Source organism: Arthrobacter sp. Y3221114 (assembly GCF_059092625.1).
The window spans coordinates 57,672-173,014 of sequence record NZ_JBNHHW010000001.1; the positions used below are offsets into that span (position 1 = coordinate 57,672).

Below are 115,343 nucleotides of genomic sequence, written 5' to 3' on the forward strand. Positions count from 1 at the left end.
GCACGTCAGTCCGCTGCTGGCCATCGCCGGCGCCGTCGTCCAGGCCGCCCCCACGGCCCGCATCCTCGCGGTGGGCACCGCCGTCGGCATGGAGACCCGGCTGGTCCCCGCGGCCGGCTACCGGCTCGCCACGATCGGGCGGGTGCCGCTGCCGCGCCGCCCGTCCCTCGACCTGCTGAAGCTGCCGTTCAAGTTCGCCGCGGCAGTGCGCCAGGCCGCGGGCATCCTCGACGGCGCGCGGGCCGACGTCGTGGTGGGCGTGGGCGGGTATGTGAGCACTCCGGTCTACATCGCCGCCAGGCTGCGCCGGGTGCCGATCGTGATCCACGAAGCCAACGCCCGCCCGGGGCTGGCCAACCGCGTCGGGGCGCGGCTCACCCGGTGGGTCGCGGTCGCGTTCAAGGACACGCAGCTGCCCGGCGCCCGCTGGGTCGGCATGCCCATGCGGCCCGAGATCTCCACCCTGGACCGGGAAGCCTCGCGCGAAGCCGCGCGCCGCCGGCTGGGGCTGGCGCCGGACCAACCTACCCTCATTGTCACCGGCGGCTCCTCGGGCGCGCTGAGCATCAACCGCACCATCGGTGCTTCGCTGCAGAAGCTTGCCGCGGCAGGCATCCAGGTGCTGCACATCACCGGGCGGAACAAGGCTCTGCGGGACGCCGACGGGCAACTGCTCGCCGCCCCCGGCTACCACCAGGTGGAATTCGTGGACAGCATGCAGGATGTCTACGCGGCGGCCGACCTCCTGCTGGCCCGCGCCGGCGCGGCCACGGTGTGCGAGATAGCCGCCGTGGGGTTGCCGTCCGTGCTGGTGCCGCTGCCGCACGGCAACGGCGAACAGGCCCTGAACGCGGCCTCCCTCGTGGCGGCCGGCGGGGCCGTGCTGGTCCGCGACGGCGAATTCACAACCCGCTGGGTCGCGGACGAACTCATTCCGTTGCTGAAAAACCCGGAGCGGCTGCAGCAGATGTCCGCGGCGGCACACGCCCTGGGAATCCGCGACGCGGACATCCGAATGGCACAATTGGTGCTCGAGGCAGCAGGGAGGAACACAGATGAAAGCCGCTGATTTCCACACCACGGCCCGGCTGCCGTTCGGCGACCTCGGCGCCGTGCACTTCATTGGGTTGGGCGGCGCCGGAATGTCCGCCATCGCCCGGATCCTGCTGGCCCGCGGCGTGCCGGTATCAGGTTCGGACGCGAATGACTCAGCGGTGCTGCGCCAACTGGAGTCGCTCGGTGCGCGCGTCTTCGTCGGCCACGAGGCGGCCCATGTCGCGGGCGCGGACACGGTGGTGGTCTCCACCGCCATCCGGCCGGAGAACCCCGAACTGCAGGCCGCCGCCGCCGCCGGCCTGAACATCGTGCACCGCTCGGTGGCGCTGGCCGCCGCGATGGAGGGGAAGCGGCTGATCGCCGTCGGCGGCACCCACGGCAAGACCACCACCACGGCCATGGCGACTGTGATGCTGCAGGCAACCGGATGCGAACCTTCGTTCGCCATCGGTGGCGATGTGGCGGCGCTCGGCGTCAACGCCGCCCACGGGCAGGGCGACTTGTTTGTCGCCGAAGCCGACGAATCCGACGGCTCGTTCCTCAACTACCGGCCGCAGGTCATCGTGGTGACCAACGTGGAGGCCGACCATCTGGACCACTACGGGTCAGCCGAAGCCGTGTACGCCTCCTTCGACCGGTTCGCCGCACTGCTTCCGGCCGACGGCACCCTGGTGGCCTGCCTCGACGACGACGGCGCCCGCGCCTTGGCGGAGCGGGCGGCGGCGTCAGGCGCAGGAGGCCGTGTGCTGGGCTACGGCTACGCGGCCGACGCCCAGGTGCGCATCGTAGAAACTGAATTCGCCGGCTCGGGGAGCACCAGCAGGATCGAATACCCCGGCGGCAGTTGCACGCTGCGGCTGCAGGTCCCGGGCGAGCACAACATCCGCAATGCCGCCGCCGCCATCGCCGTCGCCATCACGCAGGACATCGATCCGGCCGCCGCAGCCGAGGGACTGGCCGGGTTCACCGGGGCGGCCAGGCGGTTCGAGGCCAAAGGCACGGCGGCAGGCGTACGCGTGTTCGACGACTACGCACACCATCCCACCGAGGTCCACGCAGCCCTCACGGCCGCGCGCAAGGTAGCCGGCGGGCATGCGGTGCATGTCCTGTTCCAGCCGCACCTGTTTTCCCGCACCCGGGAATTCGCGGCGGAATTCGCGCGGGCCCTGCAGTTGGCCGACTCGGCCGCCGTCCTGGATATCTATGCCTCCCGCGAAGATCCGATCCCGGGCGTGACCAGCGAACTGATCACCAGCCGGCTGGCTCCCGGCAGCTATGCACCGGATCCGGGGCGGGCGGTGCAGGACATCGTGGCCCGCTCCGAACCCGGGGACATCGTGCTGACCGTCGGCGCCGGAGACGTGACGCAATACGGGCCGGTCTTGGTCGAGGCCCTGGGGCAGGCCGCAGCGGCGGCGCGATGAGTCCGCGCAAGCCACGCACTCCTGCTGCACGTCCCGCCGCCCCCCGGCAGCCGGAAGCCCCCCGCCGGCCGGAGGCCGCCGGGCAGCAGGCAAATCCGGCAGCGGCGAGCGACGCGGGCCGGGGTACAGACGCCGGCCGGGATCCGGGGGTGCGGATCAACACCGGCCGGGTGTCGGCCTTGCCCGCCGCCGAGTCCGCGGAGTCCGCCACGGGAGCCAGGCCCGCGCCGGCAGCCAGGCCCGCCCCGCGCGCCAACCCGCGCGGATCGGGCAGGCCGTCCGGACCGCGCGGCGCAACCGCCATCAGGGCGACGGCGCCGCCGCGGACGCCCAAGTCCGGGGGAGCGGCACAGCCGAGGCGATCGCCCAAGCCCGGCGCCGGCGCCTCGTCCCACACCGCCAAAGCATCCGGCAGGCCGGGGAAGGCAACAGGCACCGGGCACGCGTCCGGAAGCACGCGGGGCGGGGCAGCCGCCCTGCTGTCGCGGTGGCGGGACCAGCGGACGGGACAGGGCAACGCGGGAGGGGCGGGCCCCGCCGATACCACCGTTGTCAGCTTCCCCGAACCGCCAGCGCGCAAGACACGGCGCCGGCTGTTGATCGCGGCTGGCGTCGTCGTCGTGCTCTTCGCGGTGTTGATGTCGGTCATCTTCCTGTCGCCGGCGCTGGCGGTGAAGACCATCACCGTCGAAGGCGCCGAATTGACCGAATCCGCAACACTCACCGAGGCCTTGCAACCGCTCAGGGGCACGCCGCTGGCCCGCATCGGAGAGCGGGACGTGTATGACCGTGTAAACCACCTGCCGGCCGTGGAGTCGGTGGAAGTGATCGCCCGCCCGCCGTCGGAACTGCATGTCCGGATCATCGAGCACACACCCGTGGCCGTCCTCAAGGACGGGCGGAAATTCGTGCTGATCGACGAATCGGGGACGGAGCTGGCGTCGGTCGCCGAACGAAGTGAGGTCAAACTGCCCTTGATCGACGGAGCCAAGGCCGCCGAAAATCCGGACGTCTTCGCGTCCATCACCGGCGTGCTCGCCGCGCTGCCGCCCGACGTCCTGGAACAGCTCAAGCACGCGTCCGCGCAGTCGGTGGACTCGGTGGAACTCCAGTTGGCCAGCGGCCAGAAAGTGCTGTGGGGTAACGCGGGGGAGCAGGAACTCAAGGCGACCGTGCTGCAGGCGCTGCTGCAGGCAAAGGGTGTCAAGGACAAGGCGAGCGTCATCGACGTGAGCACGCCCACGCGTCCGGTGACCCGTTGAGCGGGAGAGGAAATGCGCAACATTCCGGGATCGCGCGACACGCGGAGCAAGGTCGTTGTGCGAGCCGGGGCTTGCGTCTAGCGTCTCGAATAGGAACTACTTGACATAACTCTAACCTTCAAGCTGAAGGTTAAGGTTAAGTGAAACTACCGGACAGGGTACCCGCCCGCTCCGGCAGAACTGATCAGTGCACAGACTCGAGCAAGGGACACAGGACGTGGCAGCACCGCAAAATTACTTGGCCGTCATCAAGGTCGTCGGCATCGGCGGCGGTGGCGTGAATGCCGTCAACCGGATGATCGAGGTGGGACTCCGCGGCGTGGAGTTCATCGCCATCAACACCGACGCTCAGGCACTGCTGATGAGTGACGCCGACGTCAAGCTCGACGTCGGGCGCGAACTCACCCGGGGTCTGGGCGCCGGCGCCGATCCGGAGGTGGGTCGGAAGGCCGCCGAGGACCATGCCGAAGAGATCGAGGAAGTGCTGCGCGGGGCGGACATGGTCTTCGTGACCGCCGGCGAAGGCGGCGGCACCGGCACGGGCGGCGCACCGGTGGTGGCGCGGATCGCCCGTTCGCTCGGCGCCCTGACCATCGGCGTTGTCACCCGCCCGTTCACGTTCGAGGGCCGCCGCCGGTCGAACCAGGCCGAGAGCGGCATCGAGACGCTGCGCGACGAAGTCGACACCCTCATCGTGATCCCCAACGACCGCCTGCTGTCCATCAGCGACCGCAACGTCTCCATGCTCGATGCCTTCCGCTCCGCCGACCAGGTGCTGCTCTCCGGCGTGCAGGGCATCACCGACCTGATCACCACCCCGGGCCTGATCAACCTCGACTTCGCGGACGTGAAGTCCGTCATGCAGGGAGCCGGCTCCGCGCTGATGGGCATCGGCTCCGCCCGCGGCGAGGACCGTGCGGTCAAGGCCGCCGAACTGGCCATCGCGTCTCCGCTGTTGGAAGCATCCATCGACGGGGCGCACGGCGTACTGCTGTCGATCCAAGGCGGATCGGACCTGGGCCTGTTCGAAATCAACGAGGCCGCACGGCTGGTGCAGGAAGTCGCGCACCCGGAGGCGAACATCATCTTCGGCGCCGTCATCGACGATGCGCTCGGCGACGAAGCCCGGGTTACCGTCATCGCCGCCGGCTTTGACCAGGTGGACGTCACCTCCGCCCCGGCCCACAGGCCGGCCGCGGCGCCGGCCGGTGCGCCCGCAGTTCCTGCCGCCCAGCCCTCGGTTCCCGCCTCGGAGCCCATGGAGCACAGCTTCAGCGGCGCCGTGCCGCAGTCGCAGCACGTTCCCGCCGACGCCGGCTTCGACATGGACCTGCCGGCCATCGTGGAGCCGGACCTGAGCGCGGGCCGCGTCGACGACCTGGACGTTCCGGACTTCCTGAAGTAACCCCCGAAGACAGGTCCGGCAGTGTTCTGGTGGAAGCAGAGGGTCCACACCGGCGTGTGGGCCGCTTTTACCGACCGCTCCGCCGGCAATCTCGGCCTGCATGTCGGGGACGACGCCGACACCGTGCTCCGGCGGCGCGCGTCGCTGGAAGATGCCATGTCCGTACCGGCCGGTTCGCTGCGGTTCATGAACCAGGTGCATTCGGCCGTCGCCGCCGTCATCCCCGCCGGGGGCGGGGAAGCCGACACGGCGGAAAGAGTTGTGACGGCCGATGCCCTGATCAGTGCCGACGGCGCGGCGCCGCTTGCGGTAATGGTGGCGGACTGCCTGCCGGTCGTGCTGGCGGGGACGCTGCCGGACGGCGGTGCCGCCACCGCCGTGGCGCATGCCGGCCGCCGCGGACTGCTTGACGGGGTGCTGGCCAACACGGTCGCCCGGCTTCGGGAGGCCGGCTCCGGCGAACTGCAGGCGTGGATCGGGCCTTCCATCTGCGGGAACTGCTATGAGGTCCCCGAGCAGATGCAGGCCGAGGCGGTTGCCCGGATTCCCCAACTGTCAGCGAGGACAGCCTGGGGGACCCCGGCCCTGGACCTTGCCGCGGGAGCCAGGGCAGTGTTGGCCGGGCTCGGTGTGGACGTGCACCAGGTGGGCGGCTGCACCCGGGAGGACGACAGGCTCTACTCCTACCGGCGCGATCAACGCACCGGCCGGTTCGCCGGCCTTGTCTGGAAGGATGTATGAGTACCGAGACCCGGAAGTCCGAACTGGCAGCGAACCTGGAACGTGTCCGGACCCGGATCGCCCGGGCCGCCGCGGGGCGCTCCACGGAGCCGGAATTGATCGTCGTGACAAAGTTTTTCCCGGTCTCCGACGTCGCGCTGCTGCACGAGCTGGGCGTCACCGACGTCGGCGAAAACCGGGACCAGGAAGCAGCCGCGAAGGCCGCCGAGCTTGCCGGTGCGGGGCTCCGCTGGCATTTCATCGGGCAACTGCAGACGAACAAGGCCAAATCCGTGGTGCGGTATGCGGACCTGGTCCATTCGGTGGACCGGCCCCAACTCGTCACCGCCCTCGGCAAGGCCATGGCGGCTGAGCAGGAACGGCGGGAGTCGGCAGGGCTCAAACCCCGGGCACACCTGGACTGCCTGATCCAGGTAGACCTTGACGAGGCCGTCACGCAGCAGGCCGCCGGCACGGCGGCCCGGGGCGGTGCCCGACCGGAGAACATCCCGGCGCTGGCCGATGCCCTCGCCGACACCAAGGGATTGAACCCCGCCGGGCTGATGGCGGTCGCTCCGCTGGGGGCAGACCCCGCCCTGGCCTTCGGCAGGCTGGTTGAGCTGTCGCAGCGGCTTCAGGAAGAGCACCCGGGCGCCGGCCTGGTGTCCGCGGGCATGAGCCAGGACCTCGAAGCAGCGGTCGCTGCGGGCGCGACACACCTCCGTGTCGGCTCCGATGTCCTCGGCCCGCGACCGGCCGTGGGGTAGCGTTTTGGCTAGGCAGACTCCTTGCCGGGACCGTTATTCCGGGACCCGGCAAGGCGGACAGCAGCGCTGAAGACAGGATGGGAGCTACCATGGCAGGCACACTGCGCAAGACAATGATTTATCTTGGGCTCGCCGATGGTGACGAGCACTATGAAGCCGAGCAGGCAGACACGCCCGCTCGAGATGAGGAGCAGCCTGTGGACCAGCCCCGCCAGGAGCGCCGCCCCGAGCCCCCGGCGCCGGTGAAGCAGGCTGCCGAGGAATACCGGGCGCCGGTGACGCCGATCAAGCGCGCTCCGTCGGCCCGCGAGGACGCCACCGTGCTGCACCAGATCACCACCGTGCATCCGCGGTCGTACAATGATGCCAAGGTCATTGGCGAAAGTTTCCGCGACGGCATTCCGGTGATCATGAACGTCACGGACATGGGCGAAGCGGAAGCCAAGCGTTTGGTCGATTTTTCCGCCGGCTTGGTCTTCGGCCTGCACGGCAGCATTGAGCGCGTCACGAACAAGGTCTTCCTGCTCTCGCCGTCAACCGTGGAAGTGCTGGGCGAGGACCGGAAATCCAGCGACCAGCAGGCCAGCTTCTTTAACCAGAGCTAGCCCGCCGCTACTTCCGGCAGGCGTGCCGCCAGTCTTACTCCTTCTAGCGCTAGGAATCGTGGAACCGGCGTGTCCATCATTTTCGTCCTGCTCTACCTGATCTTGATGTTGTTCCAGCTGGCCTTGATCGTACGGATCGTTTTTGAAATCGTGCAGGCCTTTGCCCGGCGCTGGCGGCCGCGCGGCATCGCGCTGGTAGCGGCTTCCGCGGTTTACTCCGTGACCGACCCTCCCATGAAGGCCCTGCGACGACTCATTCCGCCGCTGCGGATTGGAGGATTCGCGCTCGATCTTGCGTTCCTGGTGTTGTTCCTTGCCGTGACCATTGCCATGGCGATCGTGGCGGGTTTGGCTTGATCGGGGACGCGTTAGTGTTCGTCTCCGAAACGATATATTCTGATTCAGATATAGCTGGCGGATGTCCGTTGCACGGCGAATATTCGCTACCGTTGTTATGAGTCCAGCACGTTGCATTCATGACCCACGAACCAGTATGAGGTGACCAGATGGCTTTGACGCCAGAAGACGTTGTCAACAAGCGGTTCCAGCCGACTAAGTTTCGCGAAGGCTATGACCAGGACGAGGTCGACGATTTCCTAGATGAGATCGTCGTCGAACTCCGCCGGCTGAACCAGGAGAACGACGAACTTCGCAAGAAGCTGGCTGAAGCCACGTCGAACCAGGGTCCGGAGGCCTCCGTGCCGGCTCCGGTCTCGGCCGCCCCGAAGACCGAGCAGGTCAGGGAACCGGTCAAGGAAGAGCCCAAGGAAGAGCCCAAGCCGAAGGAAGAGCCGAAGCCGGCTCCCGCGGCCGCTCCGGCATCCGCGACCGGGCACACCGCAGCAGCCGAGTCGGCCGCAGGCGTGCTGGCAATGGCCCAGAAGCTCCACGACGAGTACGTCACCGCCGGTGTGGAGCAGCGGGACAAGATCATTGCCGAAGCACAGCTGGAAGCCAGCAGCCTGGTCAATGACGCCGAGGAGAAGAGCCGCAAGACCCTGGGCAACCTCGAGCAGCAGAAGGCCGTGCTGGAGCGCAAGCTGGAGCAGCTGCGTGGTTTCGAACGCGACTACCGCGCCCGCCTGAAGGCGTACATCGAAGGCCAGCTGCGTGACCTGGAAGCCCGCGGTTCCTTCGCTGCTCCCGAGGTCAAGGACAGCGCCGACGCGTAAGCGCGGGAGATAACTGCCAGCCCCGTGCCACGGGGCTCCCAATGGCCGGCGCCGGGATTATCCTGCCGCCGGCCATTGGCTTTGGGCACAGCGCTCCGGCGCCGACGGGCACTGAAGACGAGAGAGACATGTCAGAAACTTCACCGGCAGCCGATCGACCCGACGATGGGGCTGTGGCCGCACCGGGACAGCGCAAGGGCAGCGGCCGGTTCATCCTGCTGCTGGCCGGCTGCGCGGCTTTCGCCTACGCCTTCGACCAGCTGACCAAGTGGTGGGTCGTGTCCACCATGACCGAGGGCCAGATCACCCCGGTGCTGCCGCCGCTGCTGCACTGGCATTTCATCCGCAATTCCGGTGCCGCGTTCTCGATCGGTGAGGACTACACGTGGGTGTTCACCATCGTCATGACGGCGGTTTCCGTGGCGATCCTGGTCTACGCGCGCAAAGTCCGCTCCTTGTGGTGGTCCGTGGCGCTGGGCTTCCTGCTCGGCGGCGCGCTGGGCAACCTGACCGACCGGCTGTTCCGCGAACCCGGCTTCGGCGTGGGCCACGTGGTGGACTTCATCGCGTTTCCCAACTTCGCGATCTTCAACATTGCCGACTCCGCCGTGGTGGGAGCGGTCATCCTGTGGTGCGTGCTGACGTTCATGGGCATCGGCATGGACGGTACCCGGGAGACTGCCAAGGCCGGGGACAAGCCGGCGGGCGACGGCAAGGCGGCAGGGGAGAGCGGTGACTGACGACGTCAGGGTCGTCGAGCTGGACGGCCGGACAGCCGGCGCGCGGGCCGATACCGCAGTGGCCGCGCTGCTGGGAGTGTCCCGCTCGTCAGCCGCAGCACTCCTCGGCGACGGACGCGTGGAATTGAACGGCCGGGCCATCGCCAAGTCGGAGAAGCTTCCGCATCAGGGGAGCCTGCGCATTGCCGTACCCGAACGGCGGGATCCGCTCGCCGTCGTGGTGGAAGAGGTAGAGGATTTGAAGATTCTCGGAGACGAGGACGATTTCGTCGTCATCGACAAACCGGTGGGCGTGGCCGCGCATCCGTCGCCGGGCTGGGTCGGCCCGACCGTTGTGGGTGCCCTGGCCGCCCGGGGGTACCGGATCTCGACGTCGGGAGCCGCCGAGCGGGCCGGCATCGTCCACCGCCTCGACGTGGGAACCTCCGGCGTCATGGTGGTCGCCAAGACCGAACACGGCTACACGTTGCTGAAGCGTGCGTTCAAGGAACGCACGGTGGACAAGGTCTACCATGCACTGGTCCAGGGACTGCCCGATCCGCTGGAGGGCACCATCGACGCGCCGATCGGCCGGCATCCCGGCTACGACTGGCGGTTCGCCGTGGTCGAAGACGGCCGCAACTCGATCACCCACTACGAGGTGCTCGAGGCGTTCGGCAGGGCTTCGTTGGTCGAAGTGCACTTGGAGACCGGCCGGACGCACCAGATCCGGGTGCACTTCTCCGCGCTGCGGCATCCGTGTGCCGGCGACCTGACGTACGGCGCGGACCCCAAACTTGCCGCTGCGCTGGGACTGACCCGGCAGTGGCTGCACGCCAAGAAGCTTGGTTTCCACCACCCCGGCAGCGGGGAGTGGGTCGAATACGAGAGCGGGTACCCGCGGGACCTGGCCTACGCGCTGCAGGCGCTGGCCGAACACCGCGTGTAAGCCGGAACCGGCCCGGCTCCGGCACCTAGAATGAAACGGTGGCAGCAGTGACTTCATCCAAGACCGGCAACGATTCCTTCGTCCACCTTCACAACCACACCGAGTACTCGATGCTCGATGGTGCCGCGCGGCTGACCGACTTGTTCAGCCACGCCGATGAATTGGGCATGAACGCCGTGGCGACGACCGACCACGGCTTCGTTTTCGGCGCCTTCGATTTTTGGAACAAGGCCCGCAACGCAGGAATCAAGCCGATCGTCGGCGTCGAAGCGTACCTGACGCCCGGCACCGCCCGGGCGGACAAGACGCGCGTCAGGTGGGGCGACGGCGGGCGCAACGACGTCTCCGGCGCCGGCGCCTACACCCACATGACCATGTGGGCCGAGACCACCGAAGGCATGCACAACCTGTTCCGCGCCTCGTCGCTGGCCTCGCTGGAAGGGTACCTCTACAAGCCCCGGATGGACCGCGACCTGCTGCAGACCTACGGCAAGGGACTGATCGCCACCACCGGCTGCCCGTCCGGCGAGGTCCAGACCAAGCTGCGGCTGGGACTCTACGACGAGGCCAAGCAGGCCGCCTCCGATTTCCGGGACATCTTCGGCAAGGAAAACTTCTTCTGTGAGCTGATGGACCACGGCCTGGACATCGAGCGCAACGTCCAGGCCGACCTGCGGAAGCTGGCCCGCGAACTCGGGCTGCCGTTCGTCGCCACCAACGACCTCCACTACACCCATGCCGAAGACGCCAAGTCGCATGCGGCGTTGCTGTGCGTGCAGTCCGGCTCGACGCTGGCCGACCCGAAGCGCTTCAAGTTCGACGCGGACGAGTTCTACCTGAAGTCTCCGGCGGAAATGCGGGCCATCTTCCGCGACGTCCCGGAGGCCTGCGACAACACGCTCCTGATCGCCGAGCGCTGCAACGTGGAGTTCAACACCAAGGCCTCCTACATGCCGCGCTTCCCGGTGCCGGAGGGGGAGAACGAGGAGTCCTGGTTCGTTAAGGAAGTGGAGAAGGGCCTGCACTACCGGTTCCCCCACGGGATTCCCGACGACGTGCGGAAGCAGGCCGAATATGAGATCGGCATCATCCTCCAGATGGGCTTCCCCGGCTACTTCCTGGTGGTCGCCGACTTCATCAACTGGTCGAAGGACCACGGCATCCGCGTCGGTCCGGGCCGTGGTTCCGGTGCCGGCTCCATGGTGGCCTACGCGATGCGCATCACCGACCTGAACCCGCTCAAGCACGGGCTGATCTTCGAGCGCTTCCTGAACCCGGACCGCGTCTCGATGCCCGACTTCGACGTCGACTTTGACGACCGGCGCCGTCCCGAGGTGATCAAGTACGTCACCGAGAAGTACGGCGACGACCGCGTTGCCATGATCGTCACCTACGGCACCATCAAGGCCAAGCAGGCGCTGAAGGACTCGTCCCGCGTCATGGGCTATCCGTTCTCCACCGGCGAGCGGCTGACCAAGGCGATGCCGCCGGACGTCATGGGCAAGGGCCTGACGCTGAAGGAAGTCCACGATCCCAACGCCAAACGCTACGGCGAGGCCGAGGAGATGCGCGAACTGCTCAAGTCCGACCAGGATTCCGCGAAGGTCTTCGAAACCGCGCTGGGTCTGGAGGGGCTGAAGCGCCAATGGGGCGTGCACGCGGCCGGCGTCATCATGTCCTCGGAGCCGCTGATCGACATCATCCCGATCATGCGCCGGGAGCAGGACGGCCAGGTCATCACGCAGTTCGACTATCCCACCTGTGAAGGCCTCGGCCTGATCAAGATGGACTTCCTCGGCCTGCGCAACCTGACGATCATCACGGACGCCATCGAGAACATCAAGATGAACCAGGACATCGACCTGGACCTTGAAACGCTCGACCTCGACGACCGCCCGTCCTACGAACTGCTCGCCCGCGGCGATACCCTCGGGGTGTTCCAGCTCGACGGCGGCCCCATGCGGTCCCTGCTGAAGATGATGCGCCCGGACAACTTCGAAGACATCTCCGCCGTCATCGCGTTGTACCGGCCGGGTCCGATGGGCGCGAACTCCCACACCAACTACGCCCTGCGCAAGACCGGCGTCCAGGAGATCACCCCGATCCATCCGGAGCTGGAAGAGCCGCTGCGGGAAATCCTGGATACCACCTACGGCCTGATCGTGTACCAGGAACAGGTGATGGCGATCGCGCAGAAAGTGGCCGGCTTCTCGCTGGGCCAGGCGGACATCCTGCGCCGCGCCATGGGCAAGAAGAAAAAGTCCGAGCTGGACAAGCAGTATGCGGGCTTCCACCAAGGCATGGTGGACCGCGGCTACTCCGAGGCAGCCGTCAAGGCGCTGTGGGACATCCTGCTGCCCTTCTCCGACTACGCGTTCAACAAGGCGCACTCGGCCGCCTACGGCCTGGTGTCCTACTGGACGGCCTACCTGAAGGCGCACTACCCGGCCGAATACATGGCCGCCCTGCTTACCTCCGTCGGCGACGACAAGGACAAGCTGGCGCTGTACCTGAACGAATGCCGGCACATGGGCATCACGGTGCTGCCGCCGGACGTGAACGAGTCGGCGCTAAACTTCACCCCGGTCGGCACGGACATCCGCTTCGGCATGGGCGCCATCCGCAACGTCGGAGCCAACGTCGTGCACGCCATGGTGGCCGCACGCGACGAGAAGGGCAACTTCGCCAGCTTCAGCGACTTCCTGCAGAAGGTCCCGGCCGTGGTGTGCAACAAGCGCACCATCGAGTCGCTGGTCAAGGCCGGCGCATTCGATTCGCTCGGCCATCCGCGCCGCGCCCTCGCCATGATCCACGAAGAAGCGGTGGACTCGGTCATCGTGCTCAAGCGCAACGAGGCGGCCAACCAGTTCGACCTCTTCAGCGCGTTCGACGACGGCGGCGAAACCGCCGGGGGTCTCTCGGTCGACGTGCCGGACCTGCCCGAGTGGGACAAGAAGGACAAGCTCGCGTTCGAGCGCGACATGCTCGGCCTGTATGTCTCGGACCACCCGCTGCAGGGGCTGGACGGGATCCTGAGCCAGCACGCGGACATGTCCATCACATCGGTGATCGGCGAGGACGGCCCGCCGGACGGGCAGATCATCACCATCGCGGGCATGATCACGTCGCTGCAGCGCCGGATCGCCAAGAACAGCGGCAACGCCTACGCCCGCGCCGAGGTCGAGGACCTGGGCGGTTCGATGGAAGTGATGTTCTTCGGGCAGGCCTATGCGCCGATCGCCACCGTGCTCGCGGAAGACCTGATCGTGGTGGTCCGCGGCCGGCTGCAGCGCCGCGACGACGGTGCCGTCACCCTGAATGCCCAGGAACTCACCGTCCCGGACCTGAGCGACGGGCACTCCGGGCCGGTCGTGATTTCGATGGCGAGCTTCAAGGCCACCGAGTCGGTGGTCACCGCGCTGGGAGACGTGCTGCGCACCCATCCGGGCACTACCGAGGTGCAGGTGCGGCTGAACGGCTCGCGCAAGGTCGAAGTGATGAAGCTCGGGGTGGACCTGCGGGTCAATCCGAACCCCTCGCTGTTCGGCGACCTCAAAGTCCTGCTGGGGCCCGCCTGCCTCGATGCCTGACCGGGCGGCGGTGCCGGGTCAGTAGAATGGGTGGGTGACTTCTGCAGCCTCTGCCAACACCTTCACTGATTTCCCCACCCTGGACCTGCGCGGCCGCCGGCTCGGCACCGCCGAACTCAAAGCGGCCATGCCGCGCGCGGAGACCACCTTCGACGCCGCCACCGGTGCCGTGGAGGAGATCATCGGACAGGTGCGGGCGGGCGGGTTCGCCGCCTTGGCGGAACTCGCCCGGCGGTTCGACGGGGTGGAGCAGCTGCATCCCCGGGTGCCGTCAGCGGCGCTGGACGAGGCCCTGGAACAGCTGGACCCGCAGGTCCGCGCCGGCCTGGAGGAGTCGATCTCGCGCGCCCGGCGGTTCGCCGCGGCGCAAAAGCCGGGGGACACCGACGTCGAGCTCGGTGACGGAGCGGTGGTGACGCACAAGTGGATCCCGGTGAACCGGGTGGGGCTGTACGTCCCCGGCGGGCTGGCGGTGTACCCGTCGTCGGTCGTCATGAACGTGGTACCCGCCCAAGCCGCCGGCGTAGCGTCCATCGCCCTGGCGTCGCCGCCGCAGAAAGACTTCGGCTCGCTCCCGCACCCGACGATCCTGGCCGCCGCCAGGCTGCTGGGCATCGACGAGGTGTACGCCATCGGCGGTGCGCAGGCGGTTGCCGCGTTCGCCTACGGCGCGCCCGGGAACGAGCACGGCCCGGCGCTGGAGCCGGTCGACGTCGTCACCGGGCCCGGAAATGTATTCGTGGCCACGGCCAAGAGGCTGGTCAAGAGCGTGGTGGGGATCGACGCCGAGGCCGGCACCACCGAGATCGCCATCCTGGCCGACGAGACTGCCAATCCGGCGTTCGTGGCCGCCGACCTCATCAGCCAGGCCGAGCACGACCCGCATGCGGCCTCCGTGCTGATCACGGCTTCGGAGGAACTGGCGGAAGCAGTGCGCAGGGAACTTGGCGGGCAGATCGCCCGGACCAAACACTCCGCCCGCGTCCGCGAGGCGCTGTCCGGCCCGCAGTCGGGGACCATCCTGGTGGACGGGCTGGAACAGGGCATCGCCGTCTGCGATGCCTACGCCGCCGAGCACCTGGAGATCCAGACCGCCGACGCGGCCGCGGTAGCCGCCCGGATCCGCAACGCCGGAGCGATCTTCGTGGGCGACTACAGCCCGGTGAGCCTGGGCGACTACTGCGCCGGCTCCAACCACGTGCTGCCCACCAGCGGCACCGCCACCTTCGCCAGCGGCCTCAACGTGACGACCTTCCTGCGCGCCGTCCAGGTGGTTAACTACGGCAGCGGCGCGCTCCGGGAGGTGAGCGGGCATATCGCCGCGTTGGCCCGCGCCGAGGACCTCCCGGCCCATGGCGACGCCGTGGCCATCCGGTTCGTCTGACCCGGCCCAACCCCAACATGTAGTAATGACAGTCTTGTAATTCACCTAGATATGGTTCTAGGATGAACTAGTTGGCTGTCCCGAGGGAAGGAGTGTGGCGTGTACTGTCCGTTCTGCCGCAACTCCGATTCCCGGGTGGTGGACAGCCGGCTGACCGACGACGGTTCCGCGATCCGGCGGCGCCGCCAGTGCCCCGCCTGCGGGCGCCGCTTCACCACCGTGGAGACCACCAGCCTCAGCGTGATCAAGCGCTCCGGTGTCAGCGAGCCGTTCAGCCGGACCAAGGTCGTCAACGGCGTGCGCAAGGCCTGCCAGGGCCGCCCCGTGACGGAGGACGACCTGGCCCTGCTGGCCCAGGAAGTCGAAGAGTCTGTCCGCGCCAGCGGCGCCGCGGAAATCGACGCGCACGAGGTGGGCCTGGCTATCCTGGGCCCGCTGAAGAAGCTGGACCTGATCGCCTACCTGCGGTTTGCCAGTGTCTACCAGGGCTACGAATCGCTGGAGGATTTTGAATCCGCGATCGACCAGCTGCGCCACGACGCGCGCAGGAACGGCCAACAGGGGCCGGAAGGCCGGCAACGGCCGTTGACAGCGCAGTAGCGCGACCAAGACTCCGGTGGCGGCTGCGGAGGGGAAGCCGAGGCCGCCACCGGCACCAACCAACCGGTTGCCAATCTACTTGGCGAAGCCGAAGTGCAGGGCCGCCTGCAGGGCCGCACCCACGATGCCGGCGTTGTTGCGCAGCTGGGCGGGGATGATCGGCGTGGCCAGCTTAAGCCGGGGCAGGAAGTCCTCGCTCCGTTTCGAAATGCCGCCGCCGATGATGAACAGCTCCGGCGAGAACAGGAACTCGACGTGCGAGAAGTACCGCTGCAGGCGCTGCGAATACTCCGCCCAGTCCAGGCCGTCGCGTTCGCGCGCCGCGGCTGAGGCCTTCGACTCGGCGTCATGCCCGTCCAGCTCCAGATGCCCCAATTCGGCGTTCGGCACCAGCTTGCCGTCGAAGATGAACGCCGACCCGATTCCGGTGCCCAAGGTGATGACCAGGACGGTACCCTTTGCCCCCGCACCCGCGCCATAACGGACCTCCGCCAGTCCGGCCGCGTCGGCGTCGTTCATCACCTGGACGGGGCGGGACATCCGGTGCGTGAGCAGCGCGTCGACGTCGGTTCCGATCCAGCGCGCGTCCACGTTGGCCGCCGACCGTGCGATCCCGTGGCGGATAATGGCGGGGAACGTCACACCCACCGGGCGGTCGGGTTCGGGGCCTTCCGGCCGGGCACTGAGTTCTTTGACGATGCGCGCGACGACGTCGGCCACGGCCTCCGGAGTGGACGGACGGGGCGTGTCATAGCGGATGCGGTCGCCGACCAGGACGCCCTTTTTGAGGTCGACGATGCCGCCCTTGATACCGGTTCCGCCGATATCGATGCCGATCGCCGACCGGGCTGCCCGCTTGGCTGCCTTCTTGACCACAGCGTCCTGCGTCGCCATGCCACCTCCGTGCTCGCTCAGGCCCGGCGTGCCTCGCCGGACTACCGGAAGCCTACCCGCTGTGCCCGGCGGTGTCAGGCCGCGAAAGGCTAGGGGAGGGTGAGGATTTCCGCTCCGGAATCGGTGACTACCAGTGTGTGCTCGAACTGGGCGGTCCGCCTCCGGTCCTTGGTGACAACCGTCCAGTTGTCGTCCCACATCTCCCATTCGATGGTGCCCAAGGTGAGCATCGGCTCGATGGTGAAGACCATGCCCGGCTCGATCGCCCGGCTGTAGGCCGGGGCGGCATCGTAGTGCGGGATGATCAGGCCGGTGTGGAAGGCCTCGCCGACGCCGTGGCCGGTGAAGTCACGGACCACACCGTAGCCGAAACGCTTGGCGTAGGACTCGATGGTCCTGCCGATGACATTGATTTCCCGTCCCGGGGCCACGGCCTTGATGCCGCGGCGCAGCGACTCCTGGGTGCGCTCGACCAGCAGGCGCGACTCTTCATCGACGTCGCCGACCAGGAAGGTGTAGTTCGTGTCCCCGTGGACGCCGTCCAGGTACGCGGTGATATCGATGTTGATGATGTCGCCGTCCTGCAGCACGGTGGTATCCGGGATGCCGTGGCAGATCACTTCATTCAGCGAGGAACAGATCGACTTGGGGAAGCCGCGGTAGCCCAGGCAGGACGGATACGCATGGTGGTCCAGCAGGAATTCATGCCCGATCCGGTCCAACTCGTCGGTGGTCACCCCCGGTTCGATGTGCTTGCCGACCTCCACGATGGCCTGCGCAGCGATTCGTCCCGCAATGCGGATTTTCTCGATGGTTTCCGGCGTCTTGACCTCCGAACCCGTGAACTTGGCCGGCGCCGGCTTCCACGCGTATTCGGGCCGGGCGATCGACGGGGGAACGGGCAATGGGGGACTGACGGTGCCTTGAACGAGGGTTCCGACGGGTGCTGTTGCTGCGTTGTGGGGCATAGTATCGATCATATAGGTGCTGCAGAGGTGCCCGACAGCGAGGCTGCGACAGCCTTCGAACGCTGCCGGGCGCCGTCAACGTAAGGAGGCCTGCATGGCGGATTTCTGGTACAACGTGGTTACCCACCAGGTGGAAGTGGGCGCCCAGTCCGACTGGACCCAGTTGATCGGCCCCTACGAGACCCGCGAAGAAGCCGAGCACGCGTTGGAGAAGGTGCAGCGGCGCAACGAGGAGTGGGACGCGGAGGACGACTGATCCTGCCGGCGCCCGTCCCCGGACGGGGCGTCTGCGAACTGAAGGACGCGGCGCCTAGAAGGAGTGCTCCGGGCCGGGGAACGAGCCGTCCTGGACATCCGAGCGGAAGGCGGCGGCGGCGTCGGAAATGATGGTGCGCACGTCCGCATACTGCTTGACGAACTTCGCCATCTTGCCGCCGCGCAGGCCGGCCATGTCCTGCCAGACCAGGACCTGGCCGGTGGTCGACGGCCCGGCCCCGATCCCGATCGTTGGAACACGCAGGGCCTGGTCCACCTTGGCGGCTGCCTCGGCCGGAACCATCTCCATGAGCACCGCAAAGGCTCCGGCTGCTTCCAGTGCCAGGGCGTCGTCAATGAGCCGCTCGGCGTCGTCGCCGCGGCCCTGCACCCGGTAACCGCCCAGCGCATGTTCGCTCTGCGGGGTGAAGCCGATGTGCGCCAGCACCGGAACACCGGCCTGCACCATGGCCCGGACGGTCTCCGCATAGTAGGCGCCGCCCTCCATCTTCACCGCATGGACGCCGGTTTCCTTCAGGAAGCGCACGGAAGTTTCCACCGCCTGCGCCGGGGACACCTCGTAGCTGCCGAAGGGCAGGTCGGCAACGGCGAACGCGCTGCGGGCCGAGCGGGCCACCGCCCGGCAGAGCGGCAGCATCTCGTCCACCGTGATCGGCAGGGACGTCTCGTTGCCCAGGACGTTGTTGGACGCCGAATCGCCGATCAACAGCACTTCGATGCCGGCAGCGTCGAAGATCTCCGCGGTGTACTGGTCGTACGCCGTCAGCATGGCGAAGCGCCGGCCCTCGTCCTTGGCCTGCTGCAGGTGGTGGATGCGGGTGCGGCGCGCCGGGCGGGAAGCGGCTGCCGCCGCCGACGTGCCGTAAGGAGCCGGCTGTTCTGCACCGGAAGACTGTGAAGTGGGCATGTGGTAGAGCCTAATCCTCCGGCGTCCGCTTCCTCCACTCTTACGCGGACGCGTTACCGGGGCGCCAACTTCGGTTGTGCTGCCAGTAGGCTAAAGGGAAGCAGACCACGGCAGGCTTTGGCATGCAGTTTTGGATGCAGGGCCCGGATTCAGCGAAAGGCAGCACATGGACCGTCAGCAGGAATTCGTCCTCCGTACCATCGAGGAACGGGACGTGCGGTTTGTCCGGCTCTGGTTCACGGACATCGTCGGGTCGCTGAAATCCGTGGCGCTGGCCCCCGCCGAGGTCGAAGGCGCCTTCGAGGAAGGGCTCGGTTTCGACGGCTCCTCGATCGAAGGCCTGGCCCGGGTCTTCGAGTCCGACATGCTGGTCCAGCCGGATCCCACCACGTTCCAGATCCTGCCATGGCGCGGCGAAGCGGAGCAGACCTCCCGGATGTTCTGCGACGTGCTCACCCCCGACGGCGAACCCTCCACCGCCGACCCGCGGAACGTGCTCAAACGGACGCTGGGCAAAGCCGCGGAGATGGGCTTCACCTGCTACACCCATCCCGAAATCGAGTTCTACCTGCTCAAGTCCGACCAGTTGGGCCCGGACGGGGTCCCGGTACCCGTGGACCACGCCGGGTATTTCGACCACGTGCCCGGTGGCGTTGCCCAGGACTTCCGCCGCACCGCGGTGACGATGCTGGAAAACGTGGGCATCTCGGTGGAATTCAGCCACCACGAGGACGGCCCCGGCCAGAACGAAATCGACCTCCGTTACGCCGATGCCCTGCAGACCGCGGACAACATCATGACCTTCCGCACGGTGGTCAAGGAAGTGGCGTTGATGGAGGGCATCTACGCCACCTTCATGCCCAAGCCGTTCTCCGACCACCCCGGCTCCGGCATGCACACCCACTTTTCGTTGTTCGAGGGCGACTCGAACGCATTCTTCGAAGCCGGTGCCGAGTTCCAGCTCTCCAAGACCGCACGCCAGTTCATGGCCGGGATCCTGCGCCATGCGCCCGAATTCACCGCCGTCACCAACCAGTTCGTGAACTCCTACAAGCGCCTGTGGGGCGGGGGAGAGGCACCCAGCTACGTGTCCTGGGGCCACAACAACCGGTCGGCGCTGCTGCGGGTGCCGTTGTACAAGCCGAGCAAGGGCCAATCCGCCCGGGTGGAATACCGGGGCATTGACTCGGCGGCCAATCCGTACCTGTCCTATGCGGTGCTGCTGGGCGCCGGGCTCAAGGGTATCGAGGAGGGCTACGAGTTGCCGCCGGCCGCCGAGGACGACGTGTGGAGCCTGAGCACCGCCGAGCGGCGGGCCATGGGCCTGGACCCGCTGCCGTCCAGCCTGCACGACGCCATCCGCACCATGGAGGAGTCGGAGCTGGTGGCCGGGATCCTGGGCGAGCAGGTGTACGAGATTTTCCTGCGCAACAAGCGGGCCGAGTGGCACGCCTACCGGCTGCAGGTCACCCCGCATGAGCTGAAGCGCAACATCGGAATCCTCTAGGGCGGGGACGTGCTGACGAACCGGCGGTTGATCGCCCGAGGGTTCCACGACCTGGAGCGCAGCACCCGGTTCCTCCAGGCCAAGGAGTTGTCCGGCATCAGCCAGGACCGGCTGGAGGCCGGGTTCGCGGTCAGCGCCGACCCGGACCAGGCACTGGTATCACTGGTGCGGCTGCTGGAGAAAAACCCGACCCTGGCCGACGTCATCAACATGGGCGGAGACGGCAGCGAAGCCCTGTTCCGGCTGCTCGGGGCTTCGGAGGCCCTGTCGGACTTCCTGCTCCGCCGGCCGGAGCACCTGGACGTCCTCGACACGGATATAGGACCGGAACCCGGCCGGGTGCCGGCGTCGCGGCTGCGCAGCTCGCTGCTACGGTCCGTCGGGGCGGACCCGTTGTCGGGACAACCGGTCGCCTCCTTGTCGGGCAAGGACGCCTACATCGCCCTGCGGAGCACGTACCGCCGGCACCTGTCCGCGCTGGCGATCCGCGATCTCTCCGCAGCCTCCCCGGTCGATTTCCTGCCGGACGCCGCCCTGGAACTGGCGGACCTGGCCGCGGCCGCGCTGGACGCCGGGCTGGCGGTGGCCCGGGCCGAAGCAGCGGAACGGTACGGCACCGATGACGTCGCGGCAGTGCGGCTGGCCATCATCGGCATGGGAAAGTGCGGGGCCGGCGAACTGAACTATATTTCCGACGTCGACGTGGTTTACGTCGTGGAAGCCGACGGGCTCGCGGACGGCGATGCCGGGGCGATCGGCGCGGCGCTGGCCACCGGAACGGCCCGCGCCATCAACTCACCCGGCCCCGAGCCCGGGCTCTGGGAAGTCGACGCCAACCTGCGCCCGGAGGGCAAGGACGGACCGCTGGTCCGCACGCTGGACTCGCACCTGACGTACTACCGGCGTTGGGCGCAGAGCTGGGAGTTCCAGGCGCTCCTGAAGGCCCGGGCCGTGGCCGGGGACGCCGGGCTGGGCCGCCGGTACGAGGAAGCGGTGTCGCCGCTGGTGTGGTCCTCGTCGGAACGGGAAGGGTTCGTCGAGTCGGTGCAGGCCATGCGCCGCCGGGTCACCGAAAACATCCCGGCCCACGAGCGCGGCCGCCAGATCAAGCTGGGCCGCGGCGGGCTGCGCGACGTCGAATTCACGGTCCAATTGCTGCAGCTGGTGCATGCCCGGGTAGACGATTCCATCCGCCAGCGTGACACGACGTCGGCCATCGCCGCGTTGAGCGCGGCGGGCTACATCTCGCGCGCCGACGCGCAGGAATTCGACGAAGCCTACCGGTACCTGCGCGTGCTGGAGCACCGGATCCAGTTGGTGAACCTGCGCCGGACCCACTTGATGCCCGACGACGAGCAGGCGCAGCGCGTGCTGGCCAAAGCCGCGCAGGGCGCGCTGCTCGAGAGGCGTCCGGCGCCGGCCGAGATGCTGGAGAAGTGGCAGCAGACCAAGCGCCGGGTGCGGGCGCTGCATGAACGCATCTTCTACCGGCCGCTGCTGGCGGCCGCCTCCAACCTGAGCCTGGACGAGGTGCGGCTGACCCCGGAGGCGGCACAGGGCCGGCTGGCCGCGCTGGGCTACCAAGACCCGCGTGGTGCGATGCGGCACATCGAGGCCCTGACCGCCGGGGTCAGCAGGAAGGCGTTGCTGCAGCGCCAGCTGCTTCCGGTCCTGCTGGAATGGATCGCGTCCGGAGTGGACCCGGACGCGGGCCTGCTGGGCTTCCGCCGGCTGAGCGAACGTCTGGGAGACTCCCACTGGTACCTGGGCATGCTGCGCGACTCGAGCTCGGCCGCCGAACGCCTGTGCCACATTCTTTCCAGCAGCCGCTTCATCACGGACCTGCTGGAGGTCTCGCCGGAGTCCACGGCCTGGCTGGGCACCGACAAGGACCTCGTACCGCTCAGCTTCGACGCCCAGTGGCAGGAAATCCGGTCCAAGATGTCCCGCCATCCGGTGCCCGAAGAGGCCATCCGGCTGATCCGGCTGATCCGCCGCCGGGAAACGCTGCGCATCGCGCTCGCCGACTCCTCCGGGCTGCTGGACCAGTCCCAGGTCGGCGCCGCGCTGGCGGACGCCGACCGCGCCGCCGTGCTCGGCGCGCTCCATGTGGCGGAAACCTCCGTGCTGGAGTCCGAGGAACGGCTAACGGCCCTGCTGGTGGTGGCCATGGGCCGGCAGGGCGGACGCGAAATCAGCTACGGCTCGGATGCCGACGTTATGTACGTGCACCGGCCGTTGCCGGGGGCCGACCCCGGCCAAGCCCAGCAGCAGGCGGAGCGCATCATCACGCGGATCTCTTCCCTCCTGAAGCAGCCATGCACGCCACCCGTGCTGGCCGAACGGGTGCTCGAAGTGGACGCTGCGCTGCGGCCGGAAGGCAAGAACGGGCCGATGGTGCGCTCGCTGGACTCCTATCGCGAGTATTACCAGCGCTGGTCCCTGGTCTGGGAGGCACAGGCCTTGCTGCGCGCCCGGCCAATGGCCGGAGACGACAACCTGGCGGACGAGTTCATCGCGCTCGTGGATGCGGTCCGCTACCCGGACGGGCTCGGAAGCGACCAGGTGCGCGAGATCCGGCGGATCAAGGCGCGGGTGGAATCGGAGCGGCTCCCGCGTGGCGCCGATCCGGCCCGCCATTTGAAGCTCGGCCGCGGGGGACTCAGCGATGTGGAGTGGCTGGTCCAGCTGCTGCAGCTGGAGCACGCCCGGAAGCTCCCGGAGCTGCGCACCACCAACACGCTCGAAGCGCTCTCCGCCATCGCAGCCGCAGGGTTGCTCCCGGGGGACGACGCCGCCACGCTCGGCCGGAGCTGGAGCCTCGCCACGCGGATCCGGTCGGCGAATGTGATCTGGGCGGGCAAGAACTCCGACGTGCTGCCCGCCTCGCGCAGGGACCTGGAAGCGGTGGCACGCTGGTGCGGGTACGAGCCCGGGAACGCCGCGGCGATCGAGGAAGACTACCTGCGCCTCACCCGCCGCGCCCGGGCCATCTTCGAGCGCTACTTCTACGGTTACGGCACCTAGCCTCCCCGACGCCAAGTGGTGCCGCCGGTCACCGGTCTGTACCCTCAATGAGGATCTTTTGCGCCTTGTACAGGCGTGCCCTGAGAACAAATCTAGGAGCTGTTTAGTTTGCACACCCTCCAACGCACCGGGCTGGGACGGCGCCTGCTGGCCCTGACCGGGCTGCTGGCGGTGCTCTCGCTTGTCTTCGGCGGCAACGCGGCCGCGGCTGCGGCCCAGGCACCGCAGAGCGCCAGCGGCGAGAGCTACGTTATCGGTACCGACACGACGTTCGCGCCCTTCGAGTTCCGCCAGGGCGGCGAACTGGTCGGCATCGACATGGACCTGCTGCGCGCGATCGCCGAGAACCAGGGCTTCGAGGTGGAAATCCGCTCGCTCGGGTTCGACGCCGCCTTGCAGGCCCTGCAGTCCAACCAGGTGGATGGAGTCATTGCCGGCATGTCCATCACGGACGAACGCCGGCAGGTCTTCGACTTCTCCGACCCGTACTTCGACTCGGGCGTGCAGATGGCCGTGGCGCAGAGCAACAACGAGACCACGTCGTACGAGGACCTCGCGGGCGAGACAGTCGCGGTCAAGCGCGGCAGCGAGGGTGAAGCCTTCGCCGACTCGATCGCAGAAGAGTACGGGTTCACGGTCAAGCCGCTGGACCAGTCGGCCACGATGTACGACGACGTCAAGGCCGGCAACTCCGTGGCAGTCTTCGATGACTACCCGGTGCTGGCCTACGGCATCGCCCAGAACAACGGGCTGAAGGCCGTCACGGAGAAGGAACGCGGAAGTTCCTACGGCTTCGCGGTCAACAAGGACCAGAATCCCGAACTGATCCAGGCCTTCAACGCCGGCCTGGCCGAACTCAAGGCCAGCGGCGAATACCAGCAGATCCTGGACAAGTACCTCGCCTCGCCGGAGACCGCCGGGAAGAGCAGCTTCTGGCAGCTGCTGACAGACAGCCTCCCCGCCCTGATGAAGGGCCTGGGGCTCACGCTGTTCGCCACGGCGCTGTCCATCCTCATCGGCCTAGTCCTGGGCGTCGCCTTCGGGTTCCTGAAGGTATCCCGCCGGATCGTGCTGCGCGGGATCGCGACCACCTACGTGGGCATCTTCCGCGGCACGCCGCTGCTGGTCCAGGCGTTCTTCTTCTACTTCGGCCTGCCGCAGCTGACCGGCGCGCCGATCGACGTCCTCACCGCAGGCGTGCTGACCCTGAGCCTGAACGCCGGCGCCTACATGACGGAGATCGTCCGCGGCGGCATCCAGTCCGTGGATCCCGGCCAGATGGAAGCCAGCCGCAGCCTGGGCCTGGGCTACGTCAAATCCATGCAGAAGGTCGTGATCCCGCAGGCGGTCAAGATCATGACCCCCAGCTTCATCAACCAGTTCGTCATCACCCTCAAGGACAGCTCCCTGCTGGCGGTCATCGGTTTCGCCGAACTGACCTACCAGGGCCAACAGATCTACGCCTCCAACTTCCGCACCGGCGAAACCCTGCTGATCGTGGCGGCGCTGTACTTCGTGGTGATCACCGCGCTGATCAAGCTTTCCAACATCCTGGATAAGAGGTTCAACAAGTGAGCAAGATTCACGTCGCCGGACTGAAAAAGAGCTTTGGCAGCAACGAGGTCCTCAAGGGCCTCGACGTCGAGGTGGCCGAAGGCGAAGTCGTCTGCGTGATCGGGCCGTCCGGCTCGGGCAAGTCGACCTTCCTGCGCTGCCTGAACAAGCTGGAGGACATCAGCGGGGGAACCGTGGTCGTCGACGGTTTCGACCTGACCGACCCGAAGGTCGACCTGGACAAGGTGCGCCAGCACATCGGCATGGTCTTCCAGCACTTCAACCTGTTCCCGCACAAGTCGGTGCTGGAGAACATCATGCTGGCCCCGGTGGAGCTCAAGAAGCTCGGCAAGGCCGAAGCACGGAACAAGGCCCTGGAACTGCTGGAGAGGGTCGGGCTGTCCGAGAAAGCCGACGCCCGCCCGGCCCAGCTCTCCGGCGGGCAGAAGCAGCGCGTCGCCATCGCGCGGGCACTGGCCATGAACCCCGACATCATGCTCTTCGACGAGGCCACCAGCGCCCTGGACCCGGAAATGGTGGGGGAGGTGCTGCAGGTCATCAAGGACCTGGCGGCCGAAGGCATGACCATGGTCGTGGTCACCCATGAGATGGGCTTCGCCCGCGAAGTCTCTGACCGTGTCATCTTCATGGCCGACGGCTACATCGTGGAAGAAGGCAGGCCGGAGGCACTCTTCGGCGCTCCGCAGCAGGCACGTACCCAGGACTTCCTGGCCAAGGTCCTCTGACCGGCCGACGGCGGTGCCCCTCCGATGCGCGGGGGGCGCCGCCGTCGGGCCTCGCCCCGCCGGTGTGGCCGGGAACCGGGCTCCGCGTTAGGCTGAGGCCGGAACCCAACCGAAGGAGGCGCCGGACATGACCGACATCGACGCGCTAGGACGCGAACACCTGGCCGTGGCCGTCGGAGCCCCGCACGGACGCAGTGCCGCCTTGGTGGCCCAGGACGGTCCGTTGCGCCAGACGGTGTTGGCCTTGAAGGCAGGCGCCGAACTGGGGGAGCACAACGCTCCGCTGGCCGGCACGCTGCTGGTCCTGGAAGGGGCGGTCACCGTGGTGTCCGCGTCCGGCCGCATGGCGGTGAACGAGAACCAGCTCGCCGTGATCCCGCAGGAGCGGCACTCGGTGGAGGCATCCGAGGACTCGGTGTTCCTGCTGACCGCCGTCACCGAGACACACCGGGAGAGCTGACACGCGGTCACCGAGACCCACCGGGACGGGCTGAGCGGCGCACCGCGCCTTACCCGCGCAGCGCGCTGCGGATGATCGCCACCACTCCCGCGAACAGCAGTGCGGTGGCGGTCAGCACCAGGGAATAGGCGAACCCGACGCGCAGGATGACCAGGAACACCAGGAAGGTGACGGCAGCGCCGATGAGCGCGGCCCTGACCGGTCGCGGCGTCCGGCTTTGAGGTGCGGGCCCCCCGCTCTCGCCCATAGGGTTCATTTTGCCACGCCTCGACGTTTCAGCCGAGGCACTTTCCGGCGGCGGCTCACCGGTGCGGCCCCGATCGGATGACGGGTGAAAACGCCGGGAGCACAGAGAACGCATGAGGCTCCTCCCGTGGCAGACCTAAGGCTGCTATCGGTTAAGCTCGGCCTCACTTTTGAAGAAGTCCCCGAACACGAACTGGCTTTCGATGACGCAACGGGCCTCATAGTGCCTTGGACTGTTGCTGAATAAATTCTCCAGCGCCTCGCAAAGCGCTTCCCAGCGGAATGTCATGCGGATGCTGAGCATGGCGACGAGGAGATTGAGGGTCTGCGCCTGCAGCACTCGTACAGAGGCAAGGGTGTCCGTGAAGAGCAAGTGCTGAAGATCATGCGTGAGTACCGAGAGGCATCTGAGACGCTGCGGAATTGGGTGACATCTTCACTCAATTGAACGCGCTCGAAGCCGAGACAGATAACGGCTGAGTGTTCCAAGTGCTGAAGCCCGAGACGGATTGCTCGTCGCACGAAAGCATGGGGGACGTCCCTCGGTGCCGGCCTCCACAATTAATCCTCGTAGCCATGAATGTACGCGATTTAGCTAAGGATGCTGACAAAAATACGGCTCTAAGGGGCCAAAGGGTTAGTAAGTTTACTGATTGCTTGAAGGTTGAAGTATTGGGTTTCTCGGTCTACACTTTACCCGTCCTTGATGAAACATTACCGAAAATTTCCCAAAGGCTACCGGTGCACACAGTATTTCCCTCATCTACGCTGGAATACAGGCAGTCATCCTCAGGACCAGGTGTCCTTTGTCGCCCTGAGATCCGATATCTAACTGAAGGCGTCCTTTTTGTTCGGTGGCCCGCGGAGGCTTCGATCACGGACTCCGACGCGGCGGCAGCGATCTCACGGGTAGAGGCGTTGGCAAGCGGTGAGCGAAGCCCGATGTTGGTAGATATGCGGGGGATGTGTGCTGCCAGTTCTGGCGCGCTGAACAAGTTCGCAAAACATCTTCCGGTTACGCGCATGGCGCTAGTGGGAATCACCCCGGTCGAGCAAACGATCGTGCAGTTCTTTCGAGATGTTCACCAGCCTACCTATCCAGTCTCCTATTTCTCCCAGGAATTAGAAGCGTTGGCATGGCTTGCCCGAACGCAATACAGTCCCGGCCGGGTTCCCAGCGCCCCCCTTTTGAAGCGGCCAAAAAATGCTTGGATTACGGTCTCGGACCTCCCGATTCTCACGGGACGCCTTCGCCTCAACAACGCGCTCTCCGGGTCCTTGGTGTCCTCGATAGAACCAAGGAGTGCTCCTAAGAGCTCGCCTGTGCGGCAAGCCGCGGCAAAGGAACAGGAGTTGCAACCGCCGATCCACGTCTCACCGGAAACTCTAGACGTGGTAACAAGAGCCTTTCGCGGCAAGACCCGCCCGAAGGCGTTTTCCATGGCGCTTGCCATAACCGAGAGGCTGGACCCGGCCGGCGTTACCGCATTCGTGGACCTGATCGGACGATGCGCGGCAGCCGAGCGCGGCCTTGTCGTGAGCCACCTGTACCGGCACTACCGCCGCTCTCCGGTCAAGCTAGCCCTGTGGATCAGCACGGCACAGGATACGTACTTCCATGCACGTGCGCGAGTCGCTAACAGCGGCATATGGCGCGCTCGCTTGAATCCGGGAAAAATCATGCTGGCCCGTCTGACTGACCGCGACAGCGCGGGCCACAACGTCCGACAGGAAATCCGCGACGCCATCAGCTTAGTAAACGGACTCGTTCATTCTCCCTGGCCCGGACAAATCGGCATCGGCTCCCAAAGGAACATCATCAGTGTCGGGGCCACGCTTGCCCGAGTGCTCGTCACGGAGGGAGACCAACACGGGCTGGCCGGATGTTACCGCGAGTACACCGATGTCTACGACGCTCGCTACAGCATCGTAGAAGAAGGTACCGGAATCATCGATTTCATTCTGAAACATCCTGAAGCAACGGACCTCCTGTGCGAATACATCCGGGATGGAAAATACGACACTCCTGAAGCCCTTCTTAGCGCGGTAACTTCAACTTCCCGGTTCCTAAGAAATCTCCAATCGTTGGGCGCAGGAGAACGAAAATGATCAATCAGCGGCGGCCTCGATCTAGTGCTGGCGGCCTTGTTCACGTACCCGTTATCGGCGTGGCTCAAACTCCGGCGTGTCGCGTTCTTGCGGGAGTACCGTTGCGGACCCCGGGCCCGGTCCTGTTCAGGTAGCGCAACCTATTGGGGATTCAGGGCCGGGCCAACGTTGGGGGAAGTGGTCCCCAAAGGGGGCTTCGGAGGGGAGCGGCCCTTGCGCCTCGCGAACTTAGGGGTTGGCCGCGGCCCTGCCTCTGGGGGAAACTGGGCCGCCGCCTGCAACATCGTGGCAGCGCCCGGTCTTATGGGGATCTTGCCGGCCGTGGGGTGCGAGCCACCAATATCAACGTAATCAGCGTGGTGGTGAAACGTCTCGTCCGGGCTCCCCGTGCAGAGCCGATAACGAGCAAACGCCTCGCCGCCTGTGAAAGTTGACGGGGCGCTTTGCTTTGTACTGAGGTCTGCTTGTCACCGGAGGTGTGACCGGCAGTGCGAGAGTTTGATGCGGCGGTGAGTCCGAACGCGCCGCCGAGGAATCCGTAGGTGGCCATGGCCACGCTGTTTATAGCCTCCGGACTGAATATGAAGGTGGTTCAGTGGTGCCTGCGCCACGGTTCAGCCAAGACGACACTTAAGGCACATGGTTCCGGACAAAGAAGAGTCCGCACAAGCTGCTGTCACCGAAGTGCTGGCAGCTCGTGCGGACTCCCTGCGGACTCAACCCCGTTTAGCCGCGTATTCTCGCTAGCAGCCGTAGTAGAGCTCGAATTCGTACGGGTTCGGGCGGGCGGCCAGCGGCGCGATTTCCTCTTCGCGCTTGTAGGCGATCCAGGTGTCGATCAGGTCCTGGGTGAAGACACCGCCGGCCTGCAGGAACTCGTTGTCCGCCTCCAGTGCCTCGAGCGCTTCCTCCAGCGAACCCGGAGCCTTCTGGATGTCCTTGGCTTCCTCGGCGGGCAGCTCGTACAGGTCCTTGTCGATCGGGTCGGCCGGCTCGATGCGGTTCTTGATGCCGTCCAGACCCGCCATCAGCTGCGCCGCGAATGCCAGGTAGGGGTTCGAGCTGGGGTCCGGAGCGCGGAACTCGATGCGCTTGGCCTTGGGGTTGGAGCCGGTGATCGGGATGCGGATGCCGGCCGACCGGTTGCCCTGCGAGTAGACCATGTTTACCGGGGCCTCGAAGCCCTTGACCAGCCGGCGGTAGGAGTTCACCGTCGGGTTGGTGAACGCCAGGACCGCGGAGGCGTGCTTGAGCAGGCCGCCGATGTACCAGCGGGCGGTATCGGAGAGGCCGGCGTAGCCCTTCTCGTCGTAGAACAGCGGCTGCCCGGCGGTCCACAGCGACTGGTGGCAGTGCATGCCGGAGCCGTTGTCGCCGAACACCGGCTTGGGCATGAACGTGGCGGACTTGCCCCAGGCGTCGGCAACGTTCTTGACGATGTACTTGAACTTCAGCAGATCGTCGGCGGCGTGCGTCAGAGTGCTGAACCTGTAGTTAATCTCGGCCTGGCCGGCGGCACCGACCTCGTGGTGGGAGCGCTCGACCTCGAGGCCGACGGCGTCCAGCTCCACGCAGATGGCGTCGCGCAGGTCCGCCTGCTTGTCGGTGGGGGCCACCGGGAAGTAGCCGCCCTTGACCGGCGTCTTGTACCCCTGGTTCCCGCCTTCTTCCCTCTTCCCGGAGTTCCAGTACGCCTCGACCGAGTCCACCCTGTAGAAGGAATGCTCGGGGCTGGACTGGTAGCGGACGTCGTCGAAAATAAAGAATTCGGCTTCCGGGGCGAAAAACGCGGTGTCGGCGATTCCGGTGGAGGCCAGATACGCTTCGGCGCGCTCGGCCACGCCGCGGGGGTCGCGGTGGTAGGGATCGCCGGTGCGCGGGTTCACGATGGAGAAGTTCAGCGCCAGCGTCTTCTCGACGCGGAACGGGTCGATGAAGGCGGTGGAAACATCGGGAATCAGCTGCATGTCGGACTCGGCGATGCCTTGGAAGCCGCGGATCGAGGAGCCGTCGAAGAGCTGGCCGTTCACGAAGAAGTCCGCGTCAACGGTCTTGGCCGGCACGTTGAAGTGCTGCTGGACGCCGGGCAGATCAGTGAAACGGATATCGACGAACTTCACGTCTTCGTCGGCGATGTACTTGAGGACCTCGTCCGCATTCTTGAACATCGGGGTCATGCTCCTTACGCATTCTGGGGGAACCTGCCTCCGCTGAACGGGGCCGGCAACAGTTACAACAATAGGAGCAGGGAATTTCCCGACAGTGTCGCAATTGTTTCGGGCAGGTTACGAAATCGATGTGCACTGCAAGTTTACCGTCTGGCGTCTTCACGCTTTACCGGCAGCAACTCCTGGCCCGCACCCCGGGGAAGCCGGCGGCTGGCATGACCGGTAAACTTGAGGGGTGGTAAGCAGACGCGATCTTGGTTCCTGGCTCGAAGGCCCCCCGCAGTCCAACATCCAGAAATGGCCCGGGCAGCGGCTCGGGCTCCCGCAGTCCGGCTCCGGCTCGATTGCGCGTCCGGGGCGCCGGATGGTGGCGCTGCTCATTGACTGGCTCCTGTGCTATGCGATCGCGAACGCCTTCCTGGGCGGCAGCCAGCTGGCCATCCTGGCAGTGTTCGCCGTCGAGCAGCTGCTGCTGGTGGGGACGCTCGGCTACAGTTTCGGCCACCGCCTGCTCGGCATCCACGTGCGCAAACTCGACGGCTCCGCGCCCGGGTTGCTGGCCGCCGTCGTGCGCACCGGCCTCCTGTGCCTGGTGATTCCGGCCGTCATTTTCGACCCCGACCAGCGCGGCTTCCACGATCGTGCCATGGGCACCGTCCTGGTGCGCCGCTGAGGCAGCGCCCAAGCGTGCGTCAACCCCGATCAACGCCAACCCGTTAAACCCGAGAGGCTGCCGGTGGGAACCGGCAACCTCTCGGGATGTCAGGGGGGAGGATCAGCGTCCGCGCATGGCCTTGCGATCCGGGCGGGCCTTGAACGGGTCCACGCCCTTCGGGATGGGGAGCTTGTTGCTGCCCAGGGCCGACAGCCGCTTGTCCACGGCGCTGACTTCCTGCTTGGTCAGTTCCTTCTTGAGCTTCTGCACGGTCTTGGCCACCTTGCTCAGCTCCACCTGGCCTTCGCCGCGGCCGGTCTCGATCACATGGATCGTGACGTTGGGCAGGATGCGGCGCATCCGGCGCCGCTCCGACTCGACCAGCTGCCGCACCCGGTGCGAGGGGCCCTCGGTTACCAGCACAATGCCGGGGCGGCCCACGGCGCGGAATACGGCGTCCTGCGTGCGCGGGTTCACGGCCACCGGCTGGTCCTGCAGGATCCAGCCGCGGCGCAGCACGCTGAGCGCCGCCCCGGAAGCACCGGGCTGGCCCTCGATCTGCGAGAACGCCGCACGTTCGGCGCGCCGCGACAGGATGAAGGTGGCGGCCAGCAGGCCCAGCGGGATGGAGATGATCAGCAGCGTGACCCAGTTGTTGATCAGCAGGCCAATGACCAGGCCGACGGCGACGATGCCGAGGAACGCCAACAGCATGAACCAGACAACGTTCGGGTCGTTGCGCCGGGTCATCCGGAAGACCTGGCCGATCTGCTTCAGCCGGCCGGGCTGCTTGTTGGCTTTGGACGGTTTCCCAGCCTTGGGCTTGCGTGAGAAGAGACCCCGCTTCGGGGCGTCGGAATCGGTGCTATGGGCCATAATGTCCAATTCTATCGTGACGGAGGAGGCTCTCGTGCCGGATGCGGACACGGCAACGGTCCGGCAGCCGGCAGGCTCCCGGACCGCGGTTCCGGCGGTTCAGTTACCGGGCAGCCATCAGCGTGGCGGCTTCCTGGCGGGTGCTGCCGGACTCGCCGATGTGCGCGAGCTGGGGCGGAAGCTCCAGGCCCTTCTTGCGCATGGCGGTGGCCCAGAGACGGCTGGCACGGTAGGACGAGCGCACCAGCGGTCCGCTCATCACACCCAGGAAGCCGATTTCCTCGGCCTCCTGGCTCAGTTCCACGAACTCCTCCGGCTTCACCCAGCGCTCCACCGGGTGGTGGCGCTCGGTCGGCCGCAGGTACTGGGTGATGGTCACAAGGTCGCAGCCGGCTGCGTGGAGATCGCGCAGCGCCTCGGAAATTTCTTCGCGGGTCTCGCCCATGCCCAGGATCAGATTGGACTTGGTAACCATGCCGTGGTCGCGGCCCTGGGTGATGACGTCCAGCGAACGCTCATAGCGGAAGGCCGGCCGGATGCGCTTGAAGATCCGGGGCACGGTTTCCACGTTGTGCGCGAACACCTCCGGTTGGGCTTCGCAGATGGCCGCGATGTGTTCGGGCTTTCCGGAGAAGTCCGGAATCAGGATTTCGACGCCGGTGCCCGGGTTGAGTTCGTGGATCTTCCGGATGGTCTCGGCGTAGAGCCACACGCCCTCGTCGGCCAGGTCATCGCGGGCGACGCCGGTGACGGTGGCGTAGCGCAGGTTCATCTGCTGGACCGACTGGGCGACCTTCGTGGGTTCCAGGATGTCGACGGGGGAAGGCTTTCCCGTGTGAATCTGGCAAAAATCGCAGCGGCGCGTGCACTCGGATCCGCCGATCAAGAATGTTGCCTCGCGGTCTTCCCAGCATTCAAAAATATTGGGGCAGCCTGCCTCTTCGCAGACGGTGTGCAGCCCCTCCTTCTTGACCAGGTTCTTCATGCCCACGTACTCGGGGCCCATGTTGACCTTTGCCTTGATCCAGTCCGGCTTGCGCTCCACGGGGGTGGCGGCATTGCGGGCCTCGACGCGCAGCAGGCGGCGTCCTTCAGGGGCGAGCGTCACAACAGGGCTCCTTCGGTCTGGCGGTGGCCAGTGTCGGTGTCGGTGGCCGCGGGTCCGGGAGTGCCCGTCTTGACCAGTGATGTTTCGAACGAGCGGAGTTCTGCCTCCACCCGGTCTGCTATGTCGGCCGGGGCAACGTCCAGCCCGGTCTCGGCCTGGATGGTGGTGGTGCCGGCGTCGGTAATGCCGCAGGCAATGATCTGGCTGTAGGGTGCCAGCTCGTTCCGGCAGTTAAGCGCGAAGCCGTGCATGGTTACCCGGCGGTTGACGCGGATGCCGATGGCGGCGATCTTGCGGGCGGGGCCGCGCTCGTCGGCCTCGATCCAGACGCCGGAGCGGCCCTCCATCCTGGTGCCGGCCACGCCGTAATCGGCGAGCACGTTAATCAGGACCTGCTCGAGGATGTCGACATAGTCGGCCACCCGGGTGGGATCGGGAAGGGCCACGATGGGATAACCCACCAACTGGCCGGGGCCGTGCCAGGTCAGCTTGCCGCCACGGTCCACACTGACCACGGGGGTGCCGTCCAGCGGCCGCTCATGGTCTTCGGTGCGCTTGCCGGCGGTGTAGACGGCACTGTGCTCAAGCAACAGCACGGTGCTGGGCGCCGTCCCAGCCACGACTTCAGCGTGCAGCTTGCGCTGCAGCGCCCAGCCTTCTTCATAGTCGACGTAGTCAGGGGCGAAGCCCAGTCGTGAAAACTCAAGAGCCATTCAGCAAGACTACGCTTCGAGGGCCGGGCACTGCTATTTGTGTAGCGCCACAATTGCTGTGGATAACTTCTGCGCGCAGCAGTCGGACGGAGTAGAAGTGGTCCATGGAAGATGGGCAGACACCTGGCGCAGCCTCCGTCGAGCCGGAACCGCCGCGCCCGGCGGCGCCGGGGTTGCATGTGCAGCGATGGCTGGGCAGCGGCGCATCAGCCTCAGTCTGGCTTGTCCGCGATACGGCGACCGGAACGGAGTATGCACTGAAGGTGCTGTTCGTGCCGCCTGCTCCCTCCACCGACGACGCGGGAGGCCCGCCGCCCGTGCGGCGCGCGGCCCGGCACGGATCCGCCGCCGGGGAGGGCGAGCCAGCGCCCTGGGCGATTGCGGCGGAGGGGCAGCAGGGGACCGCGGCTGCTGCTGCCGCCGACCATGAACTGTCCCTGTTGACGGACGCGCGGCATGAGCACCTGCTGCCCGTCCATGGTTACGTGGAAACTGATCGCGGGCCGGGGCTGCTGCTGGAGTATGCTGCCGGCGGCTCGCTCGCGGCACTCGTCGCCGCCCGCGGACCGCTGGCCGTGGGCGAGGCGGTAACGATTCTGACTCCGGTCGCCCAGGTCCTGGATTACCTGCACGGGATCGGGACCGTGCACGGGGACGTCTCGCCCGGCAATGTGCTGTTCACCGCCGTGGGCAAGCCGCTGCTGGCCGACCTGGGTGTCGCCCGTGCGCTGGGCAGCGACCGCCCGCCGGCGGCGGGCACGCCGGGGTTCGGGGCACCGGGCGGCGGGTCCGGCGGAGGGGACCTGGATCCCGAAGCAGACATCTATGCGCTGGCGGCCATCGGTTGGTTCGCGCTCACCGGCCGGGTGCCCGGTGCCACCGCACAGCGGCCGCCGCTGGCGGCGTTGGTGCCCGAGGTGCCGGATGCTCTGGTGGCCCTCCTGGAAGACGGACTGGCCGAGCGTGCGGGGGAGCGCCCCTCGGCGGCGGAGTTCGCCCGCCGGGCGATTCGGGCCGCAAAGCCGGAGGCGCTGGATTTGACGGCGTCGGCGCATCATTCCGTTGCCAGCCAATTGTTGACCCGGCGGCAGGCGGCGGGAAAGTCGGCGGGCCGCCGGGACAGGGGACCGCTGCCACCGTTTCCCCGGCTCCGGACCCGGCCTCGGTCCCGGGGCGATGCCCGGCCGGCCGCCGGCCGGTGGGCCACGGCAGTACTGGCGATGACCGCGGCGGCGGCGGCAGCGGGACTGCTGTCCGCCCTGGCGGGCGCCTTGGCGCCTGCTCCGCCGAACGGCGCAGACGCCGGGCGGTCGCCTGGCCGCGGCCAGTCCGTGCAACAGGTGTCCGCGGGGCAGCGCGAAGCACAGCCGCCTTCTCCCCCCGAGGCCCGGGTCCTGCCGAAGGCCCTGGGGCAGGCGCTGCGGGGCGACGATGCAGCCGCGGCCGTGCCCGCCCTAACCTGGTTGCGCACCGAAGCGGTCAGGACGCGCGATGCGACGCTGCTCGACCGGGTTAACGTCCCCGGAACGGCCGTCATGGAAACGGACCGGGAGATCATCGCGGCACTGGCAGGCTCGGGGAGTTGGCTCGAGGGCCTCGAAACCACGGTGGAGGACGTAATTGCTGATCCAGCGGCGCAAGGCGGACGAAAAGTAACGGTGGCCGCGATGGTCACCACGTCGGCGTTCCGGCAGGTGGCCGCCGACGGCAGCGTGGTGGGACGACGCACCGAACCCCGCGTGCAACGGGTCCAACTGGAGATGGTCAGGCAGGACGCCGGCTGGCTGATCCAGGCCGTCCATGAGGCGCCCCGCCGCTCCGATGACCCCAGGGCCGGCGCAGGCCGTGACTAAGATCGAGGCATGACTTCATCGAGCTACTTCCGCTACCCGCACGTGCACGGCGATCTTGTCACGTTCGTCGCAGAGGACGACGTGTGGGTTGCACCCATTGCCGGCGGCAGGGCGTGGCGTGTCTCGTCGCTGCAACTGCCGGCCAGGAACCCCAGGTTCTCGCCGGACGGGCAGCACCTGGCCTGGGGTGTGGTGCAGGCCAGCGCGCCCGAGGCTGTCACCGCGTCGGTCGACGGTGGAGGGTTCCGCCAGCTGACGTACTGGGGGCATGCCTCCACCAAGGTAAAAGGATTCACGCCCGCGGGCGACGCCCTGGTGACGAGTTCCTTCGAACGTGAAGAGTCGCGTCATACCTGGGCCTACGCTGTGCCGCTGGACGGCTCCGGGGCCCGGGTCCTGCCCTTCGGGCCCGTCGACTCGATCGCGTTCGGGCCGGAACTCGGTGACGAGCGTCCGCTGGTGGTCGGGAGCGTGCTCTCTCGCGAACCGGCTTGGTGGAAGCGTTACCGCGGCGGCACGGCCGGCAAGCTGTGGATCGACCGGGACGGAGGCGGCGAGTTCGAGCGCCTGGCGGCCGATCTCGACGGCAACCTGGCAGACGCGATGTGGATCGGCAACCGGATCGCGTTCCTGAGCGACCACGAAGGCTACGGCAATCTGTATTCGCTGCGGCCGGACGGAACAGACCTCCGCCGGCATACCGACCACGACGGTTTCTATGTCCGCCATGCCGCGACGGACGGCAACCGGGTGGTCTTCGAATCCGCCGGTGAACTCTGGCTCCTCGACTCCCTGGACGCGGCACCGCGCCGGCTCCGGATCACGCTCGGCTCGGCATCCACGAGCCGCCGCGGCCGCCCACTCAACGTGGCACAGCACCTGGCGTCCGCCGTCCCGAATCCCAAGGGAACCGCGTCCGTCATCGAAACGCACGGCACAGTGCACTGGCTGACCCACCGGGACGGGCCTTCGCGCGCGGTGGAATCGACGCCCGGTGTCCGCGCCCGGCTGGCGCGGCCCCTCGGCGACACGCGCGTGGTCTACGTCGCCGACCACGACGGCGAGGAAGCCCTCTACATCCGCCAGGTCTTCGAACAACTTCCCCGGGGCGACCAGCCTGCTCCCGCCGCAACCGCGCCGGCCCCCGCCGAACCGGAGCCCGACGGCTTGCCTCGCCCGGTGTCCGCCTCCGCCGTCGTCCATCCGACCCAATCCCAGCCCATCGTGGAGGTGCGTTCCGGCGGAAAGCAAGGCGCCGGCACGGAGAGCCGGGAACCGGACGCGCGTTCCGCCGAAGCGCTGGAGCCGCAGCAATTGCGCCGCGTGGAGCTGCCCGGACCGGACCGGGTGAGCGCGCTTGCCGCCAGTCCGGACGGGGCGCTGGCGGCAGTGGCCACCGAATACGGGCAGGTACTGGTCCTGGACGCCGGAAACGGGGAGCTGCGCCGCCTCTCCGGCACCGACCACGGGGCCGTTGGCGAGCTGGTCTTTTCACCGGATTCCCGCTGGATCCTGTGGGTCGAGCCGGTCACCGCGGAGGGCACCCGCACCCGCCTGCGGCTGGCCCGGGCCGACGGCACCGGCGGTATCGTCGACGTGACCGACGGACGTTTCCGCGACCATGGGCCGGCCTTCACGCCGGACGGCAAGTTCGCCGCGTTCCTCTCCGAACGGAGCTTCGATCCGGTCTATTCCACCCACAGCTTCGATCTGGGTTTCCCCGAATCGACCAAGCCGTTCCTGGTGGCCCTGGCCGCGGCCACGTCTTCGCCGTTCGGCCCGTCGGTGCACGGCACGCTGCCGGACGCGCCGCCGGCAGCGGGGAAGGAGCCAGACGGTTCCCCGAACGGGGAGGACCAGGCCGCGCCCGCGGTCACCGAGGTGGTTGTGGACGCCGAACGGCTGGCCGAGCGGATCATCCCGGTCCCGGTCCAGCAAGGCCGCTACACGGACCTCAGCGCGGTCGAAGGAGCCCTGCTGTGGCTGGCCAGTGATCCCGCCGGTGTCACCGGAGAGGGACGCGCGTCGGCGGAGGAGCCGGAGCAGGCCCAGCGGCTGGAGCGGTTCGACCTCTCCCGCCGGGAGGTTTCCGTGCTGGTACCGGCCGTGGACGCCTATGAGGTGTCCCAGGACCGCAAACGGATCGTGTACGTGCACAAGGCGCAGGTGAAGGCCGTGCCGGCCGCCGGGAAGGTCGACGACGACTCGCCCGAGAGCGTGCAGGTCGACCTGAGCCGGATCCGGGTCACGCTCCAACCGCTCAAGGTCTGGGGACAGGCGTTCGACGAGGCCTGGCGGCTGCAGCGCGACTTCTACTGGGCCGAGGACATGGCCGGGCTGGACTGGCAAGGCGTCTACGACCGTTACCGGCCCCTGGTGGAACGACTTGGGTCGCACGACGACTTGGTGGACCTGCTCTGGGAGCTGCACGGCGAACTCGGCACCTCGCATGCGTACGTTTCGCCTCCGCCGGTCGCGGAACCGGGCTCCGGGAAACAGGGGCGGCTCGGCGCCGACCTGGCGCGGACCGAGGCGGGCTGGACCGTGCAGAAGATCCTCGCCGGAGAATCATCGGATCCGCTGGCGCTGTCCCCGCTGACGGCTCCGGGCGCAGCCGTGGACCCGGGCGACGTGATCGCGGCGGTGGACGGCATCCCCGTGGATCCGCTGGCAGGCCCGGCGCCGCTGCTGGTCGGCGCGGCCGGCAAGACCGTTGAACTGACCATCGTTAACGGAGCGGGCAGCCCGGAAGCCGGCCTGCAGCGGCGGATCGCCGTGGTCCCCATCCGCGACGAGGAGCGGCTCCGGTACCAGAACTGGGTGTCCGGAAACCGCCGCAACGTCCGCGAGGCATCGAACGGACGCTTCGGGTACCTCCACATTCCGGACATGGTGGCGCGCGGCTGGGCACAATTGCACCGCGACCTGGATGTGGAGACCGCCAAGGACGCGCTCGTCATCGACGTACGGCGCAACCGGGGCGGCCATACCTCGCAGCTGGTGGCCGAGTTGATCGGTCGCAAGGTCACCGCATGGAACCTCGCGCGCGGCGAGCAGCCGGGCACGTACCCGGCACATGCGCCGCGGGGCCCCGTCGTCGTCCTCACCGATGAATACGCCGGGTCCGACGGCGACATCATCACCCAGGTGAGCAAGCTGCGCGGAATCGGCCCCGTGGTCGGGACGCGGACTTGGGGCGGGGTGGTTGGCATCGACGCGAAGTTCTCGCTGGCCGACGGCACCGGTGTCACGCAGCCACGGTACGCGTTCTGGTTCACCCAGGGCGTGGGCTGGGGCGTGGAGAACTACGGGGTGGACCCGGACATCGAGGTGCCGTTCCCGCCCCATGCGTACGGGGCGGGGGAGGACCCGCAGCTGGAGCACAGCGTCGGCATCCTCAAGGAGATGCTGGGCGAACTGCCGACCGACCAGCCGCCGGCGCGGGCCGGTTATCCCGTGCTGCGCCCCGGACCGCTGCCGCCGCGTCCGCAGGAGGCCGGCTGAGCGCCGGGCTGAACATTGAAGAACCCCGGGCACACCGAAGGTGCCCGGGGTTCTTCAACGAAAGATTTGTGCGCTAGCCGGCCAGGGTGGCATCAATCGTGATGCTCGGCACTGAGGCCAGGGCGCCGGAAACAGGACAGGTGTCCTTGGCGCCGGAGGCCAGGCGCTGGAAGTCGTCCTCGCTGATTCCGGGCACGGTCGCGTTCACGGTCAGGCGAATCTCGGTGATGCCGGTGCCCGGCACGAAATCCACGGCAGCCGAGGTCTTAATGCTCTCGGCGGTGGTCCCGTTCTCCTTGAGCATGTTGCTGAACTGCATCGAGTAGCAGGTGGCGTGGGCGGCGGCCAGCAGTTCTTCGGGGCTGGTCTTTCCTTCGGACTGGTCCGCACGTGCCTTCCAGGTGACATCGTAGGTGCCGATCCCGGACGTTTCGAACGTAGTCTGGCCGGCGCCGCTAAACAGGTCGCCGTTCCACTCGGTGCTGGCAGAACGTGTTGTAGCCATGTGTCCTCCTTGGTCGATGTACAGGATGCGTTTTCCGCCGGTCCCGGCCAGAGTCGGCCGGTGCCGTCATCCTCATCCTAGGGGAGTTGCGCCGGACTGTCCGGCGGCACCGTTAAAGCCACTGCGGCCGGCCCCGGATCGGGGCCGGCCGCAGCGCGGGAATTCGTAAGGTCAGTTCCAGAGGGTGGCGATGGCGACGTTAAGCAGCGCCAGGCCGCCCACGGAGTGGGCCAGACCGGTGGAAATCGGCTCGCCGGCCTTGTACTTGCGGCGGCCGATGAACGCGAGGACGCCCACGACGAGCCCGATGACAAGCTTGATGGTCAGCTTCACGTAGTCGGCGTCCATGGCCAAGGCCGGGATCAGGCCCATCATGATGATGCCGGTAATGAGCTGCAGGGCGGCGCCGTCGAACTGGCGGGGGTGGACCGTGGGCTTCTTCATGTTGCCGATCCAGATGCCGACGATCATGGCAGCACCGACGATATGCAGGAAGACGAAAATGTTGTAAAGGATCTCCATGGGCCCAGCTTATCGGCCGGGGAAGCGCGCGGATCCGCGCCATGCCGCGACGGCACCGGGTTTTTCTACCTTGCGTAGTACGGCTGGGGGCCGAGGGCGGCAGAGCACAGCGGCGGGCTGCGTCCACTGGGGAACGCAGCCCGCCGCTGATTCGTGCGTCGCGCGGGGCAGTCCGGGCTAGAGGCCCAGGTCCGCCTCGAACTGTCCGGCTTCCAGGCGCGCCCGCAGCGTCTGCAGGAAACGGCCGGCATCTGCGCCGTCGACCAAACGGTGGTCGTAGGTCAGTGACAGGTACATCATCGAGCGGATGGCGATCGAATCGTCGCCGTTCTCATCCTGGACCACCATGGGCCGCTTGACGATGGCGCCGGTACCGAGGATTCCCACCTGCGGCTGGTTGATGATCGGCGTGTCGAACAGGGCCCCGACGCTGCCGATGTTGGTGATCGAGAAGGTCCCGCCGGAGAGTTCGTCGGGAGCGATCTTGTTGCTGCGGGTACGTGCGGCAACATCGGCGATCTTGCCCGCCAGGCCGGCCAGGTTCAAGCTGCCGGCGTCATTGATCACCGGGACGAGGAGGCCCTTGTCCGTATCCACCGCAATCGCCAGGTGCTCTGCGTTGTGGTACGTGATCTCCTGCTTTTCCTCGTCGTACTCGGCGTTCAGCTTCGGATGCTGCTTGAGCGCCTCCGCGACGGCCTTGGCGATGAAGGGCAGGTAGGTCAGCTTGACGCCGTTCTGCTCCTGGAAGGACTTCTTGGCACGCTCGCGCAGCTTGGCCACCTTGGTCATGTCGACCTCGTGGACCTGGGTGAGCTGGGTGGACGCGTCGAGTGATTCGCGCATCCGGCGGGCGATCACCTGGCGGATCCGCGGCGCCTTCTCGACGGTGCCGCGCTTCGCCGAGGCCGCGGCCTCTGCCGGAGCCTTTGCGGCGGCTGCGGGAGTTGCGGCCGGCTTGGCGGCTTCGGCTGCCTCCAGCACGTCCTGCTTGCGGATGCGTCCGCCCACGCCGGTGCCCTTGACGGTGGACAGGTCCACGCCGTGCTGGTTGGCCAGCTTGCGCACGAGCGGGGTGACGTAGCCGGCGTCCGGGCCGGCGGCGGTCTCGGCGGCGGCCGGGGCAGGTGCCGCCTGGGGGGCTGTTGCCTCCGGCGCTTCGGCCTTGGGCGCCTCGGCCTTCGGGGCTTCTGCGGCCGGCTGTTCGGCGGCCGGTTCCGCCACCGGGGCTTCGCGGTCCTCGGCGGGCGCGGCGGCCACCGGCTCTGCTCCCTTCGGCTCCGCCTTGGCGGGGCCGGCACCGGTGCCGATGATGGCGAGCACTGAACCGACCTCGGCGGTCTCATCCTCGGCGACCTTGATTTCCTGTACCGTGCCGGCCACCGGGGACGGGATCTCGGTGTCGACTTTGTCGGTGGAGACCTCGAGCAGCGGCTCATCGACCTCGACCGTGTCGCCCACCTGCTTCAACCAGCGGGTGACCGTTCCTTCGGTAACGCTTTCGCCCAGGGCCGGGAGGGTGACTTCCGTGCCCTCGCCGGAACCGGCGGCCGGAGCTTCCTCGGCAGGGGCTTCCTGCCGGGGCTCCTCCTGCTTCGGGGCCTCCTCCCGGGGCTCCTCCTGCTTCGGGGCCTCCTGCTGGGGAGCTTCCGCTTCTTCTTGCGCCGCCGGCGCTTCTTCGGCGGCCTCGCCTGAGCCGGAACCGTCGCCAATGCGCACCAGCGGGGCTCCGACGTCGGCGGTTTCGTCCTCGGCCACCAGGATCTCTTCGATCACACCGGCTACCGGAGAGGGGATCTCGGTGTCGACCTTGTCGGTGGACACCTCGAGCAGGGGTTCGTCGACTTCGACCCGGTCGCCGACCTGTTTCAGCCAGCGGGTCACAGTGCCTTCGGTGACGCTTTCACCGAGGGCGGGCAAGTTCACGGTTTCAGACATGTGGTGCCCGTTCTCCTTTGAGTCTATTTTTCCGGCCTGGCCGGTACATCGAGTCTTGTCTTGAGCCTAGTGCACCCGTCCGGCGGGGACGGGTGCACCAGGGGAGGGCTTGTTACCCGTGCAGCGGGCGGCCGGCCAGGGCCATGGCGGCTTCGCCGAGGGCCTCGTTCTGCGTGGGGTGCGCGTGGATGAGGGCGGCGACGTCCTCCGGGTAGGCTTCCCAGCTGACGATCAGCTGCGCCTCGCCGATCTGCTCGCCGATGCGGCCGCCGATCATGTGCATGCCCACAATGGGGCCGTCCTTTTCGCGGACCATCTTGATCATGCCGCTGGTGCCCAGGATCGAGCTCTTGCCGTTGCCGGCCAGGTTGTACTCCACGGTTTCCACGTTGTCCTTGCCGAACTTCTCCTCGGCCTGCGGCTGGTTGAGGCCGACGGAGGCAATCTCCGGGTCGCAGTAGGTGACCTTCGGGATGTTGATGTCTTCGATGAGGGCCGGCTTGTTGCCGGCGATCTCCTCGGCGACGAAGATGCCCTGCTGGAATCCGCGGTGGGCCAGCTGGACGCCCGGGACGATGTCGCCGACGGCGTAAATGTTGCCGACGCCGGTGTGCAGCCGCTCGTTGGTGATCACGAAGCCGCGGTCAACCGTGAGGCCGGCTTCCTCGAAGCCCAGTCCTGCGGTGCTCGGCCCGCGCCCCACGGCAACCAGCATCAGGTCGGCCTGGAACGTCTTGCCGTCGGCGAGGGTGACCACCACGCCGTCGTCGTTCTGTTCCACCTTTTCGAAGAAAACGCCGGTGTTGAACTTGATGCCGCGCTTCTTGAACGCGCGCTCCAGCTGCTTGATGATGGCCGGGTCCTCGTTGGGCACCAGCGAGGGCAGGCCCTCGACGATGGTGACGTCAACGCCGAACGAGTTCCATACCGAGGCGAACTCGACGCCGATGACGCCGCCGCCGAGCACCACGGCGCTCTTGGGCAGGGTGTCCATCTTCAGGGCGTGGTCGGAGGTAATGACCTTGCCGCCGATTTCCAGTCCGGGGAGGGTCTTGGAGTAGGAACCGGTGGCCAGGACGATGTTCTTGCCCTTGTAGGCGGTGCCGCCGACCTCGATGGTGTCCTTGCCGACGAGCTTGCCTTCACCTTCGATGACGGTGATGCCCTTGGACTTGACCAGGCCGGTCAGGCCCTTGAACTTTCCGGCGATGACCCCGTCCTTGTAGGCATTGACGGCAGCCATGTCGATGGAATCGAGGCTAACGTTCACGCCGTATTTCGCGGCGTCCTTGGCGTGGTCGGCCAGCTCGGCCGAATGCAACAGCGCCTTGGTGGGGATGCAGCCGTTGTGCAGGCAGGTGCCGCCGAGCTTGCCCTTTTCCACCAGGCCGACGCTGAAGCCCAGCTGCACGGCGCGGAGGGCAGCGGCATAACCGCCGCTGCCGCCGCCGAGGATCAGGATGTCGAATTCTTGCGCTGTTGCCGAATCGGCCACGTGAACGCTCCCTCGCGTGTTCGCAACGTGTGGTGACACGTCGATGAGTTGATTGGGGTTGACGAACGAAGTTGGTTGGGTTTCACCTTAGCCCTCCCGCATACCATCATCTAGTTGGTGACGGCCCCAACAGGCCGGATTGTGTGCGGATTCACGCGGGGAAGCGGCGGGGATGCAGACTCAGGAGCTGCGGGCCACCACATCCTCAGCATAGGCAACCAGCGTGCGGACGGCGACGCCGGTGCCCTCCTTCGGGGTGTAGCCGTGCGGAGAGCCTTCGTTGAAGGCCGGACCGGCGATGTCCAGATGGGCCCACGGGATGCGCACGCCGCCGGATTCGCCCACGAACTCGCGCAGGAAGATCGCGGCCGTCAGCATGCCGCCGTACTTGTCGCCCATGTTGGACAGGTCTGCCACCTGCGAGTCCAGGCTGGGACGAAGTTCTTCCGGCAGCGGCATCGGCCAGAACAGTTCCCCCGCCCTGTCGGCGGCGGCCTTGACGGCATCACGTACCGGTTCTTCGCCCATGATCGCGGCCACCCGGCTTCCCAGCGCGACCATCTGCGCACCTGTCAAGGTTGCGACGTCCAACAGGACATCGGGGTGTTCCTCGCTGGCGGCAGCGAGTCCGTCGGCCATGACCAGCCGGCCTTCGGCGTCCGTGTTCAGCACTTCCACCGTCTTGCCGCCGTACATGGTTAATACGTCGGAGGGACGGGAGGCGGTGCCGGAGGGCATGTTTTCCGCCAGGCAAAGCCACGCGGTGGCCTTCACCGGCAGTCCCAGCTCGGCGATGGCCAGGACGGCGTTCAGTACCACGGCCGCGCCCGCCATGTCGCACTTCATGGTCATCATGCCCGTGGCCGGCTTGAGCGAGAGGCCGCCGGAGTCGAAGGTGATGCCCTTGCCCACGAAGGCGAGCTTCGCCTTGGCCCGGACCGGCGCATATTCCACCTTGACCAGGCGGGGCGGGCGGCTGGATCCCTTGCCGACGCCGGTCAAGCCGCCGTAGCCGTCCTTGGCCAGCCGGTTCTCGTCCAGGACGGTGACCTTGACCGGCAGGTTCCTGGCCATCTGCGTGGCAGCCTCGGCGAACGACTCGGGGTACAGGTGGCTCGGCGGCTGGTTGACCAGGGAGCGCGTCGCGTTGACCGCCCGTCCCAGCACCGAGGCCCGCTTGAGCGCCTTCGCCAGTTCCTTATCGCCGGCGACCGGCGTGATGACGGTGGCTTCCGCCACCGGGCCGCGAACCCCGGCCCCGCGGGTGCGGTGATCGCTGAAGTCATAGGCCCCCAGGGCCGCGCCTTCGGCAACAGCCGCGGCTTCGGCGACTGTTCCGGCCGGCAGGCCCAGGGCCACCGACCGGACCCCGGCGAGTTGCCGCACAGCCGAGCCGGCGGTGCGGCGCAGGGTTTCTTCCGTCAGCGCCTGCCCGGGCAGCAATTTCCCGACGCCGGCCAGCACCACCACATCTGCCCCGGAGTCGGGCAGCCCCGGCAGGCGGTGCACCTCGTCGGCGGCCCCGGTTACGCCGAGCAGCGGAAGGGACTCCTGCAGCGTCTTCGACGCCTTGGCCGGCAACGGATTCTCCAGCAGGACGGGACCATCTCCGTCTTGTCCGACCGCAATGACGAGGGCGTTTGACTTGGCCTTTTTGACATCTTTGGCAATGGCGCTGAGCTTGAGCTCGGTCGTGGGGATCACGCAGATCTGTCCTAACTTCTCCTTCAGCCGGCCGGCGCCGGACGGGTGGTGCCCGCCGCCGCTCACCGGTTGCTTACCGTTGTGTCTACAGTAGTTCCAGCAGGAATGAGCCTTTAGAGGTTGGCCGGAACAGGGCCTGCACCTGTCGATCGTAGTCTCTCCGGCACCGGATCCGGTGCCGCGCACGCGCTGTCACGGCCGGCGGCGCAGGAATTTTTCCGCCCGCCCGGGCGCTGAACATTGCGAGAGAGCCATGCACGGCAGGGAAAGACGATGCCGGAACGGAGGGCACATTGCTGGATCCACAGTCGCTGATGTCGACCAACGCGGAGTTGTTCGACTCGCCTGCGCTGCGCGGGCTTGATCTCGTCATGGGATTTACCGGTGCAGCCGAAGCCGGTCATGTGGTGGAGCAGATCGGCGACGAATTGCTCGACGAGCTCGATGCACAGCTGGTCGCCTCCTTCGACGTTGACCAACTGGTGGACTACCGCAGCAGGCGGCCCCGCATCACCTTCGCCGGAGACCGTTTCACGGACTACGAAGCCCCCGCCATCGAGCTCTACCGGCTCGTCGACGGGCTCGGCACGCCGTTCCTGCTGTTGACCGGTCCCGAACCCGACTACCAGTGGGAGCGGTTCTCCCGGGCGGTCGTCTGGCTGGCGAACCGGCTCCAGACCCGGCTGGTCGCGTGGGTCCAGTCTCTTCCGATGCCGGTGCCGCACACCCGACCGATCGGCGTCACCGTCCACGGCTCGCGGCAGGACCTGATCGACGGCATCACCAGTTGGAAGCCCCAGGCGGAGCTGCAGGCCGGTATCGGCCCGCTGCTGGAAATGCGCCTGGCCGAGGCCGGGCGCGACGTCGTCGGCTATTCCATTCACGTGCCCCATTACCTGTCCGACGCCCAGTACCCACCGGCCGCCGTCGCGGCACTGGAGTACGTGGGTGCCGCCACCTCGCTGACGTTGCCGACAGACCGGCTGCGCGAGACCGGACGCGAGGTCGAAAGCCAGATCGACCGGCAGGTACAGGACTCTGCCGACGTCCAGCGGGTCGTCGGCCGGTTGGAAGAGCGGTACGACGAGTACGCGGGGCACGAAGAGCGCCGCTCGCTGCTGGTCAAGGACAACGAAGAGCTTCCCGACGCCGACGAAATCGGCGCGGCCGTGGAGGCCTTCCTGGCCACCCGGCCCGCCACGGACGACGACGGGGGCGAAGGAGCCTCCGCAGGGTCCGGCGACGCCGATTAGTACCTTGCCCCGGGCCGTGGGCAAGATGGAGCAATGGATTCGCGGCGGGCTTGGTGGGTGTGGGGGAGCGGGATATTCGCCTACTTGGTGGCGATCACCCAGCGGACATCCTTTGGCGTAGCGGGCCTGCAGGCCACCGAGCGCTTTGATGCCACCGCCGCCGCCTTGTCGACGTTCACCGTGCTTCAACTGGTGGTGTATGCGGGGTTGCAGATACCCGTCGGCCTCATGGTGGACAAATACGGGCCCCGGATGATGGTGGCCGGAGGGGCCGTGCTGATGCTGGCCGGGCAAACCGCCCTCGCCTTCGCGTCCTCCGTTCCCGAAGGGCTGGCCGGACGCGTCCTGGTCGGTGCCGGCGACGCCATGACCTTCGTGTCCGTGCTCCGGTTGCTGCCCAGTTGGTTCAGCGGGAAGCGGATACCGCTGCTGACCCAGTTGACCGGCCAGCTGGGTCAGATCGGCCAGCTGATCAGCGTCATCCCTTTCGTGGCCATCCTCAACCTAGCGGGTTGGACACCGGCGTTCCTTTCCGTTGCGGCGCTCTCGGCGGTGGCCTTTGTCCTGGCCCTCGCGGTGGTCCGCAACGAGCCGGGCCAACCGCGGAAGGCCCCGCAGCCGACCTTGCGCCAGACCGGGGCGTCGTTGGCCGAGGCGTGGCGGGAACCGGGTACGAGACTGGGACTGTGGACTCACTTCACGCTCCAGTTCCCCGCGAACGTGTTCATGCTCATGTGGGGCTACCCGTTCCTGGTCTCGGCCCAGGGCCTGACGCCGACGGAAGCCTCGGTGCTGATGACGGCCGCGGTCCTCACCTCCTTCGTCGCGGGCCCGTTGCTGGGCCGCTGGGTGGGCCGGCATCCCCTGAGGCGCTCGACCATGGTCCTGCTGATCGTCGGGGCGATGTCGGCGGCCTGGCTGTGCGTGCTGGTCTACCCCGGCCCTGCCCCGTATTGGCTGCTTCTGCTGCTGGTCATGGCCGTGTCGGTCGGGGGACCGGGGTCCATGATCGGCTTCGACTTCGCCCGGACCTTCAATCCGCTCAGCCGCGCCGGAACAGCAACCGGGATCGTTAACGTCGGCGGCTTTGTCTCGGCGCTGCTGGTGATGCTCGGCATGGGCGTAGTCCTTGATGCCCTGCTGGCCAGCGGGTTCTCACAGGGAGACCTGTACGCGCTGGACTCCTTCAAGCTGGCCTTCAGCCTCCAGTTCCTGTTCCTGATCGTGGGCACGCTGGCGATGCTGGCCGTGCGCAGACGCGTGCGCACCCGGATGTCGCACGGAGGGATCACCGTGCCGCCGCTGCGTGACGCGCTGGCACGGGAACGCCGCCGGCGTCGCGAACGGATCCGGGAACGCAGGGGGAACGGCGGAACCGGGGACGGGTAAGCACCCTCCCTCCACAGGGCCTCCGGCAGGGCCACCGTCCACAGCGGCGACCCGTCGGCTAGCCGCCGGGTCGGCCGCAGCGGAAGGCTCCTGTCATGGAGAAGAAGAAGTTCACCGCCCGCCGGCCCGTCGACGTCCTGGGTTTCGTGCCGCATGCGCTGGGATTCCTTCCGGCCGACAGCGTGGTGCTGCTGGCCCTTTCCCGGGGCCGTCTGGGCGCGACGCTCCGCCTGGACCTCCCTACCAACGAGGACAGCTGCCACCTCGAGCTGTTTACCGACACAGCGGCGGACTATCTGCGTTCCGATGAGGACGCCGATTCCGCGCTGCTGATTCTCTACACGGACCGCCCCTGGCGCTCGCCGGACCGGCCGCCTCATGCCCGACTCGTAGCCTCCCTCGGCCGCTCCTTGTCCGCCGCCGGACTGCCGGTGCGCGGGGGCTGGACGGTGGGCCCGCAGCACTGGCGCGAGCTTTACTGCGGCGACATCGGATGCTGCCCGATGCCCGGCCGGCCGGTGTCACAGATCCGGGACAGTGCGTTGAACGCCGAACTCGTCTACAGCGGCAGCACCTATGCGGCATCCGCGGCGGAGGCCGCCGAAGCGCCGTCACCGGCAACGTCCGCGGCACCCGCTGTGGCGGCCGGGATACAGCAGGAGGCGGCGCGGCTGGCCGAGGGACGCGCGGGAGGGTGGACCCATCCGGCCTTCTACTTCCATACCCTCTGCCGCTGGGAGCATTCCCTGGCGGCGCACCGGGCCGGAACCGTCACGGCGGAAGAACAGGCATTCCTGCTCGCGAGCCTGACCGACAACGCGGTACGGGATGGCGTTGCCATCTTCGCCTGCAGCAGCCCCGAGACCGCGTACCGGTGGGCGGATGCGTCCGGCCTCCTCCAGGACACGGACAGGGCGACGGACGCGGTGCCGCCCACGGAGCCATTGCCCGGATCCGGTGATCCTGCGGCGGCCCGGGGGTGGTCAAGGATCTTGATCGGCGACTCGCCCCACGCTCCGGACTGGGATCGCGTGGATGCCACGGCCCACCTGCTCCAACACCTGCACGCCGTCGGAACGGGGCGCTCCCGCGCCGCCGCCGGCACGCTGCATGCCTGGATCGAATGGGCACGGGGGCGCGGTTCGCATGCGCATCAACGGGCGGAAGCATGCCTGCGCGAAATGCCTGGCTACCGGCTTGCGGAACTGGTCCAGGAACTGGCGGGCAGCGGAATGCTGCCGGCGTGGGCGCGCCGGCGGGAGACGGCCTGGCCGGGCCGGAGGCACCTGGCGGCATGACCGCGGCGTCCGCGACGGTCGAAAATCAGTTCATCCGGCGGTCTGAATCGTGAGACAATGGGAACCGAGACCCGGTTGGGTTCGTGTTTCAAACAGCGGTAGTTCCTGCGGGAATACCGTCGCCGCGGAACAGGTTATGCCTTGCAGACCCTGCGTCCGTGGTTTGGTTTGAAGTCATTCACGGACTTGACAGGGTCATAGTGGTGTTACCCGCAGGTAGCGTCACAGACCGCCGTACGAAAGGTTCTCTGTGTCACCGGACAAGAAGACTGCTGCAGCTCCCGATGAGGAGACTGCTGCCTCCGCTCCGAAAAAGTCCGCGACGACCAAGCGCGCGGGCGCCCCGTCAGCGGCAGCGGCGGAAGCTGCTCCCAAACGGCGCGGCCGCAAGCCCGGTGCCGCTGCCAAAAAGGATGAGGCGAACGCCGCCGGGTTGGCTACGGATGAAGTCGACGAGGATCCCGAAGCTGAGCCGGAGCCCACGGAGGAAGATGTAGAAGCCGCCGAGGAAACGGGCGCCAAGAAGGGCAAGGAAGGCGAGACCGGTTCCGGGTTTGTTTACTCGGACGCCGACGACGACGACGCCCCAGCCCAGCAGGTAGTCTCCGCCGGTGCCACCGCAGACCCGGTTAAGGACTACCTGAAGCAGATCGGCAAGGTCGCCCTGCTGAACGCCGAGCAGGAAGTCGACCTCGCCCTGCGGATCGAGGCCGGTCTCTTCGCCGAAGAGAAGCTGGCCAAGGACGACGGCACCATGGAGACGCGCCTGCGGCGCGACCTGGAGCAGATTGTCCACGACGGCAAGCGCGCCAAGAACCACCTGCTGGAAGCCAACCTGCGTCTGGTGGTCTCGCTGGCCAAGCGCTACACGGGCCGCGGCATGCTGTTCCTGGATCTGATCCAGGAAGGCAACCTGGGCCTGATCCGCGCCGTCGAGAAGTTCGACTACACCAAGGGCTTCAAGTTCTCCACCTACGCAACCTGGTGGATCCGGCAGGCCATCACCCGCGCCATGGCGGACCAGGCCCGCACGATCCGCATCCCGGTGCACATGGTGGAAGTCATCAACAAGCTGGCCCGCGTGCAGCGCCAAATGCTCCAGGACCTGGGCCGCGAGCCGACTCCCGAAGAGCTGGCCAAGGAACTGGACATGACGCCGGAAAAGGTCGTCGAGGTCCAGAAGTATGGGCGCGAGCCGATCTCGCTGCACACGCCGCTGGGCGAAGACGGCGACTCGGAGTTCGGCGACCTGATCGAAGACTCCGAAGCCGTGGTTCCCGCCGACGCGGTCAGCTTCACCTTGCTGCAGGAGCAGCTCCACTCGGTGCTGGACACGCTGTCCGAGCGCGAAGCCGGCGTGGTGGCCATGCGGTTCGGGCTGACCGACGGCCAGCCGAAGACTTTAGACGAAATCGGCAAGGTCTACGGCGTCACCCGTGAGCGCATCCGCCAGATCGAATCCAAGACCATGTCCAAGCTGCGGCACCCGTCGCGGTCGCAGGTACTGCGCGACTACCTGGACTGATCCGACTGCGCAGCAGGGCCGGCACCCGCGGGGGCCGGCCCTGCTGCGTTAACCGGGGGTGCAGCGGAAGGGCAGAGGGCCGCGCCGTCCAGGCCCGGGTGCTCTGGCGGAAATGCCTTTGGAAACGCAAAGGGCGCCGTTCCCCTTGCGGGGAACGGCGCCCTTTGATCGGGGTACCGCGCGGACCTGTCGGACCGCACCGGGAGCGGGCTGCGGCTGCAGCTGTTCCCGGAGAGCCTATTCGGCGGCGGCGCCGGCCTTTTCGGTCAGCCTGCCGGTCTCGTCCTGCCATTCCGAGGCCTTGGAGCGAAGCTGCGGCTCATGCTGCCGGGCATGGTGCCCGCAGAAGAGGAGTTCGCCGCCGGAGGAGGCCAGGACAACCCGTACATAGGCTTGGGCGCCACACCGGTCGCATCGATCCAATGCGGTCAGTTCACGGGGGGCTACTGCTGTCGTCATGATGACCTCCTTACGAGTGCGTCTATCCATAGAACCATCCGAAGCACGCAAATCTTCGCAAGATGGGGTCACTTTCGCTCACCGCGTATCACGTGTCGGTAACAGCCGGGAGCTGCGTCACATGCCGGCGTGCGCCCCGGCGCGGTGCACAAGCCCGCCCGCAAAGGGGATTAGCCTAGTAACGGTCCGTTATTCGCGGCGGACCGCGGCCAAGGACCGCAGTTCTGTCTGCCAAGGAGCACTCGTACACGTGGCGCCAACGAAGTCTGAGTACACAGCACGCCATCTTTCCGTCCTGGAAGGGCTGGAAGCCGTCCGCAAGAGGCCGGGCATGTACATCGGGTCCACGGATTCCCGCGGGTTGATGCACTGCCTCTGGGAAATCATCGACAACTCCGTCGACGAGGCGCTGGCCGGCTACGGGCAGAGCATCAAGATCACGCTGCACCCGGACGGATCGGTGGAGATCCACGACGACGGCCGCGGCATCCCGGTGGACATCGAACCAAAGACCGGCCTGAGCGGTGTCGAAGTGGTGTTCACCAAGCTGCACGCCGGCGGCAAATTCGGCGGCGGCTCGTACACCGCCTCCGGCGGACTGCACGGCGTCGGCGCCAGCGTGGTCAACGCCCTGTCGTCCCGCCTGGATGTCCAGGTGGACCGCGGCGGCAAGACGTACCAAATGTCGTTCCGCCGCGGCGAGCCGGGCAAGTTCATCGACACGGCCCGGGGGCCGGGCCCGGAGTCCACGTTCGAGCCGTTCGTCACGGGCTCCAAGCTGGAAGTGGTCGGTACCGCCAAGCGCGGAGTGACCGGCACGCGCATCAGGTACTGGGGCGACCGGCAGATCTTTACCCCGGACGCCAAGTTCTCCTACGAAGAGCTGCAGAACCGGGCCCGGCAGACCTCGTTCCTGGTCCCGGGGCTGAAGATCACGCTGCGCGACGAGCGCAAGATGGCCGGCACAGCCGGCGAGAACGGCCCGATCGAGGAAGTGTTCCACCACGACGGCGGCATTGCCGAGTTCGTCGAATACCTGGCCAACGACAGCGCCGTCACGGATGTCTGGCGCTTCCACGGCTCCGGCAAGTTCAAGGAGACCGTTCCGGTACTCGACGAGAACGGTCACAGCAAGATTGCCGAGGTCGACCGCGACTGCGAGGTGGACGTGGCCTTGCGCTGGGGCATCGGCTACGACACCACGGTCCGTTCCTACGTGAACATCATTGCCACCCCCAAGGGCGGCACGCACCAGACCGGCTTCGAACAGGCGCTCCTGAAGACCTTCCGCAAGGTGATCGAAGCCAACGCGCGCAAGCTCAAGGCCGGCAGCGACAAGATCGAAAAGGATGACGTCTTCGCCGGCCTGACCGCGGTGCTCACCGTCCGCCTGGCCGAGCCGCAGTTCGAGGGCCAGACCAAGGAGATCCTGGGCACCTCCGCCGTACGCGCCATCGTGTCCCGGGTGGTGGAGAAGGAGCTGTCCGCCAAGCTGGCGTCCTCGAACCGCGGGGACAAGGCCCAATCCGCGCTGCTGCTGGAAAAGGTCGTCAGCGAGATGAAATCCCGCATTTCGGCCCGCGTCCACAAGGAGACACAGCGGCGCAAGAATGCGCTGGAAACCTCCTCCATGCCGGCAAAGCTGATCGACTGCCGCACCAACGAGGTCGAACGGTCCGAGCTGTTCATCGTCGAGGGCGACAGCGCTTTGGGCACGGCGCGGCTGGCCCGCTCTTCGGACCATCAGGCGCTGCTGCCCATCCGCGGCAAAATCCTCAACGTGCAGAAGGCCTCGGTGGGCGACATGCTCTCCAACGCCGAATGCGCGGCCATCATACAGGTGGTGGGGGCAGGGTCGGGACGCAGCTTCCAGCTGGACGCCGCCCGCTACGGCAAGGTCGTGCTCATGACGGATGCCGACGTCGACGGCGCGCACATCCGCACGCTGCTGCTGACGCTTTTCTTCCGTTACATGCGCCCCCTGGTCGATGCAGGACGCGTCTTCGCCGCCGTGCCGCCGCTGCATCGCGTGGAGATCATCAATCCGGGCGCCAAGGCCAACGAGGTGGTGTACACCTACTCCGAGAACGAGCTTCACAAACTGCTCGCCACCCTGGAGCGGGACGGCAGGAAGTACAAGGAACCGATCCAGCGCTACAAGGGCCTGGGCGAAATGGACGCCGACCAGTTGGCCGAGACCACCATGGAGCCCCGCCACCGTACCTTGCGCAGGGTGCGGATCGAGGATGCCGAAGCCGCCGAGCGCTCCTTCGACCTGCTGATGGGCTCTGACGTGGCCCCGCGCAAGGAGTTCATCGTGGCCGGCGCCTCGATGCTGGACCGGGAACGGATCGACGCCTAGGCCGCCAGTCCCGGTGCCACCAGCAGGGCGGTCGGCACCGCCAGCAGCAACGCCGCGGCCAGCAGCACCGCGGCCCGGGCTGCCCCGCTGAGGGCCGGAACAGGGGAAAGCAGCCGCCGGAGCCGGTGTGCGGTGACAAGGGTTTCCGCCTCGGCGGCGCCGAGCAAAGCCTTCGCAGGGTCGCCGATGCCCGCGGCCGGGGCGGCCGGGCCCGCCGTGGCCGCCGGCCGCTCACCAGCGGCGACGACGGCGATGGCACGCACCAGCGTCCCCCGGTCCGAAGTCTTCAGGGCATGGTCGTCTGCGAGCATCTCGATCAGCTCGTTCACGGCCGTCCTGGCCAGCTTCGACGTGGGGAGCCAGGGCAGGGCCGCCCGCCAGGCGGCGAAGGCCCACAGCAGCAGGTCGTGGCGCTGTTCCAGATGCGCCTTTTCGTGCGTCATGACGGCGTGCAGTTCGTCCGGCGAGAGCAGCTCGAGCAGGCCGTTCGAGAGCACCGTGACGGAGCCGCCGCCGCCCGGCAAGCAGTAGGCCACCGGCGCCGGATGGTTGATCACCAAGGTGCGCGGGGAGTCCTCGGACGGGGAGCTGAGCAGGTTCAGCAGGTCGCGGTGCCGGCCGCGCTGTTTGCGGATCTTGTAGTAGGTCAGCAGCAACGTGAAGACCAGGTGGACGGAGAGCAGCAGGGCGGCGCTGAGCGCGAACACGTGCACCAGGTCCAGGCCCGTGTCCGCGCTGTCGTCAAGCAGAAGGCCGGTCAGTCCACGGAGGCCGGCCAGCAGGTGTTCGCCCAGTGGTTCCAGGCCCCACGTCAGCATCGCCCCGATCATGGACAGGCCGCCGGCCAAGGCGATGGCCTGCCAAAGCACCAGCGCCGTGCCGGGACTGCGGGCTGTCCAGCGTGCCCGAGAGAGCAGGATGGGAGCCGGCCACGCCAAAATGACCGCCATGGCGGCCAGCAGGTAGGAGGCCAGGAACATTCAGCTCAGTTGGAGGAGAGGATCTTGCGCAGGGTTTCGGCTTCCTCGTCGCTGACCGTGCCGATGAACCGGGCCAGGACGGCCTCGCGGTCCGGGGCCGAGCCCAAGACTTCGTGCATCAGCTCCACGGTGTGCTCTTCGCGGCTCGTTACGGTCCGGTAGCGGTGCGGGCGGATGTCGCGGCCGCGCTGGACCAGTCCCTTCTTCTCAAGCCGGGACAGGACCGTCAGCACCGTCGTGACGGCCAGCTCCTTGCCATCCGCCCCGTCCGCGGAGACCTGTGCCAGCGTGTCGCGCAGCTCATTGGCCGTCAGTCCGGCTTCAGCAGGATCGGCGGCGTTCTGGGACCACAGCACGTCCATGACCGCCCGTTCCAAATCTCCGAGAGTAGCCATCTGGTTCCTTTTCGTCTCTTAACGTCGCATCGCCGGCGCGCAGAACCTTTCCGCGACCGTGCTCTTGGTCTCTAATTTACCGTCTTTCGCCGAAATGTTCTACAGTTCGTAGAAGATCAAGTTCTACGGCTTGTAGAAAAGGTTTCCGGAGCGGTCCGGATACCCAGTTCAGTCCGGGGAGGCATCGGCAATGGAAGCACTGGAAATCGCGCGGTGGCAGTTCGGTATCACGACCGTCTACCACTTCCTCATGGTGCCGCTGACCATTGGCCTCGGGCTGCTCGTCGCGATCATGCACACGGCCTGGTACCGCACCGGCAAGGACCAGTACCTGAGGATGACCAAGTTCTGGGGCAAATTGTTCCTGATCAACTTCATCATGGGTGTGGCCACCGGCCTGGTCCAGGAATTCCAGTTTGGCATGGCCTGGAGCGAGTACAGCCGCTTCGTCGGCGACGTCTTCGGCGCGCCGCTGGCCATGGAGGCGCTGCTCGCGTTCTTCGTGGAGTCCATTTTCCTGGGGTTGTGGATTTTCGGCTGGGGCCGGCTGCCCAAAGCGGTGCACCTGCTCAGCATCTGGGGCGCCTCGCTGGCCACCGTCTGTTCGGCCTACTTTATCCTGGCCGCGAACTCCTGGATGCAGCATCCGGTCGGCGTTGAGATGGTCGACGGACGGCCGGTGATGGTGGACGTCTGGGCGGTGCTGACCAACAACACCCTGCTGGTGGCTTTCCCGCACACAATCTTCGGCGCCACCTCGGTCGCCGGCGGTTTCCTGCTGGGCATCAGCTGGTACCACCTGTGGAAGCGCCGCCGCGACGGCATCGACACGGTGGGCCCGGACGGCGCGGTGGTCGTGGGGTCGGATCCGGCGCGCGGCAGGGATGCGGCCGACCACAAGGTCTGGCTCCGCTCGCTGCGGATCGGCGCGGTCGTCGCCGTCGTCTCCTTCGCCGGCGTGTCCCTCACCGGGGACCTGCAGGCCAAACTGATGTTCCAGCAACAGCCCATGAAGATGGCGGCGGCGGAGGCAGCCTGCCACGACGGCACCGGTTTCTCCATCCTGACGGTCGGCGACCTCGGCTCCAACGACTGCGACGACATGGTCGCCGTGGTGGAGCTGCCCGGACTGCTCTCCTTCATGGCCAACGGCGACTTCGACACCGAGATCCGGGGCATCAACAGCCTGCTGCCGGAGTACCAGGAGCGCTTCGGGACGCACCTGCCCGACAACCCGATCTACGGCGAGCGCGCCGGCAGCGAAATCGACTACGTGCCGGTCATGGAAGTCACGTACTGGGGCTTCCGGATGATGATTACCTTCGGCATGTTGGCCGCCGCGGCCGCCGCCGTCGCCCTGTGGGTGGTGCGCAAGGGCACCGTGCCCGAATCGAAGTGGTTGATGCGGCTGGCCGTGCTCGGAATCCTTGCCCCGTTCGGCGCCAACTCGGCCGGTTGGATCTTCACGGAGATGGGCCGCCAACCGTTCGTCGTCGCACCCAACCCGGACCCCGACGGCATCGACAACGTCTTCATGTTCACGGCCGCGGCGGTGTCGCCGGGCGTCTCGCTGGGGGAGTTGATCTTCTCGCTGAGCGCCTTCACCCTGGTCTACGGCTCCCTGCTGGTGGTGGAAGTGAAGCTGCTCGCTGCCTACTGCCGCGGCGGTGTGCCCGCGGCGATGCCCGAACTGCTGCACGCGACGTCCGCGGATGGTCCGGGCAAGCACGACGGCGGCGACGGCACCGGCGGCAGCGGCAAGGACGGAGACGGAAACAACGGCGACGGGAAAGACACCGATGATGTGCTCTCCTTCGCGTACTGAACCGGCTCCTACGGATCGATAAGGACGGCTACATGGAAACCCTGCCCACCATTTGGTTCATTGTCATCGCCTTCTTCTGGACCGGGTACCTGTTCCTGGAAGGATTCGACCTCGGCGTCGGCATGATGATGCCCGGCTTCGCCCGGAACAACACGGAGCGCCGCGTGCTGCTCAACACCATCGGCCCGGTCTGGGACGGCAACGAAGTCTGGCTGGTCACCGCGGGGGCCGCCACGTTTGCGGCCTTCCCCGAGTGGTACGCCGCCCTGTTCTCCGGCCTGTACCTCCCGCTGGTGCTGGTGCTGCTGGCCCTGATCTTCCGCGCCGTAGGCATCGAATACCGCGGCAAGGTGGACACCGATCGGTGGCGGGCCCGCTGGGACTGGGCGATCGCGCTGGGCTCCCTGGTCGCGGCCTTCGGCGTCGGCGCCATGCTCGCCCTGACCACCACCGGCCTGCCGCTCAACGCCAACGGCGACCGCGTGGGCGGACCGTTCGCCTGGTTCAACGGCTATGCGGTGCTCGGCGGGCTGGCAGTGGTCGGCTTCAGCCTGGTGCACGCGGCGGCGTTCCTGGCGCTGAAGACCGACGGCGAGGTCCGGTTGCGGGCCAAGGCGCTGGTCCTGCGCTGGCTGCCGGTGGCGCTGCTGCCGATGGCCGCCTGGGCGGCCGTGTTGGTGCTGCGCCACGGCAAGGCGGTGACGGTGGTGATGCTGCTGGTCGCCGCCCTCGGTGCGGCGGCGGCCTGGCTGCTGGCCAAGGCCGGGCGGGACGGGCTCTCCTTCGCCGGGCTCGGCACCTTCGTGGTCGCCGGGACGGCAACCATCTTCACCTCGGTGTTCCCCACCGTGCTGCCCTCGACCGTCGACGAGGCATTCAGCCTGACCGTGGGTTCGGCATCGTCCTCGGACTACACGCTGGGCGTGATGAGTGTGGTGGCGTTGTTCGGCATCCCGGCGGTGCTGGTCTACCAGGGCTACACCTACTGGGTGTTCCGCAGGCGCGTGAGCGCATCCGCCATCCCCGCCGCACACGCCGTCACCGCACAGTGAAGCCGATGCTTCCGGCGGGCGCGGCCGGCAAACGTGCGCTCTACCTGCTGGGGCTGGCTGCGGCCGCCAAGGCCGGCGGCTTGGTGATGCTCGCTTCGGCGGTGGCCGCCGGGGTGGCGGGCGTGGCGGCCGGGGCTTTCAGCTGGGATACGGTGCTGCTGCCCGGCGCCCTCGGCGCCGTACTGCGCGCGGCCGCGGCGTGGGGCCAGGACGTGGCGGCGCAGCGGGCGGCGGCCGGGGTCAAGGAGGACCTGCGGGCCCGGCTCGCCGCGCGGATCCTGCACGACGGCGGCGGCTCCCCGGCCGGGGGCGACGGCTCCGCCCCGGGTGAGGGCGCCCTGAGCGTGCTGGCCACCCGGGGACTGGACAACCTTGACGACTATTACAGCAAGTACCTGCCGGCGCTGGTGACCTGCGCCACGGTGCCCCTGCTGGTGGGGCTGCGGATCCTGGCCGCGGACTGGGTGAGCGCGCTGATCGTGGTGCTCACGCTGCCGCTGGTGCCGGTCTTCATGATCCTGATCGGAAAGCACACCGAAGACCGGACGAAACAGGCCGCCGCGGCTTTGGACCGCCTGTCCGACCACCTGCTGGAACTGGCCCGCGGACTCCCGGTCCTGGTCGGGCTGGGCCGGGCTGCCGCGCAGACCAGGGCCCTGGGCGACGTCGCCCGCGCCTACCGGGAGCGGACCCTGGCCACCCTGCGGGTCGCCTTCCTGTCCTCCCTGGCACTGGAACTGATCGCCACCATTTCCGTGGCCGTGGTGGCGGTGTTCGTGGGGATCCGGCTGGTCTATGGCGAAATGGAACTGGAAGCCGGATTGCTGGCCCTGATCCTGGCGCCAGAGTGTTTCCAGCCGCTGCGCGACCTCGGCTCGGCGCATCACGCGAGCGAAGACGGACTGGAAGCCCTCGAGCGCAGCAAGGCCGTGCTGGACGCGCCGCCCGGCCGGCCGCTGGTCCCCGCTCCGGACGCCGGGCATCGGTCCGGGGCCGCTGGCGGGGAAGCGCCGGAGCTGTGGGTGGCGGGGCTGGCCGCCGGCTACCAGGGCCGCGGCCAGGTGCTGGAAGGGCTGGATTTCACGGCACCTGCCGGCCGCATCACCGCCTTGTCCGGACCAAGCGGGGGCGGCAAGACCACGGTGCTGGAGATCCTGGCCGGCCTGCGCCGGGACGGGGCCGGCATCCACCTGGCCGGCCAGGTGTCCGGCGTCGACCGCGGCCGGATCGCGTGGATCCCGCAGCACCCGGTTCCCTCCGAAGCCACGGCGGCCGAAGAGGTGGCCCTGTACGCGGGGCTGGCAGGACCGGCCGGGCGTGCGGCGGCGGAGGAAGCGCTGGCGCGGGTCAATGCCGCCGACTTGGCGGCCGCGGACACCGGCGACCTCAGCCCGGGAGAGCTGCGCCGCGTGGCCGTGGCACGGGCCTTGGCCCGGATCGAACATGTCCCCGGTGTGGACGTGCTGCTGGCCGATGAACCCACCGCGCACGTGGATGAGCGCAGCGCCCGGGCGATCGAGGCCGCGCTGGACGGGCTCCGCGGCCGGGTGACCACGGTGCTGGTGGCACACGACCCGGACACGGCGGCGCTCGCCGACCACGTGGTGCCGGTGATGCCGGCGTCCGGGGGAGCCCCTGCCGCCCCGGCGCGTACCGGTGGTGCGCGGCCCGCGGCACCGGAGGCCGAACGCGGCGGGCCCGCGCCCGGGGCCGCGGCAGGCTCCCGGACGGAAACGCCAGGGGAGGGCGCCGCCGGCGCCGGACCCGGCCTCTGGCGGCAGGCGGCGCTGCTGCGGCCGTGGAGCCCCCGCTTCCTGGCGGCGCTGTGCTTCGGCCTCGGCGCTGCGCTCTTCGCCGTCGCGCTCGCGGGCCTGTCCGGCTGGTTGATTGTCTATGCCAGCGAGCAACCGCCGATCCTGTACCTGATGACCTCCATCGTCGGCGTCCGGTTCTTCGGGATCGGACGTTCGGTCCTGCGCTACCAGGAGCGGCTGAAGCTGCACGACGCCGTCTTCGAAAGCACCGACCGGCTGCGGATCCGGTTGTGGAACGGGCTGCTGCAGCGGCCGGCGGCGTGGCGGCGGCTGGCCCGCGGCGGCGGCGCCCTGGAACGGCTGGTCGGAGATGTGGACGAACTGCGGGACATCGCGCCCCGCGCCGTCTTCGCCCCGCTGGTGGGCCTGCTGGTGGCCGCCGCGTCCTGCGTGGCCACGGCCCTGCTGATGCCCGCGGCCCTGGGGTGGCAGCTGCTGCTCTCGGGGATCTGCGTGGTGGGTGCTCCCGCCGTGACCCGCTGGGCCGACCGACACGCCCAGGCGACGAACGTGCGGGTCAAGGGCAGGTCGCTGAACGCTTTCACGCGGCTGCTGGCGGCAGCCCCGGACCTGGCCGCAAACACGGCGGCCGGGCCGCTGCTGCTGCGGGCCCGCCGCCTGGACCGGGAAGCCACCGCAGCCGTGCAGCGCAGCGCCTGGGCGCAGGGCCTGGGACACGCCCTGACCGTGCTGGCGTGTTCCCTGTCCGCCGTGGTGATGATCGGTTCCGCCGGTGGAACGGTGCCGGGGGCGGCCGCCGTCGTCGTCCTGATGCAGTTGGCGCTGGCGGAACCGTTCATGGCGGTCAACACCGCGGTGCAGCAATGGGGCGCCTGGCGCGAGGCCGGCGGGCGCGTCATGCCGGAGCTGGGCAGCAGCGGCGCGGGTCCGGCCGGCGAATCGCGGCGGGAAGTCCCGGTCGAAACGCTGGAGCTGCGCAACGTTTCCTACCGGTACCCGGGCGCCCGCCACGACGCCTTCACCGGAGTGGACCTGCGGGTGGAGCGCGGACAATGGCTGGCGGTCACCGGCCCTTCGGGCAGCGGGAAGTCCACGCTGCTCGGCGTGCTGCTGGGCTTCCTGCCGCCGGCATCCGGCCACTACCTGGTCAACGGGACGGCCGGCGGGGCGCCGCGGTCCGCCATCGCGTGGATGCCGCAGGAGGCGCACCTGTTCAACTCAACGCTCCGGGCCAATCTCCTGCTGGCCCGCCCGGCCACGGACGCGCCGACCGAAGAGGAGATGTGCTCGGCGCTCACCGCCGTGGGGCTGGGCGGTTTCCTGGCCGGACTGCCGCACGGGTTGGGCACCAGGATCGGCCCGGGCGGGCACTTCCTCTCCGGCGGCCAGCGGCAGCGGCTCGCCGTGGCCCGGGCGCTGCTGGCCCACTCGGACGTGGTGCTGCTGGATGAACCGACCGCGCACCTGGACCGCGAGGCGGCGGACGCGTTGCTGGCCGACCTGCGCCGCGGGCTCGCCGGTAAAGCAGTGGTCATGGTGACCCATGACGAGCGGCAAGCCGCGTGGTGCGAGCACCGGTTGCATTTGGCTACCGGCAGCTACGCCGCTGCCCTAAGCTGAGGCAATGACCGTTCCCGACCTGCCGGACTTTCCCGGCGGAGCCCTGCGCTGGCGCCCCATGTCCGCCTCGGACATCGAGGGCTGGCACCAGCTGATCCGCCGCATGGCCGCCGTGGATCAGCCGGTCTGGGTCGAGACGACGGCGGACCTGGCGGAGGCGTTCGACGACCCCGCCAACGACCCGGCGCAGACCACGGCCATCGGCGTGGACGCCGACGGAACGGTCCGTGCCGTGGGGCGGGTCTACGCGAACGCCGGCTCCGCGGCGGCCCACACCTGGGGCGGCGTCGACCCGGAATGGCGCCGCCGCGGCATTGGCCGGGCGCTGTACGACTGGCAGGCCGAGTGCCAGCGTCGCCGGTTCAGCGCGGCCGGCATCGCCGGCGGTGTCCTGCGGACCAGCACCGAAGAACGGGACCCGGCGCACAACGCACTGATGGCCGCCGTGGGCGCCACGGTGGTGCGCTACTTCACCGAGATGACCCGGCCGCTGGAAACGATTCCGGAAGCACCGCTGGCCGAGGGGTTCGCGTTCGTCGACCTGGACGCGGAGGACAGCGAGGCCGTGAGGCTCGCCCACAACGAGGCCTTTGCGGACCACTGGGGCAGCGAGCCCAGGGACGAGCGCCGGTGGAACACCCTGGTGATGCATCCGCAAACCAAGCCGGAGTGGAGCATGTCGGTGGTGGAGTCCTCGTCCGGCGAGACGGTGGCCTACCAGGTGGCCAGCTTCGACCCCGAGTACAAGCTGCAGTCGGGGTACGACGAAGGGTTCACCAATCTCCTCGGCGTCCGCAGGCCGTGGCGCGGCCGCGGGCTGGCCCAGGCGCTGCTGGCCGAAGCGATGCGCCGGTTCAGGGCCGGCGGGATGGCGCACGCCGGGCTGGGCGTGGACACGCAGAATCCCAGCGGGGCACTCGCGCTCTACACCCGGATGGGGTACGTGCCCACGCAGCGCTACCTGGACTATGAACTGCCGCTGACCTGACGCGGGCAGCGGACCGCGCCCCGGCGTCGTGCACCGCGGCCGGCCCGCGGCTACGCCCCGACGTCGTGCAGGTGATGCATGACGTCGTGCAGGAAGTAGCTGCCGAGCGTGGTGACCGTGAAAGCCGAACCGTTGCTGCGCCGGCCGCGGCGGTCCCATTCGGCCGGGGTCACCGCATTGAAGCCGGCGGCCACCTCCGCCGCTGCCCCCGCCAGTTCCTGGGCCACGGCGAGCGGGTCCTGGCTGCCGTAACGCCCCTCCACGGCCGCGGCGTTCTGGTCCCAGTCGGCAAACTCCGGGTTGTCCTGGCTGAGCATCAGCTCCAGCCGGGCATCGAACACGCGGCAGACATCACGCACGTGCGCGGCGTACTCCAGCACCGACCACGTCGAGTCGTTGGGGCGGACGTGGACGCCGGGCTCCGCCAGCGCCGCCTGCCAGCGGGGAACGGTGGCCAGCACCGCCGGTCCGATCCGGTCCGGCGTGACGCCGGCCGGGTCGAAGCCGCATTCCGGGCAGGGCCGCTCGGTGACCCACGTCCAGTCCTTGGTGTCGGGGATGATCGCCATGCAGCCAGCTTAGGAGTCTTCCGCCCCCTGCTGCGATAGGGAGGGACCGACGGCGTCCACGGACTGGGACAACGGGATGCCGGAACCGTCGCGGCGGCCGTGTTCGGTGGGCAGGGCCCGCGAGGCGCCGTTGGACGAGCTGGCCTTCGCCGGACCGTGCCCGGCCCACGCCAGCGAGAGCATGTCCTCCCCCTTCAGGAAGCGGTGTGCGCGCACTCCGCCGGTAGCGCGGCCCTTGGCCGGGTACTCGGTGAACGGGGTGACCTTGACCGAGCCGGGGGAGGTGCCCGGGAGGGCTTCCCGGGTGGAGGCGACGGTGACGACCACGGCGTCGGCATCCCCTGCGGCGACCGCACCAAAGAACGCCACGGTGTCTTCCGCGCCCAGCTTGATGCCCGCTACGCCGCCGGCCGTGCGGCCCTGGGCGCGCACCGCCGAGGCCGGGAAGTGAAGCAGTTGCGCCTGGCGGGTGATGAAGACCAGTTCGTCGTCGTCGGCCGGGACGCTGAGGCCCACGATGTAGTCCTTGGGCTTGAGCGCGATGATCTCCCAGTCCTCCCGGTTGAGCGGGTAGTCCGGGGTCACGCGCTTGACAATGCCTTGCGCAGTGCCAAGGGCGAGGGCCTTGTCCAGCGGCGCCAAAGCCACCAGGGATTCGCCCTTCGCCAGGGTCACGAACTCCTTGACCGGGACGCCGCCGGCCAGGTTGGGCGAACCGGCAGCGGCGGCGAGCACCGGCATATCCAAAACCGGAAGCCTTAGCATCCGGCCCAGCGAGGTCACGGCTCCGATTTCGGCCCGTGCCGTGGTCTTGACGACGGACGCCAGGACATCGTGCCTGATCCGCTGGCCGTCCAACAGGGGCTCCTGGTCCACCGTGCGGGCGAGCTGGCCGGACGCGGAGAGCAGGACCCAGCACGGATCGTCCGCGATCTGCAGCGGCAGGGCGGCCTTGGCGTTCTTCCCGGCGGCGGCGGGAGCCGGCAAGGCGGTGCCGCGGAGCGGGGCCGCCGCCTCCGATTCGAGCAGCACGGTCCGCCGCGGTGTGGCGTAGAGCGCGGAAACCTCGCCCAGTTCGTCGGAGACCAGTTGGCGCAGCATGGCCTCGTTGGCCAGGATCTCCTCCAAGCCGGCGATCTCGCGGCGCAGTTCGTCCTGTTCCTTCTCGAGCTCGATCCGCGAGTATTTGGTCAGCTGGCGCAGCCGCAGTTCGAGGATGTGATTGGCCTGGATTTCGGACAGGTCGTAGATGGCCATCAACCGTTCGCGGGCGGCGGCGGCCTCGTCCGAGGAACGGATGATCTGGATGACCTCGTCGATGTCCACGATGGCAATCAGCAGGCCTTCGACCAGATGCAGCCGGTCCTTCTTCTTGCCCAACCGGAACGCGGTGCGCCGGCGCACGACGCCGATGCGGTGGCTGACGTAGACCTGCAGCAGTTCCATCAGGCCCAGCGTGCGCGGCTGCCCGTCGACCAGCGTCACGTTGTTGATGCCGAAGGAGTCCTCCATGGGCGAATAGCGGTACAGCTGCGCCAACACGGCGTTGGGATTGAAGCCGTTCTTCAGCTCGATGACCAGGCGCAGGCCGTGCTGCCGGTCGGTCAGGTCGACGATGTCGCTGATGCCCTGCAGCTTCTTGGACGTGACCGCGTCCTTGATCTTCTCGATCACCTTCTCCGGGCCCACGCCGTAGGGCAGCTCGGTGACCACCAGGCCGGTGCGGCGGGCGGTGAGCTTCTCCACCTCCACCTTGGCGCGGGTCTTGAAGGAGCCGCGGCCGGTCGCATACGCATCGCGGATTCCGTCCAGGCCCACGATCTTGCCGCCGGACGGCAGATCGGGTCCGGGGACGAACCGCATGATGTCCTCAAGCGTGGCGTCCGGGTTGGCGATCAGGTGCTGGGCCGCGGCGATCACCTCGCCGAGGTTGTGCGGCGCCATGTTCGTGGCCATGCCCACGGCGATGCCGGAGGAACCGTTGACCAGCAGGTTGGGGAAAGCGGCCGGGAGTACCGCCGGCTGCATCAGCTGGTTGTCGTAGTTCGGAACGAAGTCCACAACGTCTTCGTCCAGGTGGTCGGTCAGCGCCAGGGCCGGCGGCGCGAGGCGGGCCTCGGTGTAGCGCGGTGCCGCGGGACCGTCGTCGAGCGACCCGAAGTTGCCGTGGCCGTCGATCAGCGGCATGCGCAGCGAGAAGGACTGCGCCATCCGCACCATCGCGTCGTAAATGGCGGCGTCGCCGTGCGGGTGCAGCTTGCCCATCACCTCGCCGACCACGCGGGCGGACTTCACATGCCCCTTGTCCGGCCGCAGCCCCATCTGGGACATCATGTAGAGAATGCGCCGCTGCACCGGCTTCAACCCGTCGCGGGCATCGGGCAGTGCGCGCGAGTAGATCACCGAGTAGGCGTATTCGAGGAAGGAGCCTTCCATTTCGGAGGTCACGTCGATATCGACGATGTTCTCCGTGTAGTCCTCTTCGGGGGCGGGAGTCTGGCGGCGGGGCATGGGTAGAGCTTCGGTCCTTAGCTAAAAGTTGCGGATACAGTGAGTTTATGGCGCAAGAGGCTGATTCCCCGGATTATCCGGATTATTGGGAAGCGGATGTCGTGCTGCGCGACGGCGGTACGGCGCACCTGCGCCCGATCGTCCCGGCCGATGCCGAGGCCCTGCAGGCCTTTCACGTGGGGCAGTCCGAAAGCTCCATCTACCTGCGCTTCTTCACCTTCAAGTCCAAGCTCAGCGCCCGCGAACTGGCCCGCTTCACCAACGTCGATTACGTCAACCGGGTGGCCTTCGTCATCACCATCGGCGACGAAATCATCGGGATTGGCCGCTATGACAGGCTGGACGATCCCGCCGAAGCCGAGGTCGCCTTCAACATTTCGGATGCCCACCAGGGCCGGGGGCTGGGATCCATCCTGCTGGAGCATCTGGCGGCCGCCGCCCGGGAAAACGGCATCAGCAAGTTTTCCGCCGAGGTGCTGCCGGAGAACCGGAAGATGATCACCGTGTTCAACGACGCGGGCTACGAGGTGCGGCGCCATTTCGACGACGGAGTGGTCGCCCTCGAGTTCGACATCGACCCGACCGATCGCTCCCGTGCCGTGATGGCCGCCCGGGAACACCGGGCCGAGGCCAAGAGCGTGGCTGCCCTGCTGGCGCCCGGATCCGTGGCCGTGATCGGCGCCAGCCGGGACTGGGGCAGCGTGGGCTACTCGCTGCTGGAGAACATCATCGAAGCCGGCTTCACCGGCCCCGTCTACGCCATCAACCCGCAGGCCTTCGAACTGAACGGCATGATCTCCCACGCGGCCATCGCCGACGTCCCGCACCCCGTGGAACTCGCCGTCGTCGCCGTCCCTTACGAGGAAGTGCCCAAGGTGGCCCGCGAATGCGCTGCCGCCGGGGTCAAGGGGATCCTGGTGGCCAGCGACGGCTTCTCCCAAGCCGGGAACGAAGGGTTGCAACGGCAGCGCGAGCTGGTGCGCCAGGCCCGCGCCCACGGCATGCGGGTGATCGGCCCCGGGTCGCTCGGACTCCTGAACACCGACCCGGCCGTGTCGCTGAACGCCTCGATGGCGCCCGCCATGCCGCCGCGCGGGCCGCTTGGGCTCTTCAGCCAGTCCGCAGCGATCGGCGTCCTGCTCTACACCGCCGCCAGCCGGCGCGGGCTGGGCCTGTCGTCCACCGTGTCCGCCGGGAACCGGGCCGACGTCTCCGGCAACGATGTGATGCAGTATTGGGAAGACGACCCGGCCACCAAGGCGGTGGGGCTCTACCTGGAATCCATTGGCAACCCTCGAAAGTTCTCCCGGATTGCGCGCCGGCTCTCGCGCGGCAAGCCCGTGATCGTGGCCAAGTCCGACGTGATGGGACTGCAACTGCCGCCCGGCCATGCGGTGCGTACTACACAGGCCCCGCTGGGCGCCCTCGACGCGATGTTCCGCCAGTCCGGCGTGATCCGCGTGGAAACCAACGAAGAGCTGATGGACGTGGCGCAGATCCTGGTCAGCCAGCCGCTTCCGGCCGGAGCCAACCTGGCCGTCTTCAGCAACTCCCTGGCGCTGGGCAACGTGGTGGCCGACGCCGCCAAGGCGCACCAGCTGGACGTGGTCCGGCGGGAAGTGGCGCTGGACCTGAATACCGGCCAGTCCATTGCGCTGCCGATGCTTCGCCGGCAGGTGCGGCAGGCACTGTCCGCACCCGAGGTGCACGCCGCCGTCGTCACACTCCTTCCCGCCACCGGAATCCCGACCTCCCTGCTGGCGGAAGTGCTGCGGGACTGCGCCGAAGAAGCCGGCAAGCCGGTGGTCGCCTCCTTCACCGGCGTGCTCGATCTGGCCGAACGGACCGACGGCTTGCTTGCCACCGGAGGCAGCGGTGCCGACGGCGGGTTGCAGCGTGGCCTGCCCAGCTTTGCCAGCCCCGGCAGCGCCGTGAACGCGCTGGCGGCCGTGGTCCGCTACGCCGAATGGAAGGCCCGCGACCAGGGCGAATTCGCCGAACCGGCGGGAACCGACCCGGCCGAGGCTCAACGGCAGATCGACGCCCTGCTCGCCGGGGTCACCGGGACAGACCTGCTCACGCCTACCCCCGCGCAGACCGCCCGGCTGCTGGGCTGCTACGGCATCACGGTGCAGGAGTCGGCCGGCTTCACGCACGACGACGAGGCCGTGGCCGCTGCCAAACGGCTCGGCTGGCCCGTAGCCGTCAAAACCACGGATGCGCGGTTGCGGCAACGGCTGGACCTCGGCGGCGTGCGGCTGAACATCACCGACGAGGCGACCCTGCGCGCCAACATCGCGCACATGCGGGCCAGCCTGGCCCCGTTCGGCGACATCCCGCTGGAAGTCCAGTCGATGGTGCCCGCCGGCCAGGCCTGCACCATCCGCTCGATCGAGGATCCGCTCCTGGGCCCGGTGGTGTCTTTCGGGCTGGCCGGCGACGCCGTCAACCTGCTGGGGGACTGGTCCCACCGGATCCCCCCGCTGACCACCGTGGATGTGGCGGACCTGGTCCGCGGACCCCGCGCGGCCGAGAAGCTCTTCGGCTACCAGGGCCTGCCGGCGGTGGACGTTCCGGCGCTGGAAGACCTGATCGCCCGCGTAGCGCAGCTCAAGGACGAGCATCCCGAAGTCGCGTTGCTGGAGCTCAACCCGGTCCAGCTCTCCGACCGGGGCCTGGCCGTGCTGAACGCCGAAGTCCGGCTCGGAAACCACGCGCACCGCACGGACAGCGCGCGGCGCGCCATGCGCGACTAAACCGTCCGGGTTGGCCATCTGGCAGCAGCGTAGGGGATTATGGAACACATGAGCCCCCTTTCGACGGCCGAACGCCGCAGTCTCGATGACGCCCTCAACCGGGCAGGCTTTTACCCGCTGCTGGTTTCCGACGTGGTCCACGACGCTTTGGACGAGCGCGAGCCGCTGTCCCACCTGGTGCACCTGGAGACACACTTCGACCGCAACGAGGTGCACCGGCACATCACCGTGCTGGTGCTCACCGAGGACATGCTGGTGATCACCCACGTGGACGACCAGCAGTTGGACGACGAGGGCGAGCAGATGGTGGCGCAGATTTCCACCGAGTCGGTCCCGGTCAGCCAGATCCGCTCCGTGGTGCTCAGCTACGTCTACGCCCAGCCGCAGAACTACACCTCGGCCGACCAGGCCCGCGAATTGACCCTGGCCATCGCCTGGTCCGGCGGCCAGCGGCTGGACATGGGCCCGGCCGGGTGCGGCGATCCGCAGTGCGACGCCGACCACGGCTACACCGGCAACATCGTCCAGGAAGACATCGTGTTGCGGGTCAGCGCGGAGGCCGACGGGCTGCAGGCGGTCCAGAACGCCAAGGACTTTGCCCGCGCCCTGCGCAAGGTCAGTACCAGCCACCCGGAACCCGCCGCGGCGCCGGGCCCGGTGCAGCAGCGCCCGCGCATCGGCAACCGCCTGGTCCGCGGCCACCACGGCCGCTGACCTGCGGGACTGACTGCGTGACCCTGATACAGGAACCGCTTCCGGCTGCCCCCGGCTACGGCCGCAACTCCCTCGCCGAGGTCATGACCAGCGCCGCGGCCGCGCTGGGCGCCGAGGGCTTCGACAACGAGCTGCAGCTGCCGCCGGCGCGGCGCGTGTGCGTGGTCATGGTGGACGGGCTGGGCAAGGCGCTGCTGAAGCAGCGCGGCGGACACGCCCCCTTCCTGCGCCAGGCCATGGACAACTCGCGCACCCTCGGCAGCGCCCTCCCGTCGACGACGGCGGCGTCCCTCGCCAGTTTGGGGACCGGGCTGGCACCCGGGCTGCACGGCATGGTCGGCTACGACGTCCTCGACCCCGGGCAGGACAAGGTGGTCAACCAGCTCGGAGGCTGGGACCCCGGGGTGGATCCGCAGGTGTGGCAACCGTATCCGACGGTGTTTGAACGGGTGGCCGCGCAGCTGCCGGTCACCACCGTCAGCCTGCCTCGGTTCGCGGAATCGGGCATGACCCGGGCGGCGCTGCGCGGCAGCAGGTTCGTGCCCGGCGCCACCGGCCACGCCCGGACCCAGGCCGCGGCCGAAGCGTTGGCGGCTACGGACCGGGCGTTGGTGTACCTCTACTTCAACGAACTGGACAAGGCGGGCCACCGGTTCGGTGCGGCGTCGGCCCAATGGGGGAACGCGCTGGAGGAACTTGATTCGGACATGCGCCGCCTGGCCCGGCAGCTTCCGGCCGATACGCTGCTGCTGCTGACCGCGGACCACGGCATGCTGGACGTGGCCGAGGAGTTTCGTTTCGACTACTCGGCGGACCCGGCCCTGGTGGCAGGGGTCCGGCACACCGGCGGCGAACCGCGCCTGGTGCACCTCTATTTTGAACCGGACGCCACGGACGGCCAGCGCGAACAGGTGGCCCGTGCCTGGCTGCAGGAATACGGGAAGCAGGCCTGGGTCTTCACCCGCAAAGAAGCGGTCAGCCGCGGGTTCTTCGGCCGAGTCGACCCGCGGGTGCTGCCGCGCATCGGAGACCTGATGGTGGCCGCCCGCGAACCCGTGGCGTTCTACGACACCCGGCGCGTTCCGGAGACCGCGCTGTCCGTTGTCGGCCAGCACGGCTCGCTGACCAGGGCGGAGCGGGAAGTGCCCCTGCTGACGCTGGCGGCTCCGGGCAAACGGCGCTAGGAATCCGCGCCCGCCACTAACGGGAGGCCGCCGGAACGCGCACCGGCCGGATCTTGGCTGCCGCCGGGCGGCAGGTCAGTCGTGCTTGGTGCCGAAGACGATTTCGTCCCAACTGGGAACGCTGGAGCGCTTCGGCTTGATGGCGCGCTTGGGCGGTTCCGGTGCCGGATCGGCCTGCCGGGCGTCCGTGGTTTTGGTTTCGGGGTCGGCGGCGGCCTTCGCCCCGGCCTGCGCAGTCCGGGCCTGGTCCGCGGCCGCTGCGTTGCCGTTCTCCACGGTTTTCATTGGTGCGGTGGAAGGACGCGCAAACTCGATCCGGTCGTCGGCCGTCCCTGTTTCCTCCGCGCCGCCGGTCTCGAGGCGCACGTCGTCGGCTTCGCCGGCAGAGTCTTCGTCCGCCTCCCGAACGTCGCCGCCGGTTTCCGTGGCCGGCTGGTCCCGCAGGAATCCGGGCGCGCCGGAGAGCGTGATCTCGTGCGTGTGGGTGCTGATCCCGTGCCCCAATTCCAGCGACGAGGCCGAGCCGTCGTCGTAGGCCGGAGCCAGGGTCAACGGGAAGCCGGCCCGTGGACGCGCGCCGGGGGACTCGTCGCCGGAATCGTCCGCTTCCTGGAACGATTCGCGCGGGTGGGCCGCCGGAATGGGGCCGTGGGTGAGCATCAGGGCCAGCGCGTCGTCGGCGTCTTCGTCGACGCCCAGCCGCTGGCCCCGGCGGGAGCGCAACACCTCCAGCAGCTCGTCCGACTCGGAGGACTGCTCGCCGTCCTGCCCGCCGTCCTGCTGCTCGGCCGGATCGAGGTCCGGGTCGGTCCCGGTGTCGGCTTCGAAGTCGAAGACGTGGTCGGTGACGGCCTTCAGCCGGCGTGCGGGTACCGGGCCGTCCACGGTTTCGAGTTCGCTCAGCTGCTGCGCCCACCGGTTGGCATTCTGGATGGTGCGGCGGGCTGCCTGGAAGACCCAGCGCGCGGGCGGTTCTTCCCCGATGGAGTCGGTGGCGGGGGCGGCCGGGGCGGTGAAGGACGCCACAATTTCCCAGCTGCCGTCGCTGCGGCGCCAGGAATCCCAGACCATCGACTCGGGATCGATGCCGAAGGCGTGGATCCGGTGGTCCACCATTTCACCCAGGGTGGCAGGCTCATCGCCGAAGGCCGAACGGTAACCGTCGTGGCCGGGCAGCGGGCCGGCGACTTCGACCTTGCGGGCCTGCTCGACGATGTAGTGGCGCTCCGCGAGCACCGGGCTTTCATAGCGCCGGATCCGTGCAAGGTCGAGGCCCGATTCGGCCGCGACCTCCTCGGCAGTGGCGCCTGCACGAATGCGCGCCTGGATCTCGCGGGGTGACAAACCGGCGTCCGACGGTTCGCCGGCACCGGGAGCGCGGGTGGTTGTGGGTCGGAAGACCGCTGTGCGCAAGGCTTCGTCTATGGCCAGACGGTAGTCGTCCCCACCTGCGCTCAACAGCAGATGTTCGCCATCCTCATGGACACCCACCAGCCGTAGATCCTGCATGAAAACCCTCCACCAGACGACACTTTATGCCTGAAACTCTGCCACCCATAGCGGGCTTTTCCTATTGTTTTCGCAGGTGTGGCGCGGTGTTTGTGGCCAAGGTCGCCCTGACCGGGCGCCATTTCCGAAGGCCGCCGTGGATGCCCTTCGAACCCCGCGGTTTGGCAGGCGCACGGAAATCGGCAAGAATCTTCGCGTCACGGGCACAAATCAGACGGCGAATGCGTTGAGCCTGTGCACAGATCGTCAGGCATGGGGCACGCGTCCCGGAACCGGGGGTCTGACGTGAAACTGGACTCGACCACCGGAGTGGGAGCAAACAACAATGGCCACTGACTACGACGCCCCGCGGAAGCCGGACGAAGAGACCCACGAGGAGTCCATTGAAGAGCTGAAGTCGCACCGGCGGACCGACACCCAGTCCGCCGTCGTCGACGAGGACGAGGCCGAGGCGGCCGAGGGGTTCGAGCTGCCCGGCGCCGACCTGTCCGGCGAGGAACTGCTGGTCCGCGTCCTCCCGGCCCAGCAGGACGAGTTCACCTGTGCTTCCTGCTTCCTGGTCCGCCACCGGTCGCAGGTGGCCAAGGAGAAGGACGGGCTGCTCTATTGCCGGGACTGCGAGGGGTAGCTGCGGCTAGGCCGGGTCCGGCGCGGGACGGTTCAGCGCCGCGGCGAGTTGCTGCGGCCGGCGCGTGGAGGCGATCCAGTAAGGGGTCAGGTCGGTTTCGTCGGTGATTTCGATGGTGACCACCGGATCGATCCAGCCGCGCAGGCACATGTAGGCGGTGCCGTTCAGCTTGGGGCCGCGCTGCTCGGTGGCCGCCTCGCCGGTGAAGGCCTCCACCCGGCCCACGTAGCGGCGCTCGATCTGGGCGCGGCCAACCTGCAGCATCGTATCGGTGACCAGGATCCGCGGCGTGGAAGCGATCAGCAGGACCGCCAGCAGGACGGCGGCGACGACGGCGCCAATGATGCCCGCGGTGATGCTGATCGGTGCAAGCATCACGATGACCGCGGCGGCGGTGCCGGCGGCGATGAGCCAGACCCAGAAGTTGGGCCAGAGCCGCTCATCGAAGTGGGTCACGGAAGAAGGACCGCCGGCGGGACCGGAGCCGCCTGCAGGGGTCGCGGGTTGTGTCATGGACTCAGCTTTTCACCTTTTGGCAGGCATTTCACCTTGCTCCCGGCGGGGCCCCGGAAGCCTGCCCGCCCGCGGGCGCCACGGTTGAAAAGGCGCTAGAGTGATGTGCGGAATATCTCAGCGGGCCAGGCCCTTGGCGGCCGCCATTTTCCCGCCACATCCGCAATCGCAAGGACAAACGATCACGAGTGCAGCAGACAACTGAAACGCTGACGGTCCAGCTGAAAATGCTCGACGACGGGCTGGAACCGCCCGCCTACGCCCACCCGGGGGACGCCGGGGCCGACCTGCGGAGCCGGATCGATTTCCGGATCGCTCCGGGCGAGCGCGTCCTGGTGCCGACGGGCGTGGCGCTGGCGCTGCCGCACGGGTATGTTGCCCTGGTCCATCCGCGTTCCGGGCTGGCCACCAAGCACGGACTGACCATCGTCAACGCCCCCGGCACGGTGGACGCCGGTTACCGGGGCGAAATAGCGGTCACGTTGCTGAATACCGATGCCAGTGAAACGCTCACGTTCAAGCGGGGGGACCGGATCGCGCAACTGGTCATCCAGAAGGTGGAGACGGCCGCGTTCGAACGCGTCGACGAACTCCCGGACTCGGTGCGGGGGGCCGGCGGGTTCGGATCCACCGGAGGGTTCGGCGCCGGCTAGCTCCTCGCGGCGGCGTGCCCTCGCACGTGCAGGCCTGGCCGCGGAGGCAGCATCCCCAGCGCAGACATTGAGCAACCCGGTGCAGTACCGGAGGAAGAGGAATCTCACGTTATGGCATTTGGGCGTTCCAAGAAGAAGAACCAGGACGACGGCGGAGTGCCGGAAGCCGACGCGGCCGCACCCGGCGAGGAAGCCACCCGGCCGGCGCCGGACAGCGGGCCCCGCCGCAACGGTCCCTACGACGACTCGGAGCAGGACACCGGGGACGGCTACCTGGACCTGGGTGCGCTGAAGGTCCGCCCCCGGGAGGGCCTGCAGCTGCGGCTGGAGGTGGAGGAAAAGTCCAAGCGGGTTGTCGCGGTGACCTTGGATTTGGCCGGTTCCAACTTGCAGCTCCAGGCATTTGCCGCGCCGAAATCCGAGGGGCTGTGGAAGGAAATCCGCACCCAGATCGCGAGTTCCGTGGGCTCGCAGGGCGGCACCGTCCAAGAGATCGACGGACCGATGGGGACCGAGGTGGTGGCCAAGCTGCCGGCACAGACCGCTGATGGGAAGACGGGCTTCCGGGTGGCCCGTTTCCTCGGCGTCGACGGGCCGCGCTGGTTCCTGCGCGGCGTCATCGGCGGCCCCGCGGCGCTGGACCGGGCCAAGGCCGCCGACCTCGAGGAACTCTTCCGCTCCACCGTGGTGGTCCGGGGCACGCAGCCGCTCCCGCCCAAGGACCTGCTGCAGCTCAAGATGCCCAAGGGCGTCCCGGGCCAGCCGCCGGCCGGCGCGCCGCACAACCCCGGGCTGACCGCGCCCGAGCGGGGGCCGGAGATCACCGAGATTGGCTGACCGCTCCCGCGTCCATCGCGGCGCCGCGGACAGCGCCATCGCGCGGCTGCCGGAGCGCGGCCAAGTGGCCGGCACGGGATTGGTCGAGGCGATTACCATCGCGCCGCCGGGACAGCCGCCGCGGTTTGCCGCCGTCATCACCGACGCGGGCCAGCAGGAGCCCGGCAAATCCCGCGACGGCGGGCACCCGCGGGTCCGGCTGGTCTGGCTGGGGCAGCGCCGCGTCCCCGGCATCGCGGCGGGTATCCGGCTGGCCTTCGAGGGCATGCTGTTCAGGGTGGAAGGAACCGCCACCATCTACAACCCGCGCTACGAGATCCTCAGTCCGTTGGAGAATTGACCCATGACAGACCAGCAGCCGGACTCCGGTCCGCAGCACATCGTGCCGCCGGCCGGCGCCGGGCAGCCGCCCGGCGCACGTCCGGAACCCGCGGGAGAACCAAGCAACAGGCGCCCGGACAAAGCCGAAGCACTCGCCGGCGCCTATGCCGCAAGCGCCGCGGTCCACCGTACCGACGACGGACAGATCGACGTGCTGAAGACCGTTGGCGGCGTCCGCGGGCTGGCCGAGAGCATCCTGCCGGGCGTGATCTTCCTGGTGGTCTTCACCATCGGCCGGGAGCTCGGCCCCGCGCTGATCGGGGCGCTTGCGGCCGCCGCCGCCTTCACCGTGCTGCGACTGGTGCAGCGAGGCACCGTGACGCAGGCCTTCTCCGGCCTGGTGGGGGTTGCCATCTGCGCCTTCGTCGCCAACTCCACGGGCCGGGCCGAGGACTTCTACGTCTGGGGCTTCATCACGAATGCCGCCTACATTTTGGTCATGCTGGTGTCGGTGGCCGTCAGGTGGCCGGTGCTCGGCCTGATCTTCGGGTTGATCCGCAGCGAGGGCACGGCATGGCGGAAGGAGCCGAAGCGGCTGAAGGCGTACACCATTGCCACCTGGATCGTGATGGCGGTGCTCTTGCTGCGGCTTGCGGTGCAGCTTCCCCTCTACCTGATGGGCGAGGAGGGACTGGTGGCGCTGGGCACCACCCGCCTGCTCATGGGCGTCCCGCTGTACGCGCTGGGGCTGTGGCTGGCCTGGCTGGTCTCCCGCCCGGCCTCCGTTGAGGCGAGCCGGGCCGAGTGAACTAGTCTGCCGCCGCCGTTGCGGGCCGGCCCGTCAGGACCGCCCGCAGATCGTCCTCGGCGGCGATCGTGGTGATGAAGAAGAGCTCGTCGCTGCCCTCGACCACGTCGTCAGGGCTCGGCGTGATCGGTGCGTCGTCGCGCAGGATCGCCACCACCGTCGCATCCTGCGGCCAGGCGATGGAGCCCAGCCGCTGACCGATCAACGCCGAGTCGGCGGGAACGGTGAACTCGACCATGGATGCGACGCCGCTCTGCAAAGTCAGCAGGCGCACCAGGTCGCCGATCTCCACCGCTTCCTCTACCAGGGCCGTCATCAGGCGCGGGGTGTTCACGGCAACATCCACGCCCCAGGAATCGTCGAACATCCAGTCGTTTTTGGGGTTGTTCACGCGACCCACCGTGCGGCCGACGCCGAACTCGCTCTTGGCCAGCAGCGAGACCACCAGATTCACCTTGTCGTCGCCGGTAGCCGAGACCACCACGTCGGCTTCTTCCAGCCGGGCTTCACGCAGGGTGGTGATCTCGCAGGCGTCGCCGACCAGCCAGCGGGCGCCCTTCAGCCCGCTGCGGCCGATCACCTCGGGCTTCGGATCGATCAGCAGGATGTCGTGGTTGTTCGAGAGCAGCTCGCGCGCGATCGACGATCCAACGCTGCCGGCTCCGGCAATGACCACCCTCATTCGGACTCCTCCACCGGGGGTTTGGACAGGATCCTGTCGATCTCGAACGTCGAATCCACTGCCATCATGGCGTGGACTATGTCGCCCTTCTGGTAGCGGGTGCCGCGGGCGGGCAGGATTCCCTCGCCGAAACGGGTCAGATAGGCCACCCGGGCGCCGGAGGCGGCTTCGATCTCGGCCAGTTCCCGGCCCACCCAGCCGTCGTCCAGCTGCACCTCACCCAGGATCAGGCGTCCGGAGGCCTCACGGAAATCGCCCTTGATGCCCTGTTCGGGCAGGATCCGCCGGAGCACCTGATCGGCGCTCCAGCGCACCGCGGCCACCGTGGGTATGCCGAGCCGCTGGTAGATCTCGGCGCGGCCGGGATCGTAAATGCGTGCCACGACGTGCGGCACGTGGAAGGTCTCGCGGGCCACCCGGGTGGCGAGGATATTGGAATTATCGCCGCTGGAAACGGCAGCGAAGGCGTAGGCGTTCTCGATGTCCGCGTGCCGCAGCGTGTCCCGATCGAACCCGACGCCGGTGACCTTGCGGCCGGTGAATCCCGAGCGCAGCCGCCGGAACGCCCGGTCGTCCTGGTCGATGATGGCCACGCTGTGCCCGGAGTCTTCCAGGGTGTGGGCCAGCGTCACGCCCACGCGCCCGCAGCCCATGATCACAAAGTGCGCCATCCACGTCCTTCCGGCACCCGCTGCAACAGCGGGAATCAAATGTACTGCAACCATAACGCTGAACCGGTCCATCGATGTCATGACGGGGGCAGGGGCTCGAAACAGGGCCGGCGGCTGCCGGGCAGCCCGCGGCCGCCTACCCGGCCGCGGGCTCCTGCAGGGCGGCGAGCACGTGCATGTGCTCACGGTTCGACGGGTACAGGAGCCGGTAGGTGGCGTAGAGCTTTTCGTAGAGCGGGGCGGTCGCCGGATCGGGCTTCACCGTCGCCGCCGTGCGGGCCCAGTCGGTCCCGGCGGGCACGGCCCCGGTTCCGATGGCGGCGAGCAGCGCGTCCCCGTAGCTGGCACCGATGGCCTGTTCCGGGACCAGCTGTTCGCGCCCGCTGATGTTGCTGACGATTTCCGTCCAGAGCCTGGCCTTGGTGCCGCCGCCGACGGCGACGACGCGCCGGATCGGTTCGCCGGCGTTCTCCAGGGACTCGAGGATCTGCCGGATGCCGAAGCCGATGCCCTCATACGCGGCGCGGAACAGATGGCCGCGTCCGTGCCGCAGCGACAGGCCGGTGATCAGGCCGCGGGCGTCGGGGTCGAAGACGGGCGTCCGTTCGCCGGCAAAGTAGGGCAGCAGCAGCAGCCCGTCGGATCCCGGCGGCACCGCGGCGGCCTCCGTGACGAGCTGCTCGAAGGGGACGTCGCCGAACAGCCGCTGCAGCCAGGTGGTCAGGCTCCCCGACGTCGACATCCCCGCGGCCAGCGTCAGGGACCCCGGGTCCACCCCGGCCGTGGTCCAGAGCTTGGGTTCGGCGCGGAACTCCCCGAGGACCTGGACGAAGAACATCGTGGAACCGTACATCAGCATGAGGTCGCCGGGCTGTCGGACGCCGGCGCTGAACGCCTCGGCCCAGGCGTCGACGGTGCCCGCGCAGACCGGCACGTCCTCGGGCAGCCCCGTCGCCTGGGCCGCCCGGCGGTGGACCCGGCCGCCTACTTCGGCCGGCCACGCCAGCCGGGGCTTCGGCAGGTGGCCGGCGACGGCGTCGTACCGCTCCGGATGCCACCGGTTGCCGCGAACGTCGTAGAGCGGATCGCACTGGCTGGCGGTGTGGTGGTCCAACACCAGCTCGCCGGTCAGCCTGGCCAGAATGAAGGAGTTCAGGCTGTGCCAGTTCCGGGCACGGGCGAAGACCTCCGGTTCCCGGTTGCGCAGCCAGCGGAGCTTCGGTCCCACGGCCTGGGACGACAGGACCTTGCCCGCATCGCGAAAGATCGCCTCGGCGCCGAACTCCTCCGTAAGCTCGCGGATTTCGACGACGGCGCGCGCATCGATTCCGTACAGGATCGCCGGGCGCAACGGGGCCAGGTTTTCGTCCGTGACCACCAGGCTGGGACCCATCGCGCTGACACAGACGCCGGCGACGGCCCCAGCGTCGTTCCGGGAGAAGAGCTCCCGGCACAGCCGCACCACCTCCGCCCACGCCCCGCCCTCGGCGTCGAACTCCGCCCAGCCCGGCCGCGGGTAGGCGACGTCGTGCGCGGCCGTCGCGCTGTCCAGCACCCTGCCCCCGGCGTCCGCCAGCACCGCCTTGCTGCTGCCCGTGCCGATGTCGATGCCCAGGAACATGTCGCTCCGGCGGCCGGCCACTAGGCGCGGCCGTGCGACGTGCGGGACTTGCGGGATACGGCGTCGAGGATCACGGCCAGCAGCAGCACCAGGCCCGTGATCATGTAGCGGAACGAGGACTCCAGGTTCAGCAGGGTGAGGCCGCTGGAGATGGACTGGATGACCAGGATGCCCAGCAGGGCGGAGAACGCCGAGCCCCGGCCGCCGAACAGGCTGGTCCCGCCGATCACCGCGGCGGCGATGGCGTTCAGGTTCACGTCCCCGGTGCCGCTGCTCTGCGCCGAGGCGGCCAGCCGGCCGGCGGCCAGCATGCCGCCGACGGCCGCGAACGTCGAGCACAGGACGAAGATGGACACGTAGATGCGGTTGACGGCGATGCCGGCCCGCCGGGCCGCTTCCCGGTTGCCGCCGACGGCGTAGACGGAGCGGCCCCACTGGGTCCGGGTGAACGCGTAGTGCATCGCCAGCACCAGGGCGGCGAAGAAAACGAACATCCAGCCGACGCCGCGGGCCTGGTTCAGGTACCACACCGCGAACAGCAGGATCACGGCCAGCAGGATTGTCTGCATCACGACCAGCTTCATCGGCCGCCCGGACAGGCCCGCCTTGACCCGCTGGCGGGAGAGCGTGAGCTGGCTGAGGAAGAAGCCGGCCACGCCGACGACCGCCAGCACGTACGACAGCCAGCCCGGCACGAAGGCCTGCTGGCCGAACCAGACGAGGAAGGAATCGAACGGCAGGTTGATGGTGCCCTCGACGCCGAGCACGAACAGTTGCAGGCCGAGGAAACCGAGCAGGCCGGCCAGCGTGATCACGAAGGACGGCACCCCGAACTTGGTGTAGACCAGCGAATAGACCAGTCCGATCGCGGCGCCGACCGCCATCGCGGTCAGGACCGCCAGCCCGATCGGCCAGTCCTGCTTGATGAAGGTGACGCCGACGATCGCGGCCGACAGGCCGCTGACGGAGCCGACGGACAAATCGATTTCGCCGACCAGCAGGACGCAGACGATGCCCAGCGCGATGACTCCGACGGCGGCGCTTTCCAGCAGCAGGTTGACCAGGTTGGCGCTGGAGAGGAAGAACGGGTTGAGCACCTGGAAGATGGACCAGATGACCAGCAGCCCGACGACGATGGGCAGCACGCCCAGATCGCCGCCGCGAACCCGGTTGATCCCGACCTTGACGGCGCCCTTGAAGCCCTCGGTCCGGATCAGCCGTTCATCCTGCAGGTCCGTGGCCACGGGGATGACCGGGGCGGCTGGATTCGTTGTCATGGTACGGTCCCTTCTTCCGGTGCTGCTGCCCCGGACCCCTGTTTGTCCGCGCTTCCTGCGGCTTGGCCGGGCGGCAGCGAGCCTCCGCCCGGTCCGCCCAGCCCGGCCCCCTCGGCCCCAGTGTCGCTTCCCGCCCCGCCGGCCGCGGCTGCTGCTGCCCCGGTCTGGGCGGCGCGCTGGGTCACGACGTTGTCGGTGGCGCCGGTGATCGCGGCGATCAGGTCGTCGGTCGACACGTCCTTCATCCGGAACGTGCCGTTGTTCTTCCCCAGCCGCAGCACCGCGACGCGGTCGGAGACGGCTTTGACGTCCTGCATGCTGTGGCTGATCATGATCACCGCGAGGCCGTTTTCACGCAGCCGCTCCACCAGGTTCAGCACCTCCGCCGTCTGCGCCACGCCGAGGGCTGCCGTGGGCTCGTCAAGGATGATGAGCTTGGGGCTGCCGAGCAGCGACCGGGCGATGGCGACGGTCTGGCGCTGGCCGCCGGAGAGGGAGGCTACGGCGATGCGGACCGAAGGGATCTTCGCCGAGAGCTGGCGCAGCAGCTTCCAGGACTGGACCTCCATCTCCACCTCGTTCAACCGCCACGCGCCCAGCTCCCGGCCGAGGAAGAGGTTGTCGACCACACTGAGGTTGTCGCAGAGGGCGAGGTCCTGGAACACCGTGGCGATGCCCAGCTGAATGGAATCCACCGGGGTGTGGATGGTCACGTCCCTGCCGTCGAAGTTCACGGTTCCGGCGTCCTGCGGATGCACGCCCGCGAGGATCTTGACCAGAGTCGACTTCCCGGCGCCGTTGTCACCGACCAGGGCGACGACTTCGCCGGCGTGGACGTCCAGGTCAATGTCGGTCAAGGCGGCAACGGCACCGAAGTGCTTGCTCACGCCCCGCATGGACAGGACCGGAGCGGTTGCCTCCGGCCGTTCCGCTGACACAGTGGACACTGCTTCCCCTTCCCTTACGACGGCGGTGCCGCGGTGGGCGCGGCACCGCCGGCCGCGGCTGCGCTACTTGATGCCGAGTTCGTCGCAGCCCGCCTTGTACTCACCGGTGCAGATTTCTTCAGGCTTGTAGATGCCGCCGTCGAAAATCACTTCCTTGACGTTCTCCTTGGTGACAACCGTCGGCACGAACAACGCTGACGGGGTATTGAAGAGCGTCGCGTCGGGTTCGGGGGTCTCGTCATTCAGCAGCTGGACCGCCACTTCGGCCGACTTTTCAGCGACGATCTTGATGGGCTTGGAGATCGTGTTGTACTGGTCGCCCTTGATGATCCGCTGGATCGCGGCGACCTCCGCGTCGTTGCCGGTGACCGGCGGGAACGGCGAGACGCCGGCGGCCTTCAGGGCGGCGATGGAGCCGCCGGCCGTGCCGTCGTTGGCGGCCACGATACCGGTGATGTCCTCACCGAACTGCGTGATCTGGCCGGCCACCCAGTCCTGCGCCTTCGACGGCTGCCACTCCGGGGTGTCATACGAGGCCAGGATTTCATGCTCGCTGGCCTCGACGGCCTCCTGCGCGCCTTCCTTGATCAGCTGCGCGGCCCGGTCGGTGGGGGAGCCATTGACCATCAGCACCCCTCCGGTCTCCTTGCCGTCGGCGTCCAGCTTCTTCACCAGGTCCTCGGCGATGAGGCTGCCGATCTTCTTGTTGTCGAAGGAGACGTAGAAGTCCGCCGGCGTGTCCGGGACCGGCCGGTCATAAGTGACAACCTTGATGCCCTGGCCCTTCGCGGTGTTAACCAGCGAGGCGGCAGCTGTGCTGTCCACCGGGTCCAGGACCAGGACCTCGACGCCCTGGGTGATCATGGCGTTGGCCTGCTGCTGCTGCTTGTTCGCGTCGCCGTCGGCGTTCTGGTACAGCACCTCGCAGCCGCCGCACAGCTCTTCGACCTTGGCCTTGAACAGCGGGCTGTCCTGCTGCTCGTAGCGGGTCGAGGCCCGGTCGGGCATCAGGAACGCGATCTTGCCCTCGGCCTGGCCACCGCCACCGCCTGCGGTCCCGCCTGCGGTCCCGCCGCCGCCTTCGCCGCCGCCACCGCCACCGCAGGCAGTAGTCATGCCGGCTGCGAGAAACAGGGCCGTGGTGAGGCCCAGGATTCCCCGTGTGTTCTTCTTCATCGGAACTCCTCTTACTGGTGGCGTGCCGCGTTGCCGTTCGTGCGTTCCGGCACCCGCGGTCAGAGCCGCTGGGGGTAGATCATCGCCTTGAGCGATTTGGGTTCGGTGGAGGTGTTTTCCAGTGCGGCCGCGGTCTGCGGCAGCGAAAAGCTGTGCGTGACCAGCCCCTCCAGGTTGATCCGGCCGGAGGACACCAGGTCGATGCCCAGCGGCCAGGTGTTGTTGTACCGGTTCACCATCGAGATCGTGATCTCCTTCCAATTGAGCGTGGACAGGGGCAGCGGCACCTCCTCGGTCTTGGCCAGGCCGATGACGGCCGCCCGCCCGGCCTCGCGCAACCGGCCGAGCGCGGAGGCGAGGACGCCGGTGGCGCCCGAGCATTCCAGCAGCACGTCATAGCCCCGCGCCGTGGCCGCTCCGCTTTTCTCCACCGCGAACCCGTGGTCGCGGGCGACGCCGAGCCGGTAGTCGGAGACGTCCGTGAGCGTGACGCTTCCGGCGCCGAGGGCCCGCGCCGCTTCGGCGGCAAGCAGGCCCACCGGCCCGGCGCCGGTGATCAGCACGTCGTCGCCGGCCTGGAGGTTTGCCCGCCGGCAGCCCCACAAACCCACGGACAGCGGCTCGAGCAGCGCGCCGTCCTCGTAGCTCATCGAATCCGGGATCGGGAAGTAGCAGCGCGCGTCCATGGCCAGGTACTGCAGCAGTGCGCCGTCGTAGGGCGGGGTGGCCAGGAACTCCAGGTTCGGGCAGAGGTGGTAGCGCCCCGCCCGGCACTCTTCGCAGCTGCGGTCGGGCGTGCCCGGCTCCACGGCCACCCGGTCACCGACGCGGACGTTGCCGACCCCTTCGCCGACGGCGACCACCTCGCCGGAAACCTCGTGGCCCAGAATGAACGGGCCGTCAACGACGAACGGGCCGATCTTCCCGTAGCGGTAATAGGCGACGTCGGAGCCGCAGACCCCCACGGCTTCCACCCGGATCACGGCCTGGCCCCGACCAGGCTCGGGTATCGGGCGCTCCTGAATCTCGATGCTGTTAAGGCCGGTCATCACGGCGGCGGCATTGCCCATCTAAGACTCCTTAGCGAGCAGTCACTGGGTCAATCGGCCCAGCATTGTGAATGTGATGCAGCGCACATTCACACACGCATATGCTAACCCGCGCGATGGTGCCGCGGCTATGAAATCGTCGATCGGGGTTCCTGTTGCCCCGAAGTTTCCGGCCGGCGGTCTAGACTCTAAGCCGTGAAGATCCGGACCCATTCGCTGCCTGTGTCGCCGAGCGAAACGTGCTGACATTTCTCGATGCCCTCAAGCGCGTCTTGGTGGGCAAGCCGTTCCGCAGCGAGCGGCTGAAGCAGGACGCCCTGCCGCGGCGGCTGGCAGTTCCGGTCTTCTCCGCCAACGCGCTCTCCTCGGTGGCCTACGCCCCGGACGAGATCCTGCTCACGCTGGCCCTGGCGGGGGTTGCGGCGATCGCCCTGTCGCCCTGGGTCGGACTGGCGGTCATGGTGGTGCTGCTGGTCCTGGTGGCTTCCTACCGGCAGAGCATCCATGCGTATCCGTCCGGCGGCGACTACGAGATCGCCACCAAGAACCTGGGCAAGCCGGCCGGCATTACGGTCGGTTCGGCGCTGATGCTGGACTACGTGCTGACGGTTGCGGTGTCCATGTCCTCCGCGGCGCACTATCTGGTGTCCGCCGTCCCGGCGCTTAAGGGCTGGCAGCCCGGAGCGGCCGTCGCCGGCATCGCGATCCTCGCCCTGCTCCATCTGCGGGGGCTGGGACGTGGCCGCCTCACCGTGGCGATCGCCACCTATATCTTTGTGGGCACCGTGCTGCTGATGTGCCTGGCCGGGTTCGTCCTTGACCTCAGCGGCAGTCTTGGCGAGGCTCCCAGTGCGGCGTTCGACGTCGTGCCGGAACCCGGTTTTGAGGCCGGCCTGACCGGCTTGGCCGGCGCGCTGCTGGTACTGCGGGCCTTCTCCACGGGCGCAGCGGCACTCACCGGTCTGGAGACACCGGCCAGCAACGTTCCGGCCTTCGAAAAACCGCGCGCCAAGAACGCCGGCTTTGCGCTGCTGATGCTGGGCATCTCCGCAACCGTGATCACCATGGCCGTGATGTACCTGGCCCGGGCCACCGACGTGCGGGTGGTGCAGGTCCCCGCCGACCAACTGCGGCTGGACGGCGGGCAGCTGCCGGCCGGCTACTTCCAGTCCCCGGTGCTCAGCCAGTTGGCGGAGACGGTCTTCGGCGACGGCGCCCTACTCTTCTACCTGACGGTCGCGGCCACCGCGGCGATCCTGGTGCTGGCCAGCCACTCGGCGTTCAACGCCTTCCCGCAGCTGGCATCGATCCTCGCCACCGACGGCTTCCTGCCGCGCCAGCTGCGCACCCGGGGAGACCGGCTCAGCTACAGCAACGGGGTGCTGGCCCTGGCCGCCGCGGCCGTGGTGTTGGTGCTGGTTTTCAACGCGGACGTCACCCGGCTGATCCCGCTGTACGTGATCGGCGTGATCGTTTCCTTCACCTGCAGCCAGCTGGGCATGATCCGGCACTGGTCGCGTGAAATCCGGGCCACCCCGCACCGCCCGGTGCGCCGCCGGATGGTGCGCTCGCGGTTCATCAACATGGTCGGCTTCATCCTGACCGTCACCGTGCTGGTGGTGGTACTGGTGAGCAAGTTCGTTTTCGGGGCGTGGCTGGCCGTGCTCGGCATCGTCCTGCTCGGGCTGGTCATGCTCAGCATTAACCGCCATTACGTCCAGGTCGCCCGTGAGCTCGCGATCGATCCGGACCAGCCGACCACCGCGCTGCCGTCACGGGTGCACGCGGTCATCCTGGTCTCGCACGTGCGCAAGCCGACGCTCCGGGCGCTTGCCTTCGCCCGGGCCTCGCGCCCGTCCCGGCTCGACGCGGTGGTGGTGGACCTCGACCGCGACCAGACCGAGCAGACCCTGCGCGACTGGGAGAAGCTCAACATCCCGGTTCCGATCACGGTGCTCGCCTCCCCGTACCGCGAAACCACCACACCGATCATCGACTACATCAAGAGCATCCGCCGGGACTCGCCCCGCGAACTGGTGGTGGTCTACATCCCCGAATACGTCGTGGGACGCTGGTGGGAACAGCTGGTCCACAACCAGACCGCGCTGCGCATCAAGACCCGCCTGCACTTCGAGCCCGGCGTCATGGTGGCCAGCGTGCCGTGGCAGCTGGCTTCCTCCGATTCCGTCCGCCGCTACCAGGAGCTTTCATGACCGACCCCGCACCGCAACTGATCGAACTGACCATCGGCGCTCCGGCGCACGGAGGCCACTTCGTCGCGCGGCACGACGGCCGGGTGGTGTTCGTCCGGCACGCGCTGCCCGGGGAGCGGGTGCTGGCACGCGTCACCGAAGGCGGACCGGACGCTGGCTTCTGGCGGGCGGACACCGTTGAGGTGTTGGAGGCCTCCCCCGACCGGGTGCAGCATCCCTGGGCGCCGGCGGACGCGTTGGCCGCTGCCGAAGCCGGACGGCCGGCCGTGGGCGGCGCCGAATTCGGCCACATCGGGCTGGACGCCCAGCGCCGGCTGAAAGGCCGGATCTTCGCCGAACAGCTGCAACGGCTGGCCAAACTGGAACGGCAGGTCACCGTGGAAGCCCCGGCGGGGGAGTACGACGACGGACTCGGCTGGCGCACCCGCGCCGCCTTCGGCGTGGGACAAGACGGGCGCCTGGCCATGCACGCCCACCGGTCCGACGAACTGATACCGATCCAGGAGATGCCGCTGGCCGCGGACGGCGTCAACGACCTGCGGCTGTGGGAGCTTGATCTGTCGGGGCTGGAGCGGGTGGAGGTGGCCGCGCCCGCCGACGGGAGCACTCCGCTGGTGCTGCTGGTGCCGGGCGCCGGGACAACGGCCAAACGGCTGGCCAAGATCGCCGAACGGATCGAACCCGGCGTTTCGGTTGCCGCCTGGGAGCCCAAGCCAGGGCGGCTGACCCGGTTGCGGGGGCGCACGTGGGTCGCCGAGACCAGCGGGCGGCACCAGTACCGGGTGACGGGAGACGGCTTCTGGCAGATCCACCGGCTGGCACCGGCCACGTTGACGGCTGCGGTCCTGGACGGCGTTGCGCCCGGGGCGGGGGAGCGGGTGGCCGACCTGTATGCGGGCGCCGGACTTTTCACGGCGCCGTTGGCGGACGCCGTCGGGGTCACGGGCAACGTGCTTTCCATCGAGGGCTCGCCGGCCGCCAGCAAGGACGCCCGCAAGAACCTGCACGGCTTCGGGCAGGTCGAGATCGTCCAGGGCAAGGTGGAGCGGGTGCTGCGCTCGCAGCCAGACACGATGGACGCCGTCGTCCTTGATCCGCCCCGCGCCGGCGCCGGAAAGACCGTGGTGCAGGCCGTGGCCGCCCGGAACCCCCGGGTGGTCGGCTACGTGTCTTGTGATCCGGCCTCCTTCGCCCGGGACCTGGGCTACTTCCTGCAGCTGGGCTGGAACCTCGACTCGCTGCGCGTCTTCGACCTGTACCCGCATACCCACCACATGGAATCCTTCGCCGTGCTGACTCCGGGCCGCCGCTGAGCTGGGAGCGCGTGCCCGCCCGGCCCTCCCTCGCGCCGCACCCAACCCTCCCTCACCATCCGCGGCCGCTGCACCGCGATTGTGGCTGTGAGGCAGGCCACAGGCGGCGCTCCGGTTCCTGCCAACCGCCTACCCGATAGGATGGAGGCAGCGGTCCCGGACGAAGCATAGAGTCTCTGGTTTGTAAATTCTGCGGGCTTCGGCGTGCAAAGAGGCCAGAGGCCGAGCCCACAGCTGTCCCTTCACACTTAGGGATGCCTAACTAGCGGGTGGTTGCCGCCCGGACAAAGATAAAGTGTGGCGAGAGGAGTCCTGTCATGAGTAATGTGGACAGCTTCGGTTCCAAAGGCGTCTTGAACGTCGCCGGGGCCGAGTATGAAATTTTCCGGCTGAGTGCCGTTGAAGGTGCCGAGAGCCTTCCGTTCAGCCTCAAGGTCCTGCTGGAGAACCTGCTCCGCACCGAAGATGGTGCGAACATCACGGCGGACCACGTCCGCGCCCTGGCCGGTTGGAACCCCGACGCGCAGCCGGACACCGAAATCCAGTTCACCCCCGCCCGCGTGATCATGCAGGACTTCACCGGTGTTCCGTGTGTCGTCGACCTGGCCACCATGCGCGAGGCCGTCAAGGAGCTCGGCGGCGACCCGAAGCGCGTGAACCCGTTGGCCCCGGCCGAACTGGTGATCGACCACTCGGTCCAAATCGACGTCTTCGGCAACGCCGGCGCGCTCGAGCGCAACATGGAGATCGAGTACCAGCGCAACGGTGAGCGCTACCAGTTCCTGCGCTGGGGCCAGACCGCATTCGAAGACTTCAAGGTCGTCCCGCCGGGAACCGGCATCGTGCACCAGGTCAACATCGAATACCTGGCCCGCACCGTAATGACCCGCGAGGTTGACGGCAAGCTGCGCGCCTACCCGGACACCCTGGTCGGCACCGACTCGCACACCACCATGGTCAACGGCCTGGGCGTGCTCGGCTGGGGCGTCGGCGGCATCGAGGCCGAGGCCGCCATGCTCGGCCAGCCCGTCTCGATGCTGATCCCGCGCGTTGTCGGCTTCAAGCTCACCGGCTCCATCCCCGCCGGCGCCACCGCCACCGACGTCGTGCTGACCATCACCGAAATGCTGCGCAAGCACGGCGTGGTGGGTAAGTTCGTGGAGTTCTACGGCGAAGGTGTGGCCGCGGTGCCGCTGGCGAACCGCGCCACCATCGGCAACATGAGCCCGGAGTTCGGCTCGACCGCCGCCATGTTCCCGATCGACGACGTGACGCTCGACTACCTGCGCCTGACCGGCCGCTCCGAGGAGAACATCGCCCTCGTCGAGGCGTACACCAAGGAACAGGGCCTCTGGCACGATCCGTCGCACGAACTGAAGTTCTCCGAATACCTTGAGCTGGACCTCTCCACCGTGGTTCCGTCCATTGCCGGTCCGAAGCGGCCGCAGGACCGCATCGCCCTGACCTCCGCCAAGAACCAGTTCCGCAAGGACCTGCAGAGCTACGTCGGGACCGGCAACGAGGACGCCCTGGACGAGGCACTCGAAGAGTCCTTCCCGGCGTCGGACGTCCCGGCCATGACCTCCACGGTCCGCCACGCTGCCGCCGCGCAGGCCGCCGGTGCGCAGGCCGGCGCTGCGCAGGCCAATGACCGTCCCTCCGGCGGATCGGCCAGCCAGGGACGCCACGTCGCCCTGCCCAGCGACGGCCGCGCCTCCAAGCGCGTCCACGTCACCATGGAAGATGGGCGCGAGTTCGAACTGGACCACGGTGCGGTTTCCATCGCGTCGATCACCTCCTGCACCAACACCTCCAACCCGTCGGTCATGCTGGCGGCGGCCGTGCTGGCCCGCAACGCGGTGGAGAAGGGCCTGGCGTCCAAGCCGTGGGTCAAGACCTCCATCGCCCCGGGCTCCAAGGTCGTCACCGATTACTACGAAGAGTCCGGCCTGATCCCGTACCTGGAGAAGCTTGGCTTCTTCGTGGTCGGCTATGGCTGCGCCACCTGCATCGGTAACTCCGGACCGCTGGAGCCGGAGATCTCGCAGGCCGTCCAGGACAACGACCTGTCGATCACCTCGGTGCTGTCGGGTAACCGCAACTTCGAAGGCCGCATCAACCCGGACGTCAAGATGAACTACCTGGCGTCCCCGCCGCTGGTCGTCGCCTACGCCCTGGCCGGCACCATGGACTTCGACTTCGAGAAGCAGCCGCTGGGCCAGGACCCGGACGGCAACGACGTGTTCCTGAAGGACATCTGGCCGAACCCGGTCGAGGTCCAGCAGGTGATCGACTCCTCGATCAACAAGGAGATGTTCGCCAAGGGCTACGAGGGCGTCTTCGAGGGCGACGACCGCTGGAAGGCGCTGGAGACCCCGGCAGGCGATACCTTCGCCTGGGATCCGAACTCCACGTACGTGCGGAAGCCACCGTACTTCGAAGGCATGAGCGCCAAGCCGGAGCCGGTGCAGGACATCAGCGGCGCGCGCGTGCTGGCCAAGCTGGGCGACTCGGTCACCACCGACCACATCTCCCCGGCCGGTTCGTTCAAGTCGGACAGCCCCGCAGGCCGTTACCTGCTGGAAAACGGCGTGGAGCGCAAGGACTTCAACTCCTACGGTTCCCGCCGCGGCAACCACGAAGTGATGATCCGCGGCACCTTCGCCAACATCCGGCTGCGGAACCAGCTGCTGGACAACGTGGAGGGCGGCTTCACCCGCGACTTCACCCAGACCGGCGGCCCGCAGGCCTACATCTACGACGCCGCCATGAACTACCAGGCCGCCGGCACCCCGCTGGTGGTGCTGGCCGGCAAGGAGTACGGTTCCGGTTCGTCCCGCGACTGGGCCGCCAAGGGCACCGCCCTGCTGGGCGTCAAGGCCGTCATCGCCGAGAGCTTCGAGCGCATCCACCGTTCGAACCTGATCGGCATGGGCGTCCTGCCGCTGCAGTTCCCGGCCGGCGAGTCCGCTGCGTCGCTGGGGCTGTCCGGTACGGAGACCTTCTCCATCGAGGGCGTGACCGCGCTGAACGAGGGCACCACGCCGAAGACGCTGAAGGTCACCGCCACCGGCGAGGACGGCGGCACCAAGAGCTTCGACGCGGTGGTGCGGATCGACACCCCGGGTGAAGCCGACTACTACCGCAACGGCGGCATCCTGCAGTACGTGCTGCGCCAGATCTCGGCGAACTAGCCTCCCGGTCCGGCACACACCGCACAGCGGCCCAACGCAGGGCGGGCGTCCGATGGACGTCCGCCCTGCGGCGTCTGGCCACCGCACCAGCCCGCTTTCCGGCTCAGTCCCTGATCACGCGTTGACCACGTTGTGTGCACCCTCGCACCGGCGGGACGCAGAGTGGCGGATGGATGGCGGTAGGATTAACCGACGCTTTGTGAAGGAAAGGACCTGCTCTGTGGGATTGCTCGAGACCATCCGCGAGCCGCGCGACCTGCGCCGGATCGACATGGTCCAGTTGCAGGACCTGGCCCGGGAAATCCGCCAGTTCCTGATCACGAACGTCGCACAGACCGGCGGACACCTCGGCCCGAACCTTGGAGTCGTCGAGCTGACCCTCGGCATCCACCGCGTGTTCGATTCCCCGCAGGACAGCATCGTCTTTGACACCGGCCACCAGTCCTACGTGCACAAACTGGTCACCGGCCGGCAGGACTTCGGGACGCTGCGGCAGCAGGGCGGGCTGGCCGGCTACCCGGACCGCGGCGAATCGGTGCACGACATCGTCGAAAGCTCGCACGCGTCGTCGTCGTTGTCCTGGGCAGACGGTATCTCCCGTGCCCGGCGGCTGACCGGCGAAGGCGACCGCTACGTCGTCGCGGTCGTGGGCGACGGCGCCCTCACCGGCGGCATGGCCTGGGAAGCCGTGAACAACATCGCCGCGGACCGCGGGCGGCGCGTCGTGATCGTGGTCAACGACAACGGGCGCTCCTACGCCCCGACGATCGGCGGACTGGCCGACCAGCTGGCCGCGCTGCGCCGGACCACCATCGACAAGGTCCGCACCCACCAGGCCTACGAAGGCACCCTGGACTGGTGGAAAAAGAAACTGCAGTCGGGCGGACCGCTGGGCCAGTTCGCCTACCGGAGCCTGCACGCCACCAAGAAGGGCATCAAGGACTGGTGGGCGCCGCAGGGCCTGTTCGAGGACCTCGGCATGAAGTACATCGGGCCGATCGACGGGCACGACCTGGAGGCCGTGGAGGCCGCGCTGACGCAGGCCAAGAACTACCGGGGCCCGGTGATTGTCCACACGATGACCGAAAAGGGCCGCGGCTACGCCCCCGCCCGCGCCCACGAGGCGGACCAGTTCCACGCCGTGGGCGTCATCGACCCCGAGACCGGCGAACCCGTCGAGTCCGGCGGCCGGCAGTCCTGGACCTCGGTCTTCGCCGACGAGATCGCCGAGATCGCCGACGAACGCCAGGACATCGTCGGCATCACCGGAGCCATGCTGATCCCGGTGGGCCTGCAGAAATTCGCCAGCAAGCACCCGGACCGTGTCTTCGACGTCGGCATTGCCGAGCAGCACGCGCTGGCCAGCGCCGCCGGCATGGCCTACGGCGGACTCCACCCGGTGGTGGCCCTCTACGCAACCTTCCTGAACCGGGCCTTCGACCAGCTGTTGATGGACGTCGCCCTGCACAAGGCAGGCGTCACCGTGGTGCTGGACCGTGCCGGGGTCACCGGCCCGGACGGCCCCAGTCACCACGGCATGTGGGACATGTCGCTGCTGCAGATCGTGCCGGGGCTGCACCTGGCCGCCCCGCGCGACGCCACCCGGTTGAAGGAAGAGCTGCGCGAGGCGGTGTCCGTCAACGACGCCCCCACCGTGGTCCGTTTCTCCAAGGGTTCGGTGGGGCCCGAGGTTGAGGCCCTCGAGCGGCTCAAAGACGGCGTTGACGTCCTGGCGCGCCGGCCGTCCGGCTCCACCGAAAACGACGTGCTGATCGTCAGCGTGGGCGCTATGAGCGAACTGGCGCTGGACGTCTCGAACCGCCTCGGCGCGCAAGGGATCAGCTCCACCGTCGCCGACCCGCGCTGGGTGCTGCCGGTGCCCCGCTCAATCATCGGCCTTGCGGCCCGGCACCGGATCGTCGTCGTGATCGAAGACGGCGTCCGCGCCGGCGGGGTCGGATCCCGGATCCGCCAGGAGATGCGTGCCGCCGGCGTGGACACCGCGCTGAACGAGGTCGGCCTGCCCGTCGAGTTCCTGGTCCACGGAACCCGCGCCGAGGTCATGGAGCGCGTGGGCCTCACGGCGCAGCAGGTGGCCCAAGACACGGTCGCGCAGGTGCTGGGCACCAAGGTCCCGTTCGCGCGCCCGCTGCCCGGACAGGAACTGCCGACCGGCCAGATTCCCAAGATCCAGTGACCGGCCGCATGCCCGCCGAGGCCCAGCCCGGCGACATGGTGGTGTTCCGTAACTGGAAGTACGACGGCGGTGCCCACTGGTTGGTGCCCGGCACCTACCTGGGCGCGGACGGCTTCGGCGACTGGATCTTCCAGCCGGCCGGCTCCCTGGTCGCCCGGCCCGGCATCGCCTTCTTCGCCGCGTCCGACGCCGTGCAGTTACTGCCCCGCGAAGGCGACTACGTGGCGACGTTCTACGACGACAGCTACCCCGGCGACTTCCGGATCTACATCGACCTGGCCACCGGCATCCGGGTAGACCCGCTGCTTCCGGCCGGCTGGGAAGTCCAGCTCACGGACATGGACCTGGATGTGGTCCGCACCGCCAGCGGCGGCGTGTACATCGACGACGAGGACGAATTCGCCGAACACCGGGTCAGCATGGACTATCCGCCGGCGCTGGCCGCACGGATCCAAGCCAGCTGCCTGGCGCTCCATGAGCAAGTGGCGGCAGAGGCCGCCCCGTTCGACGGCACGGCCCTGACATGGTTGAACAAAGGACGGACATGAGTTTCCTTCGCGTGTACAAGAAGAATGACGACGGCGGGTTGGTGTTCCGCGAGGCGTGGTTCGACGAAGACTACGGCCAGTTCGTGGTCAACCACGGTACGGTGGGCCACGAGAGCACCACCCAGGACAGCCGGGACGTCGACCCCGAGGCCGCAGAGTCGCTGATGGACGCGTTCGCCGCGCAATGCGCCGAGGACGGCTACGCGGAGCTCGCGCCGGGGGAGCAGCACTGGGTGATTGCCCAGTATGCGTTGAAGACGGCGGCCGGCAGCGACCGCGACCGCTACCTGGAGGACAAGGCCAAACGCACCATCACCGAGTACTTTGCCTGGCGCGGGCTCGGAACCGTGGAGAAGACCGAGTTCGTCCCGCACAAGCTCAACATCTATGTCCTGGCGCCGGATGCGGCCAAGGCGGTGGCGGGCCTGAAGGTCTGCCTCCGCGAAGCCAAACTGGACTTCACTAAGCTGAGCATCGGCGTCGCGCCCCACGGGGACCTTGCCGCGGTGAAACAAAAGCATCCGCTGCCGGCCAAGACGGCGTTCAGCCTCTAGGGCCGGCCGGCCGCGGGGGCGGCGCTAGCTGCCCTCCGGCAGCTCCAGGCCCGCGGCGCGCGCCGCCTCCCGGTAGGCGGACGCCAGCGTGGCCACGCTGTGGTGGGCGTTGAGGCCGCTGGGATTCGGCACCACCCAGAGTTCGGCCCCGCCGAGCGTCTCCGGCTGACGGCCCAGTTGCGCCTTCGGCCGGTCAAAGCCCACCCGGTAGGCGGTCACCCCGGCGACTGCCACCACCCGGGCACCCAGGGCTTCGACCCGTTCGGCCAGGAGCCGGGCTCCGGCCCGCAGTTCCTCGGTACCCAGCTCGTCCGCCCTGGCGGTAGCCCGCGGGACGATGTTGGTAATGCCGACACCGCGGGAGATCAGGTGGTTGCGATCGGCCGCTGCCATGCCGTCTCCGGCGCGGATCAGATGGCCGGTAATGCCGGCGGCGGCCAATGCCGGATAGAACCTGTTGCCGGGCCGGGCGAAGTGCGAGCCGGTGGCAGCGGACCAGAGACCGGGATTGATGCCCACGAACAGCAGGCGCAAACCCGGGCCCAGGAGATCGGGGACCAACGCGTCCCGGTAAGCGAGCAGTTCAGCACGGGTAAAGGGCACAAAACCACTCTTTCACAGGCCCTGCGGTCCCGCCGCGAACACGGCACGGGCTGCGGAACGACGAAGGCACGGCGCCCCGTGAAGAGGGGCACCGTGCCCGCGCCGCGGCCCGCTCAGGCGGGACCGGTGAATCAGTCGGTGCCGGCGTCGAACGCTGCGCGATCCAGCGCCTCATCGGCTGCGCGGTCGGCCGGGTCGAGCTCGGCGGTGTCCGCGATTTCGCTCGCGCCGCCGGCTTCCAGCGCGCCCACGAGCTCGGCGGTCGGACCGCCCACCAGGCCCTGCGCGGCGTACTGCTCCAGGCGGGCGCGGGAGTCGGCGATGTCCAGGTTGCGCATGGTCAGCTGCCCGATGCGGTCCAGCGGCCCGAAGGCAGCGTCGCCCACACGCTCCATGGACAACTTGTCCGGGTGATAGCTCAGCGCAGGCCCGGAGGTGTCCAGGATGGTGTAGTCCTCGCCGCGGCGCAGTCGCAGCGTGACCTCGCCGGTCACCGCGGAGCCAACCCACTTCTGCAGTGATTCGCGCAGCATAAGCGCCTGCGGGTCCAGCCAGCGGCCCTCGTACATCAGGCGGCCCAAGCGGCGGCCCTCGGCGTGGTAGCTGGCCACGGTGTCTTCGTTGTGGATGGCGTTGAGCAGCCGCTCGTAGGCGATGTGCAGCAGGGCCATGCCCGGGGCCTCATAGATGCCGCGCGACTTCGCCTCGATGATGCGGTTCTCGATCTGGTCGGACATGCCCAGACCGTGGCGTCCGCCGATGGCATTGGCTTCCTGGACCAGGGCTACGGCGTCGGCAAATTCGGTGCCGTTGATCGCCACCGGGCGGCCCGCCTCGAAACGCACCGACACGTCCTCCGTGGGAATGTCCACGTCGTCGCGCCAGAAGGCCACGCCCATGATCGGCTCGACGGCCTCCAGGCTGGTGCCCAGGTGCTCCAGCGTCTTGGCCTCATGGGTGGCGCCCCAAATGTTGGCGTCGGTGCTGTACGCCTTCTCGGCGGAGTCGCGGTAGGGGAAGTTGTGCGCGGTCAGCCATTCGGACATCTCCTGGCGGCCGCCGAGCTCAGAAACGAAGCGCGGATCGAGCCACGGCTTGTAGATGCGCAGCCGCGGGTGGGCCAGCAGCCCGTAGCGGTAGAAACGCTCGATGTCGTTGCCCTTGTAGGTGGAACCGTCGCCCCAGATGTCCACGCCGTCTTCCCGCATGGCGCGCACCAGCAAGGTGCCGGTCACGGCGCGGCCCAGCGGGGTGGTGTTGAAGTAGGAACGGCCGCCGCTGCGGATATGGAAGGCGCCGCAGGCCAGCGCGGCCAGGCCTTCCTCCACGAGTGCGGGCTTGCAGTCGACCAGGCGGGAGATGTCGGCGCCGTACTCGGTGGCGCGGCCGGGCACCGCGTCGATGTCCGGCTCGTCGTACTGGCCGAGGTCGGCCGTGTACGTGCAGGGCACGGCTCCGCCGTCGCGCATCCACGCAACGGCAACGGACGTGTCAAGTCCACCGGAGAAGGCGATGCCGACGCGTTCGCCGACGGGAAGGGAAGTCAGAACTTTGGCCATGGTTTCGATCATATGTGCAGCGGCACTCAAAGACAGAAGCGGCAACGCCGCGGCCGCTACGTGACGTGTGGGAACTCACTCCCGCCTTCGGTGCGGGGGCTGGAGCCGGGATAGGATGCGAGGCGAACGGCAAATCTCCCACGTGACAAGGATGTAGCGATGGAATACCGGCGTCTCGGCAAATCCGGCCTCACCGTCTCGACGGTGGGGCTCGGCTGCAACAACCTGGGCCGGTCCAATACCCCGACGGAAACGCAGGAAGGCACGGACGCGGTGGTCAACGCCGCGCTGGACGCCGGGGTGACCCTTTTCGACGTGGCCGACACCTACGGAAAGACTCCGGGGCTGAGCGAGGAGTTCCTGGGCAAGGCACTCGGAACGCGGCGCGATGACGTCGTGGTTGCCACGAAGTTCGGCATGGACATGCGCGGCGCGAACGGCGATGACTTCGGTGCCCGCGGCTCGCGGCGCTACATCGTCAAGGCCGCCGAAGCGTCGTTGCGGCGGCTGGGCACCGACTGGATTGACCTTTACCAGTTCCACACGCCCGACCCGCTGACTCCGGTCGACGAGACCCTGTCCGCCCTGGACGACCTGGTCCGCGCCGGCAAGGTCCGCTACATCGGCCACTCCAACCGGGCCGGCTGGCAGATCGCCGAGGCGGAATTCACGGCGCGGATGGGCGGCTACACGCCGTTCATTTCCAGCCAGAACCACTACAACCTGCTGGACCGCCGGGCGGAGCTGGAAGTCACCCCTGCCGCCGAGGCCTACGGGCTGGGCCTGCTGCCGTACTTCCCGTTGGCCAACGGCCTGCTCACCGGCAAGTACAAGGACGGCAAGGCGCCGGAAGGCAGCCGGCTGACTCACTCGCGCACCAACATGCTCAAGGACGCCGACTGGGAGCAGTTGGGCGCCTTCTCCCGCTTCGCCGCCGACCGCGGCCTGAAGGAAATCGAGGTGGCGTTTTCCTGGCTTGCAACGCGGCCAGCGGTCGCATCGGTCATCGCCGGTGCCACGAAGCCGGAACAGATCCGGCAGAACGCCCAGGCCGCGGGCTGGCAGCCGACCGGCGAGGACCTGGCCGAGCTGGAAGGCATCTTCCCCGCGGTGCCGAAAGTGGCCCTGTTCTGATTTCTTCGAGGGGGCCGCGGGAGGAGCCGATGGAACGCTGGGAATGGTTTTACTTTGAGGGCGCCAAGCAAGGCTGCCTCTACCGCCGGTGGGCGGATCACGTCCTCACCACGCGGATCGCCTTCGGGAGCGGACCGGACGGGTACCGCGCGGAATCGGTCGTCCGGTTCGAGCCCGGGACACGGCGGTGGGACACCTCTTCTTACCGGCAATGGCCGGGCCGTATCGAGGCTTTGGCCCGCCGCGAGGATTTCGGGCTGCCCGAAACGAGCCTGCCCAGCTACGGGGAGTACCTCCTGTTGGCGGACATGGTCGGTTCCGGCACCCAGGCCGTGGAGTTTTTCCGGCTGGACGACGCCGCGCCCGCCGAACCCGACAGCGGGGCATGGACGCGGGTCTCGCTGGCCGGCACCGAGGACGTCCTGCTGACGGACGGCCGCCGGACCGTGTGCGACCGCTATGAAGTGGTGCAGAGTGCCCGCATGAGGGAAACAGTCGCCGGCCTCCCCGGCCGGAAGGACTATGCACTGGACGCCGGGGCCGAACTGGTCGGCGTGCACTGGGCGGCCGGCGGCCGTGTGGTCAAGAGCGACTGGCGCGGAGCCGAGTCCTTCCTCGCGCCGGATCGGGCGACGGCAACCGCCGGGCTCGACCGGACGCTAATTGACTTCCTGGACGCAGGATACGGGGCCCGGGCGGCTCCGGCCGACTAGGACGCCTGCTCCGGGGCTTCCCGCCCCGCCGGTCTCGGAGAGCCCTACGCTTTACTCGTAGTTCTTCACCGTCCGACGAAGGGTGTCTGCGTAGTCGTAGATCTCGGCCAGCGACTCGATGGGATGGCGGGTCTCCTGCTTTCCGTCGTCGAAGACACCCAGGTATTTTTGCGACCTGTTGAAATGGAGTCTGGCAATCGGCTTCCTGTTGTTGTCGTCCAGGAGTACGGCGAAGTAGGACTTTGCGTCACGGTGGGTAACGCGTGTCGGTTTGACCTCGCTGCACACAATTGCCCGTACTATCTGGAAGCCCTCTACTTCCTCAAGAGTTGTTTCGATGCCGTCATCCCGGTTCAGATCTTGCTCGACAATCTCTTCGCTGGTGACCGAATCGGCCAAGGACGCCTGGGCAGCTTGAATCACAGGTGACTCGCCCAGGGCAGCCTTCAATCTTTCGTTGACTTGGTCATTGAGGAATTGCCGGGTTGCTTTGGCCACCAGCCCAGTAAACTGCTCGCGGACCTTCTGCGTGAACGCACCGTCGTAGACCTTGGCGGTTAAAAACTTCACCCAGTCATCCTCAGGGGACTGAAAAAGACCGGAGATAGTGCGTTTGATTTGCCCGATGTACTTGAGCTCTTCAGCTGCACTGATGATCGAATCCAGATCGAAGACATCCTTGGAGAGCTTCACGAGTTCCGGGATTAGGGTTTCGTCGATGTCATTCATGTCAAGAATGAGGAATGGCTTGGCGTCCATGCGGTTCGGAGCATCAAGGTCCGTGTAGAACTGGTAGACCTCACCATTCGTCAGAATCGCGATCCGGGCATTAGTGACAGCAAAGTAGCGGTAAAGCTGCGAGGCATGTTCCACGCGAAGGTCGCCGAGCGACTTCTTACACTCGATCAGCATTTGGACTTCGCCATCACGAACGATGGCGTAGTCGATTTTCTCGCCCTTCTTGATGCCGACATCGGCGGTAAACTCGGGGACCACTTCCAAGGGGTTGAAAACGTCATATCCGAGGATCGTCGATATGAACGGCATGACGAATGCGTTCTTAGTGGCTTCTTCCGTCTCGATGATCTCGCGCTGCTGCTGAATTTTTGCGGCCAGTGCGGCCAGCCTTTCTGCGAACTGCAATGCTTCCCCCTGCTCGATTCGGACTGTTTCGCTAAACCTATAGGACGATACTGACATTGTTAACTATCGTCCAAAGCGCGGGATTTGTGAGGGTATACGTACCGCGAGTTCCAACCACCGAAAAGCTTTTTTCCGGGCAACTTGAGCGGGATGGCAGGATTAGTCCATTTCAAACGGTGACGGTGATCCATTCGCCGTCGATAGCCGCCGCGAAACGCGGCAGCGGAGCGGGCGCCGGACCGCCGGTAACTGTGCCGTCGGCGAGCGCGAAGGTCGAGTTATGGCAAGGGCACACGAATTCGGCCTTCGTCGGGGTCACGCCGCAACCTTGGTGCGTACAAACGGCGCTGTAGGCCAGGACGGTAGTTTCGTCGGGGCGGTGGATGAGGATCTTCTCCCCGCCTGCCTCGCCGCTGGCGCTGCCGCCAACCGGCACGTCGCGGAGCTTGCCGACCCGAACCGGCGTGCCGTCGCTGGCAATCGGGGAAGCGGAGGCACCTTGTGCCCCTGTGTAGTCCTGGAGCGGGGAACAAGCGGTGAGCGCGCCCACCGAACCGACGGCGGTCGTGGCGGTCAGGATGGCGCGGCGCGAAGGCAGGGACGAACTCATGTCCGTTATTCTCCCGGAAGGTGCTGGTAAATTTCCAAACCGACTGCCGATCGCGCAGGGCCAGCGGGTAAGCGATCAAGCCACTACGGTGATCCATTCGCCATCAATGGCCGCCGCAAAGCGCTGCAGCGGTTTCAACGCCGGCCCGTCGAGCACCGAGCCGTCTGCGGCGCTGAAGACAGAGCCGTGGCACGGGCAACGGAACTCCTCGCCCGCCGGCGCCACGGTGCAGCCCTGGTGAGTGCAGACTGCGTGTAGGCCAGGACGGTAGTCTCGTTGGCGCGGTGGATGAGGATTTCCTGCCCGGCCGCTTCGCCATTGGCGCTGCCGCCAACCGGCACGTCGGTGAGCTTCAGGATCTGGACGGCTGCGCCGCCGGTGGTAGCCGGGGCGGGTTTTCCGCCGGCCTCGCCGCCGTCGTTCCCCGTGGGAGCACAGGCAGCCAGTGCACACGCCGAGCAGGCCGTTGCGGAGGCGGCCAGGACCGAGCGTCGCGAGGGACCGGCGTCGGGATTCATGCGCTGACCTTCCCCGTGGGCAGTAAGGGTGCCTTCGGAAAAGATAGACGTCCGGGTTCATGGGTTGGTTCAACCGGCTCATTGAGCGTTCTACGGCCTGTCGCTTCCTGCACCGCCGTCATTGGCCTTCGCCGTCCTGTCGCCCAAAGGCGTTTTCCGCACCTGATCGTTCCGCCGCCGCACCGCGGATGCCCACACCCAGGTCATCCGCCGGACCCCTGCGTCCGTCCAGGAGACCTGCACCGCCCGGGACGTCCAGCCGAATGCCTCACCGGCGACCAGCTCGGCTGAACCCGGGAACCGGATCCACGCCCACACCGGCACCCCCGGCACAACACGGGTCACCTTGCAGTGCCCGAGATCCAGTTCCTCCGGGGTCAAAGACACCGGCTCGGCCCGCCTGGCGTAACGGGCTGCCAGCTTTGCCAGCGCGTCCCGATCCATCCCTTAAAAATAGAACAAACGTTCGAATTAGCGAAGCGTCCAGTTCAAGATGCCGGGGCCCGCTTCTATGCTCCGGCCATTCGTCTACACGGGCCTGTGTTCGTCGCCGCGGCCTTCCTGCTCCTCGAGGTGCCAGGCCTTACCCTCTCGTAGTGGCCTTCAATCGGCGCCTGCCCGCACCTCGACCACCACCTTGCCCAGCGCCTGGCCCTCGCCGACGTAGGCGAGCGCTTCGGGCACCTGCGCGAGTGGGAACACGCGGTCGATGTGGATGCGAACATCTCCTGCAATGCATCGCTCGGTGAGGAGCGAGAAATGCGCCGGACCCGGCTTGACGGCAAGAACCCCCAAACGCCGACCCGTCATGGCACCGATCAGCGTGCCAATCGTCACCACTCGCAGGAGGGCGCGCGTCGTCCCGCCGACGATCAGGTAGGTGCCACCGGGGGCGAGCGCGCGGCGATACGCGAACACCGACCGCCGGGCGACGAGGTCGATGATGAGGTCGTACGGACCGGTCTGGGTGAAGTCGTTGGTTCGGTAGTCGATCACCTCGGCAGCACCCAGGTCGCGCATGAAGTCGAGCTTGCCGGCGTTGTCCACCCCTGTGACATGGATGCCGGCGGCAGCGGCGAGCTGGAGCGCGAACGCCCCAGTTCCTCCGCCGGCGCCGTTGATCAGCATCCGCCCACCGGGCTTCGCACGCGCAACCGCTTGCACCGCGATCGCCCCCGATTGCGGCACGGTAGCGGCCTGAGCGAACGACAATTGCGACGGCTTCGCTGCGAGAGCGTGCTCCGGCGCCACCGCGTACTCCGCGAAGCCGCCTTTCAGGGCGAGATTGTCGCCGTAGACGTCGTCACCGGGCCGGAACCGCGTGACCCCTGTGCCCACCGCTTGGACCACTCCCGCGATGTCCGAACCGAGCGTGCGGCGGGCGGGTCTGAATAGGCCGCCGAATCGGGCGTAGGCGGGCGACCCGTGCAGCCCCTCCCAATCGCTCAGATTGACCGAGGTCGCGATCACCCGCACGAGCACCTGGCCTCTCCCCGGCGTCGGCGTGGCGATATCCTCGAGCCGCAGCACATCGGGCGACCCGTAGCGGTCATAGAGGATCGCTCTCATGCCCCGACGCTAGTCGCGCCCACCGGCGCGCGCAATCATTCGCCGTTCGGTGAAGACGTCCGCCCGCCTGTTGGCGGATAGCGTACTCCCGCGTCCTTCCGCGCGGCGCTCCGCGCCCGTGGAGTTTGGCGCTTCGTGGCGGCGTTCTGTGATCGCTCGGTGTCGCAGACAGGGCCGGCCCCGTCTTGCATCTCATGCGAGACACAGGGGTTTCGAGACGCGAGTCGGATGAGGAGCAGGAGCCGGCCGCCGCAGGCGGATGCGCTAACGCTCGCGTAGTGCGGGGATCTCGTCGGCGACCCGACGCTCCAGGCCCTCCAGCAGCAGCTCCAACCCGTAGTCGAACTCGTCCGCGAACGCGTAAACGCCATCGCCCAGCAGCTCGGCGCGCGAGCGCGCAATGTGCGGATACAGCTCCGCCGGCGCCGCGACCTTGACGGCGAACGCTTTCTCGGCGCCGTCCCCCGGTTTGAACGGCAGGCTCGTCTCGGTCAGCGCGAACCCGTGCACGTAGGCGTCGATCGCGGAAAACGCGTGTGTTGCGAGCGCGGCGCTGAAGCCCTCGGTCCTCAGCACGCCGAGGAGACGGTCGTGGTGTTGCAGCAGCGCTGGGCCGGGGTTGGGCCGAGATTCCATCATCCCTAGCGCCCACGGATGAGCGGTGAGCACCGACCGTGCCGATCGTGCCCGGCTGGTCAGCGCCTCCCGCCAGGTAGCGCCGACCTGGGGCAGTTCGATCCTCTCGAATACCCAGTCGGCGAGGTCGTCGAGCAGCGCCTCCTTGCTTGGGACGTGATGGTAGAGCGACATCGCCTCGACGCCGAGCACCTTCGCGACACTGCGCATGCTCACGGCGGCGACACCCCCGCGGTCGGCGACTGCGGCGGCGGCGTCGATGATTCTCTCCCTGCTCAGTGGTGTGCGTCGCGTCATGTTCCCATCCTTGCGCACTTACGCCCGTAAGGCTACACTGGCGATTGTCCCTTACAGCCGTAAGTTGCACGTTGGACGAACCCCGAGGACCTACCGATCCTCATCACAACAACGGAGCCCATGATGAGAACACGTCAACGCACCACCACGCTGGAGACCCTGCGGATCCCGGTGCAGGCCAAGCTCGCCGCCGCCTGGACCAGCTTGATGTTCTTCGTCATCTACATCGACTACTTCCACCTCTACAAGCCCGGCGCCATCGACCAGATCCGGGGTGGCGAAATCTTTGTGTTCGACATCAGCGGGCCATTGTTGACCATTTTCGTCGTGGTCATAGGGATCCCGGCCCTGATGATCCTGCTCTCCATGACGCTGCCCGCCCGTGTGAACCGCGCCACGAACCTCGTCGTGGCATCGCTCTACATCCCCGTCATGGTGTTCAACGCGGCCTCGACGAACTGGGAATGGGCCTCCTTCTACGCCCTCTCCATCGGAATCGAGGTGCTGATCCTGGCCTTCATCCTTCGCTCCGCCTGGACCTGGCCCCGCACCGCACTGTCGGCGACTATGGCGACCAGCCCGGACCGTGAAGCCGTTCGCGCCCAGCAGCAAGCGTGAACCCAAGAGCAGTGCCCGTCCTGTTCGGGTCCATCTGCCTCGGTGCCGCGGCGTAAGCCTCTTGGCGGTGGCACACCAACTACCACTGACCTGCCGGTAGGGGCCTTGCAAGGCCCCTACCGGCAGGTCAGCTGCCGTCCCTCTCGCGGCGGCCGCCGTCACGCTGCACCGACGCGACGCCTGACGCCGTGCATCTCGATATCCCAAGGAGCTGAGCACGATGACCGCGGAGATCCTGGCCGCCACCGAGCATCTGGTGCTGCGCCGAATGACCAACGACGACGCCGCCGCACTGGCGGCCTACCGAAGCGACCCGGTGCAGGCCCGCTACCAGTCATGGAGGACGCCGTACCCCCTCGACAGCGCCCGTGCGCTGATCGTCGAGATGCGCAACGTGCGATTCGCCCAACCCGGCGTATGGCTCCAGATCGGCATCGAGACCGGCGGGCGGCTCATCGGCGACATCGCGGTCCGCGTCGATGGCGACGAGGCCCGCCAGGCCACCGTCGGGTTCACCCTCGCCGCTGACGCGCAAGGCCACGGGTACGCCACCGAAGCACTGCGCACAGTCATCTCACTGCTGTTCACCCAGCACGGCCTACACCACATCTGCGCCGACTGCGACACCCGCAACGACCGCTCGGTCGCACTGCTCGAACGCATCGGCATGCGCCGCGAGGCTTACCACCACAAGTCAGCCTGGTGGAAGGGTGAATGGACCGACGAGTACGTCTACGCCATCCTCGCCGAGGAATGGGCAGACAAGAGCCACGGAACAGACCCACAACCGCCGGCCGAAGCCGGAGGTAGAGACTGCTAGCTGGCATCTGATGTCCAAGTCGAAGAGCCAAACCCCGCCCTGGTCAAAGGGGGGGATGCCTCTGTGGTTTTCGTCAAGCGGCGGTAGCGATGGGTGCGGGCTTTGGAGCTTGATAGAGGGTGCTGTCGCGGAGCATTGCCTAGAGGACGTCCGAGCGGCGGCGGGCGAAGGCGATGATGGCCTGGTTGTGCCCTGTAACGTTTAGGCCGCCCTCACCGGGCTTTTTTGCGGGCGGGATATACGCGAATCTGAGAACCCGGTATTTATAAGGCACTTTTTCCGGCCAGAGAGTGGTCTCCAAGTGTCGCGGTGAGGGACCGGCTTGCGCGACGAAGGGAGGTCTGCGGGGAGCCGAGCGGTTTTGTCGAAGCAGGGCTTCGGCCGTTGCCGGATCCGGACCTTGTCGGGGGGGCCGGATCCGGCACGGTTGCCGGCAGTAGCCGGCGGAACGGAGCCTCAGGGAGCACCGGCAGCCGGCAGGGCGGTGCTGTCCTCGGCGGAGGCGTCCTTCTCCAGCGGCGCCGGTTTAGGGGCCGCCAGGTCTCAGGGAGGTCTGGGTGTGGCAGGTTGGCCGGAATCTCTGATTTATAGGACGTCCCATTTTTCAAAGACCCCGTCCCTGCCTTCTGCTTCTGTCTGGTGGCGGTGCCGGTGCTCTGGTGAGAAGCCCAGTGATGACGGGGCCTCTCACCGTCGACCCCACGTCCGCAAGCACAGCGCAGCTTCTGGAATTAGCGTCCTGGAGTCAGGCCTCCATCGACAGGGATGATCTGCGCCGTGATGAAGCGGGCTCCGTCCCCGACAAGGAAGACCAGGACGGGCGCGAGGTCCGTGTCCGGGTTACCGAACCCCACCTGCAGTTCCTCGTCGGTGGGCGGGAATCGCCGGGTACCGAGCGGGGACATGCTCTCCAGTTTACTCGCCACATGCTCTTGACCGGCTTTTGCCTGCGTCTCGGACGATTCGCGGAACATGAGTGTTCCTGCGATCGCAGGGTTGACCACGTTCGCCGTGATGTTGTGCTTGCCCCACGCAAATGCGAGCGAACGGGTCCAGGAGATGACAGCTCCTTTCGACGCCGAGTAGTGCGCCGCGGCCGGGTATTCGCGAAGGCCAGCACCGGAACCGAAATTGATGATGCGGCCGCCCCCGTTCTCGACGAGATACGGGAAGATCTCCTGATTCGTCAGGAATATCGACCGCATGTTGATGGTCATGAGCCGGTCGAACTCATTGTCATCGATTGACTCCGGGGCAATCTGCTTACCCATCACACCAGCGGTGACTACTAGTGCGTCGACTCCGCCGAGCGCACTCGCTGCCGATGCGAACGCTTCCTTCACCTCGGTGCGCACCGACGCGTCACAGTGAAAGTAAAAGGCCTTCCCAGGGCCACTCTGATTGGCCTTGCTGACAACCGCCTCGCCGTCTGAATCGCGGATATCCAAGGCGGCTACGTGGGCCCCTTCCGCGACATAAGCACGGACAATGGCCGCACCGGTCCCATTGGCGCCGCCGACGACGACGATCCGCTTATCCTGTAGTTGCATTTTTCTCATTTCATATATGTGTGGCGCTAGGTCCACTATTAATCGGGTCTGTAGGTTAGCGGGTCAGCGGTGGAACGTTGACTCAGCAGCAAAGCCGGTCTCTGGATGTACACTCGGCTCCACGAACCCTGGCTTCTCAGTGGACAATGGCAGGCCGTAGGCACGGCGGGCGGTCCCCGAGAACATCGCTGCCTTCTCCTCGTTCGAGAAGTCGCGCACCATCTTCTTGAAAGCATTCCAGAGCACGACGTACGAGACACTGTGCATGTCAAGCGGGAAATTGCTCTCGAACATGCATCGCTCTGGGCCGAACAAATCTACCGTGGCCAGGATGTACTCACGTTGTATCGCTGCGACCGCGTCTGAGTCTGGCGGAAGAGGACTGTCGCGGGTGTCGAGGCCCGTGAGGTCCATGAAGAGGCCGCCCAGCTTGACGTGGACGTTCTCGTGCACGGAGAGAGCTTGCATTTCGCGCAACCACTGCTGGAACATTTCGTCCCTGCGGCCCGCGTATGGGCCGGCGCCGAGCGGTGCCCCGACATGATTGAGGACGATCGTCGTGTCATCAAACTCCTTAGCCAGGTCGGTCACGTCCTGGAGTTGAGTCTGGAAGACCATGGCGTCGAAGGTCAGCCCGGCCGGTGCGAGCTGGGCAAATCCTTCGCGGAAGTCCGCCTCCTTGAGGATCCCCTCCCGTGGCCCGCTGTGCAACGGTATATGGCGGTCGAAGGGCACCCGGTGCCGCACTCCTACGAATCGATCCGGGGATGCCGCGCGGTGCGCCGACAGCACCTCCTCGACGCGCCGACCGAGGAGGAGGTTGGCGTGGGCAACGATGCCCGCACAGGGGTGGGCGCTTGAAGTCCCAGAATGTAGGGCGCGAGCCGCCACGGCATCAATGTACTCGGTTTCGCCGACGGGGCGGAGGTGTTCGGGCCCGGACTGCCGGTAGAAGGACTGGGCTTCGACGTAGACGCTCGCGAATACGTTGTGACCGGCCGTCTGGTCGGCCAGCACCGCGTCCTCGCCGTAGGTCTCGAACACCGGAACAGGCGGCTTTTCCCACAAGTGGTGGTGCGCGTCGATGATCTCAAGATCGGCTTCGATCGGGTCCTCCTCAACGAGGCCCCTCCAAGCTGCGGCATCCATTTCGTATTGTCTCCTTGGTTATTGAGGGGACTAAACCATCCTCGCAACTTTCCACTTGCACTTACTCGCGGGGACGCTCTCGTAGGGCCCCCAGGCGACTGGTTGCGTTGCTCCGCTCCGTCAACCCCCCCCGCTTCACCTGCCGTCTGAGGCGAAGCGGGGGGTGCCATGCGGCGGCACTACCTTCGCGTTTCAATCCCTTCCCTGCACCAAACGGACCCGCTTGAATCATCTTTGCCTGATCCGTTCACTGTGGGCTGTGGTCCGGGCCACATCAAATATTTGACCAGCCCCGAGACGAGATGTCTAATGCATAGTTCGAAGCGATCCATGCATCCAATGCAATCATTTCTCTTGAGGTGTTGGAATCCGAGCGGCAGGCCTTCCCGTCTTGGTCGACAGGGCCTCATCAGAAGGAAACGCCACTCGGGAGGTGTATTCCGGAAAATCTGATTCGCGGCTCGATTTTGAAAGTTCGTCGGCGTACCTTCGACAAGACATCGAATCGCTGTCAACATCGCGTCAACCCGGCTCACCTCGCCGGCCTGCCGCCCGAAGTGCTGAGCCTTCTGGCAAGGGCGGATGGCCGGCGAAACAGCCACGTGACGCTATATGCCCCGTGAGGCAATATGCCCGGATTTGCGTGTGGACGCCTTTCATAGGTCGCCACGAAGCAGCATTGGACAGTTATGAGTCGAGCGGCGGGTTGCTACTCGCCTGCCGCTTCATCCTGTAGCGTCGGCGACGCTGTGCCGCTAGCCATTCCACATCAAGGACTGAAAGGGGCCTTGCCAGCCCGAATGGGCGTTTGGAAATACATACCTGCCGGGCACCGGTGGAAGGATCATGCCGTGTCTATCGGCGTACGGAACTCCGGTTATTAGTGTCGGCCCTGGGGCTGACTCAGCCAGGGGAAGTAATGGCTAGACCTGTCTCAGTTGCGCCTCGCATCGCATCGAGTATCTCCGTGCGTGCGTGTGTCGTCGAGGGAAGGGGCGTGGCGTGTGCTGATCCGAAAGATCGTGCTCAACGAGCAGCAGTGCGGGAGGGCTCGCGAGGGTCAGTTGCAGCGGGATCGAGTTACTGGGCAGCGGCAGGCGCTGCCATGCTCCCTGATGTCATTTCACGCATAGCTGGCGGTGCATTGTCAGCGGCGGACCGAAGCAGTCCGAGATCACCCTCGACGATATCGAATGCGCCGTTCTCGAAGCCGTAGCTCAACGGTGCACGTGGTGAATATCTGCCGCCTGGGCCGTGCCAATCGTCTCATTCCAGATGGGCTCTAACTGGTCGGCATCCTGATGGGAGCGTGCCGCCTTGGCAGCCCAGCCACCGTCCGCAGGCAGGCCGGTGATCTAGGCATCGGCCGGGCGGTCAGAGGGAGGCCGGGGCCGAGGGCCAACCAGGAGGCAGTCATTGGGCGGCTGAGGCGATGGACCGCATCTCGCTGATCTCCCCGCGCAAGGCGCTCTGCATCCCCTGGCGTTCACCGATACCTAGCATCATCATGCGCGATCCGTTCTTATAGAGCTTCTCGACATTGGACGCCAGCCCAATTGGACAGCTGATCTTCCCTGCCGCCTGGATCGCCTCGATAGCGCCGGCGACGATCTCTGCGACCTCCGGGTCCCACAGGCTCCGTCCCATGCGAATGGACAGGTCTCCCGAGCCAAGCAGGAAGGCGTCGATGCCGTCCACCTTGAGCATCTCGGGCAGGTTTTTTATGCCGAGCGGGGTCTCGACGAGAGCGGCGACGAACACCTGGTCGTTCGCCTGCCGGCAGTACGTCTCCGGGGCGAAGTCGTCTCCGAAATCGTCCCCCTCCCACTCATTCATCCAGCGTTTCACCGGCGGGACGTTGCACCAACCGCGTTCCCCTTCGGGGGCGAACCGGGCTGCCCGGACCATCATTTCGCAATCTTCGACGGTCTCCACGGTCGGGACGACAACTCCCTGTGCACCGGCGTCCAGGGCCTGCTCGATGAGGCTCTGCTCCTTCTCGCGGACGCGCACCAGCATCGGCACATTCATCGCCGCGCCGGTCATGATGCAGGCCGCTGCGGACTCGATTGACTTGCCTGTGTGCTCCAGATCGATTATCAAGTAGTCGACACCGCACCGTGCGAGGTACTCGGTGATCTCCGGATAAACGATCTGCTGGAACATGCCGATCACCAGATCCTGCTCGGTGACCATTTCTTTGAGGATTCTTTTTCGGGTCATGCTGCCCGGGCCTACCTTTCGGTGTGGGTGGGGTTTGGTTCGCGGGGATCACGCAGAGCTTTTACGGAGTCAGTTGTGCTCGCAGTTGGTGCTGCATCCAGCCCTCCTAGCCGGTGTCAGACCTGGCGGCCGACCTCAACGACTGCGATCTTCACGTCCTGATCCGGATGCGGGGCCCAGGCATGTTCTCCACCTCGCTGAACGAAGGTGTCCCCGGCGTGGAGCGTTACCGTATCTCCGTTGCGCATTTTCACGTCTACCGCTCCCTCAAGTACGACTCCGAAGTCGATCGTGGCAGTGGAATGCCAGCCGCCGTCCTCGGTGAGGCTGTTCATCACCACCCCCGCACGGTCGAGTGCCTCTGCATACGTTTCCGGTCCCAAGTGGTCGCCTGCGTGCTTGGGAAAACGGAGCAGTTGGAAGTTCACCGCACCAAAGGGCGGGAACAGGTTCTTGAAGTCGAGCGTGGGGTCGTCCCCGGAGAAGTTTAGCGGCGACGAGAGGTCCTCCTCCCACAGGACCGCGATGTTGTCCACGCCGGCCTGCCACTGAACCACACGAGGCGCTTCGTCATGGAAGAGAACGCGGCTGACGCCTTCGGCGTCCTTGCCCATGATCAGACGTTTAGTAGGCACATTTTTCCTAACTGAAGGGTTTTGGGGCACGGATTTGGATTCGCCATAAGCGACGACGAGCACATGCCCAGACACGTGATGCTCGATACTCAACCAGAAGCAGCAATTGGATGTCTATTGCATCGTTTACGTCTATCCATGCGCTTCATGCATGAATGACCTGTTGGGGGACCACCCGGCTGAAGGTGCGGACATACCAGCCGTCCGATCCGGCGACGAACGCCACACACCCTGTCGCGTTCCCGCTCGGGTCCGGTCGAGGTCGCATGCCACCACGAGCTGGCCCGCCCGGGCAGCCCCGCCATCCGCGACGAGCATTTATCCCCGACAGCCGCGCGAAAACCCTCGGTGACCGCCTCGGAAAGGCCCGCACAGTTGACATAGCCATAACCTGGCCAAAATCGCGGGTACAGCTGCAGTCGCCGTGCCCTGGGCAATGCCGCCGCTGCCGGCCGAGCTCGAGGAGTTGATGCAGCAGCTGAAAATGCCGCACCCGCAGCCTAATTCGCCACCAGAGGGCAGGACTTGCCGGTGCTTGACAGGCCTTAGATCGCCAGCCACCGCACGGCACGACCGGTGGTGAAAATGGCTCTTCTGTGGGTCGACTGTTCGTCGACCCACAGAAGATTTGTGTTGGCAGTCAAGCATGCAGATCGTGCGGCTGCCTTAGCCTGTCGCCGGTTTCATTGCATGGCGGCGTCGGTCAGGGCTTAGATATTTTCCAGTGACTGTTGCGTAGTCCGCTGCCCGAAGAACTGAAGCAGCAATCCTGACAGGAGAATCACCGCCGCGAGGATCGTGTAGAGCATCTGGAACCCAAGCGAGCTGTAGATCGAGGCGACGACAACTCCGGACACGATGCCTGCCATCCGGCCTGCGGCGTTGGCAGTGCCCGCGCCTACTCCGCGGACGTGTGTCGGAAAGACCTCGGGCAGGTAGGTGAAGAACGCCACGGTTGTCACCCCGATGCCGAAAACGGCTAGAAAGGCGGTGATCATGTTGATGGTTGGATCCGGGACGAACGCGAAGACAAGTAGTGAGGCAGATGAGAGCGCGCAGCCGATAAAGACTGTCATTCGTCTCTCGAAGCGGTCGGCGAAGTAGAAGAGGGCAACTGCAGCTGCTGGAGCGGCGATGCCTACGGTTCCAGCAAACGAAAGCGCGGCTGTCTGATCCATGCCGCGGTCGGTGAGGATCGTCGGGATCCAGGCAACGAATCCATAATTTGCGAAGAGAAAGAGGAACCAGGCCAGTGATGTGACGATGAGGCGCCGCAGGTACACAGGCTGGAACAGGTCGCGCGATGTGCCCTGCTTCGTTACGGGAGGTTCGGGCTCGGGGTCGGGCAGGACCAGACCACGGGCCTGCGCGCGTGACTCCAGCCTTGTCACCAGGCTTGCGGCCTTCTTGTCTTGGCCATTGGCCGTCAGCCATCGGACCGACTCGGGCAGCCAGATCGCCGCGAAAACGGCAAGCACAAGTCCGGAGGCGCCGATGACGAAGACCCATCGCCAGCCCGCCACGTAGTTGGGCGCGATAGCCATCGCCGTGAATGTAGTCAGGGGAGCTCCGACGAATCCTATAAACGTCATTACGGTGAAGAACCGTCCGCGGCTCATCTTCGGAAACAGTTCGCTCATATAAACGATCACGGCGCCGGTCGCTGCCTGGGCGCCCAAGCCGGTCAGAACTCGGCCGGCGAGGAGTATTTCGAAGTTCGGCGCGACTGCCGAAACCAGGGACGCCAACGAGTAGAAGACTGCAGAGTAGATGAGGACCGGTCGTCGTCCGAACTTGTCGGAGAGTTGGCCGCCGATGATTGCGCCGAAGGCCATCCCAATGAAGACGGCCGAAGTCAGGACACCGATCTGGCCGATGGAAAGGCCCCATTCCGCTCGGATGGACGGCGCCAGAGCCGAGAAGACGGTGACGTCAAAAGTCTCTACAAGGTAAAAAAGTCCTAGAAGCGTGAGCCAAGCTATGTGGGTCGCCGTAATTGGTAATCGGTCGAGCCGGGAGTTCAGATTCGATGCGGTGAGCTGGGGCGCTGTTGCGGCAGCTTCCATGGTTGTCCTTTCAGTCTGCCACCGGGTGAACGTGAGGACAGACGGTTTTACGCGCCGTCGGGCGTTCGACCTGGGGTGGCGGAGATTAGCAATGACGCCACTGAGGATCTGGGTCTGGTCACATCGGTAGCCCTGCGGCCGTGCCCGGCCCTCTTCGGCAGGATGGCCCGTTTTGGTATTCCAAAACCTTCCTCAGGGACACCAAATGCGACGGGAGTCACAGAGGACAATGCAACCAAGCCCCTCCGGCAGAGTCCATTGCATAGTTGGCATAGACTTATGCGCTCGTCGCAAATCAGCTCATTGCGCGGGTGATGAAGTCGCGCACGACCTCGAAGACTTTCTCCGCCTGACCCGATAGGCCCAGATGCGGTGACCATTGAAGAACCCAGTGCGTATCCGTGGGTGAGGGAAGCTCGATGGGAAGTGCCACGAGACCCAGCTCCGGGCGCAGCCGGGCAAGAACCGTGTTCGCAACAACGATATAGTCTGTGTTCCGCGCCAGCGCGCAGAGGAGCCCGTAGTCGTCGGATTCGACGGTCGGCCGATGGAGGTTGAGTCCTTCCAGAAGTCCGGGCTGCAATGTGTCGGTCAGGAAGCTGCCACCCGCCACCGGATACTGTGCCAGGTGCTCGGGGGTGAAGTCATCCTGGTCCAGCGGATGACCGGCCCGCACAAGCAGGCCGACTTCTCCGCCGAGAATCCGGTGGGTGATGTATCCCTTTGCGGTGGCAAAGTCATCGGAGTTCCTCGGCACGCCTCCGACAAAAAAGTCCAGTTCGCCGTGAGACAGCATCGCGGCCAAGCGGCTGTTCGTCTCGACCACAACCTGCACACGTAGTCCCATCGCTGCCAGTTCCGGCAGCAGTTCGGGCAGGAACGCAAGTGCAGAAACCGCGCCCACTCCGACCCGTACACGTGCCTGGCGGCCTTCCGATGCAATGAGGCTGATCTCCTCCGCCACACCGTCAGAGCGCTTCAACAGCGACTCTGCCAAGGCGATGAACTTGGCGCCGGCTTCGGTCAGGCGGGCGCCTGTGCGGCTTCGCTCGAAGATGCGCAGTCCGAACTCCCGCTCCAAGCTCTGCACGCTTCGCGTCAGCGCCGACTGGGAGAGAAACAAGTTTGTGGCGGCGGTCGTGAAGCTGCCCTCGCGGGCTACCTCCACGACGTACCGGAGCTTTTGCAGGTCGATCGTCATGTGCATCAACCTGGCATGCACTGAATACATTTGTCAACGCAAAGCATGCATTGGACAGATGGGATTGGGGCGGGCCACCATGGTGGTGGTGACCTTCTTCACAACGCCTTGCACCCATGAATAGGAGTGGATTTCCCTATGACGACACGTACCGATCACATGACCCTTGCCGCTTTCGCGTCCGCCTCGAGCACCTATGGCTCGCTTGGCGCCTGGAGACATCCGCGCACAGATCCGCGCATTCTCACGGCCGACTACTACATCAATCTGGCCCGCATCCTGGACCGGGGCGGGTTTGATGTCCTGTTCTTCGACGATCGGCTCGCGATGCCTGGCGTCTACGGCGGCTCGGTGGCACAGACCGCACGCTTTGGGTCCCGCGCGGTCAAGCTCGACCTTCTGACGATCCTCGCGATGGTCTCGTCGCACACCACGCGAATCGGGTTGGGCGCGACCTATTCGACGACGTACCATGCCCCTTACCAGGTCGCCCGGGCCTTTGCGACGCTGGACCACCTGACTGGCGGGCGCGCCGTCTGGAATGTCGTTACCTCGCTCAACGCTAACGAGGCGGAGAACTACGGCACCGACTACAAAAATCCTGAGAGCCGCTACGACCGGGCCGATGAGTTCCTCGAGATCGTGACGTCGTTGTGGGAGAGCTGGGAACATGACGCCCTGAAACTCGATCATGAGACCGGCATCTTCGCTGACCCGGACAAGGTCCACGAAATCAACTATGTGGGCAAGTTTCTGTCGTCACGGGGGCCGCTGACCGTCCCGCAGCCCCCGCAGGGCTGGCCTGTTTTGCTGCAGGCAGGACAGTCGGGACGAGGCATGGAGTTCGCGTCGCGCTGGGCAGACCTCACCTTCACAGTGCCGCGGGACCTGGAAAAAGCTCAGCAACACTATGCCGAGCAGCACCGGCTGCTTCCAGACGCGGGACGTGACGGTTCGATGATGAAGATTCTGCCCGGGGTCCAGGTCATCGTAGGCGAGGACGAGGAGACCGCCCGTGCGAAGGAAAGGTACTTTGACTCACTTTCCGCACCCGAAGAAGAGCTGATTTTCCTTTCCGAACAGGCGAACTTCGATTTCGGCAAGCTGGCGATGGACAAGCCGCTGCCAGATGATCTTTTGGACTCCGTAGGCGGGGCCAGGGGGCTTGTGGCCAGGTATGTCGATGCTGCGCGAAAGGAGTTTGGCCCCGACGCGACCCTGCGGGACTTGGCGGAGAGCCAGACCCGCAACAGTGTCTTCCGCTTCACGGGGAATCCGGAGCAGGTGGCGGACCAGCTCGAGGAATGGTTTGTCGAGCGGGGATGCGACGGCTACGCGATCGTCCCTGCGGACACACCGGGAACATTCGAAGACTTCACGCGGTTGGTCGTCCCGGTGCTTCGGCGCCGTGGATTGGTCCCCGAATTAGAGGAAGCTCCGACGCTTCGTCAGCGCCTCGGACTCCCTCATCGTGCCACTCGTTGATTAGGAACCCTCAGACATGAAAACCTACGACTACCTGACACGCCATCCGATCCAAATCCCTGAGTTGGACCTGGCCGAGTCGGTGAGCGCGGACCAGTTCAAATCCGCCTTCCGGCTGCACCCCGCCGGTGTCGCGGTTGTAACCGCTGATCCGTCCGGTTATGAGCCAGTAGCCATGACGGTGAGTTCGCTGGCGTCGGTGAGCACCGAGCCTCCGCTCCTCATGTTCTCGGCATCCGCTCTCTCATCGTCGACGCCGGCACTTGAGAGATCGGAAACCGTTGTCGTCCACATGCTTGGCGCCGATCATCTTCGGCTTGCGCAGCTGGGGGCAACCAGCGGGGTGGACCGGTTCGCCGACAAGGACAGCTGGAAACGACTGAAGACCGGTGAGCCGGTGTTCCACGGCGTCTACGCCTGGCTCCGAGGCAAGGTGGTGTTCCGACTGGAAGCAGGCAACTCAACGATCTGCATCGTCCATGTGACTGAGGCGCGGCTACCGGACTCCGTCGAGGCCGCCACGGCTATCGACCCTCTCGTCTACCACGCACGTACATGGCATAGGCTCAACGAACAGTCAGCCGCGAGGTAGCTCGCTCCGAATGCCGCTCGGTCATGGCGTCGGCTCAGAGTCTTGAACTTTCCCGAGGATGATCGGCCGTTCCTTTGCAGCGAACGCCCCGAGGAACGGCCGGTCTCCCCTCCAGCTGGTTAGGGTTTCAAGGGCGGCTCTATCGAACAGAACCTCCGGCTGCGGTGTTCGGCTTCGCAGCAGTTCAACACGCAAACCCCGCTTCTTGCGGAGTTGGGCGCGATTGTTCCGGGCCGCGGCTTTTATCTCAGCGTTGACCGGTTCGACGAACGGCTAACTTCAGCGCTTTGCGAACGTTGCTGGCGCTGTGACCGACTTCGCCCCCCCAACGGGCGAGCTAGACGACGCTGTGGGGGCATCGCTAGGAGCACGTGATTGTTTCGCTCGGGGGGACAGGCTCTCGTGCGCACGCTGACCGCTCTGCCGGGATTTTCGCTTTGAAGAACCGCGTGTGCTGCCTTAGTGGACGTTGCGGCGGCGGCTTGGTTGTTATGGCCAGTGGTCGCCAGGGAAAGTGAAGTGCCCGCCCTAGGGGCATGTTGTTAGGACAGGATAATGAGCACGATCAATGCATCTCCTGGCGTCAGGTTTCCCTCTGACGCTGAGATCACACCGGATCACGTTGTCATCGCTGCGGTGGTCGAGTGGCGGGGCAGGATTGCCCTTTTCAGGAGGAGCCGCAGCCTTGGCCATGACAGCGGTCGTTGGCACTGTGTTACTGGGTTTGTGGAAGCCGGGGCCACGCCTGAACAGCAGGCCTTTGAAGAGCTGTTTGAAGAAACAGGTCTGCAGGCCAAAGACCTTTTGGACCTTCGGCAGGGACCGGACCTAGTGGTCCCTGACGGCTCGGGAACCCCCTGGCTTGTGCACACGTTTACTGCCCGCACCTCCCGGCGGCGGTTGAAAATCGACTGGGAACACGATTCCTACCGTTGGACCGCCCCGCACAAGGCGAAGCGCTTTGCCAACCGGGTCAGCTGGCTGGACAACGTGCTCGAGGCAACCGGTCACAGCCCCGCAACCCTCCCTGCATGCCAACCCTAGGCCGAACCATTTCCCCAAACCTGCCAGATTAGTGAGTGAGCGATGAAAGTTTTGAGCAGAGCGGGCGCCCGAAACAGCGGTGCCCTCCGGCTTGAAGGCGTAGTTGAGCATGGTGATGCCCGCGGCCGGGAGCTTGGTTACCCCACGGCTAACATCTCCGTGCCGGACGGGAAGATCCGGGACGGTGTCTGGGCGGGCACTGTCTGCCTTGGGCCGGAAGGGCTGGGCGAGACATATGCTGCCGCCGTTTCAGTGGGGCGCCGCCCAACCTATTACCGCAAAGGAACTCGCCTGCTGGAAGCTCACCTTCTGGACTACACCGGTGACTTGTACGATCACATCGTTATGGTGAATCTGCACGTTTATATACGCCCCCAGCGCAGATTCCAAGGAACCGATGAACTGGTAACCCAGATCAGGGACG

The 115,343-nt window shown here is 67.2% G+C and carries 97 protein-coding genes (2 of these 97 cut by a window edge); 55 read left to right on the top strand and 42 right to left on the bottom strand.

Features of this window, described 5'->3' with window-relative positions; genetic code table 11:
• The 14 genes from murG to nrdR all read left to right on the top strand — a co-directional run.
• Positions 1-1,069: the 3' portion of an undecaprenyldiphospho-muramoylpentapeptide beta-N-acetylglucosaminyltransferase gene (gene murG, locus AC5RV3_RS00260; protein ID WP_494120480.1), read on the top strand. 50 nt of this gene lie to the left of the window's left edge; 1,069 of the gene's 1,119 nt are visible here — the last part of the coding sequence; its start codon lies off the left edge, out of view; its stop codon occupies positions 1,067-1,069.
• Positions 1,056-2,480: a UDP-N-acetylmuramate--L-alanine ligase gene (gene murC, locus AC5RV3_RS00265; RefSeq protein WP_494120481.1), complete on the top strand. Its 1,425-nt coding sequence runs from the start codon at positions 1,056-1,058 to the stop codon at positions 2,478-2,480. The genes murG and murC overlap by 14 nt, the downstream gene beginning before the upstream one ends.
• A 149-nt stretch (positions 2,481-2,629) precedes the next feature.
• Entirely contained in the window at positions 2,630-3,742 is a 1,113-nt protein-coding gene (locus AC5RV3_RS00270) for a cell division protein FtsQ/DivIB (protein WP_494120482.1), read from the top strand.
• Positions 3,743-3,959: 217 nt separating this feature from the next.
• A complete protein-coding gene (gene ftsZ, locus AC5RV3_RS00275; protein WP_494120483.1) occupies positions 3,960-5,147 on the top strand; it encodes a cell division protein FtsZ in 1,188 nt (395 codons plus the stop codon).
• A gap of 21 nt (positions 5,148-5,168) precedes the next feature.
• Positions 5,169-5,888, top strand: coding sequence for a purine nucleoside phosphorylase YfiH/LACC1 family protein (locus AC5RV3_RS00280; RefSeq protein ID WP_494120484.1), 720 nt, complete (start codon positions 5,169-5,171; stop codon positions 5,886-5,888).
• Positions 5,885-6,634, top strand: a complete 750-nt coding sequence (locus tag AC5RV3_RS00285; RefSeq protein WP_494120485.1) for a YggS family pyridoxal phosphate-dependent enzyme — start codon at positions 5,885-5,887, stop codon at positions 6,632-6,634. Before AC5RV3_RS00280 ends, AC5RV3_RS00285 begins: the two co-directional genes overlap by 4 nt.
• 89 nt (positions 6,635-6,723) lie before the next feature.
• Complete coding sequence (locus AC5RV3_RS00290; protein ID WP_494113348.1) at positions 6,724-7,239, top strand: cell division protein SepF; 516 nt, start codon at positions 6,724-6,726, stop codon at positions 7,237-7,239.
• Between the two features lie 69 nt (positions 7,240-7,308).
• On the top strand, positions 7,309-7,596 hold the full coding sequence (locus AC5RV3_RS00295) for a YggT family protein (RefSeq protein ID WP_493987465.1): 288 nt from the start codon (positions 7,309-7,311) through the stop codon (positions 7,594-7,596).
• 149 nt (positions 7,597-7,745) lie between these two features.
• Positions 7,746-8,411: a DivIVA domain-containing protein gene (locus AC5RV3_RS00300; RefSeq protein WP_494120486.1), complete on the top strand. Its 666-nt coding sequence runs from the start codon at positions 7,746-7,748 to the stop codon at positions 8,409-8,411.
• 128 nt (positions 8,412-8,539) lie between these two features.
• Complete coding sequence (lspA, locus tag AC5RV3_RS00305) at positions 8,540-9,151, top strand: signal peptidase II (protein ID WP_494120487.1); 612 nt, start codon at positions 8,540-8,542, stop codon at positions 9,149-9,151.
• Entirely contained in the window at positions 9,144-10,079 is a 936-nt protein-coding gene (locus AC5RV3_RS00310; RefSeq protein WP_494120488.1) for an RluA family pseudouridine synthase, read from the top strand. Before lspA ends, AC5RV3_RS00310 begins: the two co-directional genes overlap by 8 nt.
• A 110-nt stretch (positions 10,080-10,189) precedes the next feature.
• A complete protein-coding gene (dnaE, locus tag AC5RV3_RS00315; protein ID WP_494113380.1) occupies positions 10,190-13,669 on the top strand; it encodes a DNA polymerase III subunit alpha in 3,480 nt (1,159 codons plus the stop codon).
• 34 nt (positions 13,670-13,703) lie between these two features.
• Complete coding sequence (hisD, locus tag AC5RV3_RS00320) at positions 13,704-15,053, top strand: histidinol dehydrogenase (protein WP_494120489.1); 1,350 nt, start codon at positions 13,704-13,706, stop codon at positions 15,051-15,053.
• Between the two features lie 99 nt (positions 15,054-15,152).
• The gene (nrdR, locus tag AC5RV3_RS00325; RefSeq protein ID WP_494113353.1) at positions 15,153-15,653 is read left to right on the top strand and encodes a transcriptional regulator NrdR; all 501 of its coding nucleotides are present in this window, start codon (positions 15,153-15,155) and stop codon (positions 15,651-15,653) included.
• Positions 15,654-15,728: 75 nt separating this feature from the next.
• On the opposite strand, the gene ppgK is transcribed toward nrdR, so the two are convergent.
• The gene (ppgK, locus tag AC5RV3_RS00330) at positions 15,729-16,547 is read right to left on the bottom strand and encodes a polyphosphate--glucose phosphotransferase (RefSeq protein ID WP_494120490.1); all 819 of its coding nucleotides are present in this window, start codon (positions 16,545-16,547) and stop codon (positions 15,729-15,731) included.
• A gap of 89 nt (positions 16,548-16,636) precedes the next feature.
• The gene (gene map, locus AC5RV3_RS00335) at positions 16,637-17,515 is read right to left on the bottom strand and encodes a type I methionyl aminopeptidase (protein WP_494113355.1); all 879 of its coding nucleotides are present in this window, start codon (positions 17,513-17,515) and stop codon (positions 16,637-16,639) included.
• A gap of 94 nt (positions 17,516-17,609) precedes the next feature.
• Here map and AC5RV3_RS00340 point away from each other — a divergent pair, with 94 nt between their 5' ends.
• Positions 17,610-17,771, top strand: a complete 162-nt coding sequence (locus AC5RV3_RS00340) for an SPOR domain-containing protein (protein WP_493967355.1) — start codon at positions 17,610-17,612, stop codon at positions 17,769-17,771.
• A 54-nt stretch (positions 17,772-17,825) separates the two neighbouring features.
• On the opposite strand, the gene panB is transcribed toward AC5RV3_RS00340, so the two are convergent.
• The gene (gene panB / locus AC5RV3_RS00345; protein WP_494120491.1) at positions 17,826-18,698 is read right to left on the bottom strand and encodes a 3-methyl-2-oxobutanoate hydroxymethyltransferase; all 873 of its coding nucleotides are present in this window, start codon (positions 18,696-18,698) and stop codon (positions 17,826-17,828) included.
• Positions 18,699-18,864: 166 nt separating this feature from the next.
• Between panB and AC5RV3_RS00350 the strand changes: the two genes are divergently transcribed.
• From AC5RV3_RS00350 to AC5RV3_RS00370, 5 genes are all read left to right on the top strand, one after another.
• Positions 18,865-20,205, top strand: coding sequence for a glutamine synthetase family protein (locus AC5RV3_RS00350; RefSeq protein WP_494120492.1), 1,341 nt, complete (start codon positions 18,865-18,867; stop codon positions 20,203-20,205).
• Between the two features lie 9 nt (positions 20,206-20,214).
• Complete coding sequence (locus AC5RV3_RS00355) at positions 20,215-23,232, top strand: bifunctional [glutamine synthetase] adenylyltransferase/[glutamine synthetase]-adenylyl-L-tyrosine phosphorylase (protein WP_494120493.1); 3,018 nt, start codon at positions 20,215-20,217, stop codon at positions 23,230-23,232.
• Positions 23,233-23,340: 108 nt separating this feature from the next.
• Positions 23,341-24,807: an amino acid ABC transporter substrate-binding protein/permease gene (locus tag AC5RV3_RS00360; RefSeq protein WP_494120494.1), complete on the top strand. Its 1,467-nt coding sequence runs from the start codon at positions 23,341-23,343 to the stop codon at positions 24,805-24,807.
• Positions 24,804-25,532 (top strand): amino acid ABC transporter ATP-binding protein, encoded by a 729-nt coding sequence (locus AC5RV3_RS00365; protein WP_493987454.1) that lies wholly within the window; start codon positions 24,804-24,806, stop codon positions 25,530-25,532. The genes AC5RV3_RS00360 and AC5RV3_RS00365 overlap by 4 nt, the downstream gene beginning before the upstream one ends.
• A gap of 127 nt (positions 25,533-25,659) precedes the next feature.
• Positions 25,660-25,992 carry a cupin domain-containing protein gene (locus AC5RV3_RS00370; RefSeq protein WP_494120495.1) on the top strand — a complete coding sequence of 111 codons (333 nt, stop codon included), beginning with the start codon at positions 25,660-25,662 and terminating at the stop codon, positions 25,990-25,992.
• A gap of 49 nt (positions 25,993-26,041) precedes the next feature.
• Here the strand turns inward: AC5RV3_RS00370 and AC5RV3_RS00375 are convergent, their stop codons facing one another.
• Positions 26,042-26,239 (bottom strand): hypothetical protein, encoded by a 198-nt coding sequence (locus AC5RV3_RS00375; RefSeq protein ID WP_494120496.1) that lies wholly within the window; start codon positions 26,237-26,239, stop codon positions 26,042-26,044.
• 144 nt (positions 26,240-26,383) lie between these two features.
• Positions 26,384-26,578, bottom strand: a complete 195-nt coding sequence (locus AC5RV3_RS00380; protein ID WP_494120497.1) for a hypothetical protein — start codon at positions 26,576-26,578, stop codon at positions 26,384-26,386.
• 317 nt (positions 26,579-26,895) lie between these two features.
• On the opposite strand from AC5RV3_RS00380, the gene AC5RV3_RS00385 reads away from it, so the two are divergent.
• A complete protein-coding gene (locus AC5RV3_RS00385) occupies positions 26,896-28,347 on the top strand; it encodes a SpoIIAA family protein (protein WP_494120498.1) in 1,452 nt (483 codons plus the stop codon).
• A 743-nt stretch (positions 28,348-29,090) separates the two neighbouring features.
• On the opposite strand, the gene glnA is transcribed toward AC5RV3_RS00385, so the two are convergent.
• The gene (glnA, locus tag AC5RV3_RS00390) at positions 29,091-30,515 is read right to left on the bottom strand and encodes a type I glutamate--ammonia ligase (RefSeq protein WP_494113363.1); all 1,425 of its coding nucleotides are present in this window, start codon (positions 30,513-30,515) and stop codon (positions 29,091-29,093) included.
• A 235-nt stretch (positions 30,516-30,750) separates the two neighbouring features.
• Here glnA and AC5RV3_RS00395 point away from each other — a divergent pair, with 235 nt between their 5' ends.
• Entirely contained in the window at positions 30,751-31,188 is a 438-nt protein-coding gene (locus tag AC5RV3_RS00395) for an RDD family protein (RefSeq protein ID WP_494120499.1), read from the top strand.
• Between the two features lie 102 nt (positions 31,189-31,290).
• On the opposite strand, the gene AC5RV3_RS00400 is transcribed toward AC5RV3_RS00395, so the two are convergent.
• From AC5RV3_RS00400 to lipB, 3 genes are all read right to left on the bottom strand, one after another.
• Entirely contained in the window at positions 31,291-32,046 is a 756-nt protein-coding gene (locus AC5RV3_RS00400; protein WP_494113365.1) for a DUF4191 domain-containing protein, read from the bottom strand.
• A gap of 103 nt (positions 32,047-32,149) precedes the next feature.
• Complete coding sequence (gene lipA, locus AC5RV3_RS00405) at positions 32,150-33,154, bottom strand: lipoyl synthase (protein ID WP_493987448.1); 1,005 nt, start codon at positions 33,152-33,154, stop codon at positions 32,150-32,152.
• Positions 33,151-33,867 (bottom strand): lipoyl(octanoyl) transferase LipB, encoded by a 717-nt coding sequence (gene lipB, locus AC5RV3_RS00410; protein WP_494120500.1) that lies wholly within the window; start codon positions 33,865-33,867, stop codon positions 33,151-33,153. Before lipB ends, lipA begins: the two co-directional genes overlap by 4 nt.
• Positions 33,868-33,971: 104 nt before the next feature.
• Here lipB and AC5RV3_RS00415 point away from each other — a divergent pair, with 104 nt between their 5' ends.
• Together AC5RV3_RS00415 and AC5RV3_RS00420 are read left to right on the top strand one after the other, a co-directional pair.
• A complete protein-coding gene (locus tag AC5RV3_RS00415) occupies positions 33,972-35,720 on the top strand; it encodes a protein kinase domain-containing protein (RefSeq protein ID WP_494120501.1) in 1,749 nt (582 codons plus the stop codon).
• A gap of 9 nt (positions 35,721-35,729) precedes the next feature.
• Positions 35,730-39,224 (top strand): S41 family peptidase, encoded by a 3,495-nt coding sequence (locus tag AC5RV3_RS00420; RefSeq protein ID WP_494120502.1) that lies wholly within the window; start codon positions 35,730-35,732, stop codon positions 39,222-39,224.
• 73 nt (positions 39,225-39,297) lie between these two features.
• Here AC5RV3_RS00420 and AC5RV3_RS00425 read toward each other — a convergent pair whose 3' ends face one another.
• The 5 genes from AC5RV3_RS00425 to AC5RV3_RS00445 all read right to left on the bottom strand — a co-directional run bounded on the left by AC5RV3_RS00425 (position 39,298) and on the right by AC5RV3_RS00445 (position 45,388).
• Positions 39,298-39,729: an OsmC family peroxiredoxin gene (locus tag AC5RV3_RS00425; RefSeq protein WP_493987444.1), complete on the bottom strand. Its 432-nt coding sequence runs from the start codon at positions 39,727-39,729 to the stop codon at positions 39,298-39,300.
• A 171-nt stretch (positions 39,730-39,900) separates the two neighbouring features.
• The gene (locus AC5RV3_RS00430) at positions 39,901-40,251 is read right to left on the bottom strand and encodes a hypothetical protein (protein ID WP_494120503.1); all 351 of its coding nucleotides are present in this window, start codon (positions 40,249-40,251) and stop codon (positions 39,901-39,903) included.
• Positions 40,252-40,428: 177 nt separating this feature from the next.
• Positions 40,429-42,189 carry a 2-oxoglutarate dehydrogenase, E2 component, dihydrolipoamide succinyltransferase gene (gene sucB, locus AC5RV3_RS00435; RefSeq protein WP_494120504.1) on the bottom strand — a complete coding sequence of 587 codons (1,761 nt, stop codon included), beginning with the start codon at positions 42,187-42,189 and terminating at the stop codon, positions 40,429-40,431.
• Between the two features lie 112 nt (positions 42,190-42,301).
• Entirely contained in the window at positions 42,302-43,684 is a 1,383-nt protein-coding gene (gene lpdA, locus AC5RV3_RS00440) for a dihydrolipoyl dehydrogenase (RefSeq protein WP_494013827.1), read from the bottom strand.
• Between the two features lie 180 nt (positions 43,685-43,864).
• Complete coding sequence (locus tag AC5RV3_RS00445) at positions 43,865-45,388, bottom strand: leucyl aminopeptidase (RefSeq protein ID WP_494120505.1); 1,524 nt, start codon at positions 45,386-45,388, stop codon at positions 43,865-43,867.
• A gap of 314 nt (positions 45,389-45,702) precedes the next feature.
• Here AC5RV3_RS00445 and AC5RV3_RS00450 point away from each other — a divergent pair, with 314 nt between their 5' ends.
• The 4 genes from AC5RV3_RS00450 (at position 45,703) to AC5RV3_RS00465 (ending at position 50,853) form a co-directional block, all read left to right on the top strand.
• On the top strand, positions 45,703-46,641 hold the full coding sequence (locus AC5RV3_RS00450) for a proteasome assembly chaperone family protein (protein WP_493987549.1): 939 nt from the start codon (positions 45,703-45,705) through the stop codon (positions 46,639-46,641).
• A 33-nt stretch (positions 46,642-46,674) separates the two neighbouring features.
• Positions 46,675-48,030: an MFS transporter gene (locus AC5RV3_RS00455; protein ID WP_494120506.1), complete on the top strand. Its 1,356-nt coding sequence runs from the start codon at positions 46,675-46,677 to the stop codon at positions 48,028-48,030.
• Positions 48,031-48,125: 95 nt separating this feature from the next.
• Complete coding sequence (locus tag AC5RV3_RS00460; protein ID WP_494120507.1) at positions 48,126-49,328, top strand: DUF4192 domain-containing protein; 1,203 nt, start codon at positions 48,126-48,128, stop codon at positions 49,326-49,328.
• A 250-nt stretch (positions 49,329-49,578) separates the two neighbouring features.
• Positions 49,579-50,853, top strand: a complete 1,275-nt coding sequence (locus tag AC5RV3_RS00465; RefSeq protein WP_494120508.1) for an RNA polymerase sigma factor — start codon at positions 49,579-49,581, stop codon at positions 50,851-50,853.
• A gap of 237 nt (positions 50,854-51,090) precedes the next feature.
• Here AC5RV3_RS00465 and AC5RV3_RS00470 read toward each other — a convergent pair whose 3' ends face one another.
• The gene (locus AC5RV3_RS00470; RefSeq protein ID WP_494101633.1) at positions 51,091-51,312 is read right to left on the bottom strand and encodes a DUF7455 domain-containing protein; all 222 of its coding nucleotides are present in this window, start codon (positions 51,310-51,312) and stop codon (positions 51,091-51,093) included.
• 250 nt (positions 51,313-51,562) lie between these two features.
• Here AC5RV3_RS00470 and AC5RV3_RS00475 point away from each other — a divergent pair, with 250 nt between their 5' ends.
• Positions 51,563-53,674, top strand: coding sequence for a DNA gyrase/topoisomerase IV subunit B (locus AC5RV3_RS00475; protein ID WP_494101634.1), 2,112 nt, complete (start codon positions 51,563-51,565; stop codon positions 53,672-53,674).
• On the opposite strand, the gene AC5RV3_RS00480 is transcribed toward AC5RV3_RS00475, so the two are convergent.
• Positions 53,671-54,654 (bottom strand): M56 family metallopeptidase, encoded by a 984-nt coding sequence (locus tag AC5RV3_RS00480; RefSeq protein WP_494120509.1) that lies wholly within the window; start codon positions 54,652-54,654, stop codon positions 53,671-53,673. The two genes, AC5RV3_RS00475 and AC5RV3_RS00480, sit on opposite strands and share 4 nt — an antisense overlap.
• Positions 54,655-54,659: 5 nt before the next feature.
• A complete protein-coding gene (locus AC5RV3_RS00485) occupies positions 54,660-55,049 on the bottom strand; it encodes a BlaI/MecI/CopY family transcriptional regulator (RefSeq protein ID WP_494120510.1) in 390 nt (129 codons plus the stop codon).
• 190 nt (positions 55,050-55,239) lie between these two features.
• On the opposite strand from AC5RV3_RS00485, the gene AC5RV3_RS00490 reads away from it, so the two are divergent.
• The 4 genes from AC5RV3_RS00490 to AC5RV3_RS00505 are packed head-to-tail and all read left to right on the top strand — an operon-like array spanning position 55,240 to position 62,309.
• Entirely contained in the window at positions 55,240-56,874 is a 1,635-nt protein-coding gene (locus AC5RV3_RS00490; protein WP_494120511.1) for a cytochrome ubiquinol oxidase subunit I, read from the top strand.
• A 32-nt stretch (positions 56,875-56,906) separates the two neighbouring features.
• Complete coding sequence (gene cydB / locus AC5RV3_RS00495) at positions 56,907-57,926, top strand: cytochrome d ubiquinol oxidase subunit II (protein ID WP_494120512.1); 1,020 nt, start codon at positions 56,907-56,909, stop codon at positions 57,924-57,926.
• A gap of 5 nt (positions 57,927-57,931) precedes the next feature.
• Positions 57,932-61,321 (top strand): thiol reductant ABC exporter subunit CydD, encoded by a 3,390-nt coding sequence (gene cydD / locus AC5RV3_RS00500; protein WP_494120513.1) that lies wholly within the window; start codon positions 57,932-57,934, stop codon positions 61,319-61,321.
• A gap of 4 nt (positions 61,322-61,325) precedes the next feature.
• A complete protein-coding gene (locus AC5RV3_RS00505; RefSeq protein ID WP_494120514.1) occupies positions 61,326-62,309 on the top strand; it encodes a GNAT family N-acetyltransferase in 984 nt (327 codons plus the stop codon).
• Between the two features lie 50 nt (positions 62,310-62,359).
• On the opposite strand, the gene AC5RV3_RS00510 is transcribed toward AC5RV3_RS00505, so the two are convergent.
• Together AC5RV3_RS00510 and AC5RV3_RS00515 are read right to left on the bottom strand one after the other, a co-directional pair.
• On the bottom strand, positions 62,360-62,878 hold the full coding sequence (locus AC5RV3_RS00510; RefSeq protein WP_494120515.1) for a DinB family protein: 519 nt from the start codon (positions 62,876-62,878) through the stop codon (positions 62,360-62,362).
• A gap of 9 nt (positions 62,879-62,887) precedes the next feature.
• Positions 62,888-65,389 carry a DNA gyrase/topoisomerase IV subunit A gene (locus tag AC5RV3_RS00515; RefSeq protein WP_494120516.1) on the bottom strand — a complete coding sequence of 834 codons (2,502 nt, stop codon included), beginning with the start codon at positions 65,387-65,389 and terminating at the stop codon, positions 62,888-62,890.
• A 47-nt stretch (positions 65,390-65,436) separates the two neighbouring features.
• On the opposite strand from AC5RV3_RS00515, the gene AC5RV3_RS00520 reads away from it, so the two are divergent.
• From AC5RV3_RS00520 to AC5RV3_RS00530, 3 genes are all read left to right on the top strand, one after another.
• Entirely contained in the window at positions 65,437-68,145 is a 2,709-nt protein-coding gene (locus AC5RV3_RS00520; protein WP_494120517.1) for a bifunctional acetate--CoA ligase family protein/GNAT family N-acetyltransferase, read from the top strand.
• 39 nt (positions 68,146-68,184) lie between these two features.
• Positions 68,185-68,859, top strand: coding sequence for a DUF5998 family protein (locus AC5RV3_RS00525; protein WP_494113710.1), 675 nt, complete (start codon positions 68,185-68,187; stop codon positions 68,857-68,859).
• Positions 68,860-68,942: 83 nt separating this feature from the next.
• On the top strand, positions 68,943-70,043 hold the full coding sequence (locus AC5RV3_RS00530) for an alkaline phosphatase family protein (protein ID WP_494120994.1): 1,101 nt from the start codon (positions 68,943-68,945) through the stop codon (positions 70,041-70,043).
• Between the two features lie 75 nt (positions 70,044-70,118).
• Here AC5RV3_RS00530 and sepH read toward each other — a convergent pair whose 3' ends face one another.
• Positions 70,119-71,552 (bottom strand): septation protein SepH, encoded by a 1,434-nt coding sequence (gene sepH / locus AC5RV3_RS00535; RefSeq protein WP_494120518.1) that lies wholly within the window; start codon positions 71,550-71,552, stop codon positions 70,119-70,121.
• A 325-nt stretch (positions 71,553-71,877) separates the two neighbouring features.
• Here sepH and AC5RV3_RS00540 point away from each other — a divergent pair, with 325 nt between their 5' ends.
• Positions 71,878-72,180 (top strand): DUF4193 domain-containing protein, encoded by a 303-nt coding sequence (locus AC5RV3_RS00540; RefSeq protein ID WP_493987423.1) that lies wholly within the window; start codon positions 71,878-71,880, stop codon positions 72,178-72,180.
• Positions 72,181-72,186: 6 nt separating this feature from the next.
• Here the strand turns inward: AC5RV3_RS00540 and AC5RV3_RS00545 are convergent, their stop codons facing one another.
• Complete coding sequence (locus tag AC5RV3_RS00545) at positions 72,187-72,693, bottom strand: DUF3093 domain-containing protein (protein ID WP_494120519.1); 507 nt, start codon at positions 72,691-72,693, stop codon at positions 72,187-72,189.
• A gap of 188 nt (positions 72,694-72,881) precedes the next feature.
• Here AC5RV3_RS00545 and dut point away from each other — a divergent pair, with 188 nt between their 5' ends.
• The 4 genes from dut to AC5RV3_RS00565 all read left to right on the top strand — a co-directional run bounded on the left by dut (position 72,882) and on the right by AC5RV3_RS00565 (position 75,312).
• A complete protein-coding gene (gene dut, locus AC5RV3_RS00550) occupies positions 72,882-73,346 on the top strand; it encodes a dUTP diphosphatase (RefSeq protein ID WP_494113707.1) in 465 nt (154 codons plus the stop codon).
• Positions 73,347-73,457: 111 nt separating this feature from the next.
• Positions 73,458-74,183, top strand: a complete 726-nt coding sequence (locus AC5RV3_RS00555) for a DUF3710 domain-containing protein (RefSeq protein WP_494113706.1) — start codon at positions 73,458-73,460, stop codon at positions 74,181-74,183.
• A complete protein-coding gene (locus tag AC5RV3_RS00560; protein ID WP_494120520.1) occupies positions 74,176-74,523 on the top strand; it encodes a single stranded DNA-binding domain-containing protein in 348 nt (115 codons plus the stop codon). The genes AC5RV3_RS00555 and AC5RV3_RS00560 overlap by 8 nt, the downstream gene beginning before the upstream one ends.
• Positions 74,524-74,526: 3 nt before the next feature.
• The gene (locus AC5RV3_RS00565) at positions 74,527-75,312 is read left to right on the top strand and encodes a DUF3159 domain-containing protein (protein ID WP_494120521.1); all 786 of its coding nucleotides are present in this window, start codon (positions 74,527-74,529) and stop codon (positions 75,310-75,312) included.
• 1 nt (position 75,313) lies between these two features.
• On the opposite strand, the gene AC5RV3_RS00570 is transcribed toward AC5RV3_RS00565, so the two are convergent.
• From AC5RV3_RS00570 to AC5RV3_RS00600, 7 genes are all read right to left on the bottom strand, one after another.
• Positions 75,314-75,994 (bottom strand): potassium channel family protein, encoded by a 681-nt coding sequence (locus AC5RV3_RS00570; RefSeq protein ID WP_493987417.1) that lies wholly within the window; start codon positions 75,992-75,994, stop codon positions 75,314-75,316.
• Positions 75,991-76,665 (bottom strand): potassium channel family protein, encoded by a 675-nt coding sequence (locus tag AC5RV3_RS00575; protein WP_493977903.1) that lies wholly within the window; start codon positions 76,663-76,665, stop codon positions 75,991-75,993. The genes AC5RV3_RS00570 and AC5RV3_RS00575 overlap by 4 nt, the downstream gene beginning before the upstream one ends.
• A 136-nt stretch (positions 76,666-76,801) precedes the next feature.
• Positions 76,802-78,286 carry an FGGY-family carbohydrate kinase gene (locus AC5RV3_RS00580; protein WP_494120522.1) on the bottom strand — a complete coding sequence of 495 codons (1,485 nt, stop codon included), beginning with the start codon at positions 78,284-78,286 and terminating at the stop codon, positions 76,802-76,804.
• 20 nt (positions 78,287-78,306) lie between these two features.
• Positions 78,307-79,563, bottom strand: coding sequence for a sugar ABC transporter permease (locus tag AC5RV3_RS00585; RefSeq protein WP_493987414.1), 1,257 nt, complete (start codon positions 79,561-79,563; stop codon positions 78,307-78,309).
• Positions 79,560-80,459 (bottom strand): ATP-binding cassette domain-containing protein, encoded by a 900-nt coding sequence (locus tag AC5RV3_RS00590; protein ID WP_494112601.1) that lies wholly within the window; start codon positions 80,457-80,459, stop codon positions 79,560-79,562. The genes AC5RV3_RS00585 and AC5RV3_RS00590 overlap by 4 nt, the downstream gene beginning before the upstream one ends.
• A gap of 114 nt (positions 80,460-80,573) precedes the next feature.
• Entirely contained in the window at positions 80,574-81,686 is a 1,113-nt protein-coding gene (locus tag AC5RV3_RS00595; RefSeq protein ID WP_494120523.1) for an ABC transporter substrate-binding protein, read from the bottom strand.
• Positions 81,687-81,745: 59 nt separating this feature from the next.
• Positions 81,746-82,756, bottom strand: a complete 1,011-nt coding sequence (locus AC5RV3_RS00600) for an NAD(P)-dependent alcohol dehydrogenase (protein ID WP_494120524.1) — start codon at positions 82,754-82,756, stop codon at positions 81,746-81,748.
• A gap of 218 nt (positions 82,757-82,974) precedes the next feature.
• On the opposite strand from AC5RV3_RS00600, the gene AC5RV3_RS00605 reads away from it, so the two are divergent.
• The 6 genes from AC5RV3_RS00605 to AC5RV3_RS00630 all read left to right on the top strand — a co-directional run bounded on the left by AC5RV3_RS00605 (position 82,975) and on the right by AC5RV3_RS00630 (position 92,754).
• The gene (locus tag AC5RV3_RS00605) at positions 82,975-84,948 is read left to right on the top strand and encodes an APC family permease (protein ID WP_494120525.1); all 1,974 of its coding nucleotides are present in this window, start codon (positions 82,975-82,977) and stop codon (positions 84,946-84,948) included.
• The gene (locus tag AC5RV3_RS00610; RefSeq protein WP_494120526.1) at positions 84,945-86,261 is read left to right on the top strand and encodes a class I SAM-dependent RNA methyltransferase; all 1,317 of its coding nucleotides are present in this window, start codon (positions 84,945-84,947) and stop codon (positions 86,259-86,261) included. The genes AC5RV3_RS00605 and AC5RV3_RS00610 overlap by 4 nt, the downstream gene beginning before the upstream one ends.
• Positions 86,262-86,578: 317 nt before the next feature.
• Positions 86,579-89,455: an aconitate hydratase gene (locus AC5RV3_RS00615; protein WP_494120527.1), complete on the top strand. Its 2,877-nt coding sequence runs from the start codon at positions 86,579-86,581 to the stop codon at positions 89,453-89,455.
• Between the two features lie 220 nt (positions 89,456-89,675).
• On the top strand, positions 89,676-91,652 hold the full coding sequence (gene dxs / locus AC5RV3_RS00620) for a 1-deoxy-D-xylulose-5-phosphate synthase (RefSeq protein WP_494120528.1): 1,977 nt from the start codon (positions 89,676-89,678) through the stop codon (positions 91,650-91,652).
• Between the two features lie 8 nt (positions 91,653-91,660).
• Positions 91,661-92,200 (top strand): DUF402 domain-containing protein, encoded by a 540-nt coding sequence (locus AC5RV3_RS00625; protein ID WP_494120529.1) that lies wholly within the window; start codon positions 91,661-91,663, stop codon positions 92,198-92,200.
• Positions 92,197-92,754 carry a hypothetical protein gene (locus AC5RV3_RS00630; protein ID WP_494120530.1) on the top strand — a complete coding sequence of 186 codons (558 nt, stop codon included), beginning with the start codon at positions 92,197-92,199 and terminating at the stop codon, positions 92,752-92,754. Before AC5RV3_RS00625 ends, AC5RV3_RS00630 begins: the two co-directional genes overlap by 4 nt.
• Positions 92,755-92,778: 24 nt before the next feature.
• Here the strand turns inward: AC5RV3_RS00630 and AC5RV3_RS00635 are convergent, their stop codons facing one another.
• Together AC5RV3_RS00635 and argG are read right to left on the bottom strand one after the other, a co-directional pair.
• Positions 92,779-93,357 carry a mismatch-specific DNA-glycosylase gene (locus tag AC5RV3_RS00635; protein WP_494120531.1) on the bottom strand — a complete coding sequence of 193 codons (579 nt, stop codon included), beginning with the start codon at positions 93,355-93,357 and terminating at the stop codon, positions 92,779-92,781.
• 131 nt (positions 93,358-93,488) lie between these two features.
• A complete protein-coding gene (gene argG, locus AC5RV3_RS00640) occupies positions 93,489-94,916 on the bottom strand; it encodes an argininosuccinate synthase (protein ID WP_494108732.1) in 1,428 nt (475 codons plus the stop codon).
• Between the two features lie 159 nt (positions 94,917-95,075).
• Here argG and AC5RV3_RS00645 point away from each other — a divergent pair, with 159 nt between their 5' ends.
• Both AC5RV3_RS00645 and AC5RV3_RS00650 read left to right on the top strand, forming a co-directional pair.
• Entirely contained in the window at positions 95,076-96,050 is a 975-nt protein-coding gene (locus AC5RV3_RS00645) for an aldo/keto reductase (protein ID WP_494120532.1), read from the top strand.
• Positions 96,051-96,079: 29 nt separating this feature from the next.
• Positions 96,080-96,763, top strand: coding sequence for a hypothetical protein (locus tag AC5RV3_RS00650; RefSeq protein WP_494120533.1), 684 nt, complete (start codon positions 96,080-96,082; stop codon positions 96,761-96,763).
• A 51-nt stretch (positions 96,764-96,814) separates the two neighbouring features.
• Here the strand turns inward: AC5RV3_RS00650 and AC5RV3_RS00655 are convergent, their stop codons facing one another.
• The 6 genes from AC5RV3_RS00655 to AC5RV3_RS00680 all read right to left on the bottom strand — a co-directional run bounded on the left by AC5RV3_RS00655 (position 96,815) and on the right by AC5RV3_RS00680 (position 101,536).
• On the bottom strand, positions 96,815-97,906 hold the full coding sequence (locus tag AC5RV3_RS00655; protein ID WP_494120534.1) for a type I restriction endonuclease: 1,092 nt from the start codon (positions 97,904-97,906) through the stop codon (positions 96,815-96,817).
• 169 nt (positions 97,907-98,075) lie between these two features.
• Positions 98,076-98,516, bottom strand: a complete 441-nt coding sequence (locus tag AC5RV3_RS00660; protein WP_494120535.1) for a Rieske (2Fe-2S) protein — start codon at positions 98,514-98,516, stop codon at positions 98,076-98,078.
• A 75-nt stretch (positions 98,517-98,591) separates the two neighbouring features.
• Entirely contained in the window at positions 98,592-99,116 is a 525-nt protein-coding gene (locus tag AC5RV3_RS00665) for a Rieske (2Fe-2S) protein (protein ID WP_494120536.1), read from the bottom strand.
• A gap of 8 nt (positions 99,117-99,124) precedes the next feature.
• Positions 99,125-99,478, bottom strand: a complete 354-nt coding sequence (locus tag AC5RV3_RS00670) for a hypothetical protein (protein ID WP_494120537.1) — start codon at positions 99,476-99,478, stop codon at positions 99,125-99,127.
• Between the two features lie 159 nt (positions 99,479-99,637).
• Positions 99,638-100,603 carry an NAD(P)-dependent alcohol dehydrogenase gene (locus tag AC5RV3_RS00675; protein ID WP_494120538.1) on the bottom strand — a complete coding sequence of 322 codons (966 nt, stop codon included), beginning with the start codon at positions 100,601-100,603 and terminating at the stop codon, positions 99,638-99,640.
• Between the two features lie 264 nt (positions 100,604-100,867).
• Positions 100,868-101,536: a TetR/AcrR family transcriptional regulator C-terminal domain-containing protein gene (locus tag AC5RV3_RS00680; protein ID WP_494120539.1), complete on the bottom strand. Its 669-nt coding sequence runs from the start codon at positions 101,534-101,536 to the stop codon at positions 100,868-100,870.
• A 123-nt stretch (positions 101,537-101,659) separates the two neighbouring features.
• On the opposite strand from AC5RV3_RS00680, the gene AC5RV3_RS00685 reads away from it, so the two are divergent.
• Together AC5RV3_RS00685 and AC5RV3_RS00690 are read left to right on the top strand one after the other, a co-directional pair.
• On the top strand, positions 101,660-102,154 hold the full coding sequence (locus tag AC5RV3_RS00685; protein WP_494120540.1) for a DUF6326 family protein: 495 nt from the start codon (positions 101,660-101,662) through the stop codon (positions 102,152-102,154).
• Positions 102,155-102,374: 220 nt separating this feature from the next.
• The gene (locus tag AC5RV3_RS00690; protein WP_494120541.1) at positions 102,375-102,974 is read left to right on the top strand and encodes a GNAT family N-acetyltransferase; all 600 of its coding nucleotides are present in this window, start codon (positions 102,375-102,377) and stop codon (positions 102,972-102,974) included.
• A gap of 731 nt (positions 102,975-103,705) precedes the next feature.
• On the opposite strand, the gene AC5RV3_RS00695 is transcribed toward AC5RV3_RS00690, so the two are convergent.
• The 6 genes from AC5RV3_RS00695 to AC5RV3_RS00720 all read right to left on the bottom strand — a co-directional run bounded on the left by AC5RV3_RS00695 (position 103,706) and on the right by AC5RV3_RS00720 (position 111,798).
• Positions 103,706-104,533 (bottom strand): SDR family NAD(P)-dependent oxidoreductase, encoded by an 828-nt coding sequence (locus AC5RV3_RS00695; RefSeq protein WP_494013042.1) that lies wholly within the window; start codon positions 104,531-104,533, stop codon positions 103,706-103,708.
• 54 nt (positions 104,534-104,587) lie between these two features.
• Positions 104,588-105,673, bottom strand: coding sequence for an amidohydrolase family protein (locus AC5RV3_RS00700; RefSeq protein WP_494120542.1), 1,086 nt, complete (start codon positions 105,671-105,673; stop codon positions 104,588-104,590).
• A 1,413-nt stretch (positions 105,674-107,086) separates the two neighbouring features.
• Positions 107,087-107,869: an HpcH/HpaI aldolase family protein gene (locus AC5RV3_RS00705; protein ID WP_494109067.1), complete on the bottom strand. Its 783-nt coding sequence runs from the start codon at positions 107,867-107,869 to the stop codon at positions 107,087-107,089.
• A 143-nt stretch (positions 107,870-108,012) separates the two neighbouring features.
• Positions 108,013-108,531 carry a cupin domain-containing protein gene (locus tag AC5RV3_RS00710; RefSeq protein ID WP_494120543.1) on the bottom strand — a complete coding sequence of 173 codons (519 nt, stop codon included), beginning with the start codon at positions 108,529-108,531 and terminating at the stop codon, positions 108,013-108,015.
• A 710-nt stretch (positions 108,532-109,241) separates the two neighbouring features.
• Positions 109,242-110,597, bottom strand: coding sequence for an MFS transporter (locus AC5RV3_RS00715; protein ID WP_494013038.1), 1,356 nt, complete (start codon positions 110,595-110,597; stop codon positions 109,242-109,244).
• 295 nt (positions 110,598-110,892) lie between these two features.
• Positions 110,893-111,798: a LysR family transcriptional regulator gene (locus tag AC5RV3_RS00720; RefSeq protein WP_494109066.1), complete on the bottom strand. Its 906-nt coding sequence runs from the start codon at positions 111,796-111,798 to the stop codon at positions 110,893-110,895.
• Between the two features lie 138 nt (positions 111,799-111,936).
• On the opposite strand from AC5RV3_RS00720, the gene AC5RV3_RS00725 reads away from it, so the two are divergent.
• From AC5RV3_RS00725 to AC5RV3_RS00740, 4 genes are all read left to right on the top strand, one after another.
• Positions 111,937-113,283, top strand: a complete 1,347-nt coding sequence (locus AC5RV3_RS00725; protein WP_494013036.1) for an NtaA/DmoA family FMN-dependent monooxygenase — start codon at positions 111,937-111,939, stop codon at positions 113,281-113,283.
• A 16-nt stretch (positions 113,284-113,299) separates the two neighbouring features.
• Positions 113,300-113,875, top strand: a complete 576-nt coding sequence (locus tag AC5RV3_RS00730; RefSeq protein WP_494120544.1) for a flavin reductase family protein — start codon at positions 113,300-113,302, stop codon at positions 113,873-113,875.
• A 555-nt stretch (positions 113,876-114,430) separates the two neighbouring features.
• A complete protein-coding gene (locus AC5RV3_RS00735) occupies positions 114,431-114,919 on the top strand; it encodes an NUDIX domain-containing protein (RefSeq protein ID WP_494013034.1) in 489 nt (162 codons plus the stop codon).
• Between the two features lie 42 nt (positions 114,920-114,961).
• Positions 114,962-115,343: the 5' portion of a riboflavin kinase gene (locus AC5RV3_RS00740; protein ID WP_494120545.1), read on the top strand. It continues 56 nt past the right edge of the window; 382 of the gene's 438 nt are visible here — the first part of the coding sequence; it begins with the start codon at positions 114,962-114,964; its stop codon lies off the right edge, out of view.

What these genes read in the sequence shown, in the direction of transcription:
- AC5RV3_RS00425 (WP_493987444.1), bottom strand. Translation starts at nt 39,729, where the DNA reads ATGGCTACAACACGTTCTGCCAGCACCGAGTGGAACGGCGACCTGTTT.
- AC5RV3_RS00735 (WP_494013034.1), top strand. Translation starts at nt 114,431, where the DNA reads ATGAGCACGATCAATGCATCTCCTGGCGTCAGGTTTCCCTCTGACGCT.
- AC5RV3_RS00600 (WP_494120524.1), bottom strand. Translation starts at nt 82,756, where the DNA reads ATGGGCAATGCCGCCGCCGTGATGACCGGCCTTAACAGCATCGAGATT.
- AC5RV3_RS00370 (WP_494120495.1), top strand. Translation starts at nt 25,660, where the DNA reads ATGACCGACATCGACGCGCTAGGACGCGAACACCTGGCCGTGGCCGTC.
- AC5RV3_RS00670 (WP_494120537.1), bottom strand. Translation starts at nt 99,478, where the DNA reads ATGGATCGGGACGCGCTGGCAAAGCTGGCAGCCCGTTACGCCAGGCGG.
- AC5RV3_RS00580 (WP_494120522.1), bottom strand. Translation starts at nt 78,286, where the DNA reads ATGTTCCTGGGCATCGACATCGGCACGGGCAGCAGCAAGGCGGTGCTG.
- AC5RV3_RS00665 (WP_494120536.1), bottom strand. Translation starts at nt 99,116, where the DNA reads ATGAGCCGGTTGAACCAACCCATGAACCCGGACGTCTATCTTTTCCGA.
- argG (WP_494108732.1), bottom strand. Translation starts at nt 94,916, where the DNA reads ATGGCCAAAGTTCTGACTTCCCTTCCCGTCGGCGAACGCGTCGGCATC.
- AC5RV3_RS00540 (WP_493987423.1), top strand. Translation starts at nt 71,878, where the DNA reads ATGGCCACTGACTACGACGCCCCGCGGAAGCCGGACGAAGAGACCCAC.
- AC5RV3_RS00675 (WP_494120538.1), bottom strand. Translation starts at nt 100,603, where the DNA reads ATGAGAGCGATCCTCTATGACCGCTACGGGTCGCCCGATGTGCTGCGG.
- AC5RV3_RS00490 (WP_494120511.1), top strand. Translation starts at nt 55,240, where the DNA reads ATGGAAGCACTGGAAATCGCGCGGTGGCAGTTCGGTATCACGACCGTC.
- AC5RV3_RS00595 (WP_494120523.1), bottom strand. Translation starts at nt 81,686, where the DNA reads ATGAAGAAGAACACACGGGGAATCCTGGGCCTCACCACGGCCCTGTTT.
- AC5RV3_RS00700 (WP_494120542.1), bottom strand. Translation starts at nt 105,673, where the DNA reads ATGGATGCCGCAGCTTGGAGGGGCCTCGTTGAGGAGGACCCGATCGAA.
- AC5RV3_RS00645 (WP_494120532.1), top strand. Translation starts at nt 95,076, where the DNA reads ATGGAATACCGGCGTCTCGGCAAATCCGGCCTCACCGTCTCGACGGTG.
- AC5RV3_RS00555 (WP_494113706.1), top strand. Translation starts at nt 73,458, where the DNA reads ATGGCATTTGGGCGTTCCAAGAAGAAGAACCAGGACGACGGCGGAGTG.
- AC5RV3_RS00590 (WP_494112601.1), bottom strand. Translation starts at nt 80,459, where the DNA reads ATGCGGGGCGTGAGCAAGCACTTCGGTGCCGTTGCCGCCTTGACCGAC.
- AC5RV3_RS00460 (WP_494120507.1), top strand. Translation starts at nt 48,126, where the DNA reads ATGGAGAAGAAGAAGTTCACCGCCCGCCGGCCCGTCGACGTCCTGGGT.
- AC5RV3_RS00660 (WP_494120535.1), bottom strand. Translation starts at nt 98,516, where the DNA reads ATGAGTTCGTCCCTGCCTTCGCGCCGCGCCATCCTGACCGCCACGACC.
- AC5RV3_RS00630 (WP_494120530.1), top strand. Translation starts at nt 92,197, where the DNA reads ATGAGTTTCCTTCGCGTGTACAAGAAGAATGACGACGGCGGGTTGGTG.
- AC5RV3_RS00680 (WP_494120539.1), bottom strand. Translation starts at nt 101,536, where the DNA reads ATGACGCGACGCACACCACTGAGCAGGGAGAGAATCATCGACGCCGCC.
- AC5RV3_RS00375 (WP_494120496.1), bottom strand. Translation starts at nt 26,239, where the DNA reads ATGGGCGAGAGCGGGGGGCCCGCACCTCAAAGCCGGACGCCGCGACCG.
- AC5RV3_RS00695 (WP_494013042.1), bottom strand. Translation starts at nt 104,533, where the DNA reads ATGAGAAAAATGCAACTACAGGATAAGCGGATCGTCGTCGTCGGCGGC.
- glnA (WP_494113363.1), bottom strand. Translation starts at nt 30,515, where the DNA reads ATGTTCAAGAATGCGGACGAGGTCCTCAAGTACATCGCCGACGAAGAC.
- AC5RV3_RS00725 (WP_494013036.1), top strand. Translation starts at nt 111,937, where the DNA reads ATGACGACACGTACCGATCACATGACCCTTGCCGCTTTCGCGTCCGCC.
- AC5RV3_RS00705 (WP_494109067.1), bottom strand. Translation starts at nt 107,869, where the DNA reads ATGGTCACCGAGCAGGATCTGGTGATCGGCATGTTCCAGCAGATCGTT.
- cydD (WP_494120513.1), top strand. Translation starts at nt 57,932, where the DNA reads ATGCTTCCGGCGGGCGCGGCCGGCAAACGTGCGCTCTACCTGCTGGGG.
- dnaE (WP_494113380.1), top strand. Translation starts at nt 10,190, where the DNA reads ATGCTCGATGGTGCCGCGCGGCTGACCGACTTGTTCAGCCACGCCGAT.
- AC5RV3_RS00470 (WP_494101633.1), bottom strand. Translation starts at nt 51,312, where the DNA reads ATGACGACAGCAGTAGCCCCCCGTGAACTGACCGCATTGGATCGATGC.
- AC5RV3_RS00685 (WP_494120540.1), top strand. Translation starts at nt 101,660, where the DNA reads ATGAGAACACGTCAACGCACCACCACGCTGGAGACCCTGCGGATCCCG.
- AC5RV3_RS00715 (WP_494013038.1), bottom strand. Translation starts at nt 110,597, where the DNA reads ATGGAAGCTGCCGCAACAGCGCCCCAGCTCACCGCATCGAATCTGAAC.
- AC5RV3_RS00570 (WP_493987417.1), bottom strand. Translation starts at nt 75,994, where the DNA reads ATGAGGGTGGTCATTGCCGGAGCCGGCAGCGTTGGATCGTCGATCGCG.
- AC5RV3_RS00545 (WP_494120519.1), bottom strand. Translation starts at nt 72,693, where the DNA reads ATGACACAACCCGCGACCCCTGCAGGCGGCTCCGGTCCCGCCGGCGGT.
- AC5RV3_RS00610 (WP_494120526.1), top strand. Translation starts at nt 84,945, where the DNA reads ATGACCGACCCCGCACCGCAACTGATCGAACTGACCATCGGCGCTCCG.
- map (WP_494113355.1), bottom strand. Translation starts at nt 17,515, where the DNA reads ATGCCCCACAACGCAGCAACAGCACCCGTCGGAACCCTCGTTCAAGGC.
- AC5RV3_RS00650 (WP_494120533.1), top strand. Translation starts at nt 96,080, where the DNA reads ATGGAACGCTGGGAATGGTTTTACTTTGAGGGCGCCAAGCAAGGCTGC.
- AC5RV3_RS00510 (WP_494120515.1), bottom strand. Translation starts at nt 62,878, where the DNA reads ATGGCGATCATCCCCGACACCAAGGACTGGACGTGGGTCACCGAGCGG.
- AC5RV3_RS00340 (WP_493967355.1), top strand. Translation starts at nt 17,610, where the DNA reads ATGGCGGATTTCTGGTACAACGTGGTTACCCACCAGGTGGAAGTGGGC.
- sepH (WP_494120518.1), bottom strand. Translation starts at nt 71,552, where the DNA reads ATGCAGGATCTACGGCTGGTGGGTGTCCATGAGGATGGCGAACATCTG.
- AC5RV3_RS00485 (WP_494120510.1), bottom strand. Translation starts at nt 55,049, where the DNA reads ATGGCTACTCTCGGAGATTTGGAACGGGCGGTCATGGACGTGCTGTGG.
- AC5RV3_RS00730 (WP_494120544.1), top strand. Translation starts at nt 113,300, where the DNA reads ATGAAAACCTACGACTACCTGACACGCCATCCGATCCAAATCCCTGAG.
- AC5RV3_RS00450 (WP_493987549.1), top strand. Translation starts at nt 45,703, where the DNA reads ATGTCGACCAACGCGGAGTTGTTCGACTCGCCTGCGCTGCGCGGGCTT.
- panB (WP_494120491.1), bottom strand. Translation starts at nt 18,698, where the DNA reads ATGCCCACTTCACAGTCTTCCGGTGCAGAACAGCCGGCTCCTTACGGC.
- cydB (WP_494120512.1), top strand. Translation starts at nt 56,907, where the DNA reads ATGGAAACCCTGCCCACCATTTGGTTCATTGTCATCGCCTTCTTCTGG.
- AC5RV3_RS00400 (WP_494113365.1), bottom strand. Translation starts at nt 32,046, where the DNA reads ATGGCCCATAGCACCGATTCCGACGCCCCGAAGCGGGGTCTCTTCTCA.
- AC5RV3_RS00525 (WP_494113710.1), top strand. Translation starts at nt 68,185, where the DNA reads ATGGAACACATGAGCCCCCTTTCGACGGCCGAACGCCGCAGTCTCGAT.
- lipB (WP_494120500.1), bottom strand. Translation starts at nt 33,867, where the DNA reads ATGGCTCTTGAGTTTTCACGACTGGGCTTCGCCCCTGACTACGTCGAC.
- AC5RV3_RS00420 (WP_494120502.1), top strand. Translation starts at nt 35,730, where the DNA reads ATGACTTCATCGAGCTACTTCCGCTACCCGCACGTGCACGGCGATCTT.
- AC5RV3_RS00585 (WP_493987414.1), bottom strand. Translation starts at nt 79,563, where the DNA reads ATGACAACGAATCCAGCCGCCCCGGTCATCCCCGTGGCCACGGACCTG.
- AC5RV3_RS00285 (WP_494120485.1), top strand. Translation starts at nt 5,885, where the DNA reads ATGAGTACCGAGACCCGGAAGTCCGAACTGGCAGCGAACCTGGAACGT.
- AC5RV3_RS00530 (WP_494120994.1), top strand. Translation starts at nt 68,943, where the DNA reads ATGACCAGCGCCGCGGCCGCGCTGGGCGCCGAGGGCTTCGACAACGAG.
- AC5RV3_RS00290 (WP_494113348.1), top strand. Translation starts at nt 6,724, where the DNA reads ATGGCAGGCACACTGCGCAAGACAATGATTTATCTTGGGCTCGCCGAT.
- AC5RV3_RS00505 (WP_494120514.1), top strand. Translation starts at nt 61,326, where the DNA reads ATGACCGTTCCCGACCTGCCGGACTTTCCCGGCGGAGCCCTGCGCTGG.
- AC5RV3_RS00520 (WP_494120517.1), top strand. Translation starts at nt 65,437, where the DNA reads ATGGCGCAAGAGGCTGATTCCCCGGATTATCCGGATTATTGGGAAGCG.
- murC (WP_494120481.1), top strand. Translation starts at nt 1,056, where the DNA reads ATGAAAGCCGCTGATTTCCACACCACGGCCCGGCTGCCGTTCGGCGAC.
- AC5RV3_RS00515 (WP_494120516.1), bottom strand. Translation starts at nt 65,389, where the DNA reads ATGCCCCGCCGCCAGACTCCCGCCCCCGAAGAGGACTACACGGAGAAC.
- AC5RV3_RS00615 (WP_494120527.1), top strand. Translation starts at nt 86,579, where the DNA reads ATGAGTAATGTGGACAGCTTCGGTTCCAAAGGCGTCTTGAACGTCGCC.
- lspA (WP_494120487.1), top strand. Translation starts at nt 8,540, where the DNA reads ATGTCAGAAACTTCACCGGCAGCCGATCGACCCGACGATGGGGCTGTG.
- AC5RV3_RS00455 (WP_494120506.1), top strand. Translation starts at nt 46,675, where the DNA reads ATGGATTCGCGGCGGGCTTGGTGGGTGTGGGGGAGCGGGATATTCGCC.
- AC5RV3_RS00625 (WP_494120529.1), top strand. Translation starts at nt 91,661, where the DNA reads ATGCCCGCCGAGGCCCAGCCCGGCGACATGGTGGTGTTCCGTAACTGG.
- AC5RV3_RS00480 (WP_494120509.1), bottom strand. Translation starts at nt 54,654, where the DNA reads ATGTTCCTGGCCTCCTACCTGCTGGCCGCCATGGCGGTCATTTTGGCG.
- AC5RV3_RS00565 (WP_494120521.1), top strand. Translation starts at nt 74,527, where the DNA reads ATGACAGACCAGCAGCCGGACTCCGGTCCGCAGCACATCGTGCCGCCG.
- AC5RV3_RS00300 (WP_494120486.1), top strand. Translation starts at nt 7,746, where the DNA reads ATGGCTTTGACGCCAGAAGACGTTGTCAACAAGCGGTTCCAGCCGACT.
- ppgK (WP_494120490.1), bottom strand. Translation starts at nt 16,547, where the DNA reads ATGGCGACGCAGGACGCTGTGGTCAAGAAGGCAGCCAAGCGGGCAGCC.
- sucB (WP_494120504.1), bottom strand. Translation starts at nt 42,189, where the DNA reads ATGTCTGAAACCGTGAACTTGCCCGCCCTCGGTGAAAGCGTCACCGAA.
- AC5RV3_RS00720 (WP_494109066.1), bottom strand. Translation starts at nt 111,798, where the DNA reads ATGACGATCGACCTGCAAAAGCTCCGGTACGTCGTGGAGGTAGCCCGC.
- AC5RV3_RS00690 (WP_494120541.1), top strand. Translation starts at nt 102,375, where the DNA reads ATGACCGCGGAGATCCTGGCCGCCACCGAGCATCTGGTGCTGCGCCGA.
- AC5RV3_RS00415 (WP_494120501.1), top strand. Translation starts at nt 33,972, where the DNA reads ATGGAAGATGGGCAGACACCTGGCGCAGCCTCCGTCGAGCCGGAACCG.
- AC5RV3_RS00430 (WP_494120503.1), bottom strand. Translation starts at nt 40,251, where the DNA reads ATGGAGATCCTTTACAACATTTTCGTCTTCCTGCATATCGTCGGTGCT.
- AC5RV3_RS00350 (WP_494120492.1), top strand. Translation starts at nt 18,865, where the DNA reads ATGGACCGTCAGCAGGAATTCGTCCTCCGTACCATCGAGGAACGGGAC.
- AC5RV3_RS00575 (WP_493977903.1), bottom strand. Translation starts at nt 76,665, where the DNA reads ATGGCGCACTTTGTGATCATGGGCTGCGGGCGCGTGGGCGTGACGCTG.